Origin of the sequence: Bordetella genomosp. 11, assembly GCF_002261215.1 — a bacterium.
In the GTDB taxonomy this organism is placed as follows: Bacteria; Pseudomonadota; Gammaproteobacteria; order Burkholderiales; family Burkholderiaceae_B; genus Bordetella_C.
The window spans coordinates 169,690-282,332 of sequence record NZ_NEVS01000001.1 but is presented as its reverse complement, the minus strand read 5'-3'; the positions used below and the strand labels follow the sequence as shown (position 1 = coordinate 282,332).

Here is a 112,643-nt window from a genome sequence, read left to right as displayed (position 1 = left end):
ACGAGGGCGGCGACACGGGGCTGTCCGGCCGCGGCGACAACACCGGCGTGACCTACACCACGCTCGGCTTGCGCGCCTCCACGCGCTTGGACGCGGGCGGTACCACGGCCGTCCTGCACGGCATGCTGGGCTGGCGCCATGCTTTCGGCGACACGACCCCCACGGCCACGCAGTCGCTGCCGTCGGGCTCGCCCTTCACCGTCTCCGGCGTGCCCATCGCCAAGGACGCCGCCATCCTGCAGGCCGGGCTGAATGTACAGGTGGCCAAAAACGTGCGGGTGGACCTGTCCTACCAGGGCCAGCTGGGCGACGGCGTGCGGCAGAACGGCGTCATGGCCAATGTGAAGGTGCGGTTCTGAGTAGCCTTCACCGATAGCGGCCGCTACACGATACGGGAACTTTGCATAGCTTGGACGGTACCCATATTCCCTTGACAGAATATTCCCTTGAAGGAATAATTGATGCCATGGGCAGTTGAATATACAGACCAATTCGGCGAATGGTGGTCTTCACTAGACGAGGCCGAGCGAGAATCGTTGGACGCGAGTGTCGAGTTGCTCATAGCGAACGGACCGTTATTGGGATTCCCGCACAGCAGTGGAATAAAGGGCTCTAAACATCGCCATATGCGAGAACTGCGAACCCAGCATGCAGGCCGTCCCTTTAGAACGCTGTACGCTTTCGATCCTAGACGATGCGCGATCCTGCTTATTGGGGCAGATAAGACTGGAGATGACCGGTGGTATGAAACCCATATCCCGGTTGCCGATCGCCTATACGATGAACATCTAAGGCAGCTAATTCGAGAAGGGCTTATCGATGGCTAATAAATATTCGATCCTACGGGAAACGATGTCCCCGGAATCGCGGGCACGTGCGAAGGCCAAGGCGGATGCGATGTTGGCGGAAATGCCTTTGCACGAACTGCGTCAGGCGCGCGGCTTATCACAGAAGATGCTCGCCGAATTGCTTCATGTCCAACAGCCATCCATCGCGAAGCTCGAAAAACGCACCGATATGTATATCTCTACGCTGCGCAGCCATATCGAGGCCATGGGCGGACAGCTTGAGGTCATCGCGCGCTTCCCGGACGGCTCGGTAAGGATTAGCAACTTCGCGGAGCTCGATGAAAACGTCGCGGCATGAAGGCCGTGGCCGCCGTCGTCCACCGCCGCCGGGACGGCGCGCTCCGGCCCTGGCGACGTAACGCTACTGATACGAGCCTTTTCCCACCAACGTTCCGGCCTACCGCAACCCCACCATCGTGGCGCGCAGCTGCGACGCGGTCTGCCGCAGGGGCTGCAGGAATTCCGCCACCGCGGCTTCTTCCTGGTAGGCGCCCGCGGTCAGGCTGACGTTGATGGCCGCGACGATCGCGCCGTCCTGGTCGCGCACCGGCACCGCCATCCCGGCGATGGATTCATCCAGTTCGCTGTCCACCCAGGCATAGCCCTGCTCGCGCGCCAGCAGAATGGCCTGCCGCAAGCGATCGCGGTCCACCACGGTGGCGGGGGTCAGCTTTTTCAGCCTGGCCGCTTCCAGGTAAGCGTCCAGCGCGGCATCGTCCAGGCCGGCCAGCAGGACACGCCCCATGGACACCGCATGCGCCGGAAGACGGCTGCCCAGCGAAGGGCTCATGGGCAGGATGCGCTTGGTATGCAGGCGCTGCACATAGACGATGTCTTCTTCGTCCAGCACCGACACCGCGCACGATTGCCCGATGCGCGCGCCCAGTTCTTCCAGCGCCAGCTGCGACTGCCGCCAGAAAGGCAGCGTGTACAGATAGGACAACCCCAGCCGCAGCACCTTGGGCGTCAGCCAGTAATGCTTGCCGTCGGTCTTCACGAACGACAGCTCGATCAGCGTCATCAGGAAGCGGCGCACCGCCGTGCGCGGCAGTTCCACCGCCGCCGAGATATCGGCCAGCGTCTGGCGCGCCTGCCCTTGCCCCATCGCTTCGATGATCCTTAACCCGCGCGCAAACGTGCGCACGAACGACTCGCTTTCCGGCGTTGCCATGGATGCTCCCGCGGGCGTGCTTGACACGCTCGATGTGCCTGACCACAATGACCATACAGCGGATATATATGTCCGCTTAGCGGTCATTATAAGCACGCGGACCGCGCCGCGCAAGTCCGGGCCCGGCCATGCGCCCCACCTCCAACCCGCCCTGGAAAGGCCATGACACAAACCACATTCGAGACAGACTTCTGGAAAGACGACAAGGCGCGCAAGATCTGGGACGACATCGTCCCCGGCGAACCGCGCAAAACCATCCCCTACACCCTGACGCTGGAAGCCATCCAGAAGTACTGCCGGGTCGTGGGCGACACCCATCCCCTGTACTTCGACGAAGCCTATGCGCGCGAATCCCCGTACAAAGGGTTGATCGCGCCGCCCGCCATCCACATCCTGCTGATGTTCGCCTGCACCCCCACGGACGACTGGATGCGCAGCCCCGGCACCGTCAATGCCGGCCAGTCCTGGAGCTACAACATCCCCGCGCGCCCGGGCGACGTCATCCGCCTGGAAGCGCGCGCGCTGGACAAGTTCATCCGCAAGGACCGCCTGTTCGTCGTCCATGACAACGTCTTCTTCAACCAGAACAACGAAGTGATTTGCTCCGGCCGCGGCTGGACCATCCGCCCCATGTAAGGAGCCCCATCATGACCCCCCATGCTTTCGACACGCTCGCGCCCGGCCACAAGATCGATGGCGCTCCTTTTTCGCCGACGCGCGAATCCATCCGCGAATTCTGCGAAGCGTCCCTGGACTTCAATCCCCTGCACTGGGACGACAACTATATGCAGGGCAACTTCGGCAAGACCAATTTCGGCGGCATCATCATGCACGGCATGAACAACTTCGGCGTCATCACGCGCATGCTGACGGACTGGCTGTACGAACGGGGCGGCGTGCAGCGCCGCCTGGAAACGCGCTGGAAGGCGCCGGTCAAGCCGGGCGATACGATCACCCCCCACGCCGTGGTCACCGCCACGCGCAAGACGGAAAAAAGCCGCTGGGCGACGCTGGACGTGCAGGTATTGAACCAGCGCGGCGAAACCATCGCGGTCGGCGAAGCGATGGTCGAATTCCCCCATTAAGATCGAGCCGCCAGAGGCGGCCCGCCATAAAAGCAAGAGGACCCACGAGGAGACAAAAATGAAGACATGGTTGCGAACCGCGGCTGCCCTATGCCTGGGCGCCCTGTGCACGGCGCCCCAGGCAGCGGGCGCGCAGAACTTCCCCGATCACGCCGTGCGCATCGTCGTACCCTTCCCGCCCGGCGGCACCACGGACATCCTGGCACGCATGCTGGGCAACGCGCTGGGCGCGGAATGGAAACAGCCGGTGGTGATCGAGAACAAGCCGGGCGCCAGCGGCACCATCTTCTCCGAACAGCTGGCCCGCACGCCGGCCGACGGCTATACCCTGATGGTGACGGCCACGCATCACGTCATCAATCCGGCGCTGTACAAGAACCTGCGCTACGACAGCAGAACCGACTTCACTCCCATCGCGCAGGTGGCGGCCGTGCCCAACGTGCTGGTGGTCAACGCCGAATTCGCCGAACGCAACCGCATCGACACCGCGGCGGACCTGGTCGCCTATGCCAGGGCCAATCCGGGCAAAGTCAATTTCGGGTCGGCGGGCACGGGTGGCGCCAACCATCTGTCCGGCGAACTGTTCAAGTCGATGACGGGCGTGAAGATGGTGCATATCCCTTACAAGGGCGCGGCCCCCGCGTTGAACGACCTGCTGGGCGGACAGATTCCCGTCATGTTCGATTCGGTGCCGGGCGTGCTGCAACACATCAAGGCTGGCAAGCTGCGCGCGCTGGGCGTGACCTCGCTGACGCGTTCGCCGGCGCTGCCGGACGTGCCGACGCTGGACGAAGCCGGCATCAAGGGGTTCGAGGCCACCGCCTGGTTCGGGCTCTACGCGCCCGGGCATATGGATCCCAAGCTCGCCGCCAGGCTGTCGCAGGATGTACTGGCCGCGCTGCGCTCGCCATCCATCCAGGAACAGTTCGCGCAGCAGGGCGCCGTGCCCGGCACCATGACGCAGCCGCAGTTCGCGCGCTTCGTCGACACGGAAATGGACAAGTGGGCCAAGGTCATCGACGACGCCCACATCACTATCCAATAGAGGCAGCATGACCGCAACAACCGCAGACAAGGCGCCGGTGCGCGGCGCGCTCTCGCACATCCGGGTCCTGGACCTGTCGCGCATCCTGGCCGGCCCCTGGTGCACGCAAAACCTGGCCGACCTGGGCGCCGACGTCATCAAGGTCGAGCGCCCGGGCACCGGCGACGACACGCGTGCCTGGGGCCCGCCCTGGATACGCGACGGCGCCGGCCAGGACACGAGAGACTCCACCTACTACGCGGCCGCCAACCGCGGCAAGAAATCCGTCACGCTGGATATCTCCACGCCGCAGGGCCAGCGCATCGCGCGCGAACTGGCGGCGCACAGCGATGTGGTCATCGAGAACTACAAGATCGGCGACCTCAAGCGCTACGGGCTGGACTACGACAGCCTGCGGGCCGTCAATCCGCGCCTGGTGTATTGCTCCATCACCGGCTACGGCCAGGACGGGCCCAGCGCCAGCAAGCCGGGTTACGACTTCGTCTTCCAGGCCATCGGCGGGCTGATGAGCATCACCGGCGAACGCGACGACCTGCCCGGCGGCGGGCCGCAGAAGGCCGGCATCGCGATCGCCGACGTCATCACGGGCATGTACGCCACCATCGCCATCCTGGCGGCGCTGAACCACCGCGAGGTCTCGGGCCGGGGACAGTACATCGACATGGCGCTGCTCGATTGCATCGTCGCGCTCGGCGGCAACCAGGTCACCGGCTATTTCGCCAACGGCAAGGCGCCCCGGCGCTACGGCAATGCGCACGCCAGCCTGGTCCCCTACCAGGTATTCACCGTGGCCGACGGCGAAATCGTCGTCGCGGTGGGCAACGACGACCAATGGCAGCGCTACTGCGCGGCCATCGAACGGCCCGACCTGGCGGCCGATCCGCGCTGGCACAAGGTCACCGGCCGCATCCAGGGCCGCGACACGCTGGTCCCGATGCTCGCGCGCGCCATGCTGGAGCGTCCGGCGGCGGACTGGCTGCAGCGCCTGGAGGCGCACGGCGTACCCTGCGGCCGCATCAACGACTACGAACAGGTCTTCCAGGATCCGCAAGTCATGCATCGCGGACTGCGCGTGGACATCCCACGCCCCGCCGGCGCCGGCATCGATGGCATGGTGTCGACCATCGCAAGCCCGCTGCGGCTGCGCGATACGCCGCCCCGCTACGACCTGCCGCCGCCGCGCCTGGGCGACAGCACGGATGCGGTGCTCGCCGATGTGCTGGGCTACAGCGCCGAACGCATCGCCGAACTGCGCGGGCAGCGCATCGTCTGATCCGACCCGTTCCGACAGCACGGAGGCTTCCATGCATGAATCCCCCCTGGCGACCTACCGTCGCCATCTATCGGCGGGCCAGCTCGCCTATCAATACGACCCGGAGGCGCGCCGCGCCGTCTTCCCGCCGCGCGTCGTGGCCCCGCTGACCGGCGCCACGGAACTGGAATGGCGCATCAGCGCGGGACTGGGCACGGTGCACGCCGTCACGGTCGTGCATCCGCGCGACCAGGCCCCGTACAACGTGGTTCTGGTGGACATGGACGAAGGCTTTCGCCTGATGAGCCGGGTCGAGGGCGATCCCGCGCGGCCGCCGCGCATCGGCATGCGGGTCAAGGCGCGCGCCTGCCTCGCGCCGGACGGTGGCGATCCCCATCCCGTATTCGACGCCCTGGAGGCCGCATGAACGCCATCGCAAGCCGGCCCGCGACACCGGGGCCGGCGATCGCCGGCGGCGCATCCGCGCCGCTGAAACGCGGTGCCGTCGCCATCGTGGGCGCGGCCGAATCCGACCTGGGCAAGGTCGCGCCTGGCCTCGGCCCCATCGACCTCATGGCCCAGGCCGTGACACGCGCGCTGGACGATTGCGGGCTGGCGCTGCGCGACGTCGACGGCGTCTTCGCCACCACATCGCAAAGCCGCATGCCCACGCTGGCGCTATGCGAATACCTGGGCATCCAGCCGCGCCATCACGATGCCACGAACATGGGCGGCGCCTCTTTCATGACCATGGTCGCGCGCGCCCAGGCCGCCATCGAAGCGGGCCTGTGCGAAGTCGCGGTCATCGCCTACGGCAGCACCCAGCGCAGCATGGGACGCGCCAATGTCGCGGCGCCGGATATCAATCCCCACGAAGCGCCCTACCGTCCGCTGTACACGGCCAGCTCCTACGCGCTGGCCGCCTCGCGCCACATGCACGAGTACGGCACCACGCGGCGGCAGCTGGCGGAAATCGCCGTGGCCGCCCGGCAATGGGCCTTGCGCAACCCGGCGGCATGGGAGAAAAAACCGCTGGCCATCGAAGACGTACTGGCCTCGCCCATGATCAGCGAACCGCTGACCTTGCGCGATTGCTGCCTGGTCACCGACGGCGGCGGCGCGCTGGTCGTCACCAGCGCCGCGCGTGCGCGCGACCTGCGCCGTCCGCCGGCCTACGTGCTGGGCGTGGGCGAAGCGATCGGACATTATTCGATATCGGCCATGCCGGACCTGACGACCACCGCCGCCGCGCGATCCGGTGCCCTGGCCTACCGCATGGCCGGCCTGTCCGCCCGGGAAATGGATGTGGCGCAGCTGTACGACGCCTTCACCATTACGACGCTGCTGTTCCTGGAGGACCTGGGTTTCTGCCCCAAGGGCGAAGGCGGCCGCTTCGTGGAAGACGGCCGCATCGCGCCGGGCGGCGAGCTGCCGGTCAATACCAGCGGCGGCGGCCTGTCCTATTGCCATCCGGGGATGTACGGCATCTTCGCGCTGATCGAAGCGGTCCGCCAGCTGCGCGGCGAATGCGGCGAGCGCCAGGTGCCCGCTTGCAACACCGCGCTGGCCCACGGCAACGGCGGCACGCTATCCAGCCAGAGCACCGTCATCCTGGGGAATGCGCAGGCGCTCTGACAAGGCCGCCGCAGCCGATGCGGCGGCCACCTGCCGACGTACGGCGCGTTCTACAACGCGCCCTTGAACGACTTCGTCCAGTAGTCCAGGAACTCCGCCTTGGCGGTCACCAGCTTGTCCAGGTCATAGGGATACACGCGCTTCAACTCCGCGTCGGTGAAACCAACCCGCTGTTGCAGGTCGGGCGGCAGCGGCGCGTTATGGACGGTCGGCGCATAACCCATCGCCCGCGCGAAATGCACCTGGCCCTCCGGCTCCAGCAAGGCGTTCATATACGCCCACGCCGCGTCGGGATTGCGCGCGTTCTTGGGGACCGCGCCTTCGAAGGTCACCGGTATCGTGCCTTCCTTCGGGATCACGAAACCCAGCGGCAGGCCGGCATCCCGCCACTGCAGCGCGCGCGCCTTCCACATGCAGGCCATCCAGATTTCACCGGATTTGAACGCCGTGGCCACCGCCTCGTTGGACGGATAAACGCGCGGCTTGTTCTTCACCAGTTCCTGCAGGAACTTCTTGCCCGGCTCGAAGCTTTCGAAGCGGCCGCCGCTCTGCCCGGCGCCGACGAACAAGCCGTTGTACAGGTAAAGGATGTCCGAAAAGCCGACCCGCCCCTTGTACTTCGGATCCAGCATGACCTGCACGGAATCCGGCGGCGAGGAAAAGTGCTCGGTGTTGTAGACCAGCGTCATCGCGCTGAAGATGTGCGGGATGGAATACGGGGTCTTGAACTGGTCGTACACGTTTGCCAGGTTGGGCATCGCGGCCTGGTGCTCCTGGATCGGCGCCAGCGCGCCGGAATGCGACCCATCGTACATATCGACCTCGCCCAGCAAGGCCACGTCCATGCTGCCGCGCCGCGAATTGCGCTCGGACCGCAGCTTGGTCAGCCGCGGCACCGCGTTGCCGGTATCGAACACCACGCCGATATCCTGCTTGGCGACCAGCGGCGATATGTATTGCTGGAGCAGGTTCTGGTAATCGCCCCCCCAGGTTCCCACCACCACCTCCTTGCCCGCCGCGCGGGCCAACCCCGGCAGCAGCGGCAGCGCGGGCGCCAGCGCCAGGCCGCCGGCGGACTTCAGGAAGCGGCGGCGCCGCGGATTCTCATGGTTCATAGGACGACCCCCAATCCGGAAAGTTAGGTTGACGAAACAAAAGGGAAAACGCCACGCGCTTCACGCGCGGAGCAGGAAAAGCATCACGCACAGGCCTCCAGCACGACGGGCGAGGCGGACGGCAGGTCGCGCAGCGCCGCGGCATCGAGGTCGCGCGTGATGACGATCAGCACGTCCTCGCGCGGCGACAGGGAAGCCATGCGGCGGGGCATGCCAAAGGTGGTACCCACGCTCTGGATCAGGACCGGCTCGGCGCAGTCCGTGACGCGCAGCAAGGCCTTCAACCGCAGCAGCCGGTCGCCGCACAGTCCCGCCAGGTCGTCCAGCCAGGCGGCGAATGCCGACCATGCCATGGGCTGGCGCACCGTGCCGCGCCATACGTGGATGCGTGGATGGCGCAGCGATCCTGCGTGGGCGCGCGCGGTGGCGGCCGCCCCGGCAGCCGACAGCGCGCCCAGCGCCATGTCCACGGCCGACGCGCCCGGCAAGGGCGCGAAGGCGCGCTCGACCGCCACGGCGCGATCGCTTTCGGCAACGATCTCGGCCAGCGGATTCAGGGCGCGGGCGCGCCGCGCGTGCAGCGCCAGGGCCGCGGCCGGGTCGCCGGCGGCGGGGTGGTCAGCGCTTTGTTCCGCCGCGCGTCCGCCGTGCGCCGAACCGGTGATCGCGGCCCCGGCCGACTCCACCTCGGTCGCGTGCACCGCCAGATCCGTCTTCGTCAACACGATGCGCTGCGCGGCCGCGAACTGCGCGGCGGCTTCCTCGAACTGTTCGTCGCCCAGCGGACCGCGCGCGCAGTCGTAGGCGGTCACGACGGACAACCGCAGGTGATGCGAGGCCAGTTCCGGATCGGCCAGCGAGGCGATGATGGGCCCGGGCCGCGACAAACCGCTGGTCTCCAGAATGATGCGCGCGAGCGGCCTGCCGTCGGGACGCGGCGCGTTCAGCAGCGCGTTCACCGTATCCACCAGGCCGCTGCGCAGCGAGCAGCAGACGCAGCCGTTGGCCAGCAGGGTCATGGGCACTCCGCCGCCGCCATCGGCCACGATGGCGCCGTCCACGCCGATCTCGCCCACCTCGTTGACGATCACCCCGGTGTCGCCGGCATCCGCGCGCCGCAGGAAATCCACCAGCAGCGTGGTCTTGCCGCTGCCCAGGAAGCCGGACAGCACGATCAGGTCAACGGGCGTGGGGCGGTCCATCGGGGTCTCCTTCCCAGCTGTCCTTGACCAGGGCACGCACATCGGCCAGCAACTGCTCCGTGTCGTACACCACGCCGCCCTTGACGGTATGGCGCAGCGACCGCTTCCATTCCACCTTGCCGGTCTCGTCGTTCAGGCGCATGGCGCCCGTGCCGTACAGCAGCTTGAAATCCTCCAGCGGATTCTGGTCGTGCACCAGCAGGTCCGCGCGCTTGCCGACATCCACCGAGCCGGTATCGTCGCCCACGCCCAGCAGGTCGGCGCCCAGCGAGGTGGCCGCGCGCAGCACTTCCAGCGGATGGAAGCCCGCTTCCTGCAAAAGCTCCAGCTCGCGCACGAAGCCGAAGCCGTAGATCTGGAAGATGAATCCGGAATCGCTGCCCGCGCACACGCGGCCGCCCAGGTTCTTGTACTCGTTGATGAACTGCATCCACAGGCGGTAGTTCTGCTTCCACTCGATCTCGTTGGTGGTGCTCCAGCGGTACCAGTAGGCGCCGTGTCCGCCGCGCTGCGGCTGGAAGTACTTCCAGATGGCGTTCCAGGTGTAGTCGTCGTGCCAGTCGGCGCGGCGCGCGCGCATCAGGTCGCGATTGGCGTCATAGATATTGAACGTCGGTACGAAGGTGTGGTCCAGTTCCAGGAAGCGGTCCATGACCTCGCGCCACTTCGCGCTGCCGGGCTGGGCGGCCTGCATGAAGGTCTGGCCGGCCAGGGCGAAGCGGAAATACTCGTCGCCATAGTTGTAGTCGGTGGGGAAATCCTGCACCACCCGGTTCTCGAACAGCGCCTCGGGCAGGCCGTAGTAGTGTTCGGAACTGGTCAGCCCCCATTGCGCGGATTTCAGCGCGTTCACGCGCGTCACCGCCATCTGCGCGTGGTGGCAGCCGGACCGCAGGCCGACCTTGGCGGCCTCGTCCAGCGCGGCCTGCATGATGGCGGGCGGCGCGCCGAAGAACTTGATCCCGTCGGCGCCGCGCGCCTTGATCTTGCGCACCCATTCGCGCCCCTGTTCCGGCGTATGGATGGTCTTGACGCGGTCGTTCACGGCCGGGAAGACCACATGCGCCAGGATGCGCGGCGCGGCGATCTCGTTGCGCTCGGATTTTTCTTTCTGGTCCAGGTTCCACCCCAGGCCGTTCATCGAACCCATCTCGCGCACCGTGGTCACGCCATGCGCCAGCCACAGCTTGTAGATATAGTCGGCCGGCGGCGCGACGCCGCTCATGGTGTGGTACGGCGTACCGATGTGCGCGTGCGAATCGACGAAGCCCGGCGTGACGAACTTGCCGTGGCAATCCACCTCGTGGTCGCCGGCCGGCGGCCGGCGCGCGGGGTTGATCGGCTTGTGCGGCGTGCCCACCGGCACCAGCGCGGCGATGCGGTCGTTTTCCACTACGATGTCCACCGGGCCCCAGGGCGGCGCGCCGGTGCCGTCGATAACGGTCGCGCCGCGCAGCACCAGCCGCTTGAACGGACCGTCGCCGCGGTCGCGCGCGGTGGCGGCCGACGGCGGATGCCAGCCCTTGGCCGCGTTCAGCGCGCGCGATTCCTCGCCGACGTCCACGCCGGCATAGGGATTGTCGATAGCCATCGTTCAGGCCTCCATCGCGTCGTGGAAGATTTTCCCGTCCTTCATGACGAGCGGAATATGGTCGCCCTGGCCCAGCAGGCAGGACACATCCTTGTACGGATTGCCGTCCACCACCAGGACGTCGGCGATCGCCCCGGGCACGATGCGGCCCAGGCGATCGTCCATGCGCAGGACTTCGGCGGCGACGCTGGTCGCGCTCTGGATGACTTCATGCGGCGTCAGCACTTGCGCGCGCAGGCGGAATTCGTCGCTCTGCAGCCGTTGCGACGGCCCCAGCAGATCCGATCCGAAACCCATCTTCACGCCGGCCCGCTTGTAGATCTCCAGCGAGTGCAGGCCCGCCGTGCGTACCGTGGCGATCTTGGCGACGCTGTCGGGCGGCAGGCCGTAGTCGGCACCTTCGTTGGCCAGCGCCTCGTAGGTAACCAGGGTGGGCACCACATAGGCGCCATGCGTGGCCATCACGGCGGCCGTGTCGTCGTCGATCAGGTTGCCGTGCTCGATGGTGCGCACGCCGCATTTCACGGCGCGGCCGATGGCCTGTGCCGTGTATGCATGCGCCAGCACGTAGGTCTGCCGGCCGCGCGCCTCGTCCACGATGGCGCGGATCTCGTCTTCCGAATAGCCGAACGAGGCGATCGGGTCCGTGGGCGACGCCACGCCGCCCGACGCCATGATCTTGATCTGGTCCGCGCCCATCTGCAGTTCCTGCCGCACCGCCTTGCGCACGTCGTCGACACCGTCGGCCACGCGGCCGATGTCGCCGGCGCGGAAGCAGCAGCCGCAGAAACTCATCGGGCGCAGATGGTCCGAGCGCGGGCGCGGGTCGCCGTGCCCGCCGGTCTGGCTGATGGCGCGCCCGGAAATGAACAACCGCGGCCCGACCACCGTGCCTTCCTCCACCGCGCACTTCAGGCCCCAACCCGCCCCGCCGGCGTCGCGCACCGTCGTGAAGCCCCGCCGCAGCATCGCCGCCATGATGGGCACGGAACGCATCATCACCAGCGCGTCCGGCAGCATGCCCTGCGTGCTCAGGTTCAGCTGCGTCGCCATGACATGCGCGTGCAGGTCGATCAGGCCCGGCATCAGCGTGCGCCCGCGCACGTCGATCGCGCGCGCGGACTGCGCGCCGATCGGACGGTCCGAGACCTCCTTGATCGCGCCGTCTTCCACCAGCACGTGCATGCCTTCGCGCAGTTCCGGGACATCCGGATCCAGCAGGTTGGCGTTCTTGAACAGAAAAGCGGTCATATCGGGCTCCGTGCGGAGGATAAGATGTCAGGACGCCATGGTTTTCACATAGCGGCGATGGATCAGCCAGTTCGACAGCAAGGCCATCAGCAGGGTGGCGCAGACCAGGATCAGCGCCATCGCCGATCCGAAAGGCCAGTTCGACGCCCGCGTAATCTGGTCGTACAGGGCCGGCGCCATCATGGTCAGGCCGGTACCGCCCAGCAGCACCGGGGTCGCATAGGCGTTCATGCACAGGATGAAGACGAGCATGGTGCCGGCGGCGACGCCGGGCGCGGCGATGGGCAGTACCACCCGGCGAAAGGTCGTGAAGAAGCCCGCGCCCAGATTGCGCGCCGCCTCCTCCACCGAGAAATCCATTCCCTCCAGGACGCTTTGCAGCGTCAGGATCAGGTACGGCATGACCACGGCCGTGGTGCCGACGACCACGGCCGTCGGCGTGTACATCAATTGCAGGGAATGCTCGATCAGGCCCAGGCCCTTCAGCACGGCATTGACGATGCCGGCGTTGCCCAGTATCACCATCCAGCCGGCCGCGCGCACCACGCTGCCCACCATCAGGGGGAACACCAGCAGGATGACGAACAGGCTCTTGTGGCGGCTGTCCGTCCGGGCCAGGAAATAGGCGACGGGAAAGCCCAGGATCAGCGCCAGCACCGTGCACAGCGCGGCCACCCCAACCGTGGTCAGGAACACACCGCGATAGTAGGGATCGGCGAAGAACTTCGCGTAGTTCTCCAGCGTGAACGCCGCCTGCATCATATCGGCGGGATCGAAGTGATTGAAGCTATACCGCACCAGCTGCAACAGCGGGACGACGATGATCAGCAGCACCACCAGGGATGCCGGGAACGCCAGCCCGGCGCCCAGGCGCACGGGCCGCGCGGCGGTGGAAACGGGCGCCGAAGCGCTGGCCGATGAATTCATGACCGCCGCCTCAATCCGCGAACATCACGCAATCCGCCGGCTCGAAGCAGGCATATACCCGCGCGCCAGCCTGGGGCGGCCGGCCGTGCGGAATGCCATCGGCATCCGCCGACCGGCTGAAGCCGTTGGACAGCTGGCTGACGATCGCCTCGCCGCTTTCGAGCTTGACGCGCACCTCGAGCTGGGCGCCCAGGTACACCGTGGATTCCACCGTGCCGGCCAGCGCATTGGCGCCGCCCGGTTGCGCGGCCAGCCGCACCCGTTCGGGCCGCACACCCACATGGCGGGCGCCGGGCGTCCCGCCGTCGACACGGATGCGCGCGCCCTGGTCGCTGCCGAACACGCCGTCCTCGGCCAGGCTGCCGCGGAAGAAATTCATCTTGCCCAGGAAGTCCGCCACGAAGCGATTCGCGGGCCGCTCGTACAAGGTATCCGGCGTACCCACCTGCTGCACCTTGCCGTCATGCATGATGGCCATGCGGTCGGCCACGGCCAGCGCTTCTTCCTGGTCGTGCGTCACGAACACCGTGGTCAGGCCCAGCCGCTGCTGCAGCGCGCGGATCTCCTCGCGCACTTCCAGCCGCAACTTGGCGTCCAGGTTGGACAGCGGCTCGTCCAGCAGGAACACCTTGGGCTGGATGGCCAGGGCCCGAGCGATCGCCACCCGCTGCTGTTGCCCGCCCGACAGCTGGCGCGGATAGCGGTCGCGCAAGGCCGTCATGCGCACCATATCGAGCACCTCGCGGATGCGCCCATCGCGCTGGGCCGCGGGCATCTTGTGCATCTCCAGTCCGAAGGCGACGTTCTGCGCCACCGTCATGTGCGGGAACAGGGCATAGCGCTGGAACACCATGCCGGTATCGCGCTTGTGCACCGGCAGGTCCGTCACGTCCTTGCCGCCGATGCGGATGGTACCGGCCGAAGGCGCCAGGAAGCCGGCGATCATGCGCAGGGTGGTCGTCTTGCCGCAGCCGCTGGGGCCCAGGAAAGCGACCAGTTCGCCATCGGCGATTTCCAGCGAAAAGTCGGCCACCGCGACCGAGCCGCCGAACTGCTTGTGCAGATTTTCCAAAGACACCTTGGCCATGTGTTCAGACTACCTGGCTGAGTTTGACGAAACGGTCGGTCACCAACATGAGCAGCCCCAGCAGCAGGATCTGCACGGACGACACCGCGGCGATGGTCGGGTCGAGATTGAATTCCAGGTACTGCATGATGGCGATCGGCAGCGTGGTATGGCCCGGCCCCACCAGCGACAGCGACAGTTCCAGGTTCTCGAACGACACGATGAAACTGAACAGTCCCGCGGCGACGATCGCGGGCCGCAGCATGGGCAGCGTGATGCGCAGGAAGGCCACCGGGCCGCTGGCGCCCAGGTTGCGCGCCGCCTCCTCGATGGAAGGATCCAGTCCCGCCATGCTGGCGGTGACCAGGCGCACCGTCCAGGGGATGGTCAGGCACACGTGGGCGATCACCAGCCCGCCGTACGTGCCGACGATGTCGCGATCCAGCAGGTTTTCCGCGCGCAGATAGAACAGGTAGATGGCGATACCCGCCACGATGCCCGGCACCAGCAGGGGCGACAGCAGCATGGCATTCACCGGCCCCGCGCCGGCGAAGCGGTAGCGCATCAGGCCCAGCGCCGCGGCCACGCCCAGCGCGACGCCGCACACGGCCGCCAGCAGCGCCACCTGCAGGCTGAAGACAAAGCCATTGGCGAACGCATCGTTGGCCCAGGCCTTGACGTACCACTGCAGCGTATAGCCGGAGGGAGGGAAGTAAAGAATCGCGTCCTTGAAGAAACTCAGCCACACCACGACGATCAGCGGGCACAGCATGAACAGGTACATCAGCGCGACAAAGGTCCGGTGCAGGAGCCGGGCCCACGGAAAGCGGTTGCGGCGCCCGACCGCGGCGTGCCCCGCGTCCACGGCCGAAGTTGCTGTCGTAGCCAAGAAGCGTGTCCTCAATGCAGCTCGCGTCGAAGGCGGACAAGGTCTCGCGAAAAAAGCATCGACGTCGATGGTGGAACCCGCATCTTAGGAAGCTGGCCTGCCGGTTGGAATAATGGTTAACCTCAATAGCCGCGCGGTCACTACCTGGCACATGGGCGCGGTGACACCCCCGGTCCGCGATCCTGAGGTTTTCCCTGAACCGGGGCTGCCCCGTCCCAGTACGTATCCTTCCGTAGCATTTAAGGAAGGAACTTCCCACCCCCGAAGACGGCCCCTTACATCGCGCGACGGGACGCGCCGGTCCGCGAACGAATAGCAAGCCAGGACAGGCGCGATCCCGCGCGGGTATCCGTGTTCGACCACGCCCGCGCAAGCCGTCCTTTGCATTGCCGTTCATCCGGCGGGCAGGGAACGCGCGGGCCCTCTGCTCCAGACCGATTATGCGAAAAATGTTATCCCGTCTGGCCTGCGTGGCCGCCCTGCTGGCTTCCTTCGGCGCATTCGCCCAGAACGCGCGCGACATAAAGGGGCTCTACCTGCTGACCGACTATCCGGCCATCACCGTACAACCCGGCACGACCTCCACGATCGACCTGCGCCTGCGCAACTTCGGCTTGCCGCCGGCACGCCTGAACCTGCAGGTACAGGATGTCCCCAAGGGCTGGACCGCCACGCTGCTGGGCGGCGGCCAGCCGGTCGGCGCGGCGATGGCGATCGCGGACGATACCGTCTCGCTGCAATTGCGCCTGGCGGTGCCCGCCGACGCCGGCACCCAGCCCCATACCTTCACCGTCGTCGCGGACGGCAGCGGCCAGCACGTCACACTGCCGGTCGAGGTCATGCTCTCCAAACAGCTGCCCGCCAAGCTCACCCTCGACACGCCGCTGCCGTCGATCAAAGGCGGCGCGCGCTCGTCCTTCGACTACCAGTTCACGGTAAAGAACGACAGCGGCAAGGATCTCAACGTCGCCCTCGACGCCAAAACGCCGCAGTACTTCGACGCCACCTTCACCGAAGGCTACGGCAGCCAGCAAATCAGCACCCTGCCGATCAAGGCCGGCCAATCCAAGGACGTCAAACTGAGCGTGCGGCCGCCAGGCAGCGCCAAACCGGGCGACTACCCCATCGGCGTCACCGCCTCGGCCGACGGCGTGCAGGCATCCAGCGCGCTGCAACTGCAAATCACCGGCCAGCCCGCCCTGCACATCGCGGGCCGCGACGGCCTGATGAGCGGCAGCGCCGAAGCCGGCAAAACCTCCACGCTGCCCGTCATCGTCGCCAACGACGGCGGCGCCGATGCCGATGCCGTGCAACTCAGCGCGCAGGCGCCCTCGGGATGGCGTGTCGACTTCGAACCCAAAACCATCCCCCACGTCGCCGCCGGGCAGCAGGTCGAAGTCCAGGCGCACATCACCCCTTCGCCGCGCTCTCTGGCCGGCGACTACATGGCCACCCTGAACGCCAACGCCGGAAGCCAGAGCGCGACCGGAGAATTCCGGGTCACCGTTTCCACATCCAGCCTGTGGGGCATCATCGGCGCGGTCATCATCGCCGTGGCGCTGTTGATCCTGGTGGGCGCCGTCGCGAGGTTCGGACGGCGATGAACGGCGCAATCATCGAAGCCACGCGGCTGACCAAGCGCTATGGCGCCGCGGTGGCGGTCAACGACATCTCGTTCTCCGTCGGTGCCGGCGAAATCTTCGGCCTGCTCGGCCCCAACGGCGCGGGCAAAACCACCACCATCCTGATGCTCCTGGGCCTGACGGACCTCAGCGCCGGCCAGGTGCGCGTCATGGACCGCGACCCCCAGCGCGAACCCCTGGCCGTCAAGCGCCAGCTGGGCTACCTGCCCGACGCCGTCGGCTTCTACGACCAGCTATCGGCCCGCGACAACCTTGCCTATACCGCGCGCCTGCTCGGCCTGCCGGCCGCCGAACGCGACAGGCGCATCGATGCCGCCCTCGCGCGCATGCGCCTGTCCGACGTCGCGGACCACCGCGTCGCCACGTACTCGCGCGGCATGCGGCAGCGCCTGGGACTGGCGGAAATCGTCGTCAAGCAGGCCCGCGTCGCCATCCTCGACGAACCCACCTCCGGCCTCGACCCGCAGGCGACCGAAGAATTCCTCGACCTGATCCGCTCGCTTAAAACCGACGGCGTCACCGTACTGCTCTCTTCACACCTGCTCGACCACATGCAGCGCGTCTGCGACCGCGTCGCCCTATTCCGCGGCGGACGCATCGCCCTCATGGGCACCGTCGCCGAACTCGCGCGGCAGGTATTGGGCGCCGGTGCGACGGTGGAAGTCGAAGCCGACGGCCCGGCACTCCTGGAACACCTCTCTGCCGTACCCGGCGTCCAGGCCGTACAGGCCATCGCTCCCGATCGCTTCCGCCTCCTGGCCCAGGACGACGTCCGCGCCGACGCCGCCCGCGCCGTCGTGCAAGCCGGCGGCAACCTGCGCCGGCTCTCCGTGGACCTGCCCAGCCTGGACACCATCTACAACCGCTTCTTCCAGAACGAAGCCATGCAATCCGGGGAGGCCGCTCATGCGACAGCGTGAAGGTTCGCCGTGGACGGGAGTCGGCACCGTCGCCTTGAAAGAACTCGCCGACCACCTTTCCAGCGCCCGCATGCGGGTCCTGGAATGGCTCATCATCCTGACCGCCGCCGCCGCGCTGTACGGCGCCTTCACGCAAATACGCAGCACCACGGCGGAAGACCCCTTCGTCTTCCTGCGGCTATTCACCGTCTCGCGCGCGCCCATGCCATCGTTCGCCGCCATCCTGGGATTCCTTATCCCGCTGGTCGCGATCGGCCTGGGCTTCGACGCCATCAACGGCGAATACAGCAGACGCACCATGAGCCGCCTCCTCGCGCAGCCCATCTACCGGGATGCGCTCCTGCTCGGCAAATTCCTGGCCGGCCTGGGCACACTCGCCATCTGCCTGCTCTGCCTGTGGCTCCTCGTCATCGGCCTGGGCCTGCTCCTGCTCGGCGTGCCCCCCAGCGCTTCGGAAATCGCCCGCTCGCTCATTTTCCTGGCGCTCGCGCTGCTCTACGCCGGCGTCTGGCTGGCCGTATCGATGCTGCTCTCGGTCATCTTCCGCTCGGCCGCGACATCGGCGCTCATCGCCCTGGGCCTCTGGCTATTCATGGCCCTGCTCTGGCCCATGCTCGCCCCCGCCATCGCCCAGGCCATCGCCCCGCCCAGCCTCGCATCCCAACTGCTGGGGCAGCCCGACCTGCACACCCTGCAATGGATACACGCCCTGCAGCGCCTATCGCCCACGCAGCTATTCAGCGAATCGGTCGTCGGCGTCCTCAGCCCCATGACACGCACGCTGGGCCCCATCTTCCTGGACCAGCTGGAAGGCGCCGTCATGGGCACCCCCCTCGCGCTAAGCCAAAGCCTGGGCATCATCTGGCCCGAGGCAGTCGGCCTGATCGCCGCAGTCATCCTGCTCTTCGCGCTGGCATACGTAGCCTTCCAAAGACAGGAGGTACGCGCCTGATCCGGCAAGCGCCACCGCCGCCGCGAGCACGACGGCGGTGACGACAACGATGGCGGCAATGGCGGGCCAGCAGCAGTGGCAGTGGCAGTGGCAGCAGCAGCAGCAGCAGCAGTAGCAGTAGCAGTAGCAGTAGCAGTAGCAGTAGCAGTAGCAGTAGCAGTAGCAGTAGCAGTAGCAGTAGCAGTAGCAGTAGCAGTAGCAGTAGCAGTAGCAGTAGCAGCAGCAGCAGTAGCCACGGCAGCGGCAGACCACAACAGCAGCACCGCCGCCCCCCGCAAACCCCACCGCGTAGCAGCATCGAGGCCGCGCAGGGCGGCCTCGATGCTGCGGGCACCAGCAAATCTTCCACCGGCAGAGGCACCCGCCACGAAGGGCAAGAACCCAGATCGTCGCAGCGCCCGTGATTAAGGCAAACCGGAGTCCGGCGGGGGTGGTGCCTGTCGGGGCCAGCCCGTTGAGGCCGAGCGAGCGGAATCGAAGGAAGGCGAGGCGCGGACGCCCTCGCCAAAGACACCACAACCCAACGCCCGCCGGACGAGATCAGCGACGCGGTGCCCGGCGCCCGGGCGCCGGGACGGCCGATCGGGCTGGCCCCGACAGGCACCACCCCCGCCGGACGGGATCAACAAGCCATCGGCCAACGGCAGCCAGCCATCAACGGACAGCATCAACAACCCCCCTACCCCCTCCCCACACACTTCTCATAAAGCCCCAACATCTCCCCCCCCGGGTCATACCGCGCCTTCAACCCCGCATACGCCCCCATCCCATAAGCCCCTTCGAACTCCTCCCAAGTCATATAAACATCCGAATACAGCGACTTAATCCCCCCACACCGCAACACCTCCCGCTCGATCAGCCGGTTGTAATACCCCACCGGATGCGCGGCACGGCTCTCCACCACATCCCAAAACCCGAAATTGACGTAAAGCTCCCCCGGCCGCACCGGATACAGCGTAAAACTCCCCTGCGAACCCGGCACCCGAATCGGACACACCCAAATCGGCAGCACCCCGATCTCGCGCAGCAGGAACTCCAAAAACCGCCCCGCCTCCGCGATCGGAACATCCACATCCTGGATCACCGACTCCGTATGCACCCCGCGCCATCGCGCCAGCCCGCGAGTCAGCCCCAGCCGCGAATTCAAACGCATCAACCGCGTGTACGTCCGCGAATTCAACCGCGACCGCCCGTACAGCCGCCGCAGCAACGGATGCTGCGCGCCCAGATTTTTCGAACACCAGAACCAATCCGTATCCCATCGCCAGAGATACCCGTAAGTACTCAGATAATCGACCCGCTTCTCCAACAGCGACCGATAGTAAATATGCTCGTAGGTATAGTCGCTCACCCGCTCCGCGCGCGCCGCGAACCGACCGGTACTCAGCACCAGCGTATCGCCGCCGAACACCACCCCATCGACGAAATCGGCATCGCCATCGCACGCCAGCGCCAACGCATCGAAAAACGCATCGGCCGATCCATAACGCGCATGCTCCACCCGCACATACGGCTGCACGGGGATTGTCCGCATCACCAGCCGCAGCGCATACCCCAGCGTCCCGTAGGAATTGGCGAACCCGTAGAACAGATCGCGGTGCTCGTTATAGGGCGTACAAGTCACGATATCGCCGCGCGGCAGCAGCACATCCAGCGCCAGCATCGTGTCGTGCGCCAACCCGTGGCGGAAAGACGTCGCCTCGATCCCCACGCCCGCTACCGCCCCGCCCACCGTAATCGTCTTCAACTGCGGCACCACCGCCGGCATCACCCCGTGCGGCAACGTCGCATCCACCAGCGTCTCGTACGTCGCCAGCCCCTCCACCTCTACCGTCCCGGCGGCGGCATCGACTCGGTTCACATGGGTGAACGCGCTCAGGTCCAGGCGGCGCTTCGCGCCTTCCGACCGATCGCGGAACAGATTGGAGGTCCGCTTGGCCAGTCCCAGCGGCGCGCCGGACCCATCCGGCGCGCGCCGCAGCGCCGCGCGCAATGCGTCGAGGCGACGGCCGTAAGCGTCAACGGTCATACAGGTGCGCGCGCGACATGGGATAGTTCGCCCGCGTAATGTTGCCCTTGCTGAAAACGATCTGGAACAAATGTGTATAACCATTGGGCAGCCGGAACATCTCCGCGCAGCCGACCAGGTAAGTCATCCAGATGCGCCGGAAACGCTCGTCGAAACGGCGCGTATCCGTCGCGCGTATGGTCTCCCAGTTGCTTTCGAAGCGACTCGCCCAGGCGTCCAGGGTCGGCGCGTAGTGCCGGCGCAGATTCTCGATATCCACCACCTCCAGCCCCGCCCGCTCCATCTCCACGATGACGTCGGCCAGGCTCGGAATCCAGCCGCCCGGGAACACGTGCTTGCGAATGAAAAGCTCGGTCTCGAACCGGCCCACATGGCCGATGAAGTGCAGCATCCCCAGCCCGCCCGGCTTCAGGAAATCCGCGTGCGCGCGCACCACTTCGCGCAGCTGGTCGCGTCCCGCGTGCTCCAGCACACCGATCGACACCACCTTGTCGTACTGCCCATCGACCTCGCGGAAATCGGCCTCGCGTACCGCCAGCTGCCCGCCCAATTGCCGGCGGCCGATCTCCTCGCGCAGCCAGTCCACCTGCTCGGTGGTGGTATTCAGGCCCACGCCCGATGCCTGGTGATGCTCCGCCGCATGGAACATGAAACCGCCAAAGCCGCAGCCGATATCGATGAAGCGGTCGCCCGGCGACAGCCGGATCTTGCGGCACACGTGTTCGACCTTGTTGCGCTGCGCCTGCTCCAGCGTGCGCGTATGTTCGTCCCAATAGCCGCAGGTGTACATCATCAGGGCGTCATCCAGCCACGACTTGTAGAACGGCGTGCCCAGTCCGTAATGGAAGCGCGCGTTCGCCTTGGCGCGGCCGACGTCGCTGTTCGCATACCGCAATTCGTGCAAACGGTTTTCGGCCAGATTCAATAGCCTTGGGCGGGTATCGAAGCCGCCGGACATGGCCGCGGCCAGGGCGGCGTCCAGGTTATCGACATCGACCTGCTGGTCGAAATACGCCTCCAGCAATCCCATATGACCGCGCAACGCGGTGGCCGCCAGGGCGGCCCGCGTATGAAACGTCAGGGTGAAGGCGGGATCGCCGGTGCCCATGGCGTGCCTGATGCCACCGGGCATCTGCACCGCGAAGGGCGAGCCGGCCAGCATACTGAGGTTTTCCAATGCACCGTTTAGAGCGAGAGACAGCGCCATCCGGAAATCCTTTACCCGGCGTAGGCCCCCGGGCCGTCGGGTCGTTAGTACAGGAAATCACCTGGACAACTCTACCCGGCGGCGGCGTGACGGCAAACACCCCTCAGGGGCGGTTTACGTACCACCTGGCTACAAGTCGCTACCAGTTCATACGCCGCCATCCGTCAGCCGATACCAGCTCACCACGGCATTCACGTACAGGCGCCGCAAGCCGTAAAGGGGGAAGGGCCGGATCTCCGACAGCGGCACCGGCAGGGCGGCGGCATCGCCGGTCGCAACATAGTCCGCCATGGCCTTGCCCATCGCCGTCTGCAGGCCCACGCCGCGCCCCTGGCAGCCGATGTCGATCAGCAGGCCGGGCGCGGGCTCGTGCAAATGGGGCAGATAGTCCCGCGTAATGGCGACGCGCCCGCACCAGCGGAATTCGAAAGGCACCCCGGCCACCTGCGGGAACATCTTCACCATCACACGCTCCAGATGGCGCCAGTCCGCCACGCCGCGCGGTTCCCGGAAAGGACCGCGGCCGCCCATCAGCAGGCGTCCCTGGTGATCCAGGCGGAAATACAGCAGCAGGTTGCGGGTGTCGGAACACACCTGGCCTTGCGGCAGGATGCCGGCGCGCACCGCGTCGGGCAGCGGACGCGTGGCGACCTGGAAGGTGTTGGCATCGATGATGGAGGGCTTCAGCCCGGGCCACAGATCCGCGCCATAGGCGTTGGTGCACATCACCACGCGGTCGGCGGTGACGGTCGAGCCGGATGCCGTGGTGGCGATCCACTTGCCGCCGTCGCGCTTCAGGGAGACGACCGGGCTGCCGGTGTGCACCCTTGCCCCAGCATTCATCGCCGCGCGGGCCAGGCCGCGCACATAGCTCAGGGGCTGTATGGTGCCGGCGCGGCCGTCCAGCCAGCCGCCCAGGTATTTGTCGGTACCGAGCAGGGCGGCCACCTGGCCGCGGTCCAGCGGACGCGCGTCGACGCCGCGCCGGGCCCATTGCGCCGCCCGCCGGTGCGCCACTTCCAGCGCCTGGGGTGTATGCGCCCCCTGGATCCATCCCGCCCGCGCGCGCGGCACATCCATGCCGTGGCGTTCGATCAGGTCGAAAACGACATCGGCGGTCCGTCCGGCGAAGTCGATGACCCGCTCGCCATGCTCGGGTCCATATCGCGACAGCAGCTCGTCCGGATCGTATTTCAGGCCGGGGATGACCTGGCCGCCGTTGCGGCCCGAACCGCCGAAGCCGATCTCGCGGCCTTCCAGCACCACCGCCTGGATACCGCGCTCGGCCAGGTGCAGGGCGGTGCTCAGGCCGGCGTAGCCGCCGCCGATCACCGCCACGTCGGCACGCGCGGCGCCGGCCAGTGCCTCGGTAGGGGGTGGCGCGCCGGCCGTCGCGGCCCACAGCGAAGGCGACAGGGGGAACGGTTCCTTCCCGCCGCGATACGGCGCGGCGTGGTTTCCCAGGAAAGCATCGTGCGACATGCGTAGTCCTTACATGGGATGCAGCACGCGCCGCAGGAAATCCTGCGTGCGCGGATGATTGGGGTGGTTCAGCACCTCGCGCGCGGCGCCCTGTTCCACCACCACGCCGGCGTCGAAGAACAACACGCGGTCGGCCACTTCGCGGGCGAAGCTGATCTCGTGCGTGACGACGACCATGGTCATGCCGTCGTCCGCCAGCTTGCGCATGACACCCAGCACATCGCCCACCAGTTCGGGATCGAGCGCCGACGTCGGTTCGTCGAACAGGATTGCCTTGGGCTGCATGGCCAGCGCCCGCGCGATGGCCACGCGCTGCTGCTGTCCGCCCGACAGCTGCGGCGGGTGGGCGTGCTCCTTGTCCGCCAGCCCGACACTGGCCAGCAGCTCGCGGCCGCGCTCGGTGGCCTGTTTGCGCGGTTCTCCCTTGACGTAGATCGGCCCTTCGATCACGTTCTCCAGCGCCGTTCGATGCGGGAACAGGTTGAAGCGCTGGAACACCATGGCCACCTGGGTGCGTATCGACACGATGGACGCCGCGTCGCAGTCCACCCGCTGGCCGTCGATCGAGATCTCGCCTTCCTCGTAGCGCTCCAGCCCGTTGATGCAGCGCAGGATGGTGGACTTGCCGGACCCGGACGGCCCGATCACGCACACCACTTCCCCCTTGCTGATCTCCGCATCGATGCCCTTGAGCACCTCCAGGGCGCCGAAACGCTTATGTACGCCTCGCATCGTAATCATCGGTCGGCTTTCCTCATTTCGCGGCGTTTCTCTTTTCCAGATGCCGGACCAGCAGAATGAGCGGCACGCACATCACCAGGTACATCAGCGCGACCAGCGTGAACACGGTGGCGTTCTTGAACGTCGATACCGCGATCAGCTTGCCCTGCAGGGCCAGTTCCGCCACCGTGATGGTGGATGCCTGCGACGAGTCCTTCAGCATCATGATCATGATGTTGCCGTAGGGCGGCAGCACGATGCGCACCGCCTGCGGCAGCACCACGCGCCGCATCGTCAGGCTCCAGCTCATGCCCATCGACATGGCCGCCTCGATCTGCCCGCGATCGATCGCCTCGATACCCGCGCGGAAGTTTTCGGCCTGGTACGCCGAATAGGCGATGCCCAGGCCGATGATGGCGGCCTGCACCGCCGTCAGCGATATGCCGGCATCCGGCATGACGAAGTAGATGTAGAACAGCAGCACGATGATGGGGATGCCGCGCAGCACGTTGATCAGCCCCGCGCTGAACCGGGCCAGCGCCTTGATGCCGGAGACCCGCATCAAGGCCCACGCCAGGCCCAGCACCGTCGACAAGGCCAGCGATCCCACCGTGACCAGGATGGTCAACTTGGCGCCCTGCAACAGGATGGGAAGGTATTCCCTCGCATCCTGGAAAAATTCCATCATCGTGTTATCCCCTCTCGGCCACGGCTACCGGATTTCAGGCCAGGCCCCATTTCTTCAGGATGGCGTCTATCGTGCCGTCGCTCTTCAGCTTCTTCAGCGCCGTGTCGATCTTGTTCATCAAGGCGGTGTCGTCCTTGCGGGTCGCGATACCCACGCTGCCGGTGACGGCGGGCTTGTAGCTCTTGACCATGCGCAGATTGCCGAAGGCGCCGCTGGTGTTCTGATTGATCGTATAGGCCGCGATCGGGTAGTCCATGAAGCCGCCCTGGATGCGGCCGGCATTGACGTCGCGCATCATGTCGGGCGGATTGTCATACAGCTTTACTTCCTTGAAAACGCCGCTGTCCTGGATGGGCTTGACGAACGCCGTGCCGACCTGCACGCCCACGGTCATGCCTTTCATGTCGGCGAAACTCGTGTATTCCTTGGTATCGCTCTTGGGCACCATCAGGCCTTCGCCATAGGTGTAGACCGGGTCGGAGAATGCCACTACCTTCTGGCGCTCGGGCGTGATGAACATCGCCGCGGAAATCACATCGATGCGCTTGGACTGCAGCGAGCCGATCAGCGCGGAAAACGCCATCGGTTCGATTTCCACCTTCAGCCCGGTCTCCTTGCCCACCGCCTTCATGATGTCCACCATCACGCCTTCGATGCTGTTGGTCTTGGTATCCAGGAAGGTGAAGGGGCTGCCGGTGGGCGTGGAGCCGACCTTCACGGTGGTTTGCGCGACGGCGCCGGCGGCCATGGCCAGCGACAGCGTGGCGAAGGCGGATAGGGCAATGGATCTTAGCTTCATGAGTCGTCCTTGTTCGATGAGGTGGAATGGAACCGCGTGACGTTGCTGCCGATACGTTGCTGCCGATACGTTTATGCCGATACCTTGCTGCCCGATGCCTGTGCCGATACCGCGGCGGGCGGCCTAGCGCCGCCGCCTTCCTTCCCGCGGGCGGGGCGGCGATGCGCCGGCATCCTCGCCGGCATCGGCCGCGATATTACTGATGGCCCAGATCACTTCCGTGCGGGTATCGCCGGGATTGCGCCAGCGCCGGGGCGTGCGGCTGGCATAGCAAAAACTGTCGCCCGCGCGCAGCAGCATGACGCGGTCTTCGATGCGCAGCTCCAGCAGTCCGCTCAACACCACGCCCACCTGCTCGCCCTTGTCAGTCACGAACAGATCGTCGCCGGTGGAGCCGCCGGGGGCGATGGAGATGCGGCACAGATCCATGGTGCGCGCCGCGGGCGGCGTGACGACTTCCTTGGCAATGCCTTTCTCGTCGATGCGCACCATGCGATGGGCGCCGGCGCGCTCGACATTGCCGCCGGACGCCGTCTCGTCCCACTCCGAGTTGCGCAGCAGCGTATCGGGCGACACATTCAGCTCGCGCGAAAGCGCATGCAGCGTTTTGACGGAGATCGAGCTCAGGCCGCGTTCGATCTGGCTCAACAGGCCCAGGGACATACCGCAAGCCTGCGCGACGTCGGCCAGCGACCGGCCCTGGCCTTTGCGCAATTGCCGCAGTTGCTCTCCCAGCCACAAATCCACCAGCGAATGCACCTGGCGCACCGGCTGCGCACGGGCCGCGGCCTGGGCGACCGGCGATGCGGGCGGCTTCCGCGTGGCGATCGATACGGGCATGGGAATGAAAATTTCACGATTTTGCAATTTTCAATGCTAGTGGTGGCCCACCGCCGGCCACAACCTAGGGACATCCCGCGCTTGCCCCTTGCGGCCGCACCGGCTTTGGAACATCATCGCGGCACCGGCGGAATGCGCCGGCGTGTGCAGGGGCGGCAAGGCGGTCGCGCGAGCATGCAAGACGGCACGCAGCCGGCCCTCGTATCGGAGGACATCATGCTTTTTCGACATCGCACGTTGATCGCCGCGGCTTGCGCCATGGCATTGAGCGCATCCGCCGCCCTGGCCCAGACCACCGCGCCCGCCAAAACCCCCACCCCGCAACAACAGCGCATGAGCGAATGCAGCGCGGCCAACAAAGGCAAGACCGGGGATGCCTACAAATCGGCGATGAGCGCCTGCCTGAAAGGCGAAAAGCCCGCGGCCACGCTGACGCCGCAACAACAGAAAATGAAAGACTGCAATGCCGAGGCCACCAAGCAATCGCTCAAAGGGGACAAGCGCAAGGCCTTCATGAGTACCTGCCTGAAGGGCTAGGGACGGCGATAGCACCGCCACCCGGCCGTGCTATCCGCTTGCCCGGCGCGCGGCGCCGGCATGGCGCGAAGCGCGCTTTGACGGCGACAGGCTTCAGCCTATCGATGTTCCCACGATGGCGCCCGCTCCATAGGTAATCCCGGCCGCGGCCAGGCCGATAATAAGCTGGCGCACCGCCGAAAACAGCGCGCCCCGTCCCGTGAAGAGGCTGGTTCCCGCCCCGATGAAGGCCAGCGCCAGGCCGCTCGCGGCAAGGCTGGCAACCAGCGCGGTGCGTCCGGAGAGCAACAGGAACGGCGCGACGGGAACGATGGCGCCCGCCGAAAAAAGCAGGAAGGACCAAATCGCGGCGGTCCACGCGGAACCCCCGAGTTGATCGGGATCGATCCCCAGCTCCTCCCGCGCCAGTGTATCGAGCGCGGTGTCCTCATTGCCAAGCAGCTTGTCCGCCAACGCCCGCGCCTGCGGTTCGGCGATGCCTTTGGCCTGGTAGATAAGGACCAGCTCCTCGCGCTCCTCGTCGGGCACCTCTCGCAGTTCTTCTCCCTCTGTCGCGATCTGGCTTTGATAGAGCTCGCGCGAGCTGGTAACCGATAGCCACTCGCCCATCGCCATCGAACAGGCGCCGGCGAGCAGGCCCGCCAGACCGGTAAGCAGCAGCGTCTGCTGGGCGGCCGCCGCGCCGGCGACGCCCATGACCAGGCTCATGTTCGAGACCAGCCCGTCATTCGCGCCGAGCACCGCGGCGCGCAGCGTGTTGCCGCCACCGCGATGGCGGCCTTCCAGCAGCGCCAGCGTGGGGCCGGAGAGGCCGCCCTTGCCGGCGGCCGCGCGCATCAGAAGGGCGTGCGAACGTTCGTCCGCCGGCAGGCCCGCGCCCCGCGCTTCCGGCTGGTCGTCATAGGCGGCGCTATCGCGCGTCTCGTTCGCGGCCAGCGTCGGCAGCACGAAAGCGGGGCCGAACCGCCGCGCCAGCCACGCCAGGATACGTGCCCGCGCGGAAGGCGTTGGACGGAATTGCACCCCTTGCGCCTCGATCCGCTTGCGCCAGAAATCGCCATGCGCCTGTTCGACGGCAGCGAGCCGGCGGAATACCTCGGCGAGCTTGGGATCGGCTTCGCTCTCCGCGAGCGCCGCGTAGATCGCCGCGCCGTCGACCTCGCCCTGAAGATTGGAGCGATAGCGCGGAAGGGCATTGGGTTTGGCCATGGTCGATATGCCTCGATGTGCGGTTTGGCGGGACATAAGCCTGAGAGGCTGCCCGGGAAGGTTATTTGGGATTGCAGGGCTTGCGCAACATCAATCGGACACGGGCAAGCTCGAGGAACGCGGGCGCCATGCCGGTCCCCGACGGCCCCGCCGGCCGGGAACGACTTGCCCGCCGGCGCTGGATGGGCCTATCGTTGGGTGGGCACCCGGCCCGCCACCGCACCGAACCCTTCCAGGAATCCCCATGACCGCACAACCCGTTCCGCTGGATCCGCGCATCGTCCAGGCCCTGTCCCACGTGACCACCGCCACCCTGACCACGGTCCTGCTGAAGAAAGGTTTGCGCAACGTCTGGATCCGCGGTGCCGCGCCCCTGCGCGGCGACAGCCCACGCATCGTAGGCCGCGCCTTTACCCTGCGCTTCGTGCCGGCGCGCGAAGACCTGGCCACGCCCGCTTCCTGGGCCTCGCCCATCTCCACGCGCGCCGCCATCGAAGCCATGCCCGCCGACTGCATCGCCGTTGTCGATGCCCTGGGCGTGACCGACGCCGGCATATTCGGCGACATCCTGTGCGCGCGCATGCGCAAGCGCGGCGTGGCGGCGCTGGTCACCGACGGCGTGGTGCGCGACGTCGCGGGGGTCCTGGGCACGGAACTGCCCGTCTGGTGCCGCGGCGCGGCCGCGCCCCCTTCGGTGGCCGGGCTGACTTTCGTCGGCTGGCAGGAACCCATCAGCTGCGGCGGCGTCGCGGTCTTTCCCAACGACGTCATCGTGCTGGATGCCGACGGTGCGGTACTGATCCCCGACGCCTTGCTGGACGAGGTGGTGCAGGCCGCCGTCGAACAGGAACAGCAGGAGACCTGGATCATGGAGCAGGTGGAAAGCGGCGCCCCCTTGCCGGGCCTGTATCCCCCCAACGCCGACAACCAGGCCCGCTACCAGGCATGGCGCGCGCAACGCGCCGCCAAGCAATCCTGAGGGCCGGCGCGCGTCAGTCCTGCAAGCCGCGCACGTTGCGATACGCGCAGTGGCGCGTATCGACATAGCGCCGGCGAAATTCCACGGGTTGGTCCTGGAAGGTATAAGCCGTGCGCTCCACCTGCAGCACGGCCGCGCCCGGCTTCAGGCCGAAGGCACCGGCCACGACATCGTCGGCCTCCGCGGCCGTCAGGTCTTCCGACACGCGGACCACCGAGACGCCATAGCGTTCCTGGTAGTAGCCGTAGATGGAGCCGCGCCGCGCCGCGAAGTCCTGCGCCGATAGATCGGCGAAGACCTTCGTGGGTATCCACAGGCGGTCCAGCATCACGGGCACGCCATCCATCCGCCGCAGGTTTTCCACGCGGACGATCGAGCCGCCGCGCTCGATGCCGAACAGGGCGGCGAAACGCGCCGTGGCGCGTTCCTTGGCGAAAGACAGCAGTTCCGCCGTCACCTTCACCGGCGTTCCCGCCGCGTCGACATAGTTGAAATACAGATCGAATGCGTGATCGTCGGTGAAGCGCGCCACTTCGGTACCGCGGCCGGCCCGCCGCGTCAGCAGGCGTTCGGCCACCAGCTGTTCCACCGCGCGCCGGATGGTGCCGATCCCCACGCCGAACAGCCGGGCGAGTTCGGGCTCCGGCGGCAGGCGATCGCCGGCGACCCAGACGCCCGTGCGCAGGCGATCAACGATGCCGGCACGGACGATTTCATAGAGGGGCTGGTCGAAAGACGGCGCGCTGGCGGGCATGGCGGGGATGGAACGAAGGGGCAAGGCGGCATTTTATCAATTCGAATCATTCGAATGATTCGCTTGACCGTGCCTCAGCATCGACCCTACACTGGCCGCAGGACATGCCGGCCGGCATGCGCCCCAAGGAGGACGAAAATGCCAAATCCCATCAAACACATCGCCTTCCGGGTGGAAGACCTGGACAAGGAAAGCGCGTTCTACGAGAACGTATTCGGCTACACGCACGTCAATACCGTGCGGCGCAAGGGCAAGCGCGGCGACCATATCTCGCGCCACCTGACCGACGGCTACATGGACCTGACGCTGATCCACTACGAATCGGCCGACGCGGATGAAGCGGAATTCGCGGGCCCCTCGCCCTGCATCCATCACATCGGCATGGAAGTCGACGATCTGGATGCCTTCATCAAGTCGATCGCCGAAAACGGCGGGGAAATCCTTACCGAGCCCGGCCATCTGCCGGTGAAGTTCCGTTCACCGGGCGGCCCGGTGGCCGAAGTCGTGCCGCGCAAGCGCTGGGAAAGCGAAACGCTGGCCGCCGGCGTGCACGGCGAAGTCCTGCGCTAGGCGCCGGACGTATCGGGCGCGCGGGCCGGGCCGCCCTTCAGGCGGCCACGTCCAGCGCGGGCATGGCGGCGGGCGCGGGCGACGCCAGCGTCATCTGGTACAGCGCATCGATCAGGTGCGACGGATAGATGGCGCCGACCAGGATGCGCGTGTCATCGACCACCGGTACGCAGGCGATGCCGCGCGCCATGGGCTTGGCCAATTCGATCGCGGGCATCGCGGGTGTCGCGAAGGCGATCTCCGAACGCATGCAATCGCGCACGGTCAGGGCCGGCCCCGCCAGGCCCGGCACGGGCGCCAATTCCAGCCGCGCCTTGCGGGCAACGGCATCGCCATGCGATAGCAATCCCAGCAATTTCCCTTGCCCGTCCACCACGGGCAGGACGGCAAGGCGGTGCCGATCCAGCAGGCGCATCGCCACGTCCAAGGCTTCATCATCGCGCACGACCGCGACGTCCTTCGCCATGACGTGGCCGCAGTCCAGAGCGCCGAACCGCCTCAGGCTGGCACGGCGCTCCGCTTCCAGGACGATGTCGGCCAGGTCTTCCCTGCTGATGTCCAGCAACTGGCCATGGCTGCGCAATGCGTCATCCAGATCGGCGCCAGTGAAGCCCAGCCGGGTGGCCGCCGCGGCGTTCAGCGCGGCCGGCGCCATGCCGACATGGCGGTGGGGATAGTTGCGGCGGAACACGCCATTGAAGACGATCGCGATGCACAGCAGCACCGCGGAATTCAGCGCGACGGGATACAGCGCATAGGCATAGCCCAGCTTGGCGATGGACGGGCCGCCCAGCACGGCGGTCAGCGCCACGGCGCCGCTGGGCGGATGCAGGCAGCGCAACGAGAACATCACCGCGATGGCGGCGGCGGCCGCGCACGCGGCCGCCAGCCCGGGATCGGGCAGCCATTGCGCGAAAAACACGCCCACCAAGGCCGCGCTGACGTTGCCGGCCATAAGCGACCAGGGCTGCGCCAGGGGGCTGGCCGGCGCGGCGAAGGCCAGCACGGCCGACGCCCCCATCGGCGCGATGAACCACGGATTGGCCTCGCCCAGCGCGTGGCGGGCGATCCATTCCGTGCATAGCAGGCCCAGCAGCGCCCCCACGGCGCCAAGGAACTTATCGCGTGCGCTGGCGCCAAGCGGCGCGGGCGCGAATGCGCTCAATCCATGCTTCAACCAGCTCGACACGCGGCGTCTCCAAGCCGCGCGCCGATTGATCGATAAAGGGAATCCAACGGGATGGCACGCGGGCAGCCGGCAAATCTAGCACGGTCCTTCATGCCTGGAAGGCATGTGCTTATGCGGGCTTCACGCCGGCATCGGGTGGTTCGGCGCGAAGCGCGCGCGGTACTGCTGCGGCGTGACGCGCAGGCGGCGCAGGAACAGGCGGCGCAGGTTCTGCTCGCTGCCGTGCCCGGTATCGGCCGCGATGCGTTTCAGCGGAGCCGGACTGGCTTCCAGCGCCCGGCACGCCGCCTCGAAACGCATGCATTCCACTGTTTTCGCCGGTGTACGGCCCACCGCCGCCGCATACGCCCGCGCGAAGGTGCGCGGCGCCATGCCGGCCTGTTCGGCCAGGCGCTCCACCCGCAGATCCTCGTGCAGGTGGGCGACCATCCATGCATGCAGTTCGGCGAACTGCGCCTGTCCCGCGCCATGCTGCGCCAGCAGGGGCACACTGAACTGCGATTGTCCGCCCGGCCGCTTGATGAACATCACCATGTCGCGCGCCGCGGCCAGGGCGGTGCGATGGCCCAGATCCGCCTCGACCAGTGCCAGGGCCAGGTCGATGCCCGCCGTCACGCCCGCCGACGTCCAGATCCGGCCCTGGCGGATGAAGATCGGTTCGGCATCGACGAGCAGGCCGGGGTACATGGCCTGCAGGCGCTGCGCCCAGCGCCAGTGCGTGGTCACGCGCAGCCCCTGCAGCAGGCCGGCTTCGGCCAGAAGAAAGGTGCCGGTGCACACCGAGCAAACCCGGCGGGCCGCCGCGGCCCGGCCAGCGATCCAGCGGACCAGGGCGGGTTCCGCCACGGGCTGGCCGTCCGGGCTGCCGCCCGGCGCGATCAGCGTGTCGATGTCGCGTCCGTCCAGCGCGGCCAGCGGCACGGTGTCGATCGCGACCCCCGCGCCCGTCAATACCGGTCCGCCGGTCTCCGACGCGACGACGGTCCGGTAAGGCGCGGCGGCCCATTCGCCGGATGCCACCGCCTGTCTTGCGGCGGTCTCGAACGCCTGCACCGGGCCGGAGATATCCAGCAGGTTCGCGCCACGGTAGCTCAGCATCACCACCAGGCGGCGATCCGCCGGCCATGCATCGTCATTCGGGTCCTGCCTATCGCCTGTCATTTTTCCTCGATTCCGTCACGCCGCCACTCCTGCCGCGCGGACCCGCCGCGTCGCCATATGCCACCACAAGGTCATGCCGGTGGCCAGCGCGATCACCGGCAGCATAGCGGCATTCAGGGCGAACCAGCCGAATCGGTCCAGCGCCGGCCCCGCCGCCAGCGTGGCCAACGCCGTCGCGATATAGCGCAGCAACTCCGCGCAGCCCTGGGTGGCGGCGCGTTCGGCCGGACGATAGGAGCGCGCCAGCAGCGTGGTCCCGCCCACGAACATGAAATTCCAGCCCACGCCCAGCGCGAACAGCGAGACGTGGAACGCGGCCAGGCTGGTGGACGCCATGGCGGCCAGCGCGCTGATGACGTTCAGCGCCATGCCGGCATACAGCACCGGCGCCAACCCGGCGCGCGCGATCAGCGCGCCGGCGAAGAACGAGGGGGCGTACATACCCACCAGGTGCCACTGGATGATGCCGGCCCCCTGGTCCATCGTGTGCGAACAGGCCACGGCCGCCAGCGGCGCCGCCGTCATGACGGCCATCATGGACACGGAGCCGACCACGTTATTGGCCACGGCGGCCACGAACACCGGTTGGCGCGCGATCTCCGCCAACGGCCGCGCCGGCGGGGCGGCCGCGTCCGTGCCGGCCCGCGTGCCGGCCGCATCGGCCGTCGGCGCGTCCCGGTACCCCAGCAACAGGATCGCCGCCGATGCACCGCCCAGCAACGCGACCATCAGATAGGCCCCCGCGAACAGCGCCGCGGGAAACAGATCCTTGGCCCAGGCCGCCAGCGCCGGGCCCAGGATGGCCGCCACGACACCCCCTGCCAGCACCATGGAAATCGCGCGGCTCTTGGCGGCGTCGCCGACGGCGTCGGCCGCTGCCAGCCGGTAGTACTGGGCGAAAGCCTGGAAGACGCCCACGGCCGCGGTACCGCAGCAGAACGCCCAGAAATCGCCGTGGAAAACGGCCCAGACGGACACCAGCCCGCCCGCGCCGCCGGTCAAGGCGCCGAACACGAATCCCGCGCGCCGCCCCCAGCGCTGCAACAGGAAGGACGCGAACCAGGTCGTCACCGCGCCGGCTACCGTGATCAGGGCGAAGGGCAGGGTGGCCAGCGCCTTGTCCGGCGCCAATTGGTAGCCCGTCAAGCCGGTCAGCGTCAGGTCGATGGATATCGCGCAGGTATACAGCCCCTGGCACATCGCCAGGACGCGGGCGTTGCGCGCGCCCCGGAGAGCGGTCGTGGACATCGTGGAAGCGTTCCGTTCATGCCGGCGCCGGCATGGCGCCGCCCACGAGCAAGACTATCGGCCGGGCCGCGCGCGCGTGCGACAACAAACCTTCTTTTCCTGCCAAAACGGGGCCGGTCCGCGGCGCCCGACAGTTCGGCGCGCGCCGTAACACCGGCACCGGCACGGTGCTAGCATCGTTTCGATGCGGAGGGCCTGTCGACGCGACGCGCGCTTCCAGGCCCGAGGAGTTCCCGATGTCCAACCATTCCATGCTCGCCCGCACGGCCGCGCTGATCGGCGACCTGGCGCGCGCCGGCATGCTCACCGCGCTGATGGACGGCCGCGCCCTGACCGCGACCGAGCTGGCGCGTGTCGCGGGCATTACGCCGCAGACCGCCAGCGGCCATTTGGCACGGCTCGTCGATGCGGGGTTGATCGTGGTGGAACGCCAGGGCCGCCATCGCTACCACCGGCTGGCTTCCCCGGCGGTGGCACGCATGGTGGAAGGCATGATGGCCGTGGCCAGCGAGCTGCGCGGTCCGGAGGCGGCGACCCGCCCTTCGCCGCCGCGCGTCGGCCCGCGCGACGCCGCGCTGCGCTACGCCCGCACCTGCTACGACCATCTGGCGGGGGAAATCGCCGTGGCGATGGCCGACCGCCTGGTGGCGCGCGGCCATGTCGAGCTCTCGCCCGACGGCGGCGTGCTGACCGCCGACGGCGCATCGTTCCTGCGCGGCCTGGGCGTGGACCTGGAAGCGGCCGCCGCGCGGGCGGGCCACAAAACATCCGGACGGGTCTTCTGCCGGCCCTGCCTGGACTGGAGCGAACGGCGCCCGCACATCGGCGGCGCGCTGGGCGCCGCGCTCTGCCACTGCTGCTTTACGCAGGGGTGGATGCGCCGCGCGCCGGGCGGACGCGCGGTAACCGTCACGCCGCCCGGCCAGCTGGCCCTGCGCGAGGCCTTCGGACTGGATTGACCCTGGCGCGCCCACGCAGCGGATCGCGCGCGTCGATCAACGCCGGCCGGACGCGTATCGGGACAGCAGAACCCGCAGCCCGGCGCGGTCCTCCTGCGTGGCCAGCCCCACCGATACCGCGAGCTCTTCCCCTTCCTTCAGCGGCCGGTAGCTGACGCCGGCACGCTTCAAGGATGTGAAAGAGCGCGGCAACAAGGCAAACGCGGCGCCGTCGGCCACGCCCGCCAGCAGGACATGGTGATCGGCGGGTTCGCGCAGCGTGCGCGGCTCGAAACCATGGCGGCGGAACACCGCATGGCAATGGTCGAAGAATGCAGGCTGGCGCGCGCGTTCGAACATGAATAGCCTTTCCCGGGCAAGATCGGCCAATGACAGGGTCCTGCGCCGGGCCAGGCGATGCGCGCTGGACAGGGCGACCACCATGGACTGGCGGTCCAGCACGGTGACGGCCAGGCCTTCGGTCTCGGTAGGCAGCGCGATCAGCGCGGCATCCAGCTGGCGGGCGCGCAATCGCCGCACCAGCCTGGGCGAGGTATCGGACACCACGATCACCGTATCGAAACGCCCCGACGCTTCGATGCGCGCCACAAGCCCGCGAAACCACGGCGGCTCCACCGCGGTCGTCATACCCAGCCGCAGGCGGGTGGGCAAGACCGGCGCCGCCACGCTGGCCTGCGCCTGCGCCAGCAGCGACATGATCTTGCGGGCATAAGGCAGCAGGCGTTCGCCCGCCGCCGTCAGCCGCACCGATCGGGTATCGCGCAGGAAAAGCGGCGTCCCCAACCGGTCCTCCAGCTGGCGTATCGCCCGGCTCAACGGCGGCTGCGAAATATGCAGGCGTTCCGCCGCCTGACGGAAGCTCAAGGTATCCGCCACCGCCAGGAACAATTCGAGGCCACGCGAATCTAGCGCTTTATTCATACCGAAAAGGTATCACGAAATCGGTCATTCCCGTCCGCCGCGGCTGCCCATAGAGTTGGGTCCACGGCTGCGCGCATCCCCCGCGCCGGCTTCCGGCAAACGCACATGCACATGCAAAAAGGACAGGAACCATGACCTCCCAGCGATACATCACAGGATTGGAGCAACTGCGCAAGGTGGACGGCGACACGGGCGTCGCGGTCGTCGAGACCTTGCGGCAGTCTTTCCCCGACTTCGCGACCTATGTGGTCGAATTTCCATTTGGCGACATCTACGCGCGGCCCGGTGTGGGCCTGCGCGAACGGGAACTTGCCGTGGTCGCCGCGCTGTGCGCGCTGGGCAACGCCGCGCCGCAATTGCGCGTACACCTGCACGCCGCGCTGCATGTGGGCTGCACACCGGCCGAGATCGTGGAAATCGTCATGCAGACGGCGATCTATGCGGGCTTTCCCGCCGCGCTGAACGGCCTGAGCGAAGTCCGGCACGTCTTCGGCGAACGCGGGATCGCGCTGCCGCTGGCCGCCGGCGGGCCCGATACCGACGTCTGACGCGCGCGACGCGACCGCTCGACAAGGCCGGCATTCCAGCGTTATCCTACTTGTATTGTTATCAGTACAACTATACAGGAGACAACCATGCGGCCTTCCCGTCGTGCCCTCGCTTGCGCCCTCGCGGCCTTCGCCGCCGGCGCCCATGCCATCCCCGTCGCCGCGCAGACCGCGCCGCCCATCCGGCTGGTGGTCGGCGCCCCGCCCGGCGGCACCACCGACACCGTGGCGCGCAGCATCGGCGCCACCATGGGCAAGGAATTGGCACGCACCGTCATCGTGGAAAACCGGCCTGGCGCCGGCGGCAATATCGCCGCGGACTACGTCGCGAAAAGCGCGGCGGACGGCAACACGCTCCTGGTCAGCTTCAGCAGCTTCTCGATCAACGCCAGTCTCTACAAGAACCTGCCGTTCGATCCTCGCGCGGATTTCACGCCCGTCAGCATGCTGGCGACCGTCCCCAGCGTGCTGGTCACCCGCAAGGATTTCCCCGCCAATAACATGGCGGATCTCATCAAGCTGGCGAAGGCGTCGCCCGGCAAGTACACCATGGCCCTGGGCGGTATCGGCTCGTCCCTGCACATGGCCGGAGAACGCATGAAGATGATGTCGGGCCTGGACATTGTCAACGTCCCCTACAAAGGCACGACACCGGCGCTCACCGACCTGCTCGGCGGCCAGGTGGACATGATGTTCGGCAGCACGCTCAACGTCATTCCCCATATCAAGAGCGGCGCCCTGAAGGCCATGGGCGTCAGCAGCGCCAAGCCGCTGGCTTCGCTGCCCGGCGTGCCCCCGATCGGCGATACCATCAAGGGCTTCGAGTCCAATGCCTGGTTCGCGCTGTTCGGGCCGGCCAAACTGCCGGCCGACACGCTGGCCAGGCTGAACGACGCCGCGCGCAAGGCCGTCGCCGCACCGGATTTCCGCCGCCTGCTGGAAAAGGAATCCGCGTCCGCCGTCAGCAGCACGCCCGCGGAACTGAAGAAATTCGTCGACGAGGACATCGACCGCTACGCCGAAGTGGTGAAATTCACCGGCGCCACGGTCGAATGACACCCGGCGCGCGGACCGACACCTGGCAACCGGAATGAACAGCCCGCTACCGCTTTATCACAAGGTCTATCTGTTGCTGCGCCAGCGCCTGCTGGACGGCGTCTACGGCGCCGAGGAAGCGCTGCCCGGAGAAAACGCGCTGGCGCAGGAATACGCCGTATCGCGCCTGACCGTGCGGCGGGCCCTGGACGCGCTGGCCCAGGAAGGCCTGGTCTCGCGGCGGCAGGGCCGCGGCACCTTCGCCCAGGCGCCGTCGCAGTTGTCGGCGCCGCAGCAAGGCGCCACGGTGGACGCGCTGATGGCGCATCTTGCGCGCATGGGCATGCGCACGCAGGTCAAACTGCTGGAACTGGCGGTGGAACCCGCCACGCCGGCGGTCGCCGCGCGCCTGGAAGTGGACGCGGGTTCTGCGGTGCACCGGTCGCTGCGCGTGCGCAGCCACCAGGGCGAGCCGTTTTCCTACTTGCAGACCTACGTCCCGGACGCCATCGGGCGCCGCATCTCGCGCAAGGCGCTGGGCAGCAAACCCTTGCTGCAGATCTTCGGCGAACTCGGTATCCGCGTATCGGGCGCCGAACAAAGCATCAACGCCGTGCTGGCCGAGCCGGCTGTCGCGCAGGCGCTGGACGTGCCGGTCGCCTCCCCGCTATTGAACATCCGCCGCGTGGTCCGCGACGCCGCCGGGCGCCCAGTCGAATACCTGGACGCACGCTACCGGCCGGACCGGTTCGAGTACCGCCTGGACATGGCCGCGCACGAAACCGCGGGCGCGCCGGTGTGGCTGCCGGCCGGCCCGGGCGCGCCCTGAGGCGCCGCCGCGACCGCCGCCATCATGCGCCGCCGCCCTGGCGCCCCCGCCACAACGCCCTGACATCGGAGAGGCCCCCATGCCCGCCCAGACCCTGGCCCAGAAACTGCTTGCCGCCGCCAGCGGCCGCGACGCCGTCGCGCCCGGCGACATCGTGACCTGCCGCGTGGACCTGGCCATGTTCCACGACTCCAGCGGCCCGCGCCGCCTCAAACCCATGCTGGAGTCCCTGGGCACCGGCATCTGGGACCGCGACAAGGTGGTCCTGGTGATGGATCACTATGTGCCGGAAGCCGACGACGAGTCGCGCCGGATCGTACGCATCGCGCGCGACTGGGCGGCCGAACAGGCATTGCCGCACGTCTACGACTCGGTGGGCATCTGCCACGTGGTCGTACCGGAACACGGCCATATCCGACCCGGCATGCTGTGCGTGGGCGGCGATTCCCACTCGCCCACCGGCGGGGCGTTCGGCGCGTATATGTTCGGCGTCGGCAGCACCGAGATGCTGGGCGTGGTGGCCAGCGGCGAGATCTGGATCCAGGTGCCGCGCACGCTGATGATGCACTGGGACGGCACGCTTGCGCCCGGCGTCACCGCCAAGGACATGATGCTGCACATGATCGGCCGCTTCGGCATGAACGGCGGCCGCTACCAGGCCGTGGAGTTCTGCGGCCCCGCCGTGCGCGCCCTTTCCATGCAAGAGCGCATGACGCTGTCGAACATGTCGGCGGAAATCGGTTCGCAGGTCGGCCTGGTCGCGCCCGACGAGAAGACCGTCGCCTACCTGGAGCAGGCCGGCGTGGCGCGGGCCATGGAGATCGAGCGCTGGCAGTCCGACCCCGAAGCGGACGCGGAACGCTACCGTTTCGATGCCTCCACGCTGGCGCCACACGTCGCCGCGCCGCACAGCCCCGCCAATTCGCGGCCGGTCACCGACTATCCGCGAACGCCCATGCACGTGGCCTACATCGGCGCCTGTACCGGTGCCAAGCTGGAGGACCTGCGTGCCGCCGCCAGCGTGCTGCGCGGGCGGCGTGTCGCGCCCGGCGTTACGCTGATGGTCGCGCCGGCAAGCGCGCGCGACCAGCGGCAGGCGGAAAGCGAAGGCGTCATGGCCGCGCTGGTGGGCGCCGGCGCGGCCGTGCTGCCCAATTCCTGCGGTGCCTGTTCCGGCTATGGCGGATCCATCCCGGAAGGCGCCAACGTCATCGCCAGCACCGCGCGCAATTTCCAGGGCCGCATGGGGGCGCGCACGGCCCAGGTCTATCTGGCCTCGCCCTATACCGTGGCCGCGGCCGCCGTGGCCGGACACCTTATCGATCCCCGGGAGATGCTGCAATGACCACCCACCGAGTCTGGCGCCTGGGCGCCGACATCGATACCGACCAGCTCGCGCCGGGCGCGTACATGAAATTCGCCCTCGATGAAATCGCTCGCCATTGCCTGGAGCGCGTGCGGCCGGAATTCGCCGCGGCCGTCAGTCCGGGCGACGTCATCGTCGCCGGCCCCAACTTCGGCATCGGCTCGTCGCGCGAACAGGCCGCCTCGGCCCTGGTGGCGCTGGGGCTGTGCGCGGTCATCGCCCCCAGCTTCAGCGGCCTGTACTTCCGCAACGCCTTCAACGTGGGCCTGCTGCTGCTGACCTGCCCCGACGCGGAAGCCATCCAGGAAGGCGAACCGATCGCCATCGACCTGGATGCCGGGCGCATCACGCGCGCCGACGGCGCCATCCTGGCCTGCGAACCTATCCCGGATTTCCTGCAAGACATGGTACGCGCCGGCGGCCTGCTCAATCTGCTCAAGCGCAGGCTGGCCGACGGCACGCTCAAACCCAATCCCATGAGGGCATGATGCCGAATACCCTGAAACAGAAACTCGCCGCGGGCCAATCCATCCTGGCGCCGGGCATCTATGACGCGCTGTCGGCCCTGATCGCCGAGCAGGCCGGGTTCGATGCGCTCTACCTGTCGGGCGCATCGATCGCCTACACGCGGCTGGGGCGTTCCGACGTGGGCCTGACCACCTATACCGAAGTCGAACAGACGCTGGCCCGCATTACCGAACGCGTCGCGTGCCCCGTCATCGTCGACGGCGATACCGGCTTCGGCAACGCGCTGAACGTACAGCGCACGGTGCGCGGCTTCGAGCGTGCCGGCGCGGCGATGATCCAGCTGGAGGACCAGGGCTTTCCCAAGCGCTGCGGCCACCTGAACGGCAAGAGCGTCGTGCCGGCGACGGAAATGCGCGGCAAGCTGCGCGCGGCCCTGGACGCGCGCCATAGCGCCGATACCCTGATCCTGGCACGTACCGATGCGCTCGCGGTCGAAGGGCTGGACGCCGCCCTGGACCGCGCCGAGCAATACCTGGAATGCGGCGTCGACGCGATCTTCGTCGAAGCCCTGCGCACCGACGAGCAAATGGAGGCGGCCTGCAAGCGCTTCGGCAAGCGCGTGCCGCTGCTGGCGAATATGGTCGAAGGCGGCATGACGCCCGTGAAAAGCGCCGCCGAACTCGCGGCCAAGGGATTTTCCATCGTCATATTCCCCGGCGGCACGGCGCGCGCCGTATCGCACATGCTGCAGCGCTACTACGGCAGCCTGCGCGAACAAGGCACCACCGCGCCCTGGCGCGACGCCATGCTGGACTTCGACCAGCTCAACGCGCTGATCGGCACGCCAGAGCTGCTGGCCCTGGGCAAGCATTACGAATAAAGATAATGGCCGGTCGATCCGAAACGGCCGGCCATAGCGAGACATGCGGCCCGGGACCGGGCCGGCGCGAGCGCCGCGTTTCCCCATCTGTGGTCTTCCCCCGCCCGCTGCCTGTGACCGTCCCGCGGAACGTGTGCGGCGAGCACCGTTACAGACGCGCTCTCGCCCTGCTCAGGGCGAACATCATCCCGAAGTCAAACCGGCAGGCCTTCATAGAGCCATGCCCGACTGTCGCCCGCAATATCAGAACGGAAACGAGATGCAGCATTTCAAGAAAGGCCTCGCAGCCATTGCCTTGGCGGGTGTCGCCCTGCCATGGGGAGCGATGGCATCCGACCAGGAGGCGGTATATCCGCAGCGGCCGGTTACCCTGGTAATCGGCTACCCGGCCGGCGGCAGCGCCGATACGCTGGCCCGCCTCCTCGCGCGCCACTTGGGGGAGGCGCTCGGGCAAAAGATGATCATCCAGTACAAGCCTGGCGCGGGCGGCAATATAGGCGCCGAATATGTCTCGCGCGCGACACCGGACGGCTATACGATTTTTCTCGGGGGCCGACCGAACACCATACACAAAACGATGTACGGGACCATGAAGTACGACTTTTCACGCGATCTGGTTCCCGTGGGGTTGGTCGCAACAATACCGTTCGTCATGGTGACCAGCGTACATACGCCCATCGCTACCGTACAGGATGTCGTGAGACTGGCCCGCACATATCCCGGAGCGGTAAGCTGCGCGTCTTCCGGGTTGGGAACAACATCGCATCTGCTTTGCGAATTGCTGCAACAGGAAGTCGATATCGAAATGCAACATGTTCCCTACAGCGGTGGCGCCCCAGCGCTGACGGACGTGATAGGAGGCCGGATAGACGTATATATCGCGACTGTGGCCGAGGGCTTGCCCCATATACAGGCGGGTAGGCTCAAGCCGGTCGTCATGATGTCCTCGCTGCGGACACCAGCCTTGCCCGATGCTCCGACGCTCGATGAAGCCGGCGTGTCGGAGCTGTCGGGCGTCGAGCTCGGGGCCTGGAGCGGCCTGCTGGTGCCGGCCGGCACACCACCGCATGTGGTCGCGAAACTCAACCGATCGATCAATGCGGCGCTGATGGAGCCGGCGCTGCACGATGCAATGGCGCAGCAAGCCTTTGCCACGCCCCCGCAACCCAATACGCCGGAGGCGTTCAAAGCGTTGATCGCCGAAGAGACCGACCGATGGAACGGAATTCTTCGGATGCGCAATATCAAGCTGCTCCACTGAACGGCCTGCCGACGGAAGCGCCTTCAGTGATTCTCCGTGCGAGAAGACGCCGTCGCCCCTAGCCGCGTTCCTCGATGGCGTCGACCCTCTCCGGATAAAAGGCCAGGTGCCCCGCGATTTGCGTCACGGCGGAATGCGGATCTTCGTACGTCCACACCGCGTTCGTCGCGCGGGCGCCTCCTTCAGGAATGCTGTAGTAGGAACAATCGCCCTTGAAGGGGCAATACGTTGCGTGGTCGGTCCGCTGCAGCAGCGCCATGTCGGCATCCTTGCGGGGGATGTACTGCACGGCCGGATAGTTGGCCTCGCGCAGCGTAAGCGCTTCACGCGTATCGGCGATCACGCGCCCGCCCAGCGATACGACAACGCGCCTGGGATTGCGCTCGATGGTGATGGGATGATCGGGTCCGGGGATTTTGACGGGCTTCATGCGTTCCTTCCTTCGTAAAGGTTCTTGTAACTCGATCTTTCCATGCATGGGCTTGCACGCCAAGGGGATGACGCGTGTGGCACCGCGCATAAAGAAACATACTTTTTCATCTTTGGTGCCACGCGCTTGTCCACGCAGTTTCACCTGGATACCCTGATAGCCGCGAGCAGGGCGGGCCCGCTTCCGTAGCCAACCATCGTAAGGCCTGGCAGCTTCATCCTGCGGCAAACCCACGAGAACAACAGGAGAATCGATGGCGATATCCACAGCCACTGAGCGTCCCCCCAAACACGTATTGAACCGCGCCATCGCCGCATCGGCGATCGGCAACGCGACGGAATGGTTCGATTACGGCATCTACGCCTACGGCGTGTCATACATTTCCGCCGCCTTCTTTCCGGGCGATATGCAGCAAGCCACGCTGTTCGCGCTGGCCACCTTCGCCATCTCTTTCCTGGTGCGTCCATTCGGGGGACTGTTCTGGGGCCCGTTGGGCGATCGCCTGGGCCGCAAGGCTGTCCTGGCGCTGACGATCCTGCTGATGTCGGGCGCCACGGTTTGCATCGGCCTGATTCCCTCGCATCAAACCATCGGCCTGTGGGCGCCCGCGCTGCTGGTCCTGCTGCGCATGGTGCAGGGCTTTTCCACCGGCGGCGAATACGGCGGCGCGGCGACCTTCATGGCGGAATACGCGCCGGACAAGCAGCGCGGCTTCTGCGGCAGCTTCCTGGAACTGGGCACGCTGGGCGGCTTCTCGCTGGGAGCGCTGCTGATGCTGGGCTTTTCCATGGCGCTGGACGATGCGGCCATGCATGCCTGGGGCTGGCGCGTCCCGTTCTTCCTGGCGCTGCCCATGGGCATGATAGGCATGTACCTGCGTTCGCGCCTGCAGGAAACGCCGGTCTTCCGCGAAGCGGAGGAAGTGCTGAACGAACGCGCCGAACAGGAACAGAAAGGCAGCGTCAAGGACGTATGCACCGACTACAAGGGCCAGGTGCTGGCACTGGCGGGGCTGGTGGTGGCGCTTAACGTCGTCAACTACACGCTGCTCAGCTTCTCGCCCACCTACTTCGCCAACCAGCTCGGCTTGAGCACGCAAGAGGCGCTGATCGTTCCCATCATCGGCATGCTGTTCATGATGGTCTTCCTGCCCTTCATCGGCCGGCTATCCGACCGGGTGGGCCGCAAGCCCGTATGGTGGGCGTCGCTCATCGGCTTGTTCGTGATGGCGATTCCCATGTTCCACCTGATGGCCACCGGCCTGACGGGCGCCATCGTCGGATATGCGGTACTGGGCCTGCTGTACGCGCCGCAGCTGGCGACCATATCCGCCACCTTTCCGGCGATGTTCCCCACCCATGTGCGCTTCGCGGGCTTCGCCATCGCCTACAACGTGTCGACTTCGCTGTTCGGCGGCACGGCACCCGCCATCAACGACTGGCTGATCTCCGCGACCGGCAGCAATATGGTCCCCGCGTACTACATGATGGGCGCGTGCGTGGTCGGTGCGTGGGCGCTGCGGCACGTGGTGGAGACCGCCGGCCATTCGCTGCGCGGTTCCGAGATACCCGGCACGCGCGCGTCGGTCCAGGAACTGCGCCAGCTGGATGCCCACGGCGCCGGCGGCGAATAAAGGCACTTCGCAAAACCGGCGGTGGACGATGGCGGACATGCCGTCGTTTATCGCCGGGGCGGGACCGAGGCCGCGGGCTAGGGCAGGTTCAGTTGCCAGGACACGCCGAAGCGGTCGTTCATCCAGGCGAAACGCCGGCTGAACCCGTAATTGTCCGGTTCCATCAACATCATGCCGTCGCGCGACAGGGCCGTCGCCAACCGCTCGAACTCGTCTTCCGAATCGCATTCGACGAATAGGGAAAACGCCGGCGTGAAGGTGAATTCGTGCTTCACGGGGCTGTCGATGCACATCAGCGTCTGGCCGATGATGCGCATGGTGGCGCGCATGATCGATCCCTCCGGGCCCGCTTCCCCCGCCTGGTAGCGTTGCACGTGCACGACCTCGCTATCCGGGAACAGCGTCGTATAGAAGTCCATCGCGGCGCTCGCATCGCCCTGGAACATCAGAAACGGCGTAACTGTGGTAACCATGGAGTCTCCTTTCGAAGGGCCCACCCAGCGGTGGACGAAAAAGGGATCGGGACGGCCATCCTTACGTTAAAGCACCGGCGCGCGTTTGTACGCGGCAAGATGTAAGCGCCGGCCGGGAAGGACCCGTCCGAATAAGCGCGCGGACCTTCCGTCCCGCATGCCCCTTGGCCCTATCGTCGCGGCTTTGCGCGCGGCGCCGAGTCCGCGCGCCGACCCGCTCGATAGGACATCCGCATGCAGATCCATGGATCAGGCACCGCCATGCAAACGGCGGCCAGTACGCCGGCGGCTACCAGCCCGCCGCCCCGGCATCCATTGCAAGGGGGGCGCGACAGCCCCACACCCGGACGCGCCACCGAAGCCTGCGCGCACGCACGCCATGCGGCCGATGCGGTTCTTCCAAGATACGTCAAACTGATTGCCGCCGCGCCGCGCGACCGCGTGGGAGACCGCAACCAGGCGCGCGCGGTCGCGGCGGAAACGATGCGCGCCCTGGTCCAGGCGGGTCTTCATCAACCCGGCGAGATCTCGTGCGACAGCCTGCTGCTCGCCGGGCGCGATCGCATGGGACTCGAACGCGCGCTGACGGTGACGCTGAAGGAATGGACGGACCGGATAGACTTCAGCGAGTACGAGCGGCTGATCTTCATCCTGGCGGGCTCGGACCATGCGTTGGCCGGCGCGCTGGGCGACGTCCCCACCGACGATATCGTCATCACGGCCTACACCGGCCATAAGCTGACCGACGACATCATCAAGGCCCGCCACCTGCCCTCGGTGGTCGCATTGCCCGCATCGGCGATCACGGACGCACAGCGCGACGCACTGGCGTCGAAGACGACGCTGGAGCTGCTGCCCGGCGTGGCCCACGACGTGGACGAGGCCTCCATCGCCACCGCCGCGCGCGACTACAGGACGCGGGGCTACCCGCCCTTGCCACCCATCGATGGCGATACCGTATCGATCCTGCTGGGCGGCGATGTCGTCGAAGAAAGCGAGGACACCGTCACGCCGACCCTACGCCGCCTTGGCGCCGAGGACGCGCGCATGCAGGCCCATCGCATCGCCAAGCTGGAACTGGCCGGACGCGAACGTTGCCGCTTCGTGATCGTCAGCAGCCCGCGCACCGGCAAGTTCGGGTCGGACGGCGTCGAAATCAGCCCCAACCCGCATCGCGCCGGCATCCGCGACGAGGTCACCCGGGCCTTCGAGGAAGCCTTGCGCGGCTATCCGAACGCCGAGGTACAGGTTTTCGATTTCCAGCACCGGGACTCGCCCAGCGCGTACCGCCCCCTGCTGCACGCATACCGGGAAGCAACCGGCCCCACCGGCCGCATCCACGTCCCGGGCGACTCGGTATCGATGGTCAGCGAGGTCGCGTCGCTGCTACCGGGCACCGTGGTCATCGATGAAACCGCCTCGATGGCCGATGACCATCGCCGCGCGGCCGCGGCCATCGCGGCCGAGAGCGGGATCGCGATCCTGCGAGGCGGCGGCAGCCTGCAGCTGGGCAAGGGCGCGCAAGCAACGCCGCCGGTATCCGCCGCCAGGCGCATCGCCGACGCCATCGTGACGCATATACGCGACAGCGCCGCCCGACGGCGCGGTCCGGAAGCCGGGGCGAACTAGGCCCGGCCGCGCCGGAAGACGCCGCGCCGGTCGACGCGTGCGTCGCGAAACGGCGCGCTACGGGGTCGCGGTGGTCCCACCCGCGCCGCCATCGCCAGAGGTCGCAGGACCGGACGAGGGGGCCGATGCGGGAGCCGGCGGCGGGGTCGAAGAGGGGGTCGAAGAGGAGGTTGAAGAGGGCGGCGAAGACGGGGGTGAGGAGGGAGTTGGCGAGGAGGCTGGCGCGGCCGGAGACGCCGGCGTGGATGCATCCGGCTGGGACGATGGCGCGGCGGACGACGGGGTGTCCTGCGGCTGCCCGGCGGCCGGCTTGGCGGCGGGCGCGGTGCCCCCGGATGCGGCACCCTGCGAGGAAGGCGGTGGCGAGGGCGCGGGCGCCGCGGCAGGCGTGGGCATTTTCGCGGCCGGCGAGCTCGCGTCGGACGACGCCGGCGCCGCGCCGCCCGCCGGTCCGCTTTGCGGCAGATACCGCTGCAGCAGGTCGAAAAAGCCTTCGTAGAAGGACGACGCCGAAATCGTTTCGCTGCTGATCTTGGCCAGCGAATCGTCGGAGGAGCCGAACGGCATCGAGACCGACCCCAGCACGCTCAAGCCCACTCCCGCCGAACTGCTGGTTTTCTTGATGATGTACCTGTCCTGCACCGCGTTCACGAAGACGGTGGTCTTCGGCGACGCGTGGTGATCCGAGGCGCACACCACGTGGAAGGAGATCACCTGGTGCTGCTGGTTCTCGTCCTGGACCTGGAAGTTTTTCTGTCCCTCCACGCCGTCGGTCTGCGCCTTGCCGATCGTATAGCCCTGGCTCAATAGCGCCCGCCGCGCGGCTTCGCAGGTCGCCGCGTCGGAGGCCGCATACGAGCGGGAATACGTACTCGTGTCCTTGAAGGTCTCGGGGTAAGCCTGCCGGGGCGTGCTGGTGCATCCGGCCAGCGCCATGCAGCCCGCGGCGACGGCAAGAAGCGCGGGGGCCGCGGCCCTGGCGCCGGCGCGCCGGCGGGGCCTGGCACCGGCGGGCGCGGCGCCGATCCGGGCGGCGTAGCCTTGCGCGCCGGCTGAAGCCGAAGGCGCGGAAAGGAAGTTATCGGGCTGCGGGAACTGCGTGTATGCCATCGGTGCGTCACCATGTCTTGAACGGATTCGGCCCACCGGCAACCGGCAGGATCGACGGATCGGCGGATCGGCGAGCGGGACGATCGAACAGCGTAACGTCGATCGCCCAGCCCGCATCGCGCCCGGGCGTTTCACATGTGTCGCGCGGTAATCAGGGGCGGGGTGGATATAAGGGGACGGTTCGACATCGCCATCCCGGCGGCGTGGCTGGGCCGCTGAATCCTTCCTGGTCCGGGCCGGCCCGGACCGCCGCAGGAAAATTTGTCTTAACGCAAATGTTTACAAGTATTTACGGGCAATAATGGGCGCGGGCCGCCCTGGCCTGCCTGTGGCCCCCCCCGCCAGCCCAGGCCCGGGCGGCCCACGACTCGCCCTCTCGATCCGCCCAGGAATCCATGTTCAGCCCTGTCGCCCTCTATGTGATCGGCATCATGTCCGGCGTGGTAAGCACTGCGGTGCTGGGCTCGCTGTTGCGCACGCGGATCCCGGGCGTGGCATCGTGGATCTGCGCGCACTCCCTCATCGTGCTGTCCATGTTCTTGCTGGCGCTGAACAGCATTTCACCGCCGCGCCTGACCATCGCCGCCGCCGGCGCGCTGTTCCTTACCGCGGGATTGCTGGTGTTGCATGGATACCGGCGCTTCTTCGGCCTGCGCGCGATACGGCTCGACGAGATGGCGGCCTACGCGATCGCCATTGGCGGGCTGGCGTACTTCACCTACCTCACGCCCAGCCTAAATGCGCGCATCGTGATCGTCTCGACCTTTCTGGGATATGTGCGCATGGCCGTCAGCTGGACCGCCTACAGCCACCGTCCGCGCCATCGGCCCGCCTACAGCTATTTCTTCGTGGCCGCCGTCGCCGCGGCGGGCGGCCTGGTGCATGCGGCGCGCGCCCTCGCCGTCGTGCTCGGCCTGGAGAACCACACGCATTTCATGCAGCCCAACGCGTCCAACATCGGCTTTATCGCGACGGGCATCGTCACGCTGCCGTGCCTGGCCATCGGCGCGGTCATGCTGGCATACGACCGCATGGCCGAATTGATGGAACGCCTGGCAACCATCGATGAAATGACCGGCGCGCTGACGCGGCGCGAATTCATGGCGCAGGCCGAAGCACACCTGGAACGCGCGCGGCGCACCCAGTCCACATTCGCGATCGCCATCCTGGACATCGATCACTTCAAGGCGATCAACGACACCCACGGACATGCGGCGGGCGATCTGGCGCTGTCGTACTTTTCGTCCATCGTCGCCCGGCATATCCGCGCGGGCGATATCTTCGGCCGCCTGGGCGGCGAAGAATTCGCCATCCTGCTGCCGGACACCCGCGGCGAAGAGGCCGAAGCGCTGCTCAACCGCCTGCGCGTGCGCGTCACCGAGTCCCGGCTGTCCGCGCATTGCGGGGAAATATCGTGCACCTTCAGCGCCGGCGTGGACGAATGCCAACCCGGCGACACGCTGGCCGATCTGATGGCGCGCGCGGACGCGGCGCTGTATTCGGCGAAGGCGATGGGCCGGAATCTCGTGGTGTCGGCTATACCGACCGAAGAGCAGGCACCGCGCCTGGTCAATCGGTGATAGCGGCGTGGCGGCACACGCGGTCCCTTGTCGACCGGTGTGCCAGCCCGATGTCTATGCCTATTGCGACTTCTGCCGCTGGTTCAGCGCCTGCGCCATCTCCAGGTGGTGCCGCAGCGCCGGCAGCATGCCTTGCGCGAAGGCCCGGATGTCCGCATCGTCGGCGCTTTGCGCGGCGGTCTCGAACTGCCGGATAGTGGCCTCATGCGCGGCAATGCCGATGCGATCCACATAGGCCTTGTCGAAGGCGTTGCCCGAGAACAGGTTCAAGCCCTTCAATTCGGTGGCCTGCATCATGGACGGCGCGGTCGGCGGGTTATAGCCCTTGCGCGTGGCCAAAGCGGTCAGTTTCTCGTTCGCGGCGGTGTGGTCCTTGATCATCGTTTGCGCGAAGGCGCGTACGTCGCTGCTGGTGCTCTTGTCCAGCGCCATCTTGCTGCCCTGGATTTCCGCCTGGTTGCCCTGGGCGGCATTTTCCAGGAAGGTCTGGTCGCTGGCGGTCAGCATGGCCTGGCGGCCGCCGCTATCGCGACTGGCACAGCCCGAGATACCGACGAGCGCGGCGAAGGAAGATAGCAAAAGGGCACGATAAAGTCTCATGGTTGGTCCTCCGGGGACGTCTGGTTGAAGCGCCCGGGCAGCACGGGCCATGCCCGCGTGCCGGGAAACCGCCGCTTGCCGGCGGAAATGTCTATGATCGGCATGGTCGCGGCCACCATTGGCGCTGCCCAGGCTTGAACCCCGAAAGCCGCCGCGCAGGCGGGGACCTCGAAACAAGTCCGCGCGGCCTCGGAGACGATCATGGCGAGACTGGTATCGGTAAACGTCGGCTTGCCGCGCGACGTCGCATGGAAGGGCCGCACCGTCCATACCGGCATCTGGAAGTACCCCGTTTACGGGCGCTGCCGCGTCGGCCGCCTGAATCTGGAGGGCGACGGCCAGGGAGACCTGGCCGGCCACGGCGGCGAGCAGCGCGCCGTCCTGGTCTATCAGGTAGAGGCCTATCGCCACTGGGAAGCGCAGTTGGGCAGGAAAGACCTGGTGCACGGGCAGTTCGGCGAGAATTTCACCGTCGAAGGACTGGCCGACGCCGAGGTATGCATCGGCGATCGCTATCGCATCGGTACCGCCCTCTTCGAGGTCACCCAGCCCCGCGTCACCTGTTATCGCGTCGGCATCCGGATGAACGAACCCAGGATGCCGGCCCTGCTGACCGCCAGCGGACTGCCCGGCTTTTATTTGCGCGTCCTTCGCGAAGGCGAAGTCGGCCCCGGCGACGAAATCGCCAAGGTCGGCGAAGCGACGGACCGATTGACTGTCGCGGCCGTCAACGCCCTCCTTTATTCGCCGCATCATCCGCGCGAGCAACTGGAGCGCGCGTTGCGCGTCGACGCGCTCTCGCCAGGATGGCGCGGATCTTTCAAGGCGCTGCTGGAACAGTCGAACGCGCTGCCGGGCGGGAACGCCGGGCTTGCGCCGGCGGCGGCAAGACGGCCGGTCGCGCCGGGATTCCGTCCTCTGGCGGTGACCGCGATGGACAACGAATGCGACGACGTGGTCTCGTTGACGCTGCGCGCCACGGATGGCCAGCCCCTGCCGGCCCACCTGCCCGGACAATACGTCGTGCTGCGGCTGAGAACCGCCGCCGACGCGCCGCCGCTGTTCCGCAGCTACTCGCTGTCCGGCGCGGATTCGGCGCAAAGCTATCGCATCAGCGTGAAAGTGGAGACTAACGGCGCAGCCGGAAACTACCTGCGCACGCGGATCGAGCAGGGCGCCCTCCTCGATGTCAGCGCGCCGCGCGGCACCTTCGCGCTGCAACCGGGCGACGGACCGGTGGTGCTCCTGAGCGCGGGAATCGGCGCGACGCCGGTGCTGGCGATGCTGCATGCCTTGGCCGCGGCGCATACGAAGCGGCGGGTGCTGTGGCTGTATGCGGCCCGCGACGGACGCCACCATCCTTTTGCCGCCGAAGCCCGCGGTCTGGTGCGCTCGCTGCCTCACGCCAGCAGCCATGTCCGCTATAGCCGGCCGGGGCCGGAGGATCGGGTGGGACAGGACTTCGATGCGACGGGCAGGCTATCGGCCGCGGCCTTGCGCGAAGTCGGTATTCCACCCGGGGCCGATATCTACCTTTGCGGCCCGCCCGCGTTCATGAACGACATGAAGGAAGCGCTTGCCTCGCTGCAAGTACCGCCAGCACGGATTCATGCCGAAACCTTCAACGGCGGGGATACGTTGACACCCGGCATTGCGCCCGCTGCCGCCCGGATGCCGCATCCGCCGGAAAATGCGTCCGCCGACGGACCGTTGATTTCCTTCGCGCGCAGCGGAATCGCGACTCGCTGGGACCCATCGGCCTATCAAAGCATCCTGGAATTGGCGGAGGCCTGCGACGTGCCGGTCCGCTGGTCCTGCCGGGCCGGGGTTTGCCATAACTGCGAAAGCGGCTTGGTGTCGGGCGACGTTGCCTATCAGCCCGCACCGCTCGACGCACCGGCTGCCGGCAACGTGCTTATCTGTTGCGCGCGGCCACGGGGTGATGTCGTGATCGATCTCTGATGCATCCGTTCCATGTGCAAGATGGCGGATCCATACCGACAAAAAGCCATTATTCTTTCGCAAGCGCCGATGGCCGATCCCGGCAAGAAAACCGCGCGCGTCATCGGATTCCCTCCACGCGAACCAGGAACCAGAGATATGCCCGCCCTTCATCGAATTGTCTCCGGACGCGCCGTGCTGGCGGCGGACGTGGCCGGCACCGGCCATCCGGTCGTGTTCCTGCATGCCGTCGTGGGCGATCGGCGCATGTGGCGCGCGCAGCTGGAGGCCGTCGGCGGCGGATACCAGGCCATCGCCTACGACAGGCGCGGCTTCGGCGAGACACGCGCGGAAGAAGAAGATGCCTCGCCGGTCGCGGACCTGATGGCCGTCATCGATGGCATCGCGGGCGGCGCGCCGGCCATCCTGGTCGGCTGCTCGCAAGGCGGCAGGATCGCGCTGGACGCGGCCCTGCGGCATCCGTCCCGCGTGCGCGCCCTGGTGCTGGTCGCGCCCAGCGTCAGCGGCGCGCCCGACCCCACGGACTATCCCCCCGGAATCCAGCCGGTGCTGGACCGGCAACGGCTGGCCGAGCAGGCCGGCGACCTCGACAGGCTGAACGAAATCAGGGCGCGACTCTGGCTGGACGGCCCCCTGGCGCCGGAAGGACGGGTCGCGGGCGCGGCAAGAGCGCTTTTCCATGACATGAACGCCATCGCGCTGCGGTCTGCGCCCGTCGGGTCCAACCTGGATACCGAGCCTGCCTACCCGCGCCTTGGCGAAATCCGGGCGCCGTCCCTGCTGATCTGGGGAGATCTCGATTTCCCACACATCCAGGCACGGGCCCGGCATATCGCGGACACGATACCCGGTGCGCAAGGCCACGAAATACCGGGCGCGGCCCACCTGCCCAGCCTGGAGCGGCCGCAGGACGTCACGCGGCCGGTGCTGGACTTCCTTCAGCGCGTCACCGCAAGCACCGCCGGCGCCTGAGGGCGTCCGGCAATACCGGCACGCGCGTCGGGGTCCCGGTGGTGCCACGGCCGCCGCCGTAAAAAAAATTTTGCGGGATGGGAAGGATTCACGCCTTCCCGACGTCTACCCCTGTATCGACGACTTTTCCGACAGGGGATGCAATGACGCTTCCATTCTTCCGCGGCCGGCGTGGGCACGCCGTGCTGCTCGCCGTCGCGGCCGCCGTCGCCGCGCCCGCCTGGGCCGCTGACGGCAACGAGGCCGCCTTTCTCGCCGAAAACAATGCCGCCATGGACCGCATGATGGCCGGCATGGAAACCAAGCCCACCGGCGACATCGACCAGGACTTCACCGCCATGATGATCCCGCATCATCAAGGTGCCATCGACATGGCCCAGGCGGAGCTGCGCTACGGCAAGAATGAACAGCTGCGCCGCATCGCACAGGAAATCATTGTCGAACAGCAGCAGGAAATCGCCGCCATGCGGCTGGCGCTGGGCCAGCCGCTGCCGCCATCGGCACCGGCGCCGACCCAGCCCGATGCCGCGCCGGCCTCCCGGCCGCAACAGCCCGCACCGGACGCACAGCCATCCATGTCCATGGACATGTCCCACCATCACCACGACCAACGCTCACCGGAGCCCATCAAGCCATGAAGCCCACGTTTGTCCTCAATATGCTGGCCGCCGCCATACTGGGCGCCGCAAGCCTGTCATCGAACGCCGGCCAGGCGCCCGGCACCGCCGCCAGCGCGGATATCCCCATCACCCATGCAGACCGCGTCTACGCCGCGGAACAGTTCTCCAATACGGTTTCGGTGACCGATCCGGTCGATGGCAAGCTGCTGGGGGTCATCCGCCTGGGCGATCCGGCACCGGGCAACTTCAGCCCGCTGTACCGGGGCCAGGTACTGGTGCACGGCATGGGCTACTCGCCCGACCACCGCACCCTGGCGGTGGTGTCGATCGGCTCGAACTCGGTCACCTTCATCGACACCGCCACCAATAGCGTGAAGCACACCACCTATGTCGGCCGCTCGCCGCACGAGGCGTTCTTCACCCCCGACGGCAAAGAGGTATGGGTGACCGTGCGCGGCGAGAACTACGTGTCGGTCATAGACGCGGCAACCTATCGGGAGAAGACCCGCATCACCACCGCGGCGGGACCGGGCATGCAGATCTTTTCGCCGGACGGTAAGTACGGCTATATCTGTTCGTCTTTCAACCCGGAAACCGTGGTGGTCCAGGTTTCCAACCACACCATCGTCGGCAAGGTGCCGCAGGCCAGTCCCTTCTGCCCGAACATCGCCGCGACGCCGGACGGCAAGCAGGTCTGGTTCACGCTGAAGGACGTCGGCAAGACGCAGGTGTTCGACGCGCGGCCGCCGTTCAAATTGCTGAAAACCCTGGACACCGGCCCCATCACCAATCACGTGAACTTCGCCCGCACCAAGACCGGTACCTTCGCGTACGTGACGATAGGCGGCCTGAACGAGGTCAAGGTGTTCCGTACCGACGATTACTCCCAGGTGGCGACGATACCGGTAGGCAAGCTTCCCCACGGGGTGTGGCCGTCCGGCGACGGCTCGCGCATCTATGTCGGCGAGGAAAACGCCGACGCCCTGGCCGCCATCGACACGGCCACCAACACGGTGATAGGCACCGTGGCCATCGGACAGGCGCCGCAGGCGATCGCCTACGTGCCGAACGCGGTGCCCAAGGGGGACGGCACGCAGAACCTGCAGCCGCTGGGCGTGGCCGGCCAGGCCGCGCATCTGGCCCTGCGCGCGGTAGGGACGGACAAGCCGCTCTCTTCCGAGATGCCGCCCACCTCCGTCACCCTGTTCGACCAGGGCCTGCTCCAGGTCCTGCAGGCATCGGCGACGGGCCTCGAACCCAAAAGAGCCTACGTGCTGGCCCTCTCGGAACGCGAGGACGGCGGCGGCGCCCTGCAGCCGCTGGCCGCCTTCATGACCAATCCGGCCGGATCGGCTATCGTCAACGCCATCGGCCCGATTCGGCAAGTGGTGCAGGCGGACCCCACGACCGCGGGCGCCCGGCGCTATCTGGTGATCGCGCCGCAACAGGACGGCAAGCCCGGCACTCCCGTACAGGTTCAGTCTCTCTGAGGACACTTGCTTGGATGACATGGTGCGGCTCGTAGAGCCCCTGATTCCCGCGCTGCGCCGCTATGCCAGGGCGCTGCTGCGCGATCCTCACGTCGCCGACGACCTCGTGCAGGATTGCCTGGAGCGCGCCATCGCCCGCTGGCATCAGCGGCGCGATGGCGGCGACACGCGCAAATGGATCTTTGCGATCATGCACAACCTCGCCATGGACCAGCTGCGGCGCACGCGTGCCCGTGCCGGGGACATACCGCTGGATGCGGCGGATGACACCATGCTGTCCGTGCCGCCCGCGCAGGAAGATCAATTGCGCTACGGCGACGTACTGCGGGCGCTGGAACAATTGCCGGACGAACAGCGCAGCGTCGTGTTGCTGGTGTCCGTGGAAGATATGTCATACGAGGAAGCCGCGAAGGTGCTGGACATCCCGACAGGGACGGTCACATCGCGCCTGGCACGGGCCAGGGAAAAGCTGCTGCGCATCATGCGAGGCGCCGGCAGGGATACCGGTGGCGATGGGCGGCATGCCGACGGCAAACCGGTATTGCGGAGAGTGAAATGAATACAGGCGGTTCCCCCATCCGGGAAGAAGACCTTCACGCCTACGTGGACGGTGCGCTCGCGGGACCGGAGCGGGCCCGGATCGAAGAATACCTGGCCCGCCATCCCGATGTCGCGGCTCGCTTGCGCGGCCATGGCGAGCTGCGCCAGCGCCTGCGCGAGCAACTGGCGCCCATCATGGATGAACCCATTCCGCCGGAGCTGAACCTCGCGCGCATGGTCGAGGCGCATCGGCGGCGGCGCCACATCCCGTGGCGCATCGCCGCGTCCGTCGTGCTGGCCCTGGGAATCGGCGGCGTGGGCGGCTGGCACATGCGCGGCGCCACCGAATCGCCGAACACCGGCCTGGCGGCCCTGGCCCGCGAGGCGGCAGCAAGCTACCAGGTGTATGCCGCCGATTCGACGCGGCCCGTGGAAATGCCGGCCAGCGACAGCGCGCAACTGGTGTCCTGGATTTCGCAGCGCCTGGCCCGCCCGATCGCGCTGCCGAACCTGGCGTCGGCCGGCTACCGCTTCATGGGAGGCCGGCTGGTCGCCACCGAGCATGGCCCGGCGGGACTGTTCCTGTATGACGACGCGCAGGGCACCCGCATCGCCATGATGGTGCGCCCGATGGCCAGGAAGGACGATATGCCCATGTCCGCGCACAAGGCACCGGGACTTTCCGGCTATGCCTGGGTCGACCAGGGCCTGGGCTACAGCTTGATCGGCCCCGCCTCGGTACCCGATATCCACCCTGTCGCCGATGAAGTCCGGCGGCAGGTCGACGCCCCACCGGTGCGCGGATAGCACACGACGTCGACGGCCCCGCCAGCTACTCCACCGTCACGCTCTTGGCCAGATTGCGCGGCTTGTCGACGTCCGTGCCCCGCGCGCATGCGGTGTGATACGCCAGCAATTGCAGCGGGATCGTGTGCAGGATGGGCGACAGCCTGCCGTAGTGCTCCGGCATGCGGATGACATGCGTGCCGTCGCCGCTGGAAATATGGCTGTCCGCGTCCGCGAACACATACAGTTCGCCGCCGCGCGCGCGCACTTCCTGCATATTGGATTTCAGCTTCTCCAATAGGGCGTCGTTCGGCGCGATGGTGACGACCGGCATCTGCTCGGTCACCAGGGCGAGCGGGCCATGCTTCAGTTCGCCCGCGGGATAGGCTTCGGCGTGGATGTAGCTGATCTCCTTCAGCTTCAACGCGCCTTCCAGGGCGATGGGATAGTGCAACCCGCGGCCCAGGAACAACGCGTTTTCCTTGCTGGCGAAGCGCTCGGCCCAGCTGATGATCTGCGGCTCCAGCGCCAGCACCGAACCGATGGCGACGGGCAGATGGCGCAATGCCTTGATGTGATCGGCTTCCTGGTCGTCCGTCAGGCGGCCGTGGGTCTGCGCCAGCGCCAGGGTCAGCATGAACAGCGCCGTCAGCTGCGTGGTGAAGGCCTTGGTCGAGGCGACGCCGATTTCCACCCCGGCGCGCGTGATGAAGGCCAGCTTGCATTCGCGCACCATCGCGCTGGTGGCGACATTGCAGATGGTCAGCGTATTTTCCATCCCCAGGCTGCGCGCATGCTTCAGCGCCGCCAGGGTATCCGCCGTCTCGCCGGATTGCGAGATGGTCACCACCAGGGTGCGCGGATTCGGCACGCTGTCGCGATAACGGTATTCGCTGGCGATTTCCACCGCGGTGGGGATCCGGGCCAGCGACTCGATCCAGTACTTCGCGGTCAATCCCGCGTAATAGCTGGTGCCGCAGGCCAGGATCAGCACCGAGTCCGTATCCTTGAAGACGCGATACGCGCCATCGCCGAACAGCTCCGGCGTGATGGTTTCGATATCCTGCAGGGTGTCGCCCACGGCGCGCGGCTGCTCGAAGATCTCCTTCTGCATGAAATGCCGATACGGGCCCAGTTCGGCCTCGCCGGTGTGCACCTGCACGGTGTTCACTTTGCGTTCGACCGGCCGGCCCTGCTCGTCGACGATCCACACGCGCGTCAGCTGCAGGTCGACGACGTCGCCGTCTTCCAGGTAGATGATGCGATCCGTGGTGCCGGCCAGCGCCAGCGCGTCCGACGCGAGGAAGTTCTCGTTGTTGCCGACGCCCACCACCAGCGGCGAACCCTGGCGCGCACCGACCACGCGGTGCGGTTCGTCGCGGCAGAACACCGCGATGGCGTAGGCGCCATGCAGGCGGCGCACGGCCTGCTGCACGGCTTCGAACAGGTCGCCGGCATACAGGTGATTGACCAGGTGCGCGATGACTTCGGTGTCCGTCTGGCTTTCGAATACATAGCCGGCGGCCTGCAGTTCCGCGCGCAGCTCGTCGTGGTTTTCGATGATGCCGTTGTGTACCAGCGCGATGCGCGGCGCGTCCTTGCCGAAGCTGGAGAAATGCGGATGCGCGTTATGCGTGGCGGGGGCGCCGTGGGTCGCCCATCGCGTATGCGAGATGCCCGTGAAGCCGGACAGATGATCCCGCTGGATCTGCTCGCACAGTTCGGCGACGCGCTCTGTGCTGCGGGTGCGGCGCAACTCGCCGTCCGCATAGACGGCCACGCCGCAGGAGTCGTAGCCCCGGTACTCCAGGCGCCGCAGGCCCTCGACCAGGATGGGGGTGATGTCGCGCTGGGCGACGGCGCCGACGATTCCGCACATGGAAAGCTCCAGGAAATGCTTACGATGGCGGGATTGTGCGGGCGATGCGAAGAAATCGGATTTCTTTATCAGGTAGAAAATGAAATTTTCTTATCGCGACCCAGTTTTGTGAAATTATATTCCTAATCTGCTATTCTGGTAACTCACCAATTTCATTACTCGTCATCAAACCGCCATGACCGAGCCGGATGAACTACCCCACCTGGACGAACTGGACCGCCGCATCCTGGAGCAGCTCCAGGCGGACGCCTCATTGACCAACCAGGAATTGGCCGAGCGCGTCCATGCGTCGCCGCCGACCTGCCTGCGCCGCGTCCGCCGCCTGACCGAAACCGGCGTGATCCAGAAACAGGTCGCCATCCTCGATCCCGCACGGCTGGGCAGCACCCTGACCGCGCTGGTCGAGGTGACGCTGGATGTCCAGGCGGCGGAACGCCTGGACGAATTCGAGGCCCGCATGCGCGACGAACCCGCCGTCCTGCAGTGCTACCGCGTGTCGCCGGGGCCGGACTTTCTGCTGGTCGCGCAGGTCAAGGACATGCCCGCCTACCATGCGCTGGTGCATCGCGCGTTCACCGCGCAGGCCAACGTCCGCAACGTGCGCACCTTCTTTTCGGTGCATCGGGCGAAATTCGAAACCCGGCTGGCGATATAGCGGGCGGGCCGCGCTCAGGGTGCCTCGATCCGCCGGGCTTCGCCGCGTTCCCGCAGCACCCGCTCGAACTGCGCCAGATAGCGATCGCCCATGCCGCGCACATCATGTTCCGCGCGCACATAGTCATACGCGCGCCGGACGATATCCTGCCGCAACTGCGCATCGTCCAGCAGCCGCCCCATGCCCTGCGCCAGGGCATGATGGTCTTCCACGGGACACAGGATGCCGCGCCCATCGGCAAGGCTTTCCTTCAGCCCCCCGGCGTCGGTCGACACCACCGGGACGCGATGCAGGAAGGCGTCGAACACACTGCTGCCCAGGGCTTCCTCGCGCGAACTCATGGCGAACACGTCCATGGCGGCATAGAAATCTTCCACGCCCTTGCGAAAGCCGGCGAACAGGTACACCGATTCCAGGCCCAGTTCCGCGACCAGCGCGCGCGCCTGCGCTTCGTTGTTCCCGCCCGCGCCGAAATGCACGAAGATGAAATCCAGGCGCGTGTCGGCCAGTTCGCCCACCGCGCGGATCATCGTCAGGGGATCCTTGTCGTGGATCAGCGCGGCCGACGTCGCGACGACCTTCTTGCCCGGCCGCTTGAATTCCGAGGACAGGCGCGCAAGGTTGTCCGTATCGACCGGCGCCGGCAACACGGCGCTGCGGATGATGACAGGCTCGAGGCCCAGGCGCCGCGGTTCGCCCGCGGCCATGTCGCTGATGGCCACGAACAGATCCACGCGGCGCCACTTGGCGCCCGTCTTCCATTCTTCGTCGGGCTTGACCACGAACGACGTGCGCCGCGAAAACGCGACGGGACGCCCGTGCAGCGGCTTGGTCAGGACCGCCCAGGTGACCGTATTGGCCGTCTGGGCATGGATGATGTCGTAGCGCCGTCCGCGCGTGGCCAGGAAGCCCAGCTGCGCTGGCACATGCTTGACGGCATGCACGGTAAACCCCTGTTCCGCCGCGCGCTGCGCCAGGGGAGCGCCGGCCCGCGCCAGCAGCTCGACCTGATGCCCAGCATCGCGAAAGGCCATCATGCAGTACAGGGTTTGCCGTTCCCCGCCACGCCAGCCTTTCTCGAAATTGAGCTGCAGGATTTTCATGCGCGGCCGATGCCCTCGTAGTCGAAGCCCAGGGCTTTCAATTCGGCCGCGTTGTACTGGTTGCGGCCGTCCAGGATCAAGGGCGACTTCATCAAGCCGAGGATGCGCTCGAAATCCGGCGCGCGGAAGGCTTTCCATTCCGTGACCAGCAGCAACCCGTCGGCGCCGTCCACCGCCTCGTACATGTCCGCCACGAATTCCACCTGCGCCAGCAGATCGCCGCGGCGGCCCAGCACCTTGCGCGCCTCGTCCATGGCGACGGGATCGTAGGCGCGGATGCGGGCGCCGCGCCGCGTCAGTTCTTCGATCACCGTCAGGCTGGGCGCCTCGCGCATATCGTCCGTGTTGGGCTTGAACGCCAGGCCCCACAGCGCGAAGGTACGCCCCGCCAGGTCTTCGCCATAACGGCGCGCGATCTTCTGCGACAGGCGGTATTTCTGCGCTTCGTTGGCGGTTTCGACGGCCTGGATGACGCGCATGGGCAGGCCATGCTGCTCCGCCGTCCGCACCAGCGCCTGCACGTCCTTCGGAAAGCACGAGCCCCCGTATCCCGGACCCGGATACAGGAACTGATAGCCGATACGCGGGTCCGCGCCGATACCGCGGCGCACCTGTTCGATATCGGCGTCCAGGATCTCGGCCAGGTTGGCCATTTCGTTCATGAAGGAAATGCGCGTGGCCAGCATGGCATTGGCGGCGTATTTGGTCAGCTCCGCCGACCGCACGTCCATCACCATGAGCCGGTCGTGGGTACGCTGGAAGGGTTCGTAGATGCGCCGCATGACGCTGACGGCATAGTCGTCGTCCGCGCCGACGATCACACGGTCGGGACTCATGAAATCCTGGATCGCCGCGCCTTCCTTCAGGAACTCGGGATTGGAAGCGACGCTGAACGGATAATCGACACCGCGCTGCGCCAGCACGTCGGCCACCACCTGGCGTACTTTGTCCGCCGTTCCCACCGGCACGGTGGACTTGTCGACGATGATCTTGCGGCCGTCCATGTGACGGGCAATATTGCGGGCCGCTTCGAGCACGTATTGCAAATCGGCCGATCCGTCTTCGCCGGGCGGCGTGCCGACGGCGATGAACTGCACGTCGCCATGGCGCACGCTATCGGCGACGTCGGTGGTGAAATGCAAACGGCCGCCCTTGGCGTTGCGGCGCACCAGCTCTTCCAGGCCGGGTTCGTAGATGGGAATGTCGTTTTGCCGCAGGCGCTCGACCTTGCCGGCATCGACGTCCAGGCACATGACGTCGTTGCCCATTTCCGCCAGGCAGGCGCCCGAAACGAGGCCGACGTAGCCGGTACCCACCACGGTGATCTTCATTGATTGCCCTTCATTGATTCATCGCGCGCAGGACGCGCGGCCATGGCGCCATTATAGGAGTCGGCGATGACAACCCCCGCCGCGCAGCCCTGGCGCCGGGCCCATCGGACAATCATGAAATAAACGCGGGGCCCGGCCCTAGCGCCTGCGGCCGGGCGAAGATGCCGTCACGCGGGAGAACCGCACCGTATTGACCAGGACGGCCATGCCGGCGCATATCGCCCCCAGGATAATCGCCACCAGCGGCCCGTGCGACGGCGCCAGGCCGAAGGCGGTGGCCACCAGCGCGGTACCGAAACTCTGGCCGAAGACCCGGGTGGTGGCCTGCACGCCGCCGATGGCGCCGCTGCGGGTGCGGGGCGCGGCCGAAATCATGGAACGGTTGTTCGGCGTCTGGAAAAAACCGAAACCCAGGCCACAGATCAGCATGCCCGCGACGATCCACGCGTTGGACGCGCTGTGCGGCAAAACCGCCAGCCACACCAGGCCGAACGTCATGCAGCCCGCCCCCACGCCGCTGAGCGCGGCGGCCGAATAACGGTCGGACAGGCGTCCGGCCAGCGGCGCCACGACGGCGGTGCCGACAGGCCAGGCGGCCAGCAGCATGCCGACCTCCAGATGCGGCCGGCCCAGCACGGACTGGAAATAGAAGGGCAGGGAAACATAGGCGCTCATCTGCGCCGCGAACGTGCACGCCGATGCGGCGACCGCATAGGCCACCGCCTGGATGCGCAGCAGGTCGACGGGCACCAGCGGCGCGGCCTGGCGGTTGGCGCGGCGCACCAGCAGGATGCCGGCGAGCACCGAAATCGCCACCATGCCCAGGCCGCGGATCAGGTCTTCGTGCAGATTGTCCACACCGGTAATGAACACGCCCAGCACCACCATGCAAAGCAAGGCGCTGATCACATCGAAAGGCGTCGTATTGCGCGGCGGGTCGGGCAGGAACCGGACGAGGAAAAGCCCGAAAATGCCGATGGGCACGTTCACCGCGAATATCCATGGCCAGTCGGCAACCGACAGGATCACCGATCCCAGCGTCGGCCCGAGCACCGACATCACGGCCACCAGGGTGGCATTCAGGCTGATGCCCCGGCCCAGCTTGGCCAGGGGATAGATATTGCGCACCAGCCCGCCGAACATGCACATCAACGACGCCGCCCCCACGCCCTGGAACATGCGCGCGAGTATCAGCGTCGTCAGCGAACTGGCCATGGCGCAGCCCAACGACGCCAGCGTGAACAACGCCAGGCCCAGGCCGAACATGCGGCGAAAGCCGACCCGTTCGGCCAGCGCCGACAGCGGCAGCAGCATGACGACGACGGACACGCTATAGGCATTGACGATCCACACCGCGCTGGCCGGATCGATGTTCAGGTCCGCGGAGATCGTCGGCAGCGCCACATTGGCGATGGTGGCGTCCAGCACGGCCAGCGTCATGCCCAGCATCACCACACCGGCGGCCCAATAGCGGCGCGGTGTGGGCAGCCCCTCGAAGACGGGCTTGGGGGCGTCGGCGCCGGATCCCCCCGGTGCGGGACCGGATTGGGCGCTGGGGGGCGTGCTGCTCTGGTCCTTCACGATTTCTTGACCGGACGTTGCCAGTTGTCGATGGTGGCCTGCCGGGCGCGCGATACGGTCAGCTTGCCGGCCGGCGCGTCGCGGGTCAGCGTGGTGCCCGCGCCCAGCGTGGCCCCCTGGCCCACGCGCACCGGCGCGACCAGCTGGGTATCGGAACCGATGAAGACGTCGTCCTCGATGGTGGTCCGGTGCTTGTTCGCGCCGTCGTAGTTGCAGGTGATCGCCCCCGCGCCCACGTTGACGCGCGCGCCCACATCCGCATCGCCGATGTAGGCCAGGTGGTTCGCCTTGCTGTCCACGCCGACGTTGCTGTTCTTCACCTCGACGAAATTGCCGATGTGCGCGCGGTCCGCCAGCGCGGTGCCCGGACGCAGGCGGGCGTAGGGACCGATGCGCGCATCGCGCCCGATCGTCGCGCCCTGCAGATGGCTGTAGGCCTCGACCATGGTGCCGGCGCCGACGCGCACGTCGCGCAGCACGCAATGCGGGCCGATGCGCACGCCGTCGGCCAGCTCGACCTCGCCTTCGAACACGCAGCCCACGTCGATGAACACATCGCGACCGACGCGCAGGCTGCCGCGCAGATCGAAGCGCGCGGCATCCGCGATGGAGGCACCGGCCTCGAGCAGGCGGCGGGCCTGCTCGCGTTGCCAGACGCGTTCGAGCTCTGCCTGCTGCAAGCGGCTGTTCACGCCCAGCGTTTCCCAGCGTTGGGCCGGTTGCGCGCTGCCGACCGCGACGCCGTCCGCGACGGCCAGGCCGACCACATCGGTCAGGTAGTACTCGCCCTGCGCGTTGCGGTTATCGATGCGCGTAAGCCAGTCTTTCAGGCGGGCCGTGGGCGCGGCGAGGATGCCGGTGTTGACCTCGGCGATGGCGCGCTCGTCGTCCGATGCATCCTTGTGCTCGACGATGCGCATGACGTTGCCTTGCGGATCGCGAACGATGCGGCCATAACCGGTGGGATCGTCCAGCGTTTCCGTCAATACGGCCATGCCCGTTCCGCGCGCGGCCAGCAGGCGCCGCAGCGTATCGGGCTGAACCAGCGGCACGTCGCCGTACAACACCAGGGTCACGTCGTCGGCATCGCCTTCCCGCAGCAGCGGAACGGCCTGCGCGACGGCGTGGCCGGTACCGTGCTGGGGCTGTTGCAGGGCAAAGGACAGGTCGTCCTGGCCCTTGAACGCCGTTTTGACGCGCTCCGCGCCATGCCCCACGACCACCACGATACGCGCGGGATCCAGCGCGCGGGCGCTGTCCAGGACATGTTCCAACATAGGCCGGCCAGCCAGGGTATGCAGTACCTTGGGTAGGTCCGATTGCATGCGCTTGCCCAGCCCGGCAGCGAGTATGACGACATTGAGCATGGAATCTCGACAAGAATGCGCCGCCTCGTGGGCGGCGCATGGCTAGAAGGAAACTACGACTGATCAGGGTCCGATTGTATTTTGTTTTTCCTGACGGCCGTTTTACGAGAGGCAGCCCGGCCGGCCGGCGCGGAGGCCGGTTTCGCGGCGCCGCCGCGCTTGCCGGCGGACGACGAACCCGTGCCGGCCGCGCCAGAGGACGGCGCGCCCTGCTGCGCGGAACCCGCTGCCGTGCCTCCAGGCATGGGCGGCATACTGGCGGCCGTGGCGGCCGCCAACTGGTTGAACTGCTGCTGCAGCATGCCCCACCAGGCCTCCGATGCCGATTGCGCGGCCTGGCTGATGGCCTGGGCCGAGCCCGCCGAAGCAGCGCCAGCGCCCTGCGCCGCCGCACCGGCGCCAGCGCCCGCATCGGCAGCCTGTGCGCCCGCATCGGCCGGCGGCTGGCCCGTGGATCGCGCGTGCGTCTCGGGCCCGGGGCCGGCGGCCGCACGCGCTTCGCGCGCCTGCCCGCCGGTGGCGGCACTCGCGCCGCCGGGTGCCGGCTTCAAGCCCAGCACGATTTCCAATGGCGAGGCGTCGCCCCAGCGGGCGGGATCCTGGCTCTGGGTACTGAGGTTGTCGACGAAGGAACGCAGGGTGGCGATGGTGGAGCGCTGGACCTCCATGCCCTGGATGGTGCTGCTCAACATGGACAGATTCATGCGCAGCCAGCTTTCCACGGCACGCAGTTCGGCGATGCGCCGTTCGAGCTCCTGCACGTTCATGGGCGCCGTCATGGGCATCACCTGCGCCAGGCCTCCCGGCCCGGTCAGTCCGGCCCAGGCCTGGCGCATCATCTCCATGCTGGCCAGCAGCGGATTGCCCGCCATGTCGGCCGAACCTTGTCCCATGCCGGGCAGAACGAAGGGATTGCTGTTTTGGTCTGTCATCTCGTCCTCGTGCCCGCGCCGGGCGGTATCAGCCGGGCAACAGCTGGTTGTTTTCGACGCGTATCGCCTGGCCCGGCGCATATTGGAATGGCGTCGCGCTATGGAAGGTATGCGAGCGGCCGTCGTTGGTACGAGCCACAAGCTGATAGCGTGTCACGGTCTGTTGCTGCTTGATATTACGCTCGATTTCGCGGCCTGCCAAAGCACCGCCCACGGCGCCCAGCACGGTCAGCGCGGTCCTGCCATTGCCGCCGCCGAACTGGTTGCCGACCACGCCACCGACCACGCCGCCCGCGACGGTACCGACGATGGGTTCGCTCTGGTTCTGGACCGGCACCTGGACGGTATTCACCGAAACCACGACGCCGCATTGCGGACATGCCGCGGCGCCTGGCTGCCCGGGCGCGGGTGCCTGGCCGGAGGCCGCCGGCGCTTGAGCGCGAGGCTGGGAGCCCGACGCGGGCGCCTGGGCCACACGCTGCGGCGGCGCGGCCGCCGCGCCCGTGGCACCGCCCTGCGCCACCGGCAGCGGCGCCAGATTGGCGTCTTCAGGACCCACCGCGCCGGCGCTGTGCTCGGCGGTCCGCTCCTGTTGGGCGTTGGGCGTGGGAAGCCAGCCCATGATGGCCGCGGTGGCCACGGCACACAGCGCGATCACGCATACGGACGCGATGGCGACCAGGGGATGCAGGCGGCCGCGCGCGGCGACGCCCTGCAAGGGGGCCGGAGTATTCATAAGGGTCTCCTTCTGGAAAAGACGGCCCGATGTATAGCACCCGGACCTATTTACCGCGTATTGCCAAAGTGACCGTTTGAAAGAGTTGCAAAGCCGGGACCGGCAGGGCCCGTAACGTTGAATGCCCCGTCCGCGTTGCCGCATGACTTTGCCCGCGATTCTGGGACAATGATCCGATGGACACCGTCATCCCGATCACACGGCTCGAAGACGCAATCAATTATTGGCGCAACCGCATCCCCGCCACGGGGGAAGAATCACGCCTGTGCGCGCAGGCGTCGGCGCTGGCAACGCCGTATGCGCTGATGATCCTTGCCGGCCGGCGCGATATTCCGGCAACGGAACTGGACGAACCGGCCCGGCAGGCCTACGCGGCCTGGGACGCGGCCGTCGGCGGCCTCAGCCCAGCAAAGCCTTGATATCGTGCGTCAGCGAGGCGACGTCCGAGCCGTTGCCCGCCAGCACCCGTGCCTCGCCCTTGGCGTCCAGCAGGTAGAACGCCGCGCTGTGGTCCATGCTGTAGTCCTTGCCGTTCTTGGCGGGCACCTTGGCGTAATACACCTTGAATGACGTGGCGGCCTGCTTGACCTGCTCCGGCGAGCCGGTCAGGCCCACGAAGGACGGGTTGAAGGTCTGCACGTATTGCTTGAGGACTTCCGGTGTATCGCGCTCCGGATCCACGGTGATCATGGCGACCTGGACGCGCGATGCGTCGGGCCCCAGCGCCTGCATGACCTGCGCCAGTTCCGCCAGCGACGTCGGGCAGACGTCGGGGCACTGGGTATAGCCGAAGAACACCACCATCACCTTGCCGGCGTAGTCCGCCAGCGTGCGCGGCCGGCCGTCCTGGTCGACCATGGACAGGTTCTTGCCCAGGTGCGTGCCCGTGATGTCGCTGCCCTTGAAGGACGGCGCATCCTGCCCGCAGGCCGCCAGCAGAGCGGCGATGGGGGCGGCGGCGAAGGTGCGCAGCAGGGCGCGGCGCGGCAGGGCGATGGCAACGGGCATGGGAGGATCTCGCGACGGATCAGGCCAGCAGCAGGGCCCAGTGATCGATCAGCAGGGCGCCAAACAGCAGCGACAGGTACACGATGGAATAGCGGAACAGCTTGCGCGCGAGGGCATCGGAGTAATCGCGGTACAGCCGCCAGGCATGGCCCACGAACACCCCGCCCAGCACCACGGCGCACACCAGGTAGATCAGCCCGCTCATGCGGATGGCGTAAGGCAGCAGCGTCGTGGCCAGCAGCGCCACGCTGTACAACAGGATGTGCAGGCGCGTGAACTTCTGCCCATGGGTGACCGGCAGCATGGGCAGGCCGGCCTTGATGTAGTCGTTGGTGCGATACAGCGCCAGCGCCCAGAAATGGGGCGGCGTCCAGATGAAGATGATCAGCACCAGCACCCAGGCCTGCGCGGGCGTGGCGTTGGCGATCGCGGCCCAGCCCAGGGCGGGCGGCATGGCGCCCGATAGCCCGCCGATCACGATGTTCTGCGGCGTGCGCGGCTTGAGGATGACCGTGTAGATGACGGCATAGCCGACGAACGTGGCGAAGGTCAGCCACATTGTCAGCGGGTTCACCAGGTTGTACAGCACCAGCATGCCGGCGCCGCCGAGCAGGCCGGACAGCGCCAGGACCTGCTGCGGCAGGATGGTGCCGCGCGCGGTGGGCCGCCGCGCCGTGCGCAGCATGCGGGCGTCGACTTCCTGTTCGATCAGGCAATTGATGGCGAAGGCGGCAGCCGCCAGCAGCCAGATACCCAGCGTCGCGTAGGCGACGCGTTTCAGGTCCGGCATGCCTGGCGCGGCCAGGAACATGCCAATGACGGCGCAAAACACCGCGAGCTGTGTCACGCGGGGCTTGGTAAGCACCAGGTACTGGCGCAGCAATCCGGAATCCGAGGCGGCAAAACTGGTCATGATGGGCGGTATTTTAAACCGGCTGGGCGACAGAACCTGTCAGCAGGCAGGAAAGCCGCCGCGCATTCAACGTATCCCCGCGTCGACGGCGGGGAAATAAGGGGGGCGGGACGGGCGCTCACGCCAGGCCCTCTTGCGGTTGCGCGGCCCGCAATGCGCGCAGCGCGGGGCCGCCGGCCGTGGACAAGCGCACCAGCAGCGTGACCGCCGCCAGCACCAGGCCGGCCGCGCCGCCATTGTGCAGCACGGCGATCAACAGCGGCCACTGGAAGAAGATGGTGGTCAGGCCGGTCAGCAACTGGGCCAGCAGCAGGCCCAGCATCAGGTTGGCGGGCCCGCGCAGGCCGCGTTCCGTGCGCAGGCGGAACCCCAGGATGCCCAGATACAGGAACACGACGAAGGCAAAATTGCGGTGCACCCAATGGATGGCGGTCAGGGCGTACTGCGAGATCATCTCTCCGGAGGGCAATTCGCCCAGCGCGCGGATGATGGAATAGCCGCCCTTGAAGTCCATGGGCGGCAGCCATTGCCCCTGGCAGGTCGGGAAATCCATGCAGGCCAGGGCTGCATAATTGGTGCTGACCCAGCCTCCCAGGGCGATCTGCAGCGTCAGCAGCGCCACGCCGCCCGCCATCCAGCCACGCCAGCGCGCCGCCGCCGCGCCCAGCGGCTGGTAAGGGCGTTCGCGCGCGGCCAGCCACGTCATGACGGCCAGCGTCAGCATGCCGAACAGCAGATGCGAGGTGACGACCACGGGCATCAGCTGATGGGTCACCGTCCACGCGCCGAACGCGCCCTGCACGCATACGATCACCAGCGCGGCCGTCGCCAGCGCGGGCGAATGTCCCAGGCGGCCGCGATAGCGCCATGCCATATAAACAATGGCGATGATAAGCATGCCCAGGATGGATCCGGCATAGCGATGGATCATTTCAATCCAGGCCTTGGACAGCGACACGGCGCCGAAGGGCATGGCCTGGTTGGCGGCATGGATGTCGGACAGCGAACCCAGCGGCGTCACGCTGCCGTAGCAGCCGGGCCAATCGGGGCAGCCCAGGCCGGAATCGGTCAGGCGGACGAAGGCGCCGAACATGATCAGGTCCAGCGTCAGGAACCAGGTGAAGAAAACCAGTTTGCGGTAGCGACGGATAACGGGGTCCATGCGTTCAGCCAATACGCGAGTTGTAGACAAGCTTGCTGACGTCCTTGCGCACCCGGACCGGATCGGCCTCGGCGGGGAATTGCAGCATCAGGTGGCCCAGCGGGTCCACCATCCAGATCGGGCCGGCCAGCGCGGCGGCGGGGTCGGCGGCACCGGCCGGGGCACCCAGCAGGAAAGGCGCCAATTGTTCCGGGCGCCCCCGCACCATCACCGTGCCGCGATAGGCATCCAGCACCTTCTGCGGCACCGGCGCGTCGTCGGTGATGAACCACACACGTGCCAGGCGGTCGACGTTCTTGCCCTGGCTGGCGTGGGTATTACGGATAATGAACAGCTTGCGGGCGCAGGACTCCGGGCACGCGCCGCCGTCGGCCGCCATCAACAGCCACTTGCCTTTCAGGCTGGCCAGATCGAAGGGCTGCCCGTCCAGCGTGGCCAGCGGCAGGGCGGCCGGCGCGGGCATGTCGCGCTGCGGCTCCACCAGCGTGCCGTAATTGCTGCTGTCGTCCGGCCACCATTGCGGGTTCAGGTACATGATCACCGCGCCCAGTATGGGCGCGAGCGTGATCACGAAAATCGCGATCATGACGGACCTGGCGCGTCGCCGCGTGGTGGATGACGCGTCGGGCAGGGGGGTCGGGACGGGTGTGGCCAAAATCGTAATCCTGCGGAAAGTGAATGCTAAACGCGCGGGTGCTTGCGCTTGCGCGATGGCGGGTTGCCGGGTAACGGACACCGGAACCGCTAGGGTCCCCGCCCTCGGCGTGCCGCCCGCGCCGCGCGCGCGGCGCGAACCGCCACCACGACGAAGGCAATGCCGGCGATGCTGGCGAATCCGAACCACTGCATCGCATAGCCCAGGTTCTGGTTGTAGTCCACCGAGGGCTGCGGCCACTCGCGCACAAGCCCGTCGCCGGACGGCGCATGCTGCTCCACGACCGTCGGCAGCAGATGCAGGCCCGTGGCCCGGGCATACGCATCCAGGTCCAGGTTCTGCACCGTGGGCGGCCCCCCGGCGGACGGCCACGCGGTGGGCAGCGCGTCGCCGGAAACGCCACCGGGATTCCATAATTCGAACAGCCGGGGCACCCGCGCCACCAGTTCGCCGCCGACGGTACCGACACCGGCCGGCAACACGGGCACCGTCGCGGCCGGTTCGCCGGGCAGCGTGCGCGGCAGCCAGCCACGCAATACCAGCACCGCGGTGTTCGAGCCCTCTTCCAGCACCATCGGTGTGGCGATCCAGTAGCCGGGCCGTCCGTCCTGATTGCGGTTGTCCAGGCGCACCGTCATGTCGGCGCGCCAGCTTCCCTGTACGGACACCGGCCGCCAGGGCCGCAATTCATCGGTCGACGTGGCGGCCGTCAAGGCCAGCGGCGGCTGCCGGCGGCCGCTTTCGATGGCCGCCAGGATGGCGCGCCTTTCGTCGGCGCGACGCAGCTGCCAGCGTCCCAGGGAGCCCAGCAATACAACCATGATGCCCAGCAGCACCAACGCGGTCAAAGTGCGATGCGCACGAGCCATGTCTGCAATAATCCTGGTTTGCACCCGGAGGCACTATGCGCGTCTTAGTCGTCCTGGCCTTTGTCGGCATCCTGGCCAGCCTGGCCTCGGCCCTGGTCTATCTGATGCGGGATAAAGGTACCACCAACAGGACGGTCAACGCCTTGACCGTGCGCATCGGGCTTTCCGTTGCCCTTTTCCTGTTCGTGCTGCTCGCCCACCATCTGGGCTGGATCGAGAGCACAGGGCTTAGATAGCAGCGGCCGCCGCGGGTTCCCGCGCCAGGTCCGCCCCGTAGCGGCCGCGCGCGGCGCGCCGCCACGGCGCGCCGGCGCTCAGAACCAGTAGACGAACAGGTACAGGCCCAGCCAGACGACGTCGACAAAGTGCCAGTACCAGGCCGCGCCCTCGAAACCGAAGTGATGATCCGCCGTGAAATGACCGCGGATCAGGCGGATCAGGATCACGGTCAGCATGGTCGCGCCCATGATGACGTGGAACCCGTGGAAGCCCGTCAGCATGAAGAACAGCGAACCATACGCCCCGGAACTGAACTTCAGGTTCAGCTCGGTGTAGGCATGGTGGTATTCGAAGGCCTGGCAGCCGACGAACAGCACGCCCAGCAGCACCGTCATGGCCAGCCAGAAGATGGCCTTGCCACGGTGGTCGGCGCGCAGCGCGTGGTGCGAGATGGTCAGCGTGACACCGGAAGTCAACAGCAGGGCCGTATTGATGGTGGGCAACCAGAAGGGCCCGACCGTCGCGAAGTGCTCGACCACGCCCGCCGGACCGAAGTTCGGCCACACGGCGCTGAAATCCGGCCACAGCAGCAGCCTGTGATCCAGATCGCCCAGCCACGGCGTCGTCACGGTGCGCACGTACCACAGCGCGCCGAAGAAGCCACCGAAGAACATGACTTCCGAGAAAATGAACCAGCTCATGCCCCAACGGTAGGACACGTCCACGCGCTTGCTGTTCAAGCCGCGCTCGGATTCGCCGATGGCGTCGCCGAACCAGCGGAACAGCACCGCGATCAGGCACAGCAGGCCCAACAGCACCAGCCACTTGCCCACCGACACGCCGTTGACCCAGCATGCCGCGCCCACCGCGATGATCAGCAGCGAGATCGCGCTGCGCACGGGATGGCCCGAATCCGCGGGCACATAGTAGTAGGGCGCCTCTTTCGCTTGAACCGAGTGTCCTGCACTCATGGTCTTCTCCCTGGTACTTATACGTCGAATGTTTTTCAGCTCTGACTTGCCACGACCCAGCGCACGATGCTAACCAGGACCACCACGAAGATCACGCCCGCCAGTACCCCGGCGACGATCAGGTGCACCGGGTTCAGGCGCGCGTCTTCCTGGTAGCCCGCGCGCTTGCGGATGCCCAGCATGCCCCAGGCCACCGCCTTCAGCGTCTGCAGGAAACTGGATTTGCGGGGCGGGGAATCCGGAGGCAGGGCCATGGTCGCGTCCTCAGGCCACGCCGGCGAACAGGTTGCCGCCCTTGAACATCGCCCAGGCGAATACCGCCACGACGAAAGCCAGCAGCACCAGTCCGATGATACGGTTACGGCGGCGTTGTTCGGGTGTCATGGCGGATCCTGCGTGCATCGCGGTTATGGCCTTATTTCACTTCGGGCGGCGTTTCGAAGGTATGGAAGGGGGCCGGCGACGGCACGGTCCATTCCAGGCCTTCGGCGCCTTCCCACGGCTTGGCGGCGGCCGGCTCGCCCTTGCCCGCATAGCAGCGCAGCATCGCATACAGGAAGATCAGCTGCGACAGGCCGAACCAGAACGCGCCGATGGTGGCGATCTGGTGGAAGGTCGTGAACTGCGCGGCGTAGTCCGCATAGCGGCGCGGCATGCCGGCCAGCCCCAGGAAATGCATGGGGAAGAAGGTCACGTTGAAGGAAATCAGCGAGGACCAGAAGTGCAGCTTGCCCAGCTTTTCGCTGTACATGCGGCCCGTCCACTTCGGCACCCAGTAGTAGGCGCCGGCGAACAGCCCGAACAGCGAGCCCGCCACCAGCACGTAGTGGAAGTGCGCCACCACGTAATAGGTGTCATGCACCTGGATGTCGATGGGCGCCACCGACAGGATCAGGCCGGTGAAGCCGCCCATGGTGAACACGAAGATGAAGCCGATGGCAAACAGCATGGGCGTTTCGAAGGTCATCGACCCGCGCCACATCGTCGCCACCCAGTTGAACACCTTCACCCCGGTGGGGATGGAGATCAGCATGGTCGCGTACATGAAGTACAGCTGCCCGGTCACCGGCATGCCGGTGGTGAACATATGGTGCGCCCACACGATGAAGGACAGCACCGCGATGGCGGCGGTCGCGTACACCATGGAGGCATAGCCGAACAGCGGCTTGCGGGCGAAGGCGGGCACGACGGCGGACACGATGCCGAAGGCCGGCAAGATCATGATGTAGACCTCCGGATGCCCGAAGAACCAGAACACGTGCTGGTACAGGACCGGATCGCCGCCGGCGGCCGCGTTGAAGAAGTCGGTGCCGAAGTGGCGGTCCGTCAGTACCATCGTGATGGCCGCGGCCAGCACGGGCATGACGGCGATCAGCAGGAAGGCGGTGATCAGCCAGGTCCAGCAGAACAGCGGCATCTTCATCAGCGTCATGCCGGGCGCGCGCATGTTCAGGATGGTGACGATGACGTTGATCGCGCCCATGATGGACGAGGCGCCCATGATGTGCATGGCGAAAATGGCCAGGTCCATCCCGGGGCCCATCTGCAGCGACAGCGGCGCATACAGCGTCCAGCCCGCGGCGGTGGCGCCGCCGGGCACGAAGAAGGACGCGGTCAGCAGGATCGCCGCCATCGGCAGGATCCAAAAGCTGAAGTTGTTCATGCGCGCGAAGGCCATGTCCGATGCGCCGATCTGCATCGGGATCATCCAGTTCGCGAAGCCCACGAAAGCCGGCATGATGGCGCCGAACACCATGATCAGGCCGTGCATGGTGGTGAACTGGTTGAACAGCTCGGGACGGAAAAACTGCAGGCCCGGCTCGAACAATTCCGTGCGCAGCAGCAGTGCCAGCGTGCCGCCTTCCAGCAACATCAGGAACGAGAAGATGAGATACATCGTCCCGATATCCTTGTGGTTGGTGGCGAACAGCCAGCGCCGCCATCCGGTGGGGATGGCATGGTGGTGGTCATCGTGACCGTGGCCGTGCCCGTGGCCCGGCTCGACGTGGTCTACAGTGACGCTGCTCATAGTCTCAACTCCTTCCTGCATGTTGCCTGGCCGTTCCACGGCCAGGCTGAGGTATTCGGTATCTGACGAGGGCGATCGCGCCCGGACGGCTGTCCGGGCACGGCGCTAGTGCGGCGACGACTTGACGGTGGACGGCTGGACGGTCGGATCCTGGCCCTTGCCCGCATTGCTCCAGGCATGGCGGGTGTAGGTGATGACCGCCGCGATTTCCACGTCGCTAAGCTGGTTCATGAAGGCCGGCATGGCCGTGCCGGGATGCCCATGCAACACGGTCTTGATCTGTTCGGCCTGCGGGCCCAGCACGATCTTGTCGCCGTCCAGCGCCGGGAAGGAGCCGGGAACGCCCTTGCCGTTGGCCTGGTGGCAGACTACGCAGTTGGCGCCGAAGACCTTTTCACCGCGGGCGACCAACTCGCCTTCGGTCCACTGCTTGTTGGGATCGTCGGCGGCCGAGGCCAGTTTTTTCTTCTGCTCGTCGGCCCACTTGGCGAAGTCTTCCTTGGACTTGACCTCGACCACGATGGGCATGAAGGCGTGGTCCTTGCCGCACAGTTCGGCGCACTGGCCGCGGTAGGTACCCACCTTTTCCGCGCGGAACCAGGTATCGCGCAGGAAGCCGGGGATCGCATCCTGCTTGACGCCGAAGTCCGGCACCATCCAGGAATGGATGACATCACCGGCGGTCAGCACCACGCGCACCTTCTGGTCCACGGGCACTACCAGGGGATTGTCCACCTCCATCAGGTAGAACTCGCCCTTGGGCTCGCGGCCTTCGATCTGCGCGCGCGGCGTGGCCAGCGTGGACAGGAATTTGACGCCGGTGGCGGGGCCGTCGACGTACTCGTAGCCCCACTTCCATTGATAGCCCGTGACCTTGACGGTCAGGTCGGGGCTGGACGTGTCCTTCATGGCCACCACCGCTTTGGTGGCCGGCAAGGCCATGGCGATAACGATGAAGAAAGGGATGACGGTCCAGGCGACTTCCACGCCGACATGCTCGTGGAAGGTGGCCGGCTGGTATCCGCGCGATTTGCGATGCGCCCAGATCGAATAGAACATGACGCCGAAGACGCCGATGAAAATGACCACGCAGATGATGAGCATCATCCAGTGCAGCCACATCACATCATGGGCGATCTGCGTAACGCCTTCGTGCAGGTTTAGCTGGTCGACCCTGGGGCCTCCGGGCATATCCTTGACCTGGGCACAGGCAATGCCGCTTGCCAGCATTGCACACGTTCCCAGTATCCCTCTCCACTTCTTCATGCTGACCCTCTATCATGACGCGTCCAGGGCCGTGCCGATGTGGCAGGGTGCTGCCGGTACCTACACGGGAAAACGCGTGATTATTGGACGGCAGATTTCGAGACGGGCATAAAAACCACTGCCGACCCGCGTCGGTTCTGCTCGAATCACAAAGAAACCGCCGGATTATAGCGGAGCGCGCCCCCCCCGTATCGATATGCAGGGCAAGAGGGCCGGCCGGGCTCGCCCGGCACGCCGCCGCGGCGGCCGTCCGCAAGCCCCCTGCCCATGGTTCGGACCAGGGTCCCGCGCGGTTCGCGGCACGCGTTCCAGCCATGTCCGGGCGCTTGTCCGCGGCCATGTTGCCGCCCATGGATAAGCCCCTAAAATCCCGCCATGCCGCACACATCCCTGTCTTCGCCCCATCCGTCCTTGCCGGACGATCTGTATGCCTTGCTGCGCGACCGCGCGCAGGAGGCCGCCCCGCCATCGTCCCGCCAGCTGTATATCGCCGGCCGCCGTTGCGGCCAGGCAACCCTGGCGGCCTGCGATGCGCTGCGCGAGCAGGCCAGCGTACGGATCGAGGCCGACAGCCTGCGCCTGGGCGACGGCATGCGGCCCGGGGCGGGGCTGGACGCCCTGCTGGCGGCCGTGGCCCTCGCCTTGCGGCAAGCTGACTGCCTGCGCGGCTGGCGCGACGAATTGCTGGATATCCACGACGAATCCGGCCTGTGCCTGGGCGCCATCGAACGCGCCGCGGTCAGGCCGCTCGGCATTCTGACGCGCGCCGTGCACCTGAATGCCTGGACCGCGGACGGCCGGCTGTGGGTGGCGCGCCGCGCCTTGAACAAGTCGACCGACCCGGGCATGTGGGACACGCTGGTGGGCGGCCTGGTCGCCAGCGGCGAATCGCCGGACCTGGCGCTGATCCGGGAATGCGGGGAAGAAGCCGGCCTGGCACCGGACGACGTACGCGGCCGCGATCCCCTGCGGACCGTGCTGCGCATGCACCGGCGCCTGCCGGAAGGCTACCAGGTGGAAGACCTGCTGGTCAGCCGCTGCGTGCTGGCCGACGACGTGCGGCCCGCGAACCGCGACGGCGAGGTAATGGAATTCGCCACCGTGACACCGGAACAGGCGCGCGCCATGGCCGCGAACGGCGAATTCACATTGGAAGCGGCTCTGGTCGTGATCAGCGATATCGGCACGCATGGCGCGGCCCGCTGAACATAAGGCCCGTCCGCGCTTTTCGCGATAAGCGCGGACGGCTGCTGGAAATCAGACCCGGACGTGCGACTCCTTGACAACCAACGGCCCGCGTATCCTGGCGTCGACGGCGGCTTGCGTGAGCTTGCCGGTGTTGCCCTCGATATCGAATTGGACCAGGGAGGCCGGGAACGGCGGCAGCGCATCCAGCATGTTGTTCGGCGCTTGCACATAGCCGAGCGTGTCGGGCAGGGGCCCGTGGAATTCGCGGATGCGGTTATCCGCGGCGAAAACCATGCGCGTTCCTTCGGGCAGGACGGGCATGGCGGTAAGCGCATTACGGGACACATGCAGAAAGGTGACTTCGGCCGGAAGCGCCAGCTCCTCGAGCCTATTCCCGGAGACATCCAGCGTATCCAGACGCAGCGTTTTCACGATGTCGGGCAACCGGGTCAGGTTCAGATCATCCAGTGCCAGCGCGCTGCCGTTGGTCCCGATGAAGCAGGCTATCCGCTCGGCAGCTTGCGCCCGCTGTTCAGGCGGCTTGCCCTGGCTTACGTATTCGTCCAGGGCTTGCCTCTCCGCCGGAGTCAGCGCGCGCGCAACGTTCTGGCGTTTCGGTTCGGCGAGAGCCGGGCCCCGCGGGCCCAGCGATTCCAGTTGCGATCCAGCCACCCCTAGCGATCCCTGGTGCCCCGCCGCTATCGATCCCGCCTCATCCCGGTGGGATGCCGCCGTCATGCCTTCTCGCCGGATCCACTGAGATGACGGTGCCATTCCCGATACCGGTCCCTGGTTCGATTCCGATGGCGGCGTCAAGGCCGCTCCCAATGCCAATTTGGCTATCCAGCCTCCGGCCGTGAGATCCAACAACCCATCGGCCACTGCACCCAGGCTTGGCGCGGCGCCCGGCCGCTGCCAGGTATAGGCGGAGGCCGTGGATCCCATCATTGATACGTCGCTCATGTCGTCGCTCCTTTCCGCGATTGCAAAGCGGGCGGCTACGCCGATGCGGGCGCATCGGCTGCATCGCCCGGAGCGAGCTTAGCGACGTGCTGTTCGAACAAGGAAAACCAGGGAAATAATCAGCCGGTGTCACCGCTTCGGCGTTTGACATCCCGCATTCTGGCCAGCGCCGCGACGTCTGGTATGGTCCATGCAGGCATAAAGCGGGAGTAGCCGCTACGGCGCCCCGACCCTGCCAACCCATACCGAAGTCACGGTCTTGCTGTCGCAGTACATAACGATGCTGTCTCCCGTCACATATGACATCATCAATACGTTCATCATCAGCTTTCCCTGGACGGTGTCGAAGGTCCACATTCCGCTTTCGGTATAGGACCCTTTGTCGTTCGTAACGGAAAACGGAAATTTATTTGTCCCCCACCAGTTAGCCCCTATGCCTACCACCACGCCGGAATACGTGGTACCGGTCGCGGCACTGCCGCACCAGGAACTGTAGTTTTGCGCGGGAGGCGTCGTGGCGATTTGAGGCTGATTGGATGTCGTGTCCTCGGCGTATCCGGCTAACGGTGCGGCCAATAAGGCAAGGGCCAGAACCGCGGTCATAACCTTGGTCATCTGCAAGCTCCTATCTATCAAGACGGTACAGTGAGAAAACCCGGCCATCGCTTTTCTACCGTGCATGGCCGCACCCCGGTGTGAACCTCTACATCGCAAGCCAGGACCGCCTGTCCATCGGAAGGTCAAGGCTTCCCCTCTCCCAGCCAAACCGATGTCACCGTTCCCTTGCCGTCGCAATACAGGGTGACGTTGGTTCGCATTAAATAAGCGGCTGTCAGGGCCACCAGCATCAACTTCCCCGCACTGTCGGTAAAGGACCACGCCCCGCTTTCCGTAATGGTGTAATCGACCAATTCGCTGTGCCATATGACGGTAAATGGGAATTTGTTCGTCGCCCACCAATTAGCGCCTATTCCCGCCACGGTAGCCGTGTACGAGCTGCCCGCCGTGGCCACGGAGCACGCGAAACCTTGTTGAAGCCCCGGGGAAGCGGCTTTTTCGGCCCATCCGGGAATCGTGATAGTCATTAAGACAAACGCCAGAATCGCCGTCATAACCTTGGCCATTTCGCGAGTTTCCTATCATGAAGATTCCGCAAGGGCGCGCTATTCGTGCATCGATGGTGATTCGTCCGGTGGCCCGAACATCGAAGTGAAATGCCAACGCCTGCGATAGCACACTTCCTCGGGCTCAACACGTATCAGGCCGAATACTACCCAGGATGCATTCGAAGCGTTGCGCCCCGGATCGTAATATCGTGTCATGAGATATATCGCAGGCGCGTACCAGATGCGCGGGACGCGATACAGAAAATTACTCCGCGCGCGCCGCGACACCTACCTACACTGGCTGAAGCGAATACTGCGGATATGGGGAAGAACCCGTGAAAAAACACGCGATGCTATTGGCCATAGCACTGGTTTCGGTCCTTGGAATATTTTCGGCTGCTGTCGCCGATACCGTCCCGCCTCGATACCGGGAGGTCCGCGTATTCATGGATCCCAGCGGTCCGGGAGGCAGCCCTTCTTCAAAGACGTCATACGACGCCTGTGCCAGATACGGCAAGGCAGTGAGATATACGGTGTCCGGCGTTATGAATGTGTCATTGGGCACCAATGGCTATTCCTTCCAGCTGAGTGACCTCGCAGCGGAAGCCGCCCAAACATGGAACGCCCAGCTGCGATCCAATGCCTGCTCATTCACGATATCCCCGGCCGGTTTACTTACGCCCAATTTCGTAATCAATAGCGATTGCTCCAACAAAGCCTCCGATGCGGTCGCCAGGGCGACTCCGCAAGGGTATGAGAAGATCACCGGCTTGCCAGTCGGTATTTGCGTAAACAAGGCAGTACCCATTAGCCTTTCACTCGCAGCTGCTAGAAAGGTGAAAACCATGTTCGATAGCAGTATGAGCAGCGAAGATATTGCGCATGCGTTGGCTCTGGTCACCCTGGTGCATGAATTCGGGCATACCCTCGGCCTGGCCCATCCCATAGAAGAGCCCGGCAATACCCGGGACGCGATAGCGCCCGAATATTCCCCGTATTCCATGCAATGGCTTCCTCAGACCGCTTTCGATCGGGGTCCCCTGATGATAGGCGCGGCCGACATCATGCTCGATGTCATGTGGAAGACGCCGAACAAACGTCCACTGAAATTCGCCGACATGCGGCCTTCGGATGTGGAAGCCAACGTCGTCAAGCAACTGCTATCGTGCTCGGTCGCGCACCTGGGACCGGATGCGCAGCGCGACGCTACGTGTGCTTCGTTCATGGCGCAAGGCCGGAAAGTCTTGCAGTACCCCGATCTCGTACTGCCCATCTACGAATTGATCAACGAGTAAGGGAATACTGCGAGGACGTTCCTGTGCAGCGGATCGGCTGTCAATGCGAATGCCGAGGGTCGCCGCGCTGCTCCACCACTTTCAAATAGAGGGTGGCAGGCTCCAGGCACATGCCGGTCGATAGCTGCCCGGTCATGCCGCGGAAGATTTCCTGCCACGGGGTCTGTGGCGGCGGGATGTCGAAGGCCGGGCCGCCGCGGCGCGCTTCGAGTTCCGCGGGGTCGACTTCCAGCGTCACGGTGCGGGCGTTCAGGTCCACGCGGATGCGATCGCCCGTGCGCAGCAGCGCCAGTCCGCCGCCCGCCGCCGCTTCCGGCGACATGTTCAGGATCGAGGGACTTGCCGACGTGCCGCTCTGACGGCCGTCGCCCATGCAGGGCAGCGAATCGATGCCCTGCTGGATCAGGCGCGCGGGCGGCGCCATATTGACGACCTCCGCGCCACCGGGATAGCCGATGGGCCCGGCCCCGCGTATGACCAGCATGCAATGTTCATCGATGTTCAGGTCCGGGTCGTCGATGCGCGCGTGGTAGTCCTCCGGACCATCGAACACGATGGCACGCGCCTCGAAGGCGTTTTCGTCGCCCGGCGCCGACAGGTAGGCCTTGCGGAAATCCTCGCCCACGACGGACATCTTCATGATGGCGCTATCGAAGAAATTACCCGACAGCACGATGAAGCCGGCGCGCTGCTTCAAGGGCGTTTCGCAGGTGCGGATCACGTCGCGATCGGTGGTGACGGCGCCGCCCGCGATGTCGGCAACCGTCCTGCCCGATACGGTCAGGCAGTCGCCATGCAGCCGGCCGGCGGCCAGCAGTTCATGCTGCACGGCGGGCACGCCGCCGGCGCGGTGGAAATTCTCGCCCAGGTATTCGCCGGCCGGCACGCAGTTGACCAGCAGGGGCACGTCTTCGCCCAGGCGCTGCCAGTCGTCCAGCGACAGGTCCACGCCCATATGGCGCGCGATGGCGATCAGGTGGGGCGGGCAATTGCTGGACGCTCCCAGCGCGGAAGCCACGACGATGGCGTTTTCGAAAGCGCGCCGCGTCAGGATCCGCGAGGGCCGCAGGTCCTCGCGCACCATGTCGACGATACGCAGGCCCGTGGCGTAGGCCATCTGCCCGCGTTCGCGGTACGGCGCCGGAATGCTCGCGCAGGTGGGCAAGGACATGCCCAGGGCCTCGGCAAGCGAATTCATGGATAGCGCCGTGCCCATGGTATTGCAATGGCCCACCGACGGCGACGACGCCGTGGCCAGGGTCATGAAGCCCTCATAGTCGATCTTGCCGGCGGCCATCAGGTTGCGGGCGTGCCAGATCACCGTGCCGGAGCCGACGCGCTTGCCTTCGTGCCAGCCGTCCAGCATGGGGCCGCCGGACAGTACGATCGCCGGGATGTCGACGGTGGCGGCCGCCATCAGGCAGGCCGGCGTGGTCTTGTCGCAGCCGGTCGTCAGCACCACGCCATCCAGGGGATAACCGTGCAGGATTTCCACCAGCCCCAGGTAGGCCAGGTTGCGGTCCAGCGCGGCCGTGGGGCGGCGTCCCTGCTCGGCCAGGGGATGCACCGGGAACTCCATCGGGATGCCGCCCGCATCGCGGATGGCCGCCTTGGTACGCTGGGACAGCTCCAGGTGGTGGCGATTGCAGGGCGCCAGGTCGCTGCCGGTCTGCGCGATGCCGATGATGGGCCGACCCGACTGCAATTCGGCGCGGGTCAGGCCGTAGTTCAGATAGCGCTCGACGTAGATTGCCGTCATGTCGGCATGGGACGGGTCGTCGAACCATTTCTGGCTGCGCAGTCGGCGGGGAGTGTCAGGCATGGTGAATCTCGTATCAATGTTCGCGGGGCTGGCCGGGGCGGCCAACCCGTCTCGTCCGTGGCAACGCGTGCCGCGAACGCCCGGCCCATGGCGGCGGGCCGGGGTTTGCAACGGCGGTCGCGGCCCGGAAACCGTCGGCGGCCGCGACCGGTCCTTAGCCCTTGCGGGCCTTGGCGATCTCTTCCTGCAGCTGCTTGACCAGGTCCGGTCCCAGATCCTGCGTGTACTTGTCGACCACGGGTTGGGCCTTTTCGCGCATGCGCTGCAGCTCTTCCGGCGACACGGTGTTGATCTTCATGCCGGCGTCCTTCAGCACCGTCATCGCCTTGGTGGAATCGGCGCGGCTATCCTTGCGTTCGAAGTCGCGCGAAGACGCGGCGGCCTGGCGGATCAGCTTCTGCTCGTCGGGCGACAGCGTGTTCCACCATTTCTTGGACGCCAGCACCACCCACGGGGTGTACACATGGCGGGTCAGGCTCAGGTAAGGCTGAACCTCGTAGAACTTGCTGCTCTGGATGGTGGTGACCGGGTTCTCCTGGCCGTCGACGGTGCGGGTTTCCAGGGCGGTGAACAGTTCCGAGAACGGCATGGGAACGGCATTGGCACCCAGCGCGCCGAATACGCCCAGCGCGATCTGATTCTGCATCACGCGCAGCTTGATGCCCTGCATGTCTTCCGCCTTGGCGATGGGATGCTTGGAATTCGTCACGTTGCGAAAGCCGTTTTCCCAATACACCAGGCCGACCAGGCCCTTGTCGTCCAGCATCTTCAGCAGCTTTTCGCCGAAGGGACCGTCCAGCACCGCATCCGCTTCCTTGCCGTCGTTGAACAGGAAGGGCAGATCGAAGACACCGAACTCCTTGACCATGGTCGCCAGCGGCGCGGTGGAGCCCACCATCATTTCCTGCGAGCCGCCGACCAGGGCGGCCTGCATCTGTTCGTCCGACCCCAGGTTGGCGGAACCGTAGGTGCGCATCTTCAGCTTGCCGCCGCTGATCTTGTTCAGCTCTTCCGCCAGCTGGCGCGCGGCGCGGCCCTGTACGCTTTCTTCATTCAGGCCGTAACCGAAACGGATGATGCGCGTCTTGACGTCCTGGGCGTGGGCCAGGCCCGCCGTCGCGCAGGCCGACACGGCGGCCAGCGCGATGGCCAGTTTCTTCATCGAGGTAAGCATGGTGAGTCTCCTTGGGGTTTATCGCTTCTGGGTGTCGCTAATGAATCCACTTCGCCGGCACGGTGATCAGCTCCGGAAAGATCACCATCAGCAGGAGCAGCAAGGTATACGCGACGACATAACGCCATGCGCCGCGGATGATCGTTTCCATACGGATGCGCGCCACGCCGGCCACGACGTTCAGCACGGTGCCCACCGGCGGCGTCAGCAGCCCGACGCAGCCGACCATGACGAACATGACGCCGAAGTACACCGGGTCGATGCCCGCCTTGGTGACCACCGGCATCAGCACCGGCGCCAGGATCAGGATGGTCGGCGTCAGGTCCATCGCGGTGCCGACCAGCGTCAGCACGATCAACAGCGCGAACATCAGCCACTTGGGGTGGGCGAGCAAGGGTTCCAGCAGCGCGACCAGGTCCTGCGGCATGTCGGCCAGCGTAATCATGTAGGACGACACCATCGCGGCAGCCACGAGGAACATGACGATGGCGGTGGTGCTGGCGGCCCGCACGAAGATCGGCCCCAGGTCCTTGAAGCCGATTTCCCGGTAGACGAACAGGCTGATCAGCAGCGCATACACGGCGGCCACGACGGCGGCCTCCGTCGGGGTGAAGATGCCGCCGCGCAGGCCGCCGATGATGATCACCGGCAGGAACAGCGCCCATATGGACTCGCGCAGCGCGCGCATGCGCGCCCGCCACGGCTGGCGCGGCGTGGGCTGCACGTGGGCGCCGCTGCGCCGGGCCGTCCACGACCAGACGGCGATCAGCGTCAGCGCCATCAGCAGGCCGGGCGCGATGCCGGCGAAGAACAGCTTGGTGATGGAGACATTGGTCGCCACGCCGTAGATGATGAAGGAGATCGACGGCGGAATGATGGGCGCGATAATGCCGCCCGCGGAGATCAATCCCGCGGCGTCGCCGGCCTCATAGCCCTTCTCGCGCAACATCGGGATCAGCAGCGAGCCCAGCGCGGCGGCATCGGCCACGGCCGACCCGGACAGGGCCGCCAGCAGCACGCTGGCGAAGATCGCCACATAGCCGAGGCCGCCGCGGATATGCCCGACGAACATCGCCGCCAGGTTGACGATGCGGCGGGAAATCCCGCCCTCGTTCATCAGTTCGCCCGCCAGCATGAACAGCGGCACCGCCATCAGCGTGAAGCTGTTGGCGCCGCCCAGCATATTCTGGGCAAGGATCTGCGGATCGACGAAGTCCAGCTGGAACATCATCGGCACCGCGCTGATCATCAGCGCGAAGGCGATCGGCATGCCCAGCATAAGCAGGCCCAGAAGCACGATCAGGAAGACGGTAAGAATCATGGCGTCGGACGGATAAGGGTGGCGGCAGGGGCCGCGGCTGGAGCGGAAGCGGCCCGGTACGCGCCAGCCGGCGGCCGTGCCGACGCTGCGTGAACGGAACAGGCCATGGAAGCGGGTCTCAGCTGAGGGGGTCCACCGCGCTGGCATCCAGCGCCGGTTCGGCGCCGCCCAGCGTCAGTACGATGTCGGCCAGCGTCAGCAGGGCCATGGCGATGGCCGCGTACAGGCAGGCGATGTTGAACACGCCGGCCGGCAGATTCGTCACGGGCAGGCGCGTGGCCATGCCGATGACGGTCTGGTCCCAGCTGCCCTTGATCAGCATGCACAGCACGGCCAGGATCAATGCCTGGCAGAACAGATGGGTAACGCGCCGCGCGCCGCGGCCGAAGCGCTCCACCAGCATCGTCACGCCCATATGGGTGTGGTCGCGCACCGCCAGCACCGATCCGATGAAGATCAGCCACACGAAGGCCAGACGCGACAACTCGTCGGAGACATTGATGCCGGAATTGAACAGGTAGCGCAGGGCGACGTTGCCGAACAGCAGTACGACCATGACCACCAGGCAGGCCACCATCAGCCAGCGCTGGATGGCGAATACCAGATCGAGCGCGCGGCCGAGCGGGCCCCGGCCCGGCCCCGCAGGGGGATTGCTCTGCATCGTTGTCTCCTGTCTTTTTGCGTTGCGGTCGATGCGAAGCGCGATGTTAGCGCTATCATGCGATGTTTGCCAACCCCATGCCGGGTTTGTCCCAAGGGCTTGTTTCGGTCAGACTACGGCCTTTCGCCTCTACCAGCCATGACGGTCCGCAAGTCACGCAGCTCGCGCCACAACGGTGTCACCATGGCCGACGTCGCCCGCATGGCCGGCGTCAGCGCCATCACGGTGTCCCGCGCCCTGCGCACGCCGGACAAGGTGCAGCCGTCATTGCGCACGCGCATCCAGGACGCCTGCGACCGGTTGGGCTACGTTCCCAATCATGCGGCCAGCGCGCTGGCTTCCGCCCGCTCGCGCACGGTGGTCGTCCTGATTCCCTCGCTAAGCAATATCGTCTTCGTCGATATCCTGGCAGGCATCAAGGAAGTACTGGACGCCCATGCGCACCACATGCATATCGGGTTGACCGGCTATTCCGCCGAAGCGGAGGAAGCGCTGCTGCGCACCTATCTCCAGCATTCGCCAGACGGGCTGATCCTGACCGGTATCGACCACCAGCCCGGCGTCTGGCGACTGCTGGACACCTTGAAGATCCCCACCGTCCACACCATCGAGACGCTGCAAGGCGAAGAGGGCCTCAGCGTCGGTTTTTCGCAGTTCGATTCCGGCTACGCGGCGGGCCGCCATTTGTTCGACCAGGGCTATCGCAATATCGGCATCATCGGCGCCCAGCTCGATCCCCGTTCGCTGCGCCGCTGCGAAGGCTGCCGGCAGGCGCTGCGCGACGCGGGCGTATACGACCCGGCGCTGGAAATCATGACGCCCAGCAAGTCCTCGCTGGGCCTGGGCGCCGAACTGCTGGACACGATGCTGCGGGAACACCCGGAATGCGATGGCCTGTTCTTCTGCAACGACGACCTGGCGCAGGGCGCGGTATTCCAGTGCGGCCGGCTTGGCGTCGAGGTGCCGGGCCGCATGGGCTTGATCGGCTTCCATGACCTGGCCGGCACGGCATGGACAACGCCACCGCTTTCCACCATTGCCACGCCACGCTATGAAATAGGGAAGTCGGCCGCGACGCTGCTGATGAACGCCCTGGAAGGACGGCCCAATCCCCAGCGGCATCTGGATCTGGGATTCCGCCTGGTGCGGCGGGAAACGACATAGCGTGCCGCGGGGCCTGGGACGGGACGGCCCGCTCAGGCCGCCGTCGTCGGCGGCGTGGCCGAAAACTGTTTCCAGACCTCGATCGCGCGCAAGCGCTGCCGCGCCACTTTTTCGATACGTTCGCGCAGGTCCGCGTCGTGCGCCAGCAGGGCACGGAAATCGCGCGCGGACATCATCAGCAGCTTGCTGTAGCCCAGCGAGGTCACATCCGGCACCAGGGATTGCTCGCCCAGCAAGGCGAGTTCGCCGAAGAATTCGCCGCTGCCCAGCTCGACGGTGGTGTTGTCCGGCAGATGGACCGCCACCGCCCCCGAGGCGACAAAGCACATTTCCTCGCCCGCGCGGTCCTTCAGTACGGGCTGGTCGGGCAGCGCCAGGCGCGGCTTCAACAGCCGCGAGATGGCGCGCAGCGATTCGGCGCTGAGGTTCTCGAACAGGGGCACCCGCTTGATGAGTTCCGCCGCGCCCAGCTCGATATCCAGTGGCGGGTGCTGGTCGATGTGCGCCCAGCGCTGTTCCAGCTGGCCGGTCAGGTCGGCATAGACCTCCCCGCTGATCAGGAACTGGTCGAGCATGTCGCGGTAGCGCATGCGTTCCAACTGCCGCGCTACGCGGCCGAGATAGCTTTCCTGCAGCCACAAGGCGTAGGACGGGTATTGAAGGTTCAGGGCCTGCAGCGCGTTTTCGATGGCATCCAGGCGCTGCTGATGGGCCGCCACGATCCGCTGCGTGGCCTCCTCGCCCAACATGGGCTTCAATTGCTGCCCCGCGAACAGTATGACGCGCTGCGCCACCGACCGCTTGCTCATCAGGGCGGCGAACCGCTTCGCCAGTTCGCTCGATAGCCACCGTTGGAAGCCGAACAAATAATGCAGCCGCAGCGCCGCGCGAAACGAACGCGAATACCGGACATCGGCGGCAATTGCCTTTTCGAAGCCACTTATGCCGCCGGCGCGCACGGCATCCTCCAGGCGTTCCGCGCGCGCGAGCAGCGATTCGGCCATGCGCCAGTCGACGATCTGCGCCTTCAGGATGTCGAAGAACATTTCCTCTTCGCGGCGCGCCAGCGTGGCCAGGCCGATGTTCACGCGATCCGTCAGGCTCATGTGGCGCACTTCGGCGTCGCGCAACTGTCCCAGTGTGCGGTCGAAGACTTCATGGATACGTGCGCGTACCTCCGGCCCGATGTGTTCGGTCGCCGCAACCTCGTCGGTCTTTTCCTGCAGGTCGCCCAGCGCCACGGCCAGCGCCTGGTCGCGCAGCGTGGCCTCCTGGCGCGACAGTTCGTTCAAGCGCAGCACGCGGATCAGCGGACGCAGGCTGACGCCGTTGATGAATAAAGTCATCAGCACGAAGCCGGTGGTCGCCACGGCGACGAACTGGCGCGCGTCCTGCGGCACGTCCCCGCGCTCGGTTACCGCCAGGGCCAGCGCCAGCGAAACGGCCCCGCGCAAGCCTCCCCATAACATCACGGTCTTGTATGCACGATTCACGCGGGTACCCAGGCGAGTCATGCCCAGCAGCGGCACCAGCCCGAATACAGCGACCGCGCGCGAGGCCAGCGCCGCGACGAACAGCACCAGGATCAGGCCGATATCGCCCAGCGTGGCATCCGCCATCAGGCGGGGAATCAGCATGGCGGCGAACAGGAAGATCAGTGAGTTGGCCCAGAACCCGAACTGCTCCCACGCGCTGGTCAGATGCTCGAAAGTGGTGGGCGCCATGCGCGTGCGGCCGGTCGAACCCACGACCAGGCCCGCGATGACGGTTGCCACCACCCCCGATACATGCAAATAGTGTTCGCCGATGAAGAAGGTCAGGTAGGCCAGCGTCAGCGTCAGCGTGATCTCGGCGGCAGGAAAACCACGCAACACGCCAAACAGCATGCAGGCCATGCGTCCCATGACGTAGCCGGCCAGGCCACCGCCCAAAAAGCTGACCAGGAAGTCGGCCAGGACGTGGCCCGCCGACATTTCGCTGTGGCCCGCCAGCACGCCCACCAGCACGGAGTACAGGGCGATGGACGCGGCATCGTTGAACAGGCTTTCGCCCTCTACCAGCGTGGTCAGCCGCTTGGGCGCGCCGACCTCGCGAAAGATGCCGACGACGGCAGCCGGATCCGTCGTCGCGACGATGGCCCCCAACAACAGGCAAACCACCACGCCATACGAAGACAGTGCATTCAGCGTAAAGCCGACGACCACCGTCGAAAGAAAGACCGCGACGATGGCCATCATCAGGATGGGCCCGAGGTCATCCATCAGGCGCCTGACGTTCATCGACAGGGCAGTTTCGAAAAGCAGGACGGGAAGGAAAACGGTAAGGAAAGTTTCCGAGGAAATCTCGAACTTTTCCAGGGAGTCCAGCATGCCGGCCAGCACCGGCGGCGCCCAGCCATGGATATGGATAACGATGCCGAGAAGACAGCCGACAATGGCAAGCAGCACCGAGTAAGGCAGCTTCAGCCGCCCGGCCAGCGGCGGCATGAAGCAAACCAGCGTCAGCAACGCCGCCAAGCCGAAAACCAGCAAACCCACGTCCATCTATTTTTTATCCCCGGCCATTGTTCATTCAACGGAGAGGATAGCTGGTTTTGCGTCGATGCACGTTTCGTTACGGGCGGCACGATTTGGTGGATGCCCGGCGGCGCGTATTTTCGCTAACGTTGGCGGCATCCGCACCGCCGCGACGGCATCCGCAAACGCCGCGGAGCGAATGCCGTCGGGACCAGGAAGCATTCACCGGAGCCGCCGTTGCACACCATCCCCAAGCCTTTTCCTACATCTCCATCGAACGCCGGCCCTTCCCGCCACGAGGACGCCGACAGCAACCCCGTCGTGGCGCTCCAGCTCACCGACCCGCATCTGTTCGCGGCCCCCGGCCTTATGCTGGGTGTGGACACCGACGCCAGCCTGCGCGCGGTCCTCGCCGCCATTCGCCGCGATCATGGCAACGCGGACCTGTTGCTGGCCACCGGCGACCTGTCCCACGACGGCAGCGAGCTGTCCTACCGCCGCTTTGCCGACGCGGTATCGCCCTTGGGCATTCCGGTGCGCTGCCTGCCGGGCAACCATGATGCGCCCGCCGAACTCAGGCGCGCATTGGGGCCGTGGACGGATCCGATCGCCGACGTCGGCGCATGGCGGGTCATCCTGCTCGACTCGCGCGCCGACGGTTCGAACGCCGGGCACCTGGAACGCGAACAGCTCGAACTGCTCGATCATGGCCTGGCGACGGCGCAAGGACGGCCGGCGCTGGTGGCCATGCATCACAACGCGGTGCAGGTCAGCGCCGAATGGCGCGACCCCATGATGCTGGACAACGCGCCGCAACTGTTCCGCCAGCTGGCGCGCTGGGGCAATGCGCGCGTGCTGCTGTGGGGACACGTGCATCAGGATTTCGACCGCCGGCGCGGCAATGTCCGCATGCTCGCCACACCCTCGACCTGCTTCCAGTTCGCCATCCGCGAGGGCCGCCACCGCCTGGACCCGCAGCCTCCGGGCTACCGCTGGCTCAAGCTGTATCCGGACGGTTCGATCGCGACCGGGGTACGCCGGCTGGACGCCGCGCTATGGCGCAGCCTGGTGCAGGAATGGAACGAGCCCGAGGACACGGCGGCTGCCTACGGCGCGGCGCGCGATGCCGTGGGGATTCCCGCCGTGGCGAACGGATCGATGATCCCCTGAACGCGCGGGCCGCCGGCACGCGCGCATAAAAAACGGGGCACCGTTTATGGGTGCCCCGCCAAACACCTGTCTCATAGGGGAGGGGAAAGAGGAGAAGCCGAGACAGGTGAGCAGACGGTGGCCTGGAGGGCTCCAGGCGCATGGTCTACGGAAGGTTAGGCTGGGGGGCGATAAGAAAGTTTCGCCCATCCCGAGGATTTCCCGCGGCGAGGTGTATCGAGATTTAACCGAACCACCTCCGCCGGGTTACGCGGGCTGCAGGCTGCCGCGCATCTTCTTCAGGGCGGCTGCCTCGATCTGGCGCACGCGCTCGGCGGAGATCCCGTATTCCTGGGCCAGTTCGTGCAGCGTGGCGCCGCCGTCGTCCTGCAGCCAGCGGGCCTGCACAATGTGGCGCGAACGGGCGTCCAGGGCCTCCAGGGCGTCCTGCAGGCCGGTGCTCTGCAGCTTGTCCATGGCCTTGCGTTCCAGCACGCGCGTGGGCTCCTGCCGGCCTTCGTCGGACAGATAGGCGATGGGCGCGAAGGCGTCCTCGTCATCGTCCTGGGATTCCAGCGCCATGTCGCGGCCGGACAGCCGGACTTCCATTTCGCTGACATCTTCCGGGCGCACGTTCAGCTCGCGGGCGATTTCATTCACCTGGTCCGAATCCAGCGTCTTGCCGTCGGGCCGCATGCTGCGCAGGTTGAAGAACAGCTTGCGCTGCGCCTTGGTCGTCGCGACCTTCACAAGGCGCCAGTTGCGCACGATGTACTCATGGATTTCGGCCTTGATCCAATGCACCGCGAAGGAAACCAGGCGCACGCCCCGTTCGGGATCGAAGCGCTTGACCGCCTTCATCAGGCCGACGTTGCCTTCCTGAATCAGGTCGGCATGCGGCAGGCCGTAGCCCAGATACTGGCGCGCGATGGACACCACCAGGCGCAGGTGCGACAGCACCAGCTCGCGCGCGGCGTCCAGGTCGCCCGTGTCGCGCAGGCGGCGGCCCAGGGAGACTTCCTGATCGGCGGTCAGCACCGGCAGGCGGTTGACGGCCGAAATATATGCGTCGATGGTTCCCAGCGCGCCAGGATTGGCGATGGCCAGCGTAAGCGTGTTGCCGGGTACGGCCAACGAGGAACTCGGTTGTTTCATGGTGTTGTGCTCCAGGAAACGGCTAGTGGTAGAACGCATTCGTGTGATGTTAGCACTCTGAAATAGGGAGTGCTAATTCGACCGCCGCCTGCGTCCGAAGTTCAGTATTCAACGTGGAAAACCCCGGCCCGGCCATCGGTATGACGCTGGAGCGAAAAACGGGGACACAACCATGGCCGCCGCGCCATCCGCCGGCCACTCGCGCGCACTACCAGCCGCGCTGCTTCAGCGCGTCCGCGGTGGCGGCGTCGTCCGGACGGATGAACAAGCCGCCGCGCGGGTCCATGAACACCCGGTAATTGGCGCCGTCGAACATGGGCATGTACGCGGCGCTGCCATACTGGACGTCCACGAAGGGCAGCCAGCCGGGAAAGCGCTGTTTCAGTCGCCCCAGGTCCGGCATGCCCGGCGGACCCAGCGCATAAACCGTGCGCGGCTCGGACTGATCCGCCACCGGGTCGGCATACCGGCCAGACAGGCGCTCCAGCCGGTACAGCGGCGGCACCCCGGCCAGCAAGGCCGGCAGCCGCCAGCGCACCACGCGGGCATCGATCTGCCACTCGTCGCCGCGCAGGGGGAAATCCTCCGGCGCCTTGCTGCCCGGCCACTGCGCCGTCGCGACGAACTGCCGCGGCGCACGTTCGCGCAACGCAATCCGCGCCACCGGTTCGTCCGCTGTCAGGCGGAAGAACTGATACAGCGTCGCGGCGAACATGCCGGATACGCAGGCCAGCGCCAGGACTAGCAAGCCGAACAGCCGGCGCACCGGCCGCAGGCGGAATCGGCGCCGTCCCTGTGCGTCGCGTGGGCCGCCCTTGCCCAGGAACAAGCCGAAGCCGATCAGCAGGGCGGCAATGGTGACCACCGCGATCCATACGGATGGAGCGACGCCTTCGATCAATGCGATCCTCGCGAAAAACCCGCAGACATTCCCAGTATATAGAGCGCGTCAAGCCCCGCCGTCGGCCAGGACCTCGCCCGTGGCGCCGCCCTGCAGGCGCTCGGCATGGAAGCGGATGTGGTCTTCCATGAAGGTCGAGATGAAGTAATAGCCGTGGTCGTAGTGCTCATGCCGCCGCAACTGCAAGGGCTGGCCGGCCTGGGCGCAGGCGGCTTCGAAGGCCTCCGGATACAGTTGCTGGGCCAGGAAGCGGTCTGCCAGGCCCTGGTCGACCAGGATGCCGGCGGGATAGGGCGCGCGCGCCGCGGCCATCAGCTCGCTGGCGTCGTAGGCGGCCCACTGGCGGGTGTCCGTCCCCAGATAATTCGAGAAAGCCTTCTGGCCCCAGGGGCAGCGGCTGGGAGCGGCGATCGGCGCGAATGCGGACACGGAGCGGAACAGGCCGGGATGGCGCAGCGCCAGCACCAGGGCGCCGTGGCCGCCCATGGAATGGCCGAAGATGCCGATACGCCCCGGGGCCGCGCCCAACTGGCCGGTCGCCAGGCCGTACAGGTCCTGCGTGATATAGCTTTCCATCCGGTAATGCTGTTGCCAGGGCGCCTGCGTGGCGTCCAGGTAGAAACCGGCGCCCGTTCCCAGGTCCCAGTCCTGCTCTTCGCCGGGCACGCCGGCGCCGCGCGGGCTGGTGTCCGGCGCGATCAGCATCAGGCCATGCCGGGCCGCCCAACGCTGGGCGCCGGCCTTGATCATGAAGGTTTCCTCGTTGCACTCCAGCCCGGCAAGGTAGAAGACCGCCGGCACCGGACCGGCGTCCGCCTGCGGGGGCGCATAGACGGAAAAGCGCATGGGCAGGCCGATGACCGCCGATTCGTGCCGGTAGATGCGCTGCCAGCCGGCGCAGCAGCGATGCTGCGCCAGGAGTTCCAGCCCGGCCATCAGTAGAGCACCACGGAGCGGATCGACTCGCCGCGCTTCATCAGGTCGAAGCCGTCGTTGATGTTCTCCAGCGGAAGCGTATGGGTGATCAGGTCATCGATATTGAGCTTGCCTTCCATATACCAATCGACGATCTTGGGAACGTCGGTGCGGCCGCGCGCGCCGCCGAAGGCAGAGCCCTTCCATTCCCGGCCGGTCACGAGCTGGAACGGCCGGGTAGAGATTTCCTCGCCTGCCGCCGCCACGCCGATGATGATGGATTTGCCCCAGCCCTTGTGGCAGCACTCCAGCGCCTGCCGCATCAGCTTGGTATTGCCCACGCACTCGAAGGAATAGTCGGCACCGCCGTCGGTCAGCTGGATCAGGTGATCGACCACGTTTTCGACCTCGGACGGGTTGACGAAATGGGTCATGCCGAACTTGCGCGCCAGCGCTTCGCGGCGCGGATTGATGTCGACGCCGATGATCTTGTCCGCGCCCACCATACGGGCGCCCTGGATGACGTTCAGTCCAATGCCGCCCAGGCCGAAGACCACCACGTTCGCGCCGGCCTCTACCTTGGCGGTGTAGACCACGGCGCCGACGCCGGTGGTCACGCCGCAACCGATATAGCAAACCTTGTCGAAAGGCGCGTCGTCGCGGATCCTGGCCAGCGCGATTTCCGGCACGACGATGTGGTTGGCGAAGGTGGACGTGCCCATGTAATGGTAGATGGGCTTGCCGCCCAGCGAGAAGCGCGAGGTACCGTCCGGCATCAAGCCCTTGCCCTGGGTCGCCCGGATCGCCTGGCACAGGTTGGTTTTACGGGACAGGCAGAACTTGCACTGGCGGCATTCCGGCGTGTACAGCGGAATGACGTGATCGCCGGGCTTCAGGCTGGTCACGCCGGGGCCTGCCTCCAGCACCACGCCGGCGCCCTCGTGCCCCAGGATGGCGGGGAACAGGCCTTCCGGGTCCGCGCCGGAAAGCGTGTAGTAGTCGGTATGGCAGATACCGGTCGCCTTGATTTCCACCAGGACTTCGCCCGCCTTCGGGCCTTCCAGGTCGACGTCCTCGATGGTCAGGGGGGCGCCGGCTTTCCAGGCGATGGCGGCTTTGGTCTTCATGGTGGCTCCAGGCTGATGCGTATCGGTACGGAAATGTTAACGCGTTACCGGGGTAACCTTACTGTTGCGCGGGGCCGTTTACGCGGTACCATTTATTTTCCTGCGCGAACGTCCCGTTCCCTGCATGTCTCGGTCCTGACATCACTATGGCTCGCCTGCCCCGACTGTACGCCCCCGGACTGCCTCAACTCGTGCAGGCCAACTTCATCAATGCCCTGGCTGCGCCCTCGCAGCCGGCGCCTGCCGATACGCTGAACCAGGTGGCGACGTGGCTGGGCGAAACCGCCACGCGCAACCGCGTGGCGCTGCACGGCTGGGTATTGGCCACGGATCGCATCCTGCTGCTGGCCACGCCAGTGGACGGCGAAGGGTTGCCGCGGCTGATGCAGACCTTGGGACGCAACCTGGCGGCGCGCCTGCGTGGCGGCCGGGTGTTCGCCGGCCGCTACCGCTCCGCGCTGGTAGAGCCGGGCGCCTGGGTGCTGCCGGCCCTGGTATGGCTGGAAACCTATCCGGTGCGCAGCGGCGCCACCCACGACGCGGAGCTCTGGCCCTGGTCCTCCGCCGCCGGCCATACCGGTTCGGGCCAGCCGCAGGTGGCGTGGATGTCGGATCACGCGGACTACTGGTCCTGCGGCAACACGCCCTTCGACCGCCAGGCGAACTACCGCAAGCGCCTGCAGGAAGGACTGACCCGGGAACAGATCCAGCGCATCGACCAGGCCGTGCAGGGCCAGTGGGCGCTGGGCGGCAGCGAATTCATCGCCATGCTGGCGCACACCGCCAGCCGGCGCGTCACCCCCGGCCAGCGCGGCCGTCCGCGCAAGAAGCCCACGCCCCCCGCGGCGGAAACCGAGTCCACCGGCTCCTGAAGGGGCCGTCCATCCTGGCAGGATCGTTGCGCTCCTTTTTGATACGTCCCTATATTTACAGGGCAAATCCGGTGGCGGGGATTTATTAGGGACAAACCCCTTTTGTTTTTCTTGCGAGCGGGGCGAGTCCACTGTATCTTCCCCGTTTGCGCCGCAACAAAATGTGGCGATCCCTACTTTTTCAGCGGCCCCGGCCCTGGAGCGCTTCATGACCGTACCGACCTCTTCCGACGCCTGTCGCGCCGCGCCGGCGCGTCCCATCGACGCCACGCGCATCGGTTTGCCCGCCGCCCAAGGCCTCTACGATCCGCGCAACGAGCATGACGCCTGCGGCGTGGGCTTCGTCGCCCATATCAAAGGCCGCAAAAGCCACGCGATCATCCAGCAGGGCCTGAAGATCCTGGAAAACCTGGACCACCGGGGCGCGGTGGGCGCGGACAAGCTGATGGGCGACGGCGCCGGCATCCTGATCCAGATTCCCGATGCCCTGTACCGCGAGGAGCTGGCGCAGGGCGGCGTCATCCTGCCGCCGCCGGGCGAATACGGCGTCGCCATGGTTTTCCTGCCCAAGGAAACCGCCTCCCGCCTGGCCTGTGAGCAGGAACTGGAACGCGCCGTGCGCGCCGAAGGCCAGGTCGTGCTCGGCTGGCGCGACGTGCCCGTGGATGTGGACATGCCCATGTCGCCCGCCGTGCGCGACCTGGAACCCGTGATCCGCCAGCTGTTCATCGGCCGCGGCGCCGACGTCATGGTGCCGGACGCGCTGGAACGCAAGCTCTATGTGATCCGCAAAACCGCCAGCCACGCCATCCAGAATATGCGCCTGGCCCACGGCAAGGAATATTTCGTGCCGTCGGCGTCGGTGCGTACCGTCGTCTACAAGGGCCTGCTGCTGGCCGACCAGGTGGGTCGCTACTACCGCGACCTGGCCGATACCCGCACGATCTCGGCGCTGGCGCTGGTGCACCAGCGCTTCTCGACCAACACCTTCCCGGCCTGGCCGCTGGCCCACCCCTACCGCATGATCGCGCACAACGGCGAAATCAATACGGTCAAGGGCAACTTCAACTGGCTGCGCGCTCGCGAAGGCATGATGCAGTCGGCCGTGCTGGGCGATGACCTGCCCAAGCTGTACCCCATCGTCTACGAAGGCCAGTCGGATACGGCCACGTTCGACAACTGCCTGGAACTGCTGGTGAATTCCGGCTATTCCCTGGCCCACGCCATGATGATGATGATCCCGGAGGCCTGGGAACAGCATACGCAGATGGACGAAAGCCGCCGCGCTTTCTATGAATACCATGCCGCCATGATGGAGCCGTGGGACGGCCCGGCGGCCGTGGCGTTCACCGACGGCCGCCAGATCGGCGCCACGCTGGACCGCAACGGCCTGCGTCCGGCGCGCTACCTGGTCACCGATGACGATATGGTCATCATGGCCTCGGAAGCCGGCACGCTGCCCATCCCGGAAAACCGCATCGTCAAGAAGTGGCGCCTGCAACCCGGCAAGATGTTCCTGATCGACCTGGAACAGGGCCGCATCATCGACGACGTCGAAATCAAGTCGCAACTGGCCAACTCGCGACCCTACCGCCAGTGGATCGAGCGCCTGCGCATCAAGCTGGAATCGCTGCCCGCCCCCCGCCAGCCCGCCAGCCCGCCGGCGCCGACCGCATCCCTGCTGGATCGCCAGCAGGCCTTCGGCTGGACGCAGGAAGACTACAAGTTCATCCTCGAACCCATGGCGACCTCGGGCGAGGAGGCCATCGGCTCCATGGGCAACGACGCACCGCTGGCGGTGCTGTCGAACCGCGCCAAGCCGTTCTACAACTACTTCCGCCAGCTGTTCGCGCAGGTCACCAACCCGCCGATCGACCCCATCCGCGAGCAGCTGGTGATGTCGCTGGTGTCCTTCATCGGGCCCAAGCCCAACCTGCTGGACATCAATAACGTCAATCCGCCGCTGCGCCTGGAGGTGTCCCAGCCGGTGCTGGATTTCGCCGCCATGGCGCAGATCCGCGACATCGAACAGGTCACCGGGCACAAGTTCCGCAGCCTGGAACTGGACATCACCTATCCCGCCGCCTGGGGCCGCGAGGGCATCGAAGCCCGCGTGGCGGCGCTGTGCGCGCGCGCGGTCGACGCGGTGCGCAGCGGCCACAACATCCTGATCGTATCGGACCGCCGCGTGGACGCCGAGCGCGTCGCCATCCCCGCGCTGCTGGCCACGTCGGCCATCCACCAGCACCTGATCCGCGCCGGCCTGCGCACCAACGCCGGCCTGGTGGTGGAAACGGGCTCGGCGCGCGAAGTGCACCACTTCGCGCTGCTGGGCGGCTACGGCGCCGAGGCCATCCATCCCTATCTGGCGCTGGAATCGCTGGAAAAGATGGCCGACCCCGAAAAAGCCGTCAAGAACTACATCAAGGCCATCGGCAAGGGCCTGAACAAGGTCATGTCCAAGATGGGCATCTCGACCTATATGTCCTACACCGGCGCGCAGATCTTCGAAGCCGTCGGCCTGCAGAGCACGCTGGTGGACAAGTACTTCACCGGCACCGCCAGCACGGTCGAAGGCATCGGCATCTTCGAAGTCGCCGAGGAAGCCCTGCGCCTGCATCGCGCGGCCTTCAGCCAGGACCCGGTGCTGGCCAACGACCTGGACGCGGGCGGGGAATACGCCTATCGCGTGCGGGGCGAAGAGCACATGTGGACGCCCGACTCCATCGCCAAGCTGCAGCACGCCACGCGCGCCAACAATTACCGCACCTACAAGGAATACGCGCAGATCATCAACGACCAGAGCCGCCGCCACATGACGCTGCGCGGCCTGTTCGAATTCCGCTTCGACCCGACCCGCGCGATCCCGCTGGAAGAAGTCGAATCCGCCAAGGACATCGTCAAGCGCTTCGCGACGGGCGCCATGTCGCTGGGCTCGATCTCCACCGAAGCGCACTCCGTGCTGGCTGTCGCGATGAACCGCATCGGCGGCAAATCCAACACGGGCGAGGGCGGCGAGGACGAAATGCGCTACCGCGCCGAAATGCGCGACGGCAAGAGCCCGGTCAAGAACGGCGACACCCTGGCCTCCATCCTGGGCGGCGACCGCGTCGAGGCGGACGTCCCCTTGAAGGCGGGCGATTCGCTGCGCTCGCGCATCAAGCAGGTGGCCTCGGGCCGCTTCGGCGTCAGCGCCGAATACCTGAGCAGCGCCGACCAGATCCAGATCAAGATGGCGCAAGGCGCCAAGCCGGGCGAAGGCGGCCAGCTGCCGGGCCACAAGGTATCGGAATACATCGCCAAGCTGCGCTATTCGGTGCCGGGCGTGGGCCTGATTTCGCCGCCGCCGCACCACGACATCTATTCCATCGAGGACCTGGCGCAGCTGATCCACGACCTGAAGAACGTCAACTCGCGGGCGTCGGTCTCGGTCAAGCTGGTGTCCGAAGTGGGCGTCGGCACGGTCGCGGCGGGCGTGGCCAAGGCCAAGGCGGACCACGTCGTCATCGCCGGCCATGACGGCGGCACGGGCGCCTCGCCGGTGTCCTCGATCAAGCAGGTCGGCACGCCGTGGGAACTGGGCCTGGCCGAAACGCAGCAGACTTTGGTGCTGAACCGCCTGCGCAGCCGCATCCGCGTGCAGGCCGACGGCCAGATGAAGACCGGACGCGACGTCGTCATCGGCGCGCTGCTGGGCGCCGACGAATTCGGCTTCGCCACGGCGCCGCTGGTCGTCGAAGGCTGCATCATGATGCGCAAATGCCATCTGAACACCTGCCCGGTCGGCGTGGCCACGCAGGATCCCGTCCTGCGCAAGAAGTTCCAGGGCAAGCCCGAACACGTCGTCAACTATTTCTTCTTCGTTGCCGAGGAAGTGCGCGAGATCATGGCCCAGCTGGGCATCCGCAAGTTTGACGAACTGATCGGCCGCAGCGATCTGCTGGATACCCGCATCGGCATCGAACACTGGAAGGCGCGCGGACTGGACTTCAACCGCGTGTTCTACCAGGCGCCGTCCGATGGCCCGGTGCGCCAGACCGAAAACCAGGACCACGGCCTGGCCGCGGCGCTGGACCACCAGTTGATCGAACGCAGCAAGCCGGCACTGGAGCGCGGCGAGAAAGTCTCCTTCATCGTGCCGGTGCGCAACCGCAACCGCACCATCGGCGCCATGCTGTCCGGGGCGGTGGCGTCGCGCTACGGCCATGAGGGCTTGCCGGACGATACGATCCACATCCAGTGCAACGGCACGGCGGGCCAGAGCTTCGGCGCCTTCCTGGCCCACGGCATCACGCTGGACCTGGTGGGCGAAGCCAACGATTACGTCGGCAAGGGCCTGTCCGGCGGCCGCATCATCGTGCGTTCGCCCAACGACTTCCGCGGCTTCGGCCCGGACCACATCATCGCCGGCAACACCGTGATGTACGGCGCGCTGGCGGGCGAGGCCTACTTCAACGGCGTGGCCGGAGAACGCTTCGCGGTGCGCAATTCCGGCGCCGCGGCGGTGGTGGAAGGCACCGGCGACCACGGCTGCGAATACATGACGGGCGGCACCGTCGTGGTGCTGGGCGCCACGGGACGCAACTTCGCGGCCGGCATGTCCGGCGGCGTGGCATACGTGTGGGATCCGGACGGCAGCTTCCGCGACCGCTGCAACCTGTCCATGGTCGAGCTGGAAACCGTGCTGCCGCACGCCGAACAGCAGAACATGGACAACATCGACACCTGGCACAGCGCCAAGCGCGGCGGCGAACGCGAGACCGACGAAAGCATCCTGCGGCGCCTGATCGAAGACCACTTCCGCTATACGGGCAGCTTCCAGGCGCGCGACATCCTGGGCAACTGGGAAGCCTCGCGCGGCAAGTTCGTCAAGGTCATGCCGACCGATTACCGCCGCGCACTGGCCGAAATGTGGCGTGCGGCCAACCCGCAAAAAATGGCCGCTTGAGGAAAGACCATGGGCAAAATCACCGGATTTCTCGAATACCAGCGCCTGCAGGAGGCCTATGAGCCGCCGGCGGCGCGCCTGAAGACCTGGCGCGAATTCGTGCTGCGCCTGGACGACAACGCGTCCAAGGTGCAGGCCGCGCGCTGCATGGACTGCGGCATCCCGTTCTGCAATAACGGCTGCCCGGTCAACAACATCATCCCGGACTGGAACGACCTGGTGTACCGGCAGGAATGGCGCAAGGCGCTGGACGTGCTGCACTCCACCAATAACTTCCCGGAATTCACCGGCCGCATCTGCCCCGCGCCCTGCGAGGCAGCCTGTACCTTGAACATCAACAACGACGCCGTGGGCATCAAGTCCATCGAGCACGCCATCATCGACAAGGGCTGGGAAGAAGGCTGGGTGGTGCCGCAGCCGCCGTCGCGCAAGACGGGCAAGAAGGTCGCCGTGGTCGGCTCCGGCCCCGCGGGCCTGGCCTGCGCCCAGCAGCTCGCCCGCGCCGGCCATGCCGTGACCGTGTTCGAGAAAAGCGACCGCATCGGCGGCCTGCTGCGCTATGGCATCCCGGACTTCAAGCTGGAAAAATCGCAGATCGATCGCCGCATCGCCCAGATGGAAGCGGAAGGGGTGGAGTTCTGCCCGTCCACCTACATCGGCAACGCCGGCGACCCGGCCGCGGACGGCCTGACCGCCCGCACGCCCGAATCGCTGCGCGAGGAATTCGACGCGGTCGTCATGGCGGGCGGCGCGGAAGCCCCGCGCGACCTGCCGGTGCCGGGGCGCGAACTGCAAGGCGTGTACTTCGCCATGGATTTCCTGCGCCAGCAGAACAAGGCCGTGGCGGGCGACCGCCTGAGCAACCAGACGCTGGCCAAGGGCAAGCATGTGGTGGTCATCGGCGGCGGCGATACGGGTTCGGACTGCGTGGGCACCAGCAACCGGCACGGCGCCGCCTCGGTAACGCAATTCGAACTGATGCCGCAACCGCCGGAATCGGAGAACAAGTCGCTGACCTGGCCGTACTGGCCGGCCAAGCTGCGTACCTCGTCCTCGCACGAGGAAGGCTGCGAACGCGACTGGGCGGTCACGACCAAATCCCTGGTGGGGGAAAAGGGCGTGGTGCGCAAGCTCATCGGCGCCCGCGTGGAGTGGGTCAAGGACGAAGCCACCGGGCAGATGAAAATGCGCGAAGTGGACGGATCGGAATTCGAGATCAAGGCCGATCTGGTGCTGCTGGCCATGGGCTTCGTTTCCCCGCGCCAGCAGGTGCTGGATGCGTTCAACGTGGATCGCGATACGCGCGGCAATGTACGCGCCAATACCGACGACTACCGTACCAGCGTGGAAAAGGTGTTCGCCGCCGGCGACATGCGCCGGGGCCAATCCCTGGTGGTATGGGCCATCCGCGAAGGCCGCCAGTGCGCGCGCGCCGTCGATGCCTTCCTGATGGGCGACAGCGAGCTGCCGCGCTGATCCTCTCCGCCCCCCAAAGCCCGCGCCGCCCGCGCGGGCTTTTTCTTTGCGGCGTCCGCGGCGCGGTCCGCGCGGCTTGCGGCTGCCCATCGCACGGATAGCGCCTGCTCATCCGCCGCTTGACCGGCGTCAAATGCACTACGCCCTCCATGAGCGACCCTGTCGATTCCCCTACCGATGACATGGAGAATCAACATGCCCGCCCTCATCGCGCCCCCGCGCGCCGCCGTCCTTGCCGTCCTGCTCGCCGCCTGCGCCCTGCCCGCGCACGCGCACGAAGCCGGCGATGTGCTGTTCAAGGTCGGCGCGACGCAGGTGCGTCCCAAATCGGGAAACGGCAGCGTACTGGATGGCAGCGTCGACCTGGACGTCGGCAACAGCGTGCGCCCCAGTTTCACCCTGACCTACATGGCGACCCGCCATGTCGGCATCGAATTGCTGGGCGCCTGGCCGTTCCAGCACGACATCCGGGGCAGCAACGGCCTGGGCAAGATCGGCACCACCAAGCAGCTGCCGCCCACCCTCAGCCTTCAATGGCACTTCCTGCCCGACAGCACGGTGCAGCCTTACGTCGGCGTCGGCGTGAACTACACCCATTTCTTCGATACGAAGAGCGAAGGCGCGATCAGCGGCTCGGACCTGAAACTGCAGGATTCATGGGGCGTCGCCGCCCAGCTCGGCGTGGACGTCAAGCTCAGCGAACGCTGGTTCATGAATGCCGATATCCGCTACATCGATATCTCGTCCAAGGTGAAGCTGGACGGGCAGCGCATCGGCACGGCACGTATCGATCCCTGGGTCGCCACCGTCGGCGTGGGTTACCGCTTCTAGCGACGGCACGGCCCGGGCGCGGCACCCCATGATTTAGTTCACGGCGCCTTTTGCCGTTAAGTGTGGAGACAACTGCCCCAGGTAAGATGGCGGCAATTCCGCAACCGACCACCTCATCGTGCGCCCGTCCGCCACGTCTCCCGCCCCCGACTCGCCCGCGCACGCGCCGACGCTCGGCCAGATCTTCACGGCGTTCGCCAAGATCGGGCTGACCAGCTTCGGCGGCGGCCTGAGCGGCTGGATGCTGCGCGAATTCGTCCAGGCGCGGCGCTGGCTTTCCGAAGCGGAATTCCTGAGCGGACTGGCGCTGGCCCAGGCATTCCCCGGGGTCAATGTGGTGAACCTGTCGATCTGGATCGGCTTTCGCCTGCGCGGCGGGCGCGGCGCCTTCATGGCCGCCCTGGGCATGATCGTCCCGCCGATGACGACCGCCATCATCCTGGCGGCGCTGTTCGCCGAGCTCTCCCATTCCCCCACCGTGCACGTCGTCCTGGCGGGCATTGCCGCCGCCGCGGTCGGGCTGTCCCTGCAAATGGGCCTGCGCGCGGCCTACCGGGCCGCCACCGGCCCGCTGCCCATCCTTGTCATGGTGGTGGTCTTCGGCACCATCTTCATCGCGGGCCTGCCGCTGCTGTGGGTGGTGGGCCTGATGGCGCCGGTATCCATCCTGCTGGCCTATCTGCGCCTGCGCCGCGGCGGGGGACAGCCATGACGGGCGGCTCGGCGCTGTGGGACCTGTTCACCGTCTTCGCCCCCTTGTCTTTCCTGACGGTAGGCGGGGGACAAAGCGTCGTGGCGGACATCCACCGCCAGGCAGTGGATGTCTACGGCTGGATGAACGACGGCCAATTCCTGGACCTGTTCGCCCTGTCGCGCATCACCCCTGGACCGGGGTCGCTGCTGGTCACCCTGGTCGGCTGGCAGGTGCGCGGCATCCTGGGCGCGCTGGTGGCGTCCTTCGCCATCTTCGTGCCCAGCACCGTCCTGATCTATGCCCTGGCCCGCGTCTGGCAGCGCTACAACGGCCGCCTCTGGATCCGGGCGATCGAGACCGGGCTGGCGCCCGTGGCGGCGGGGATGATCCTGGCCGCCTCCTGCACCATCCTGCGCGCGGCCGAGGGCGGCGCCTGGGCCTGGGCGGTCGCCATCGCCTCGACCCTGCTGCTGCTGCGCACCCGGGTCAGCCCGTTTCTGCTGCTGGGCGGCGGGGCGCTGGTCTTCCTGGTCGCGCTGCGCTAGGACCGGATTACCGTCGAGCTACAATGCAGGGCCGTGGGGACGGACCGTCCCCACCCAACTTGCCGCCGTATGCCGACTGATCCAGACGCCCGTACCGTACAAGCGCTGCAGTTCACCGACGTTTCCCTGGGATATGGGGATTTCACGGTATTGCAGGGGATTTCCATGACAGTCGCGCCCGGCCAGGTGGTCGCGGTCATGGGTGGCTCGGGGTCCGGCAAGACCACCATGCTGCGCGCCGCCACCGGCCAGTTGCAGGCGCGCGCGGGCAAGGTCGAGGTGTTCGGCCACGATATGAGCCAAGTCACACCGGCCGAACTGGAAGGCCTGCGCAAGCGCATGGGCGTGCTCTTCCAGCAAGGCGCGCTGTTCACCGACCTGGACGTCTTCGAAAACGTCGCCTTCCCGCTGCGCGAGCACACCCGCTACGGCGAAGCCGAGATCCTGCAACGCGTCCTGGACAAACTCCATGCCGTCGGCCTGCGCGCGGCCGCGCACCTGAAGGTATCCGAGATCTCCGGCGGCATGGCGCGGCGCGTGGCGCTGGCCCGCGCGATCGTCCTGGAGCCGGAACTGATACTCTACGACGAACCCTTCGCCGGACTGGACCCGATTTCCATGGGCATCACCGCGCGGCTGATCCGCGATCTGTCGGATCGCCTGAAGTGCGCTTCCGTGCTGATCACGCACGACGTCCATGAATCCTTCGCCATCGCGGATCAGGTCTATCTCGTGGGCCAGGGCCGGCTGGCGGCGTCGGGACGCCCGGACGCGCTCTCGGCATCCGACGATCCCTACGTGCGCCAGTTCCTGCGCGGCGAACCGGACGGTCCGGTCGCCTTTCATTATCCCGACACGCCGGCCTTCGACCGCTGGCTGGCCCGACAAGAAGGACGCAGGCCATGAGCGAATCCAGCTCCGCTCCGGCGGGACCCATCGGCCGCCTGGGCGGATGGGTCACCGATACCGTGGGCGGCATCGGCTACTTCACCCGCTTTTTCGGCGCGCTGCTGGCCAAGAGCGGCATCGCGCTGCGCCGTCCGCGCCTGGTGTCGCAGCAAGTGCATTTCATCGGCAACTATTCCCTCATCATCATCGCGGTGTCGGGTATGTTCGTCGGTTTTGTCCTGGGCTTGCAGGGCTACTACACCCTGCGCCGCTACGGGTCGGAAGAATCCCTGGGCCTGCTGGTCGCCCTGTCGCTGGTGCGCGAACTCGGCCCGGTCGTCACGGCACTGCTGTTCGCCGGCCGGGCGGGGACGTCGCTGACGGCCGAAATCGGCCTGATGAAGGCGGGAGAACAACTGGCGGCAATGGAAGTCATGGCGGTGGACCCGATGCGCCGCGTGCTGGTGCCCCGGCTGTGGGGCGGCATCATCGCCATGCCCATTCTGGCGGCGGTGTTCTCGATGGTCGGCATCATGGGCGGCTGGCTGGTCGGCGTGGTGCTCATCGGGGTGGACACGGGCGCCTTCTGGTCCCAGATGCAAAGCGGGGTGGATGTGTGGAAGGATGTCGCCAACGGGGTGCTGAAAAGCATCGTGTTCGGCGTCGCCGTCACGCTGGTCGCCCTGTACGAGGGCTGGCAGGCCCGTCCCACGCCCGAAGGCGTGGCCCGCGCCACCACCCGAACCGTGGTCGTCGGATCGCTGGCGGTGCTGGCCCTGGATTTCCTGTTGACCGCACTGATGTTTGGCAATTAGATGATCGCGCCATGCCTTATCCCCGCGACGCGGGTGGGGCAAACGCAATGGACCACTGATACGGATTCTTCATGTCACGTCAAAAAACCGATTTCTGGGTAGGCTTGTTCGTGTTGCTCGGTGCCGCGGCCCTGGTATTCCTGGCCTTGCGCGCCGGCAACCTGAGCGCCTTCTCCTTCGCTCCCACGTATGACCTGACCGCGCAGTTCGACAACATCGGCGGCCTGAAGGAACGCGCCGCGGTCAAGAGCGCCGGCGTGGTCGTCGGCCGCGTCAGCCGCATCCGCTTCGACGATAAAAGCTTCCAGGCCGTGGTCACGCTCAGCATGGACGCGGATTTCAAATTCCCGAAGGACTCCTCGGCCGCCATCCTGACGGCCGGGCTGCTGGGCGAGCAATACATCGGCCTGACCGCGGGCGGCGATGATGCGAACTTTGCGAATGGCGACAAAATCCGGTATACCCAAAGCGCGGTCGTTCTGGAAAACCTGATCAGCCAATTCCTTTACGGCACGGCGGAAAAACAGGGGTCGGCTCCGGCCGCCAATGCCCCCGCGGCGCAACCTCAACCTCATTGACCGGAAGTTTTCATACTCCGACGCACGCACGGATGGCGCCCTGGGGAAGAGGGGAAGCGCCGCCACACGCGGGCGATCGGCCAACAGGCTGTTTCTCCAGAAAGACGACGAGATGAACAAGAACACACTGACTCGCATTTTCGCCCTGGCGGCGGCGGGCGCCGGCCTGGCCGGCTGCGCCACCGTACAGAACCCCGACCCGCGCGACCCATGGGAAGGGTTCAACCGGGGCGTGTACACCTTCAATGACAAGGTGGATCGAGCCGTGCTCAAGCCCATCGCCGTGGGCTACACCAAGATCACCCCGCAGCCGGTGCAAAGCTGCATACACAATATGTTCAACAACGTCGCGGACATCTGGGCCGCGGCCAACAGCATGCTGCAAGGCCGCGGCCTGGACGCCATCAATACCTTCGGCCGCTTCCTGTTCAATACCACCATGGGCGTGGGCGGCTGCTTCGACGTGGCCACCGCCAATGGCGCGAACCGCATTCCGAACGATTTCGGCACCACGCTGGGTGTGTGGGGCGTAGGCCAGGGTCCGTATGTCGTGCTGCCTTTCTGGGGCTCCAGCACCATCCGGGACACCGCGGGCCTGGCGGGTGACTTTGTCGGCAACCAGTGGACCAGCGTCGGCGCCATCGACAACGTGCCCCTGCGCAACTCCCTGTATGGCCTGTGGGTGGTCGACCGCCGCGCCAGCCTGCTGGACGCCACGGACACCGTGGACCGCGTGGCCCTGGACCCGTACAGCTTCGTGCGCGATGCCTACCTGCAACGGCGCGCGGCAATGGTACTGGGCCGCAAGGCGGGCGACGCCAGCAACCTGCCGAACTATGACGACGAAAGCGACGATGCCGCCAACGGCAGCGCCACGAAACCCGCCGGCACGGACAGCGGCGCCACGCCGGCGCCCGCCGCCCCGGGCATAGGCGGTGCGGGCGCGGGCAGCACGACGCCCGCACCCAAGCGCCAGTAAGAAAGAATGCAGCGGACGTTCCGCCGGACAGGCACCGACGTGCCTGTCCGACGGGCCATCCTTACACGGAATTCAGAAGGAGCAAGCATGCGGTTCTACCCCCTTACGCTATTGCAACGCCTTTGCCTGAGCGGCCTGCTCGGGCTCGCCCTGGCTTGGTCGGCCCAGGCCCAGCCCAGCCCCCAGGCCTCGCCGGAAAAAGTGGTGCAGGACGCCGCCAACCAGACGCTGCAGGTCCTGAAGACCGACGGCGGCGTCAGGAACGGCGACCTGCGCCGCGTCAACGAGGTGGTTAATCAGTACATCCTGCCCTATGTCGACTTCCAGAAGACCACGCGCCTCGCGGCCGGCCGCTACTGGCGCCAGGCCACGCCGCAGCAGCGCGAAGCCCTGGCGGAGGCCTTCAAGGGCACGCTGGTGCGCACCTACAGCGGCGCGCTGACGCGGGTGGATAACGGGACCAACATCAAGGTAACCGGCTCCACCGTCGACGGCACCGACGCGGTCGTGCGCAGCACGATCAACCAATCGAACGGACAATCGGTCGGCGTGGATTACCGGCTGGAGCAAAGCTCCGCGGGCTGGAAGATCTATGACCTCAACGTCGAAGGCATCTGGCTGATCCAGAATTACCGCAACCAGTTCGCCCAGGAAATCAACCAGAACGGCATCGACGGCCTGATCAAGGCGCTGAACCAGCGCAACGCCCAGTAGCAAGCCTGCGGCGCGGCCGCGCCGGGACGACCCTGCGCGGCCAGGGGCCATGCCCGGGAAAACCCGGGCAGAGTCTTATAATGGAGGATTGGCTCTTTTCCGGGCTTTTCCCCGCATCATGTCCGCCGTCCGTCTCGAGAACGTCTCCAAAACCTACGCCGCTCGCCAGCCCGCCTGGAAGAAGTGGCTGGGCCGCCCCTCCACGCCGGGGTTCCAGGCGCTCCGCGACGTCAGCCTGGACATCCAGCCTGGCGAATTCTTCGGCCTGCTGGGCCCCAACGGGGCAGGCAAGACCACCCTGATTTCCATATTGGCCGGGCTGGCCATTCCCACCTCGGGCCGCGCCAGCGTGTGCGGCCACGACGTGCAGGCCGACTTCCGCCAGGCGCGCCGCGCGCTGGGTGTGGTGCCGCAGGAACTCGTCTACGACCCCTTTTTTACGGTGCGCGAGACGCTGCGCATCCAGTCCGGCTATTTCGGGCTGCGCAAGAACGACGACTGGATCGACGAGATCCTGTTCAACCTCGGCCTATCCGACAAGGCCGACGCCAACATGCGCGCGCTGTCCGGCGGCATGAAGCGCCGCGTGCTGGTGGCGCAGGCGCTGGTGCACCGGCCGCCCGTCATCGTGCTGGACGAGCCCACCGCCGGCGTGGACGTGGACCTGCGCCGTACCCTGTGGGAATTCATCTCGCGGCTGAACAAGGCCGGCCACACCATCATGCTGACCACGCACTACCTCGAAGAGGCCGAAGCGCTGTGCGGCCGCATCGCCATGCTCAAGGCCGGCCGCATCGTCGCGCTGGACACCACGCCGGCGCTGCTGGCGCGCGTGGGGGGCGTGGACCTGGAAGACGCGTTCGTGCGCATCATGCATCACGAAGACGACACGCAATTGACGGAGGTGGTCTCGTGAGCTCCGCCACGCGCCCCATGCTGGATGCCCAGGTCGCGCCGGGCTCCGGTTTTCCCACGCTGCTGCGCAAGGAGCTCATGCGCTTCTGGAAGGTCAGCTTCCAGACCATCGCGGCCCCCGTCATCACGGCCTTGCTCTATCTGCTGGTGTTCGCGCAGGTTCTGCAGGATCGCGTCCACGTCTACGGCACCGTGCCTTACACATCATTCCTGATCCCTGGCCTGATGATGATGAGCATGCTGCAGAACGCCTTCGCCAACCCATCGTCCTCGCTGATCCAGAGCCGCATCACGGGCAACCTGGTGTTCATCCTGCTGCCGCCGCTGTCGCATCGGGACATCTACTTCGCCTACGTGATCGCGGCCATCGCGCGCGGGCTGGCGGTGGGCCTGTGCGTGTGGATCGTGGCGCTGTTCTTCATCCCGCTGACGCCGGTGCATCCCCTGTGGGTGCTGGCGTTCGCCGTCCTGGCGTGCGGCATCATGGGCAGCCTGGGCATCATTGCCGGACTGTTCTCCGAGAAATTCGACCAGCTCGCGGCGTTCCAGAATTTCCTGATCATGCCGGCGACCTTCCTGTCCGGCGTGTTTTATTCCATCCATACCCTGCCACCCTTCTGGCAGGGCGTATCGCACTGGAATCCCATCTTCTATACCATCGACGGCTTCCGCTACGGCTTCTTTTCGGTGTCCGATGTGTCGCCCTGGCGCAGCCTGGCCGTGGTCACCTGTGTCTTCCTGGCGCTGGGCACATACGCCGCGCGCCTGCTGGCCAGCGGCTACAAGCTTAGGAATTAAGGGATGAGGCCCACCCCCGAAGCGCTGCGCGCTTCCCCCTCAAGGGGGCGACGCCAGAGGACCGGAAGGAAAGCTCGCCCCCCGAAGCGCTGCGCGCTTCCCCCCTCCGGGGGGCGACGCTGGAGGACCGGCGAAGCCGGATCCTCGGCGTCCCCGGTCGGCTGCACCTGTTTCTTGCGTGGCGGTGTGGTGGGTAGTTTCACCTCCGAAGGGGAGTCCGCTTTGGTTTGCGGGGGGCGGCGCGGGCGGGGCGGTGGAGCCGGACTCGCGGGACCGTCTATCGCGCTTTATTCGTTTTTTGCGTCGCAGGTGGCGCAAAGCACAAGGGATTACTGAAAACATGTTGCCGACGCCCGAACAAGTCCGCCAGTACATTGCCGGCGGACTGGACTGTGAACATATCGACGTACAGGGCGACGGATCGCATTTCGATGCGGTCATCGTCAGCAGCGCCTTCGAAGGCAAGCGTCCGATCGCCCGCCACCAGCTGGTCTATGCCGCGCTCGGCGACCGCATGAAGGCCGAGATCCATGCGCTGTCCATGCGCACCCTGACGCCCGCCGAATACAAGGCGGGCCGCTGATGGACAAGCTGCGCATCACCGGCGGCGGCCCGCTGCACGGCGAAATCACCGTATCCGGCGCCAAGAACTCAGCGCTGCCCATCCTGTGCGCCGGCCTGCTGACGGCGGACACGCTGGCGCTGGAAAACGTTCCGGAGCTCAACGACATCGCCACCATGCTGCGCCTGCTGGGCCACGTGGGCACGCATGCCGAACGCCAGCCCCACGGCGGCGTGACGATCCGCGCCGATCAGGTCGACAAACTGGAAGCGCCCTACGAGCTGGTCAAGACCATGCGCGCCTCCATCCTTGTCCTGGGGCCGCTGCTGGCGCGTTTCGGCGAAGCGCGCGTCAGCCTGCCCGGCGGCTGCTCCATCGGCCAGCGCCCGGTCGACCAGCACATCAAGGGCCTGGCCGCGCTGGGGGCCGACATCAAGCTGGAACACGGGTTCGTGGTCGCGCGGGCCAAGCGGCTGAAAGGAGCCTCCATCCGCACCGACATGGTCACCGTCACCGGCACGGAAAACCTGATGATGGCGGCCACGCTGGCACAGGGCCGCACGGTGCTCGAAAACGCCGCGCGCGAGCCCGAAATCGTCGATCTGGCCGAATTGCTCATCAAAATGGGCGCGCAGATCCAGGGCCATGGCACCGACCGCATCGTCATCGACGGCGTGGATCGGCTGCACGGCGCCACGCACCGCGTCATTCCCGACCGCATCGAAGCCGGCACCTTCCTGTGCGCGGTCGCCGCCACCGGCGGGGAAATCACCTTGCGCGCCGCCGATGCGTCGCACATGGGCGCGACCCTCGACAAGCTGGCCGAGGCCGGGTTGTCGCTGGAATACGGCGCGGACTGGATACGCGCATCGATGCGCGGGCGCCCCCGGGCGGTCAGCGCGCGCACCCACGAATATCCCGGCTTCGCCACCGACATGCAGGCCCAGTTCATGGCGCTGGACACGGTCGCCGAAGGCACCGGCGTGATCGTCGAGAACATCTTCGAAAACCGCTACATGCACGTGCAGGAACTGATCCGCATGGGCGCCGACATCGATATCGATGGCCACACCGCGGTGGTGCGGGGCGTGCCGCGCCTGTCGGGCGCCACCGTCATGGCGACGGACCTGCGCGCCTCCGCCAGCCTGGTCATCGGCGGCCTGGTCGCCGATGGCGAAACCGTTATCGACCGCATCTACCACCTGGACCGCGGCTACCAGCAGATGGAATACAAGCTGCGCGAGCTGGGCGCGCGCATCGAGCGCGTCTCCGGACGCGAGTGACGCACAGAGCAATGGACGACTGATATGAACCAGCCCGATACCCGCGCCACCGCAGATCCCGCGCCGCTCACGCTGGCGCTGTCCAAGGGGCGCATCTTCGAAGAGACCATGCCCCTGCTGGCCGAAGCCGGCGTCGAAGTCGCGGAGAACCCCGAACACTCGCGCAAGCTGATCATCCCGACCAGCGATCCCGGCCTGCGCCTGATCATCGTGCGCGCCTCGGACGTACCCACCTACGTCCAATACGGCGCGGCCGACCTGGGCATCGCCGGCAAGGACGTGCTGATCGAACACGCCGCCGCGCACCCGGGCGGCCTGTACCAGCCGATCGACCTGAACATCGCCAAGTGCCGGCTGTGCGTCGCCGTCCCGGCGGGCTTCGACTACCAGAGCGCCGTGCGCCAGGGCGCGCGCCTGCGCGTCGCCACCAAATACGTCCAGGCCGCGCGCGAGCACTTCGCCGCCAAGGGCGTCTACGTGGACCTGATCAAGCTGTACGGTTCGATGGAGCTCGCGCCCCTGGTCGGCCTGGCCGACGCCATCGTCGACCTGGTCTCTTCCGGCGGCACGCTGCGCGCCAATAACCTCGTGGCCGTGGAAGACATCATGCCGATTTCCTCGCGGCTGGTCGTCAACCAGGCGGCGTTGAAGACCCGCGGCGCGCGCCTGCAGCCCCTGCTGGACGCCTTCGAACGGGCCAGCGCCGCGCGTGTGGCATGATAGACGCTTGATCCGCGCATCCGCGCCCTGTCCCGTTTCGCCGCCCTCCGCCCGGTCCGCGGCCTTATACGCCCCGAAGGGGGTATTCCATGACCACCATCAACCGCCTCGATTCCCGCGATCCCGGTTTCGCGTCCGCCCTGTCTTCCCTGCTGGCCTTCGAGGCCTCCCAGGATGAATCCATCGACCGCGCCGCGGCCGATATCCTGGCGGCCGTGCGGCATCGGGGCGACGATGCGCTGCTCGAATACACCCGGCGTTTCGATCGCGTGGAGGTCGCCAGCGCGCAGGCGCTGGAGATCCCGCGCGACAGCTGGCAAGCGGCCCTGCAATCGCTGCCGGCCGCCCAGCGCCAGGGCCTGGAGGCCGCCGCGCAGCGCGTGCGGTCCTATCACGAAAGACAGCGCGCCCAGACCTGGACCTACACCGAGGCCGACGGCACGATGCTGGGCCAGAAGGTCACTCCCCTGGACCGTGTCGGGCTGTACGTGCCCGGCGGCAAGGCAGCCTATCCGTCGTCGGTGCTGATGAACGCCATACCCGCGAAGGTGGCCGGGGTGGCGGAACTCATCATGGTCACGCCCACGCCGGACGGCCTGCGCAACCCGATGGTGCTGGCCGCGGCCGCCATCGCCGGCGTGGACCGCGCCTTCGCCATCGGCGGCGCCCAGGCGATCGGGGCGCTGGCCTACGGCACGGCCACCATTCCCGCCGTGGACAAAATCGTCGGCCCCGGCAACGCCTATGTCGCGGCCGCCAAGCGCCGCGTGTTCGGCACCGTGGGCATCGACATGATCGCCGGCCCCAGCGAAATCCTGGTCATCTGCGACGGACGGACGCCGGCGGACTGGATCGCCATGGACCTGTTCTCCCAAGCCGAGCACGACGAACTGGCGCAAGCCATCCTGCTGTGCCCGGACGCCGCCTATCTGGACGAGGTCGCCGCCTCCATCGACCGCCAGCTTCCCGGCATGCCCCGCGCCGACATCCTGCGCGAAAGCCTGGGCAAGCGGGGGGCCCTGATCCAGGTGCGCAGCCTGGAGGAAGCCTGCGACATCGCCAACGACATCGCGCCCGAGCACCTGGAAATTTCCACGGACGACCCCGAAAAATGGGTCGAACGCATCCGCCACGCCGGCGCGATTTTCATGGGCCGCTATGCATCCGAATCGCTCGGCGATTACTGCGCCGGGCCCAACCACGTGCTGCCGACCTCGCGCACGGCGCGCTTTTCGTCGCCCCTGGGCGTCTACGATTTCCAGAAGCGCTCCAGCCTGATCCAGGTTTCGCGGCAGGGCGCGCAGACGCTGGGTCGCATCGCGGCCGACCTGGCCCTGGGCGAAGGGCTCCAGGCGCACGCCGCCAGCGCCCAATACCGGCTCGACAAGGCATGAATGCCGCCGAGCCCGGCCGCCGCCCGGCCGCGGACGGGCGGGCGCTCACGGCGGCCGAACGGGCGGCCACGACCATCCGGCCCGATATTCTGGCCCTCTCGGCCTATGCCGTCGGGCACGAGGACGACGGCATCAAGCTGGATGCGATGGAGAATCCCTACGGGCTGCCAGACGTCGTGCGCGACGCCATCGCCGCCGCGGCACGGGCCACGCCGCTGAACCGCTATCCGGCGGGACGGCACGACGCCCTGGAGAGCGCCGTGCGCGCCGCGTTCGGCGTGCCGGACGACGCCGCGCTGCTGTTCGGCAACGGCTCCGACGAACTGATCAGCCTGGTCGTGCAGGCCTGCTGCAGCCCGGGCGATACCGTCCTGTCACCCGTGCCGTCCTTCGTGATGTTCG

111 protein-coding genes (2 of these 111 only partly in view) are annotated in these 112,643 nt (G+C 66.7%); 57 read left to right on the top strand and 54 right to left on the bottom strand.

What is annotated here, in order from left to right; genetic code table 11:
- The 3 genes from CAL28_RS01325 to CAL28_RS01315 all read left to right on the top strand — a co-directional run.
- Positions 1-359 carry the final stretch of an autotransporter outer membrane beta-barrel domain-containing protein gene (locus CAL28_RS01325; RefSeq protein WP_176463832.1) on the top strand. Its footprint begins 2,611 nt before the window's first position, so only the last 359 of its 2,970 coding nucleotides appear in the window; the start codon falls outside the window, past its left edge; its stop codon occupies positions 357-359.
- Positions 360-461: 102 nt separating this feature from the next.
- On the top strand, positions 462-827 hold the full coding sequence (locus CAL28_RS01320; protein ID WP_094839626.1) for a type II toxin-antitoxin system RelE/ParE family toxin: 366 nt from the start codon (positions 462-464) through the stop codon (positions 825-827).
- Positions 820-1,146, top strand: coding sequence for an XRE family transcriptional regulator (locus CAL28_RS01315; protein WP_094839625.1), 327 nt, complete (start codon positions 820-822; stop codon positions 1,144-1,146). The genes CAL28_RS01320 and CAL28_RS01315 overlap by 8 nt, the downstream gene beginning before the upstream one ends.
- Before the next feature lie 99 nt (positions 1,147-1,245).
- On the opposite strand, the gene CAL28_RS01310 is transcribed toward CAL28_RS01315, so the two are convergent.
- Positions 1,246-2,019, bottom strand: coding sequence for an IclR family transcriptional regulator domain-containing protein (locus CAL28_RS01310; protein ID WP_094839624.1), 774 nt, complete (start codon positions 2,017-2,019; stop codon positions 1,246-1,248).
- A 162-nt stretch (positions 2,020-2,181) separates the two neighbouring features.
- Between CAL28_RS01310 and CAL28_RS01305 the strand changes: the two genes are divergently transcribed.
- Genes CAL28_RS01305 through CAL28_RS01280 form a run of 6 tightly spaced genes read left to right on the top strand, consistent with a single transcriptional unit; the run spans position 2,182 to position 7,036 of the window.
- Complete coding sequence (locus tag CAL28_RS01305; RefSeq protein WP_094839623.1) at positions 2,182-2,655, top strand: MaoC family dehydratase; 474 nt, start codon at positions 2,182-2,184, stop codon at positions 2,653-2,655.
- Between the two features lie 11 nt (positions 2,656-2,666).
- Complete coding sequence (locus CAL28_RS01300) at positions 2,667-3,104, top strand: MaoC family dehydratase (RefSeq protein ID WP_094839622.1); 438 nt, start codon at positions 2,667-2,669, stop codon at positions 3,102-3,104.
- Between the two features lie 58 nt (positions 3,105-3,162).
- Positions 3,163-4,149: a Bug family tripartite tricarboxylate transporter substrate binding protein gene (locus CAL28_RS01295; RefSeq protein ID WP_094839621.1), complete on the top strand. Its 987-nt coding sequence runs from the start codon at positions 3,163-3,165 to the stop codon at positions 4,147-4,149.
- Positions 4,150-4,156: 7 nt separating this feature from the next.
- A complete protein-coding gene (locus tag CAL28_RS01290) occupies positions 4,157-5,422 on the top strand; it encodes a CaiB/BaiF CoA transferase family protein (protein ID WP_094839620.1) in 1,266 nt (421 codons plus the stop codon).
- Between the two features lie 31 nt (positions 5,423-5,453).
- Positions 5,454-5,828 (top strand): Zn-ribbon domain-containing OB-fold protein, encoded by a 375-nt coding sequence (locus CAL28_RS01285; RefSeq protein WP_094839619.1) that lies wholly within the window; start codon positions 5,454-5,456, stop codon positions 5,826-5,828.
- Positions 5,825-7,036, top strand: coding sequence for an acetyl-CoA acetyltransferase (locus CAL28_RS01280; protein WP_094839618.1), 1,212 nt, complete (start codon positions 5,825-5,827; stop codon positions 7,034-7,036). The genes CAL28_RS01285 and CAL28_RS01280 overlap by 4 nt, the downstream gene beginning before the upstream one ends.
- Positions 7,037-7,086: 50 nt before the next feature.
- On the opposite strand, the gene CAL28_RS01275 is transcribed toward CAL28_RS01280, so the two are convergent.
- The 7 genes from CAL28_RS01275 to CAL28_RS01245 form a co-directional block, all read right to left on the bottom strand.
- A complete protein-coding gene (locus tag CAL28_RS01275) occupies positions 7,087-8,151 on the bottom strand; it encodes an ABC transporter substrate-binding protein (RefSeq protein WP_094839617.1) in 1,065 nt (354 codons plus the stop codon).
- 83 nt (positions 8,152-8,234) lie between these two features.
- A complete protein-coding gene (locus CAL28_RS01270; RefSeq protein ID WP_094839616.1) occupies positions 8,235-9,353 on the bottom strand; it encodes a GTP-binding protein in 1,119 nt (372 codons plus the stop codon).
- Complete coding sequence (locus CAL28_RS01265) at positions 9,331-10,944, bottom strand: amidohydrolase family protein (protein ID WP_094839615.1); 1,614 nt, start codon at positions 10,942-10,944, stop codon at positions 9,331-9,333. The genes CAL28_RS01270 and CAL28_RS01265 overlap by 23 nt, the downstream gene beginning before the upstream one ends.
- 3 nt (positions 10,945-10,947) lie before the next feature.
- Complete coding sequence (locus tag CAL28_RS01260) at positions 10,948-12,195, bottom strand: metal-dependent hydrolase family protein (RefSeq protein ID WP_094839614.1); 1,248 nt, start codon at positions 12,193-12,195, stop codon at positions 10,948-10,950.
- Positions 12,196-12,222: 27 nt separating this feature from the next.
- Positions 12,223-13,122: an ABC transporter permease gene (locus CAL28_RS01255; protein ID WP_094839613.1), complete on the bottom strand. Its 900-nt coding sequence runs from the start codon at positions 13,120-13,122 to the stop codon at positions 12,223-12,225.
- A gap of 10 nt (positions 13,123-13,132) precedes the next feature.
- Positions 13,133-14,209, bottom strand: coding sequence for an ABC transporter ATP-binding protein (locus tag CAL28_RS01250; protein WP_094839612.1), 1,077 nt, complete (start codon positions 14,207-14,209; stop codon positions 13,133-13,135).
- Between the two features lie 4 nt (positions 14,210-14,213).
- Positions 14,214-14,972, bottom strand: a complete 759-nt coding sequence (locus CAL28_RS01245) for an ABC transporter permease (protein ID WP_094840553.1) — start codon at positions 14,970-14,972, stop codon at positions 14,214-14,216.
- A gap of 554 nt (positions 14,973-15,526) precedes the next feature.
- Between CAL28_RS01245 and CAL28_RS01240 the strand changes: the two genes are divergently transcribed.
- From CAL28_RS01240 to CAL28_RS01230, 3 genes are read left to right on the top strand one after another with little or no spacing between them, the layout of a single operon-like run.
- Positions 15,527-16,681, top strand: coding sequence for a COG1470 family protein (locus tag CAL28_RS01240; RefSeq protein WP_254925951.1), 1,155 nt, complete (start codon positions 15,527-15,529; stop codon positions 16,679-16,681).
- Positions 16,678-17,640 carry an ABC transporter ATP-binding protein gene (locus CAL28_RS29940; RefSeq protein WP_094839610.1) on the top strand — a complete coding sequence of 321 codons (963 nt, stop codon included), beginning with the start codon at positions 16,678-16,680 and terminating at the stop codon, positions 17,638-17,640. The genes CAL28_RS01240 and CAL28_RS29940 overlap by 4 nt, the downstream gene beginning before the upstream one ends.
- A complete protein-coding gene (locus CAL28_RS01230) occupies positions 17,627-18,592 on the top strand; it encodes an ABC transporter permease (protein WP_094839609.1) in 966 nt (321 codons plus the stop codon). Before CAL28_RS29940 ends, CAL28_RS01230 begins: the two co-directional genes overlap by 14 nt.
- Before the next feature lie 679 nt (positions 18,593-19,271).
- Here the strand turns inward: CAL28_RS01230 and CAL28_RS01225 are convergent.
- The 7 genes from CAL28_RS01225 to CAL28_RS01195 form a co-directional block, all read right to left on the bottom strand.
- Positions 19,272-20,621 (bottom strand): FAD-binding oxidoreductase, encoded by a 1,350-nt coding sequence (locus tag CAL28_RS01225; protein ID WP_094839608.1) that lies wholly within the window; start codon positions 20,619-20,621, stop codon positions 19,272-19,274.
- Positions 20,611-21,828 carry an SAM-dependent methyltransferase gene (locus CAL28_RS01220; RefSeq protein WP_254925950.1) on the bottom strand — a complete coding sequence of 406 codons (1,218 nt, stop codon included), beginning with the start codon at positions 21,826-21,828 and terminating at the stop codon, positions 20,611-20,613. The genes CAL28_RS01225 and CAL28_RS01220 overlap by 11 nt, the downstream gene beginning before the upstream one ends.
- A gap of 147 nt (positions 21,829-21,975) precedes the next feature.
- Positions 21,976-23,310, bottom strand: a complete 1,335-nt coding sequence (locus CAL28_RS01215; protein WP_094839606.1) for an NAD(P)/FAD-dependent oxidoreductase — start codon at positions 23,308-23,310, stop codon at positions 21,976-21,978.
- A 9-nt stretch (positions 23,311-23,319) separates the two neighbouring features.
- Positions 23,320-24,051: an amino acid ABC transporter ATP-binding protein gene (locus CAL28_RS01210; protein WP_094839605.1), complete on the bottom strand. Its 732-nt coding sequence runs from the start codon at positions 24,049-24,051 to the stop codon at positions 23,320-23,322.
- Positions 24,052-24,064: 13 nt separating this feature from the next.
- Positions 24,065-24,718, bottom strand: coding sequence for an amino acid ABC transporter permease (locus CAL28_RS01205; RefSeq protein WP_094839604.1), 654 nt, complete (start codon positions 24,716-24,718; stop codon positions 24,065-24,067).
- A 34-nt stretch (positions 24,719-24,752) separates the two neighbouring features.
- Positions 24,753-25,517 carry an ABC transporter substrate-binding protein gene (locus CAL28_RS01200; protein WP_094839603.1) on the bottom strand — a complete coding sequence of 255 codons (765 nt, stop codon included), beginning with the start codon at positions 25,515-25,517 and terminating at the stop codon, positions 24,753-24,755.
- 123 nt (positions 25,518-25,640) lie between these two features.
- Positions 25,641-26,384 carry a helix-turn-helix domain-containing protein gene (locus CAL28_RS01195; RefSeq protein WP_254925949.1) on the bottom strand — a complete coding sequence of 248 codons (744 nt, stop codon included), beginning with the start codon at positions 26,382-26,384 and terminating at the stop codon, positions 25,641-25,643.
- A 189-nt stretch (positions 26,385-26,573) separates the two neighbouring features.
- On the opposite strand from CAL28_RS01195, the gene CAL28_RS01190 reads away from it, so the two are divergent.
- A complete protein-coding gene (locus CAL28_RS01190) occupies positions 26,574-26,894 on the top strand; it encodes a PsiF family protein (RefSeq protein ID WP_094840552.1) in 321 nt (106 codons plus the stop codon).
- Between the two features lie 93 nt (positions 26,895-26,987).
- On the opposite strand, the gene CAL28_RS01185 is transcribed toward CAL28_RS01190, so the two are convergent.
- Positions 26,988-28,103: a VIT1/CCC1 transporter family protein gene (locus tag CAL28_RS01185; RefSeq protein ID WP_094839601.1), complete on the bottom strand. Its 1,116-nt coding sequence runs from the start codon at positions 28,101-28,103 to the stop codon at positions 26,988-26,990.
- Between the two features lie 244 nt (positions 28,104-28,347).
- Here CAL28_RS01185 and CAL28_RS01180 point away from each other — a divergent pair, with 244 nt between their 5' ends.
- Complete coding sequence (locus CAL28_RS01180) at positions 28,348-29,082, top strand: ribonuclease activity regulator RraA (RefSeq protein ID WP_094839600.1); 735 nt, start codon at positions 28,348-28,350, stop codon at positions 29,080-29,082.
- A gap of 13 nt (positions 29,083-29,095) precedes the next feature.
- Here CAL28_RS01180 and CAL28_RS01175 read toward each other — a convergent pair whose 3' ends face one another.
- Positions 29,096-29,860 (bottom strand): GntR family transcriptional regulator, encoded by a 765-nt coding sequence (locus CAL28_RS01175; RefSeq protein ID WP_254925948.1) that lies wholly within the window; start codon positions 29,858-29,860, stop codon positions 29,096-29,098.
- A 114-nt stretch (positions 29,861-29,974) separates the two neighbouring features.
- Here CAL28_RS01175 and CAL28_RS01170 point away from each other — a divergent pair, with 114 nt between their 5' ends.
- On the top strand, positions 29,975-30,406 hold the full coding sequence (locus CAL28_RS01170) for a VOC family protein (RefSeq protein WP_094839598.1): 432 nt from the start codon (positions 29,975-29,977) through the stop codon (positions 30,404-30,406).
- Between the two features lie 37 nt (positions 30,407-30,443).
- On the opposite strand, the gene CAL28_RS01165 is transcribed toward CAL28_RS01170, so the two are convergent.
- The 3 genes from CAL28_RS01165 to CAL28_RS01155 all read right to left on the bottom strand — a co-directional run bounded on the left by CAL28_RS01165 (position 30,444) and on the right by CAL28_RS01155 (position 34,004).
- Entirely contained in the window at positions 30,444-31,595 is a 1,152-nt protein-coding gene (locus tag CAL28_RS01165) for an HPP family protein (RefSeq protein WP_094839597.1), read from the bottom strand.
- A 120-nt stretch (positions 31,596-31,715) separates the two neighbouring features.
- Complete coding sequence (locus tag CAL28_RS01160) at positions 31,716-32,756, bottom strand: GlxA family transcriptional regulator (RefSeq protein ID WP_094839596.1); 1,041 nt, start codon at positions 32,754-32,756, stop codon at positions 31,716-31,718.
- Positions 32,757-32,771: 15 nt separating this feature from the next.
- Positions 32,772-34,004: an MFS transporter gene (locus tag CAL28_RS01155; protein ID WP_094839595.1), complete on the bottom strand. Its 1,233-nt coding sequence runs from the start codon at positions 34,002-34,004 to the stop codon at positions 32,772-32,774.
- A gap of 236 nt (positions 34,005-34,240) precedes the next feature.
- Between CAL28_RS01155 and CAL28_RS01150 the strand changes: the two genes are divergently transcribed.
- Positions 34,241-34,963, top strand: a complete 723-nt coding sequence (locus CAL28_RS01150) for an ArsR/SmtB family transcription factor (protein WP_094839594.1) — start codon at positions 34,241-34,243, stop codon at positions 34,961-34,963.
- A gap of 36 nt (positions 34,964-34,999) precedes the next feature.
- Here the strand turns inward: CAL28_RS01150 and CAL28_RS01145 are convergent, their stop codons facing one another.
- The gene (locus CAL28_RS01145; protein WP_094839593.1) at positions 35,000-35,884 is read right to left on the bottom strand and encodes a LysR substrate-binding domain-containing protein; all 885 of its coding nucleotides are present in this window, start codon (positions 35,882-35,884) and stop codon (positions 35,000-35,002) included.
- 131 nt (positions 35,885-36,015) lie between these two features.
- Between CAL28_RS01145 and CAL28_RS01140 the strand changes: the two genes are divergently transcribed.
- From CAL28_RS01140 to CAL28_RS01110, 7 genes are all read left to right on the top strand, one after another.
- Positions 36,016-36,432 (top strand): carboxymuconolactone decarboxylase family protein, encoded by a 417-nt coding sequence (locus tag CAL28_RS01140; RefSeq protein WP_094839592.1) that lies wholly within the window; start codon positions 36,016-36,018, stop codon positions 36,430-36,432.
- A gap of 87 nt (positions 36,433-36,519) precedes the next feature.
- Entirely contained in the window at positions 36,520-37,488 is a 969-nt protein-coding gene (locus tag CAL28_RS01135; protein ID WP_094839591.1) for a tripartite tricarboxylate transporter substrate binding protein, read from the top strand.
- 34 nt (positions 37,489-37,522) lie between these two features.
- Positions 37,523-38,296 (top strand): GntR family transcriptional regulator, encoded by a 774-nt coding sequence (locus tag CAL28_RS01130; protein WP_094839590.1) that lies wholly within the window; start codon positions 37,523-37,525, stop codon positions 38,294-38,296.
- 79 nt (positions 38,297-38,375) lie between these two features.
- Complete coding sequence (locus CAL28_RS01125; RefSeq protein WP_094839589.1) at positions 38,376-39,641, top strand: 3-isopropylmalate dehydratase large subunit; 1,266 nt, start codon at positions 38,376-38,378, stop codon at positions 39,639-39,641.
- Complete coding sequence (locus CAL28_RS01120) at positions 39,638-40,150, top strand: LeuD/DmdB family oxidoreductase small subunit (RefSeq protein WP_094839588.1); 513 nt, start codon at positions 39,638-39,640, stop codon at positions 40,148-40,150. Before CAL28_RS01125 ends, CAL28_RS01120 begins: the two co-directional genes overlap by 4 nt.
- The gene (locus tag CAL28_RS01115; protein ID WP_094839587.1) at positions 40,147-41,010 is read left to right on the top strand and encodes an isocitrate lyase/PEP mutase family protein; all 864 of its coding nucleotides are present in this window, start codon (positions 40,147-40,149) and stop codon (positions 41,008-41,010) included. The genes CAL28_RS01120 and CAL28_RS01115 overlap by 4 nt, the downstream gene beginning before the upstream one ends.
- 259 nt (positions 41,011-41,269) lie before the next feature.
- Positions 41,270-42,271, top strand: a complete 1,002-nt coding sequence (locus CAL28_RS01110; RefSeq protein WP_176463831.1) for a Bug family tripartite tricarboxylate transporter substrate binding protein — start codon at positions 41,270-41,272, stop codon at positions 42,269-42,271.
- A gap of 58 nt (positions 42,272-42,329) precedes the next feature.
- Here the strand turns inward: CAL28_RS01110 and CAL28_RS01105 are convergent, their stop codons facing one another.
- Positions 42,330-42,701, bottom strand: a complete 372-nt coding sequence (locus tag CAL28_RS01105) for a DUF427 domain-containing protein (RefSeq protein ID WP_094839585.1) — start codon at positions 42,699-42,701, stop codon at positions 42,330-42,332.
- Between the two features lie 253 nt (positions 42,702-42,954).
- Here CAL28_RS01105 and CAL28_RS01100 point away from each other — a divergent pair, with 253 nt between their 5' ends.
- Positions 42,955-44,334 (top strand): MFS transporter, encoded by a 1,380-nt coding sequence (locus CAL28_RS01100; RefSeq protein WP_094839584.1) that lies wholly within the window; start codon positions 42,955-42,957, stop codon positions 44,332-44,334.
- Between the two features lie 77 nt (positions 44,335-44,411).
- On the opposite strand, the gene CAL28_RS01095 is transcribed toward CAL28_RS01100, so the two are convergent.
- Complete coding sequence (locus tag CAL28_RS01095) at positions 44,412-44,807, bottom strand: VOC family protein (RefSeq protein WP_094839583.1); 396 nt, start codon at positions 44,805-44,807, stop codon at positions 44,412-44,414.
- 234 nt (positions 44,808-45,041) lie between these two features.
- On the opposite strand from CAL28_RS01095, the gene CAL28_RS01090 reads away from it, so the two are divergent.
- Entirely contained in the window at positions 45,042-46,436 is a 1,395-nt protein-coding gene (locus CAL28_RS01090; RefSeq protein WP_094839582.1) for a hypothetical protein, read from the top strand.
- A gap of 57 nt (positions 46,437-46,493) precedes the next feature.
- On the opposite strand, the gene CAL28_RS01085 is transcribed toward CAL28_RS01090, so the two are convergent.
- The gene (locus CAL28_RS01085; RefSeq protein WP_094839581.1) at positions 46,494-47,546 is read right to left on the bottom strand and encodes a DUF2242 domain-containing protein; all 1,053 of its coding nucleotides are present in this window, start codon (positions 47,544-47,546) and stop codon (positions 46,494-46,496) included.
- Between the two features lie 395 nt (positions 47,547-47,941).
- On the opposite strand from CAL28_RS01085, the gene CAL28_RS01080 reads away from it, so the two are divergent.
- Positions 47,942-49,126: a GGDEF domain-containing protein gene (locus CAL28_RS01080; protein WP_094839580.1), complete on the top strand. Its 1,185-nt coding sequence runs from the start codon at positions 47,942-47,944 to the stop codon at positions 49,124-49,126.
- A gap of 60 nt (positions 49,127-49,186) precedes the next feature.
- Here the strand turns inward: CAL28_RS01080 and CAL28_RS01075 are convergent, their stop codons facing one another.
- The gene (locus tag CAL28_RS01075; RefSeq protein ID WP_176463830.1) at positions 49,187-49,726 is read right to left on the bottom strand and encodes a DUF4142 domain-containing protein; all 540 of its coding nucleotides are present in this window, start codon (positions 49,724-49,726) and stop codon (positions 49,187-49,189) included.
- Positions 49,727-49,927: 201 nt separating this feature from the next.
- Between CAL28_RS01075 and CAL28_RS01070 the strand changes: the two genes are divergently transcribed.
- The 6 genes from CAL28_RS01070 (at position 49,928) to CAL28_RS01045 (ending at position 56,117) form a co-directional block, all read left to right on the top strand.
- Complete coding sequence (locus CAL28_RS01070; protein WP_094839579.1) at positions 49,928-51,688, top strand: MOSC and FAD-binding oxidoreductase domain-containing protein; 1,761 nt, start codon at positions 49,928-49,930, stop codon at positions 51,686-51,688.
- Between the two features lie 138 nt (positions 51,689-51,826).
- Positions 51,827-52,660 carry an alpha/beta fold hydrolase gene (locus tag CAL28_RS01065; protein ID WP_094840550.1) on the top strand — a complete coding sequence of 278 codons (834 nt, stop codon included), beginning with the start codon at positions 51,827-51,829 and terminating at the stop codon, positions 52,658-52,660.
- A gap of 143 nt (positions 52,661-52,803) precedes the next feature.
- Positions 52,804-53,298, top strand: a complete 495-nt coding sequence (locus CAL28_RS01060; protein WP_094839578.1) for a DUF305 domain-containing protein — start codon at positions 52,804-52,806, stop codon at positions 53,296-53,298.
- 20 nt (positions 53,299-53,318) lie between these two features.
- Complete coding sequence (locus tag CAL28_RS01055; protein WP_440588359.1) at positions 53,319-54,770, top strand: YncE family protein; 1,452 nt, start codon at positions 53,319-53,321, stop codon at positions 54,768-54,770.
- Positions 54,771-54,789: 19 nt separating this feature from the next.
- Positions 54,790-55,329, top strand: coding sequence for a sigma-70 family RNA polymerase sigma factor (locus CAL28_RS01050; protein WP_094840549.1), 540 nt, complete (start codon positions 54,790-54,792; stop codon positions 55,327-55,329).
- Complete coding sequence (locus CAL28_RS01045; protein WP_094839576.1) at positions 55,326-56,117, top strand: anti-sigma factor family protein; 792 nt, start codon at positions 55,326-55,328, stop codon at positions 56,115-56,117. Before CAL28_RS01050 ends, CAL28_RS01045 begins: the two co-directional genes overlap by 4 nt.
- Before the next feature lie 25 nt (positions 56,118-56,142).
- Here the strand turns inward: CAL28_RS01045 and glmS are convergent, their stop codons facing one another.
- Positions 56,143-57,975 carry a glutamine--fructose-6-phosphate transaminase (isomerizing) gene (gene glmS, locus CAL28_RS01040; protein ID WP_094839575.1) on the bottom strand — a complete coding sequence of 611 codons (1,833 nt, stop codon included), beginning with the start codon at positions 57,973-57,975 and terminating at the stop codon, positions 56,143-56,145.
- A gap of 175 nt (positions 57,976-58,150) precedes the next feature.
- Here glmS and CAL28_RS01035 point away from each other — a divergent pair, with 175 nt between their 5' ends.
- A complete protein-coding gene (locus tag CAL28_RS01035) occupies positions 58,151-58,630 on the top strand; it encodes an Lrp/AsnC family transcriptional regulator (protein WP_094839574.1) in 480 nt (159 codons plus the stop codon).
- Positions 58,631-58,644: 14 nt separating this feature from the next.
- Here the strand turns inward: CAL28_RS01035 and CAL28_RS01030 are convergent, their stop codons facing one another.
- The 6 genes from CAL28_RS01030 to CAL28_RS30150 all read right to left on the bottom strand — a co-directional run bounded on the left by CAL28_RS01030 (position 58,645) and on the right by CAL28_RS30150 (position 65,680).
- On the bottom strand, positions 58,645-59,733 hold the full coding sequence (locus CAL28_RS01030) for a glycosyltransferase family 4 protein (RefSeq protein WP_094839573.1): 1,089 nt from the start codon (positions 59,731-59,733) through the stop codon (positions 58,645-58,647).
- Entirely contained in the window at positions 59,730-61,064 is a 1,335-nt protein-coding gene (locus tag CAL28_RS01025; RefSeq protein WP_094839572.1) for a UDP-glucose dehydrogenase family protein, read from the bottom strand. Before CAL28_RS01025 ends, CAL28_RS01030 begins: the two co-directional genes overlap by 4 nt.
- A 138-nt stretch (positions 61,065-61,202) precedes the next feature.
- The gene (locus CAL28_RS01020) at positions 61,203-62,552 is read right to left on the bottom strand and encodes an MFS transporter (RefSeq protein WP_254926011.1); all 1,350 of its coding nucleotides are present in this window, start codon (positions 62,550-62,552) and stop codon (positions 61,203-61,205) included.
- Positions 62,553-62,641: 89 nt separating this feature from the next.
- Entirely contained in the window at positions 62,642-64,012 is a 1,371-nt protein-coding gene (gene glmU / locus CAL28_RS01015) for a bifunctional UDP-N-acetylglucosamine diphosphorylase/glucosamine-1-phosphate N-acetyltransferase GlmU (RefSeq protein ID WP_094839571.1), read from the bottom strand.
- 53 nt (positions 64,013-64,065) lie between these two features.
- A complete protein-coding gene (locus CAL28_RS01010) occupies positions 64,066-64,944 on the bottom strand; it encodes a PhaM family polyhydroxyalkanoate granule multifunctional regulatory protein (RefSeq protein WP_094839570.1) in 879 nt (292 codons plus the stop codon).
- Positions 64,945-64,972: 28 nt separating this feature from the next.
- Complete coding sequence (locus tag CAL28_RS30150; RefSeq protein WP_094839569.1) at positions 64,973-65,680, bottom strand: glycine zipper 2TM domain-containing protein; 708 nt, start codon at positions 65,678-65,680, stop codon at positions 64,973-64,975.
- 176 nt (positions 65,681-65,856) lie between these two features.
- Between CAL28_RS30150 and CAL28_RS01000 the strand changes: the two genes are divergently transcribed.
- Positions 65,857-66,099, top strand: a complete 243-nt coding sequence (locus CAL28_RS01000) for a DUF3717 domain-containing protein (RefSeq protein WP_094839568.1) — start codon at positions 65,857-65,859, stop codon at positions 66,097-66,099.
- Here CAL28_RS01000 and CAL28_RS00995 read toward each other — a convergent pair.
- The 5 genes from CAL28_RS00995 to CAL28_RS00975 all read right to left on the bottom strand — a co-directional run bounded on the left by CAL28_RS00995 (position 66,080) and on the right by CAL28_RS00975 (position 70,287).
- Positions 66,080-66,688, bottom strand: coding sequence for an SCO family protein (locus CAL28_RS00995; RefSeq protein ID WP_094839567.1), 609 nt, complete (start codon positions 66,686-66,688; stop codon positions 66,080-66,082). The genes CAL28_RS01000 and CAL28_RS00995 overlap by 20 nt on opposite strands.
- A 19-nt stretch (positions 66,689-66,707) precedes the next feature.
- The gene (gene cyoE / locus CAL28_RS00990) at positions 66,708-67,601 is read right to left on the bottom strand and encodes a heme o synthase (protein ID WP_094839566.1); all 894 of its coding nucleotides are present in this window, start codon (positions 67,599-67,601) and stop codon (positions 66,708-66,710) included.
- A gap of 118 nt (positions 67,602-67,719) precedes the next feature.
- Positions 67,720-68,763, bottom strand: coding sequence for a COX15/CtaA family protein (locus CAL28_RS00985; protein ID WP_094839565.1), 1,044 nt, complete (start codon positions 68,761-68,763; stop codon positions 67,720-67,722).
- A 4-nt stretch (positions 68,764-68,767) separates the two neighbouring features.
- Complete coding sequence (locus tag CAL28_RS00980; protein WP_094839564.1) at positions 68,768-69,349, bottom strand: SCO family protein; 582 nt, start codon at positions 69,347-69,349, stop codon at positions 68,768-68,770.
- A gap of 158 nt (positions 69,350-69,507) precedes the next feature.
- Positions 69,508-70,287 (bottom strand): SURF1 family protein, encoded by a 780-nt coding sequence (locus tag CAL28_RS00975; RefSeq protein ID WP_094839563.1) that lies wholly within the window; start codon positions 70,285-70,287, stop codon positions 69,508-69,510.
- Between the two features lie 35 nt (positions 70,288-70,322).
- Here CAL28_RS00975 and CAL28_RS00970 point away from each other — a divergent pair, with 35 nt between their 5' ends.
- On the top strand, positions 70,323-70,523 hold the full coding sequence (locus CAL28_RS00970; RefSeq protein ID WP_094839562.1) for a twin transmembrane helix small protein: 201 nt from the start codon (positions 70,323-70,325) through the stop codon (positions 70,521-70,523).
- A 78-nt stretch (positions 70,524-70,601) separates the two neighbouring features.
- Here the strand turns inward: CAL28_RS00970 and CAL28_RS00965 are convergent, their stop codons facing one another.
- The 5 genes from CAL28_RS00965 to coxB form a co-directional block, all read right to left on the bottom strand.
- The gene (locus tag CAL28_RS00965; RefSeq protein WP_094839561.1) at positions 70,602-71,477 is read right to left on the bottom strand and encodes a cytochrome c oxidase subunit 3; all 876 of its coding nucleotides are present in this window, start codon (positions 71,475-71,477) and stop codon (positions 70,602-70,604) included.
- Positions 71,478-71,512: 35 nt separating this feature from the next.
- Positions 71,513-71,731, bottom strand: a complete 219-nt coding sequence (locus CAL28_RS00960) for a DUF2970 domain-containing protein (protein ID WP_094839560.1) — start codon at positions 71,729-71,731, stop codon at positions 71,513-71,515.
- A 10-nt stretch (positions 71,732-71,741) separates the two neighbouring features.
- Positions 71,742-71,861, bottom strand: a complete 120-nt coding sequence (locus CAL28_RS29885; RefSeq protein ID WP_217906518.1) for a cytochrome oxidase small assembly protein — start codon at positions 71,859-71,861, stop codon at positions 71,742-71,744.
- A 31-nt stretch (positions 71,862-71,892) separates the two neighbouring features.
- Positions 71,893-73,506 (bottom strand): cytochrome c oxidase subunit I, encoded by a 1,614-nt coding sequence (gene ctaD / locus CAL28_RS00955; protein WP_094839559.1) that lies wholly within the window; start codon positions 73,504-73,506, stop codon positions 71,893-71,895.
- Positions 73,507-73,611: 105 nt separating this feature from the next.
- A complete protein-coding gene (coxB, locus tag CAL28_RS00950) occupies positions 73,612-74,772 on the bottom strand; it encodes a cytochrome c oxidase subunit II (protein ID WP_094839558.1) in 1,161 nt (386 codons plus the stop codon).
- 375 nt (positions 74,773-75,147) lie between these two features.
- Between coxB and CAL28_RS00945 the strand changes: the two genes are divergently transcribed.
- On the top strand, positions 75,148-75,978 hold the full coding sequence (locus CAL28_RS00945; protein WP_094839557.1) for an NUDIX hydrolase: 831 nt from the start codon (positions 75,148-75,150) through the stop codon (positions 75,976-75,978).
- Between the two features lie 51 nt (positions 75,979-76,029).
- Here CAL28_RS00945 and CAL28_RS00940 read toward each other — a convergent pair whose 3' ends face one another.
- The 3 genes from CAL28_RS00940 to CAL28_RS00930 form a co-directional block, all read right to left on the bottom strand.
- Positions 76,030-76,923 carry a hypothetical protein gene (locus CAL28_RS00940; protein WP_141218120.1) on the bottom strand — a complete coding sequence of 298 codons (894 nt, stop codon included), beginning with the start codon at positions 76,921-76,923 and terminating at the stop codon, positions 76,030-76,032.
- 216 nt (positions 76,924-77,139) lie between these two features.
- Positions 77,140-77,538: a hypothetical protein gene (locus CAL28_RS00935; RefSeq protein ID WP_141218119.1), complete on the bottom strand. Its 399-nt coding sequence runs from the start codon at positions 77,536-77,538 to the stop codon at positions 77,140-77,142.
- 125 nt (positions 77,539-77,663) lie between these two features.
- Positions 77,664-78,047 (bottom strand): hypothetical protein, encoded by a 384-nt coding sequence (locus tag CAL28_RS00930; protein WP_094839554.1) that lies wholly within the window; start codon positions 78,045-78,047, stop codon positions 77,664-77,666.
- Positions 78,048-78,874: 827 nt separating this feature from the next.
- Here CAL28_RS00930 and CAL28_RS00925 point away from each other — a divergent pair.
- Positions 78,875-79,324, top strand: a complete 450-nt coding sequence (locus CAL28_RS00925) for a hypothetical protein (protein WP_141218118.1) — start codon at positions 78,875-78,877, stop codon at positions 79,322-79,324.
- Positions 79,325-79,364: 40 nt separating this feature from the next.
- On the opposite strand, the gene CAL28_RS00920 is transcribed toward CAL28_RS00925, so the two are convergent.
- The 4 genes from CAL28_RS00920 to CAL28_RS00905 all read right to left on the bottom strand — a co-directional run bounded on the left by CAL28_RS00920 (position 79,365) and on the right by CAL28_RS00905 (position 84,302).
- Positions 79,365-81,146: an IlvD/Edd family dehydratase gene (locus tag CAL28_RS00920; protein ID WP_094839552.1), complete on the bottom strand. Its 1,782-nt coding sequence runs from the start codon at positions 81,144-81,146 to the stop codon at positions 79,365-79,367.
- Between the two features lie 154 nt (positions 81,147-81,300).
- On the bottom strand, positions 81,301-82,320 hold the full coding sequence (locus tag CAL28_RS00915) for a TRAP transporter substrate-binding protein (protein WP_094839551.1): 1,020 nt from the start codon (positions 82,318-82,320) through the stop codon (positions 81,301-81,303).
- Positions 82,321-82,357: 37 nt separating this feature from the next.
- On the bottom strand, positions 82,358-83,641 hold the full coding sequence (locus CAL28_RS00910) for a TRAP transporter large permease (protein ID WP_094840547.1): 1,284 nt from the start codon (positions 83,639-83,641) through the stop codon (positions 82,358-82,360).
- Between the two features lie 118 nt (positions 83,642-83,759).
- A complete protein-coding gene (locus CAL28_RS00905) occupies positions 83,760-84,302 on the bottom strand; it encodes a TRAP transporter small permease (protein WP_094839550.1) in 543 nt (180 codons plus the stop codon).
- A gap of 183 nt (positions 84,303-84,485) precedes the next feature.
- On the opposite strand from CAL28_RS00905, the gene CAL28_RS00900 reads away from it, so the two are divergent.
- Positions 84,486-85,466 carry a LacI family DNA-binding transcriptional regulator gene (locus tag CAL28_RS00900; protein ID WP_254925947.1) on the top strand — a complete coding sequence of 327 codons (981 nt, stop codon included), beginning with the start codon at positions 84,486-84,488 and terminating at the stop codon, positions 85,464-85,466.
- Between the two features lie 32 nt (positions 85,467-85,498).
- Here the strand turns inward: CAL28_RS00900 and CAL28_RS00895 are convergent, their stop codons facing one another.
- A complete protein-coding gene (locus CAL28_RS00895; RefSeq protein WP_094839548.1) occupies positions 85,499-88,009 on the bottom strand; it encodes a cation:proton antiporter in 2,511 nt (836 codons plus the stop codon).
- Positions 88,010-88,303: 294 nt separating this feature from the next.
- On the opposite strand from CAL28_RS00895, the gene CAL28_RS00890 reads away from it, so the two are divergent.
- Entirely contained in the window at positions 88,304-89,152 is an 849-nt protein-coding gene (locus tag CAL28_RS00890; RefSeq protein WP_440588358.1) for a phosphodiesterase, read from the top strand.
- A gap of 246 nt (positions 89,153-89,398) precedes the next feature.
- On the opposite strand, the gene rpoH is transcribed toward CAL28_RS00890, so the two are convergent.
- The 4 genes from rpoH to CAL28_RS00870 all read right to left on the bottom strand — a co-directional run bounded on the left by rpoH (position 89,399) and on the right by CAL28_RS00870 (position 93,229).
- The gene (gene rpoH / locus CAL28_RS00885) at positions 89,399-90,286 is read right to left on the bottom strand and encodes an RNA polymerase sigma factor RpoH (protein WP_094839547.1); all 888 of its coding nucleotides are present in this window, start codon (positions 90,284-90,286) and stop codon (positions 89,399-89,401) included.
- Positions 90,287-90,494: 208 nt separating this feature from the next.
- Entirely contained in the window at positions 90,495-91,187 is a 693-nt protein-coding gene (locus CAL28_RS00880; protein WP_094839546.1) for a hypothetical protein, read from the bottom strand.
- Positions 91,188-91,235: 48 nt separating this feature from the next.
- Positions 91,236-92,123, bottom strand: a complete 888-nt coding sequence (gene fghA / locus CAL28_RS00875; RefSeq protein WP_094839545.1) for an S-formylglutathione hydrolase — start codon at positions 92,121-92,123, stop codon at positions 91,236-91,238.
- Positions 92,123-93,229 (bottom strand): S-(hydroxymethyl)glutathione dehydrogenase/class III alcohol dehydrogenase, encoded by a 1,107-nt coding sequence (locus tag CAL28_RS00870; protein WP_094839544.1) that lies wholly within the window; start codon positions 93,227-93,229, stop codon positions 92,123-92,125. The genes fghA and CAL28_RS00870 overlap by 1 nt, the downstream gene beginning before the upstream one ends.
- Positions 93,230-93,375: 146 nt before the next feature.
- Here CAL28_RS00870 and CAL28_RS00865 point away from each other — a divergent pair, with 146 nt between their 5' ends.
- From CAL28_RS00865 to hisC, 18 genes are all read left to right on the top strand, one after another.
- Positions 93,376-94,101 (top strand): hypothetical protein, encoded by a 726-nt coding sequence (locus CAL28_RS00865; RefSeq protein ID WP_094839543.1) that lies wholly within the window; start codon positions 93,376-93,378, stop codon positions 94,099-94,101.
- A 208-nt stretch (positions 94,102-94,309) separates the two neighbouring features.
- Positions 94,310-99,049, top strand: a complete 4,740-nt coding sequence (locus CAL28_RS00860) for a glutamate synthase-related protein (protein ID WP_094839542.1) — start codon at positions 94,310-94,312, stop codon at positions 99,047-99,049.
- A 9-nt stretch (positions 99,050-99,058) separates the two neighbouring features.
- Positions 99,059-100,525 carry a glutamate synthase subunit beta gene (locus tag CAL28_RS00855; protein WP_094839541.1) on the top strand — a complete coding sequence of 489 codons (1,467 nt, stop codon included), beginning with the start codon at positions 99,059-99,061 and terminating at the stop codon, positions 100,523-100,525.
- Positions 100,526-100,720: 195 nt separating this feature from the next.
- The gene (locus tag CAL28_RS00850) at positions 100,721-101,356 is read left to right on the top strand and encodes an OmpW/AlkL family protein (protein WP_094839540.1); all 636 of its coding nucleotides are present in this window, start codon (positions 100,721-100,723) and stop codon (positions 101,354-101,356) included.
- A 118-nt stretch (positions 101,357-101,474) separates the two neighbouring features.
- Complete coding sequence (locus CAL28_RS00845; RefSeq protein WP_094839539.1) at positions 101,475-102,068, top strand: chromate transporter; 594 nt, start codon at positions 101,475-101,477, stop codon at positions 102,066-102,068.
- A complete protein-coding gene (locus CAL28_RS00840) occupies positions 102,065-102,595 on the top strand; it encodes a chromate transporter (RefSeq protein WP_094839538.1) in 531 nt (176 codons plus the stop codon). The genes CAL28_RS00845 and CAL28_RS00840 overlap by 4 nt, the downstream gene beginning before the upstream one ends.
- 69 nt (positions 102,596-102,664) lie before the next feature.
- The gene (locus tag CAL28_RS00835) at positions 102,665-103,501 is read left to right on the top strand and encodes an ABC transporter ATP-binding protein (RefSeq protein WP_094839537.1); all 837 of its coding nucleotides are present in this window, start codon (positions 102,665-102,667) and stop codon (positions 103,499-103,501) included.
- Positions 103,498-104,298 carry a lipid asymmetry maintenance ABC transporter permease subunit MlaE gene (mlaE, locus tag CAL28_RS00830; protein WP_094839536.1) on the top strand — a complete coding sequence of 267 codons (801 nt, stop codon included), beginning with the start codon at positions 103,498-103,500 and terminating at the stop codon, positions 104,296-104,298. The genes CAL28_RS00835 and mlaE overlap by 4 nt, the downstream gene beginning before the upstream one ends.
- A 71-nt stretch (positions 104,299-104,369) precedes the next feature.
- Positions 104,370-104,876: an outer membrane lipid asymmetry maintenance protein MlaD gene (gene mlaD, locus CAL28_RS00825; protein WP_094839535.1), complete on the top strand. Its 507-nt coding sequence runs from the start codon at positions 104,370-104,372 to the stop codon at positions 104,874-104,876.
- Between the two features lie 112 nt (positions 104,877-104,988).
- Entirely contained in the window at positions 104,989-105,855 is an 867-nt protein-coding gene (locus CAL28_RS00820; RefSeq protein ID WP_094839534.1) for an MlaA family lipoprotein, read from the top strand.
- An 87-nt stretch (positions 105,856-105,942) separates the two neighbouring features.
- Positions 105,943-106,569: an MlaC/ttg2D family ABC transporter substrate-binding protein gene (locus CAL28_RS00815; RefSeq protein ID WP_094839533.1), complete on the top strand. Its 627-nt coding sequence runs from the start codon at positions 105,943-105,945 to the stop codon at positions 106,567-106,569.
- A 118-nt stretch (positions 106,570-106,687) separates the two neighbouring features.
- Positions 106,688-107,485, top strand: coding sequence for an ABC transporter ATP-binding protein (locus CAL28_RS00810; RefSeq protein WP_094839532.1), 798 nt, complete (start codon positions 106,688-106,690; stop codon positions 107,483-107,485).
- A 17-nt stretch (positions 107,486-107,502) separates the two neighbouring features.
- On the top strand, positions 107,503-108,282 hold the full coding sequence (locus tag CAL28_RS00805) for an ABC transporter permease (protein WP_094840545.1): 780 nt from the start codon (positions 107,503-107,505) through the stop codon (positions 108,280-108,282).
- 340 nt (positions 108,283-108,622) lie between these two features.
- Complete coding sequence (locus tag CAL28_RS00800; RefSeq protein ID WP_094839531.1) at positions 108,623-108,865, top strand: BolA family protein; 243 nt, start codon at positions 108,623-108,625, stop codon at positions 108,863-108,865.
- Positions 108,865-110,127 carry a UDP-N-acetylglucosamine 1-carboxyvinyltransferase gene (murA, locus tag CAL28_RS00795; RefSeq protein ID WP_094839530.1) on the top strand — a complete coding sequence of 421 codons (1,263 nt, stop codon included), beginning with the start codon at positions 108,865-108,867 and terminating at the stop codon, positions 110,125-110,127. Before CAL28_RS00800 ends, murA begins: the two co-directional genes overlap by 1 nt.
- A gap of 24 nt (positions 110,128-110,151) precedes the next feature.
- Entirely contained in the window at positions 110,152-110,847 is a 696-nt protein-coding gene (hisG, locus tag CAL28_RS00790) for an ATP phosphoribosyltransferase (protein WP_094839529.1), read from the top strand.
- 89 nt (positions 110,848-110,936) lie between these two features.
- Entirely contained in the window at positions 110,937-112,241 is a 1,305-nt protein-coding gene (gene hisD, locus CAL28_RS00785; RefSeq protein WP_094839528.1) for a histidinol dehydrogenase, read from the top strand.
- A protein-coding gene (hisC, locus tag CAL28_RS00780; RefSeq protein ID WP_094839527.1) for a histidinol-phosphate transaminase crosses the window boundary here: on the top strand, positions 112,238-112,643 show its 5' end (the start). Its footprint extends 725 nt past the window's final position; 406 of the gene's 1,131 nt are visible here — the first part of the coding sequence; its start codon is at positions 112,238-112,240; its stop codon lies off the right edge, out of view. The genes hisD and hisC overlap by 4 nt, the downstream gene beginning before the upstream one ends.

Bases quoted from the DNA above. Each gene is read 5' to 3' on its own strand.
- CAL28_RS01320 (WP_094839626.1), top strand. From the start codon at position 462: ATGCCATGGGCAGTTGAATATACAGACCAATTCGGCGAATGGTGGTCT.
- CAL28_RS01315 (WP_094839625.1), top strand. From the start codon at position 820: ATGGCTAATAAATATTCGATCCTACGGGAAACGATGTCCCCGGAATCG.
- CAL28_RS01310 (WP_094839624.1), bottom strand. From the start codon at position 2,019: ATGGCAACGCCGGAAAGCGAGTCGTTCGTGCGCACGTTTGCGCGCGGG.
- CAL28_RS01305 (WP_094839623.1), top strand. From the start codon at position 2,182: ATGACACAAACCACATTCGAGACAGACTTCTGGAAAGACGACAAGGCG.
- CAL28_RS01300 (WP_094839622.1), top strand. From the start codon at position 2,667: ATGACCCCCCATGCTTTCGACACGCTCGCGCCCGGCCACAAGATCGAT.
- CAL28_RS01295 (WP_094839621.1), top strand. From the start codon at position 3,163: ATGAAGACATGGTTGCGAACCGCGGCTGCCCTATGCCTGGGCGCCCTG.
- CAL28_RS01290 (WP_094839620.1), top strand. From the start codon at position 4,157: ATGACCGCAACAACCGCAGACAAGGCGCCGGTGCGCGGCGCGCTCTCG.
- CAL28_RS01285 (WP_094839619.1), top strand. From the start codon at position 5,454: ATGCATGAATCCCCCCTGGCGACCTACCGTCGCCATCTATCGGCGGGC.
- CAL28_RS01280 (WP_094839618.1), top strand. From the start codon at position 5,825: ATGAACGCCATCGCAAGCCGGCCCGCGACACCGGGGCCGGCGATCGCC.
- CAL28_RS01275 (WP_094839617.1), bottom strand. From the start codon at position 8,151: ATGAACCATGAGAATCCGCGGCGCCGCCGCTTCCTGAAGTCCGCCGGC.
- CAL28_RS01270 (WP_094839616.1), bottom strand. From the start codon at position 9,353: ATGGACCGCCCCACGCCCGTTGACCTGATCGTGCTGTCCGGCTTCCTG.
- CAL28_RS01265 (WP_094839615.1), bottom strand. From the start codon at position 10,944: ATGGCTATCGACAATCCCTATGCCGGCGTGGACGTCGGCGAGGAATCG.
- CAL28_RS01260 (WP_094839614.1), bottom strand. From the start codon at position 12,195: ATGACCGCTTTTCTGTTCAAGAACGCCAACCTGCTGGATCCGGATGTC.
- CAL28_RS01255 (WP_094839613.1), bottom strand. From the start codon at position 13,122: ATGAATTCATCGGCCAGCGCTTCGGCGCCCGTTTCCACCGCCGCGCGG.
- CAL28_RS01250 (WP_094839612.1), bottom strand. From the start codon at position 14,209: ATGGCCAAGGTGTCTTTGGAAAATCTGCACAAGCAGTTCGGCGGCTCG.
- CAL28_RS01245 (WP_094840553.1), bottom strand. From the start codon at position 14,972: ATGTACCTGTTCATGCTGTGCCCGCTGATCGTCGTGGTGTGGCTGAGT.
- CAL28_RS01240 (WP_254925951.1), top strand. From the start codon at position 15,527: ATGTTATCCCGTCTGGCCTGCGTGGCCGCCCTGCTGGCTTCCTTCGGC.
- CAL28_RS29940 (WP_094839610.1), top strand. From the start codon at position 16,678: ATGAACGGCGCAATCATCGAAGCCACGCGGCTGACCAAGCGCTATGGC.
- CAL28_RS01230 (WP_094839609.1), top strand. From the start codon at position 17,627: ATGCGACAGCGTGAAGGTTCGCCGTGGACGGGAGTCGGCACCGTCGCC.
- CAL28_RS01225 (WP_094839608.1), bottom strand. From the start codon at position 20,621: ATGACCGTTGACGCTTACGGCCGTCGCCTCGACGCATTGCGCGCGGCG.
- CAL28_RS01220 (WP_254925950.1), bottom strand. From the start codon at position 21,828: ATGGCGCTGTCTCTCGCTCTAAACGGTGCATTGGAAAACCTCAGTATG.
- CAL28_RS01215 (WP_094839606.1), bottom strand. From the start codon at position 23,310: ATGTCGCACGATGCTTTCCTGGGAAACCACGCCGCGCCGTATCGCGGC.
- CAL28_RS01210 (WP_094839605.1), bottom strand. From the start codon at position 24,051: ATGATTACGATGCGAGGCGTACATAAGCGTTTCGGCGCCCTGGAGGTG.
- CAL28_RS01205 (WP_094839604.1), bottom strand. From the start codon at position 24,718: ATGATGGAATTTTTCCAGGATGCGAGGGAATACCTTCCCATCCTGTTG.
- CAL28_RS01200 (WP_094839603.1), bottom strand. From the start codon at position 25,517: ATGAAGCTAAGATCCATTGCCCTATCCGCCTTCGCCACGCTGTCGCTG.
- CAL28_RS01190 (WP_094840552.1), top strand. From the start codon at position 26,574: ATGCTTTTTCGACATCGCACGTTGATCGCCGCGGCTTGCGCCATGGCA.
- CAL28_RS01185 (WP_094839601.1), bottom strand. From the start codon at position 28,103: ATGGCCAAACCCAATGCCCTTCCGCGCTATCGCTCCAATCTTCAGGGC.
- CAL28_RS01180 (WP_094839600.1), top strand. From the start codon at position 28,348: ATGACCGCACAACCCGTTCCGCTGGATCCGCGCATCGTCCAGGCCCTG.
- CAL28_RS01170 (WP_094839598.1), top strand. From the start codon at position 29,975: ATGCCAAATCCCATCAAACACATCGCCTTCCGGGTGGAAGACCTGGAC.
- CAL28_RS01160 (WP_094839596.1), bottom strand. From the start codon at position 32,756: ATGACAGGCGATAGGCAGGACCCGAATGACGATGCATGGCCGGCGGAT.
- CAL28_RS01155 (WP_094839595.1), bottom strand. From the start codon at position 34,004: ATGTCCACGACCGCTCTCCGGGGCGCGCGCAACGCCCGCGTCCTGGCG.
- CAL28_RS01150 (WP_094839594.1), top strand. From the start codon at position 34,241: ATGTCCAACCATTCCATGCTCGCCCGCACGGCCGCGCTGATCGGCGAC.
- CAL28_RS01145 (WP_094839593.1), bottom strand. From the start codon at position 35,884: ATGAATAAAGCGCTAGATTCGCGTGGCCTCGAATTGTTCCTGGCGGTG.
- CAL28_RS01140 (WP_094839592.1), top strand. From the start codon at position 36,016: ATGACCTCCCAGCGATACATCACAGGATTGGAGCAACTGCGCAAGGTG.
- CAL28_RS01135 (WP_094839591.1), top strand. From the start codon at position 36,520: ATGCGGCCTTCCCGTCGTGCCCTCGCTTGCGCCCTCGCGGCCTTCGCC.
- CAL28_RS01130 (WP_094839590.1), top strand. From the start codon at position 37,523: ATGAACAGCCCGCTACCGCTTTATCACAAGGTCTATCTGTTGCTGCGC.
- CAL28_RS01125 (WP_094839589.1), top strand. From the start codon at position 38,376: ATGCCCGCCCAGACCCTGGCCCAGAAACTGCTTGCCGCCGCCAGCGGC.
- CAL28_RS01120 (WP_094839588.1), top strand. From the start codon at position 39,638: ATGACCACCCACCGAGTCTGGCGCCTGGGCGCCGACATCGATACCGAC.
- CAL28_RS01115 (WP_094839587.1), top strand. From the start codon at position 40,147: ATGATGCCGAATACCCTGAAACAGAAACTCGCCGCGGGCCAATCCATC.
- CAL28_RS01110 (WP_176463831.1), top strand. From the start codon at position 41,270: ATGCAGCATTTCAAGAAAGGCCTCGCAGCCATTGCCTTGGCGGGTGTC.
- CAL28_RS01105 (WP_094839585.1), bottom strand. From the start codon at position 42,701: ATGAAGCCCGTCAAAATCCCCGGACCCGATCATCCCATCACCATCGAG.
- CAL28_RS01100 (WP_094839584.1), top strand. From the start codon at position 42,955: ATGGCGATATCCACAGCCACTGAGCGTCCCCCCAAACACGTATTGAAC.
- CAL28_RS01095 (WP_094839583.1), bottom strand. From the start codon at position 44,807: ATGGTTACCACAGTTACGCCGTTTCTGATGTTCCAGGGCGATGCGAGC.
- CAL28_RS01090 (WP_094839582.1), top strand. From the start codon at position 45,042: ATGCAGATCCATGGATCAGGCACCGCCATGCAAACGGCGGCCAGTACG.
- CAL28_RS01085 (WP_094839581.1), bottom strand. From the start codon at position 47,546: ATGGCATACACGCAGTTCCCGCAGCCCGATAACTTCCTTTCCGCGCCT.
- CAL28_RS01080 (WP_094839580.1), top strand. From the start codon at position 47,942: ATGTTCAGCCCTGTCGCCCTCTATGTGATCGGCATCATGTCCGGCGTG.
- CAL28_RS01075 (WP_176463830.1), bottom strand. From the start codon at position 49,726: ATGAGACTTTATCGTGCCCTTTTGCTATCTTCCTTCGCCGCGCTCGTC.
- CAL28_RS01070 (WP_094839579.1), top strand. From the start codon at position 49,928: ATGGCGAGACTGGTATCGGTAAACGTCGGCTTGCCGCGCGACGTCGCA.
- CAL28_RS01065 (WP_094840550.1), top strand. From the start codon at position 51,827: ATGCCCGCCCTTCATCGAATTGTCTCCGGACGCGCCGTGCTGGCGGCG.
- CAL28_RS01060 (WP_094839578.1), top strand. From the start codon at position 52,804: ATGACGCTTCCATTCTTCCGCGGCCGGCGTGGGCACGCCGTGCTGCTC.
- CAL28_RS01055 (WP_440588359.1), top strand. From the start codon at position 53,319: ATGCTGGCCGCCGCCATACTGGGCGCCGCAAGCCTGTCATCGAACGCC.
- CAL28_RS01050 (WP_094840549.1), top strand. From the start codon at position 54,790: ATGGTGCGGCTCGTAGAGCCCCTGATTCCCGCGCTGCGCCGCTATGCC.
- CAL28_RS01045 (WP_094839576.1), top strand. From the start codon at position 55,326: ATGAATACAGGCGGTTCCCCCATCCGGGAAGAAGACCTTCACGCCTAC.
- glmS (WP_094839575.1), bottom strand. From the start codon at position 57,975: ATGTGCGGAATCGTCGGCGCCGTCGCCCAGCGCGACATCACCCCCATC.
- CAL28_RS01035 (WP_094839574.1), top strand. From the start codon at position 58,151: ATGACCGAGCCGGATGAACTACCCCACCTGGACGAACTGGACCGCCGC.
- CAL28_RS01030 (WP_094839573.1), bottom strand. From the start codon at position 59,733: ATGAAAATCCTGCAGCTCAATTTCGAGAAAGGCTGGCGTGGCGGGGAA.
- CAL28_RS01025 (WP_094839572.1), bottom strand. From the start codon at position 61,064: ATGAAGATCACCGTGGTGGGTACCGGCTACGTCGGCCTCGTTTCGGGC.
- glmU (WP_094839571.1), bottom strand. From the start codon at position 64,012: ATGCTCAATGTCGTCATACTCGCTGCCGGGCTGGGCAAGCGCATGCAA.
- CAL28_RS01010 (WP_094839570.1), bottom strand. From the start codon at position 64,944: ATGACAGACCAAAACAGCAATCCCTTCGTTCTGCCCGGCATGGGACAA.
- CAL28_RS30150 (WP_094839569.1), bottom strand. From the start codon at position 65,680: ATGAATACTCCGGCCCCCTTGCAGGGCGTCGCCGCGCGCGGCCGCCTG.
- CAL28_RS01000 (WP_094839568.1), top strand. From the start codon at position 65,857: ATGGACACCGTCATCCCGATCACACGGCTCGAAGACGCAATCAATTAT.
- CAL28_RS00995 (WP_094839567.1), bottom strand. From the start codon at position 66,688: ATGCCCGTTGCCATCGCCCTGCCGCGCCGCGCCCTGCTGCGCACCTTC.
- cyoE (WP_094839566.1), bottom strand. From the start codon at position 67,601: ATGACCAGTTTTGCCGCCTCGGATTCCGGATTGCTGCGCCAGTACCTG.
- CAL28_RS00985 (WP_094839565.1), bottom strand. From the start codon at position 68,763: ATGGACCCCGTTATCCGTCGCTACCGCAAACTGGTTTTCTTCACCTGG.
- CAL28_RS00980 (WP_094839564.1), bottom strand. From the start codon at position 69,349: ATGATCGCGATTTTCGTGATCACGCTCGCGCCCATACTGGGCGCGGTG.
- CAL28_RS00975 (WP_094839563.1), bottom strand. From the start codon at position 70,287: ATGGCTCGTGCGCATCGCACTTTGACCGCGTTGGTGCTGCTGGGCATC.
- CAL28_RS00970 (WP_094839562.1), top strand. From the start codon at position 70,323: ATGCGCGTCTTAGTCGTCCTGGCCTTTGTCGGCATCCTGGCCAGCCTG.
- CAL28_RS00965 (WP_094839561.1), bottom strand. From the start codon at position 71,477: ATGAGTGCAGGACACTCGGTTCAAGCGAAAGAGGCGCCCTACTACTAT.
- CAL28_RS00960 (WP_094839560.1), bottom strand. From the start codon at position 71,731: ATGGCCCTGCCTCCGGATTCCCCGCCCCGCAAATCCAGTTTCCTGCAG.
- CAL28_RS29885 (WP_217906518.1), bottom strand. From the start codon at position 71,861: ATGACACCCGAACAACGCCGCCGTAACCGTATCATCGGACTGGTGCTG.
- ctaD (WP_094839559.1), bottom strand. From the start codon at position 73,506: ATGAGCAGCGTCACTGTAGACCACGTCGAGCCGGGCCACGGGCACGGC.
- coxB (WP_094839558.1), bottom strand. From the start codon at position 74,772: ATGAAGAAGTGGAGAGGGATACTGGGAACGTGTGCAATGCTGGCAAGC.
- CAL28_RS00945 (WP_094839557.1), top strand. From the start codon at position 75,148: ATGCCGCACACATCCCTGTCTTCGCCCCATCCGTCCTTGCCGGACGAT.
- CAL28_RS00940 (WP_141218120.1), bottom strand. From the start codon at position 76,923: ATGAGCGACGTATCAATGATGGGATCCACGGCCTCCGCCTATACCTGG.
- CAL28_RS00935 (WP_141218119.1), bottom strand. From the start codon at position 77,538: ATGACCAAGGTTATGACCGCGGTTCTGGCCCTTGCCTTATTGGCCGCA.
- CAL28_RS00930 (WP_094839554.1), bottom strand. From the start codon at position 78,047: ATGGCCAAGGTTATGACGGCGATTCTGGCGTTTGTCTTAATGACTATC.
- CAL28_RS00925 (WP_141218118.1), top strand. From the start codon at position 78,875: ATGTTCGATAGCAGTATGAGCAGCGAAGATATTGCGCATGCGTTGGCT.
- CAL28_RS00920 (WP_094839552.1), bottom strand. From the start codon at position 81,146: ATGCCTGACACTCCCCGCCGACTGCGCAGCCAGAAATGGTTCGACGAC.
- CAL28_RS00915 (WP_094839551.1), bottom strand. From the start codon at position 82,320: ATGCTTACCTCGATGAAGAAACTGGCCATCGCGCTGGCCGCCGTGTCG.
- CAL28_RS00910 (WP_094840547.1), bottom strand. From the start codon at position 83,641: ATGATTCTTACCGTCTTCCTGATCGTGCTTCTGGGCCTGCTTATGCTG.
- CAL28_RS00905 (WP_094839550.1), bottom strand. From the start codon at position 84,302: ATGCAGAGCAATCCCCCTGCGGGGCCGGGCCGGGGCCCGCTCGGCCGC.
- CAL28_RS00900 (WP_254925947.1), top strand. From the start codon at position 84,486: ATGGCCGACGTCGCCCGCATGGCCGGCGTCAGCGCCATCACGGTGTCC.
- CAL28_RS00895 (WP_094839548.1), bottom strand. From the start codon at position 88,009: ATGGACGTGGGTTTGCTGGTTTTCGGCTTGGCGGCGTTGCTGACGCTG.
- rpoH (WP_094839547.1), bottom strand. From the start codon at position 90,286: ATGAAACAACCGAGTTCCTCGTTGGCCGTACCCGGCAACACGCTTACG.
- fghA (WP_094839545.1), bottom strand. From the start codon at position 92,123: ATGGCCGGGCTGGAACTCCTGGCGCAGCATCGCTGCTGCGCCGGCTGG.
- CAL28_RS00870 (WP_094839544.1), bottom strand. From the start codon at position 93,229: ATGAAGACCAAAGCCGCCATCGCCTGGAAAGCCGGCGCCCCCCTGACC.
- CAL28_RS00865 (WP_094839543.1), top strand. From the start codon at position 93,376: ATGGCTCGCCTGCCCCGACTGTACGCCCCCGGACTGCCTCAACTCGTG.
- CAL28_RS00860 (WP_094839542.1), top strand. From the start codon at position 94,310: ATGACCGTACCGACCTCTTCCGACGCCTGTCGCGCCGCGCCGGCGCGT.
- CAL28_RS00855 (WP_094839541.1), top strand. From the start codon at position 99,059: ATGGGCAAAATCACCGGATTTCTCGAATACCAGCGCCTGCAGGAGGCC.
- CAL28_RS00850 (WP_094839540.1), top strand. From the start codon at position 100,721: ATGCCCGCCCTCATCGCGCCCCCGCGCGCCGCCGTCCTTGCCGTCCTG.
- CAL28_RS00840 (WP_094839538.1), top strand. From the start codon at position 102,065: ATGACGGGCGGCTCGGCGCTGTGGGACCTGTTCACCGTCTTCGCCCCC.
- CAL28_RS00835 (WP_094839537.1), top strand. From the start codon at position 102,665: ATGCCGACTGATCCAGACGCCCGTACCGTACAAGCGCTGCAGTTCACC.
- mlaE (WP_094839536.1), top strand. From the start codon at position 103,498: ATGAGCGAATCCAGCTCCGCTCCGGCGGGACCCATCGGCCGCCTGGGC.
- mlaD (WP_094839535.1), top strand. From the start codon at position 104,370: ATGTCACGTCAAAAAACCGATTTCTGGGTAGGCTTGTTCGTGTTGCTC.
- CAL28_RS00820 (WP_094839534.1), top strand. From the start codon at position 104,989: ATGAACAAGAACACACTGACTCGCATTTTCGCCCTGGCGGCGGCGGGC.
- CAL28_RS00815 (WP_094839533.1), top strand. From the start codon at position 105,943: ATGCGGTTCTACCCCCTTACGCTATTGCAACGCCTTTGCCTGAGCGGC.
- CAL28_RS00810 (WP_094839532.1), top strand. From the start codon at position 106,688: ATGTCCGCCGTCCGTCTCGAGAACGTCTCCAAAACCTACGCCGCTCGC.
- CAL28_RS00805 (WP_094840545.1), top strand. From the start codon at position 107,503: ATGCTGGATGCCCAGGTCGCGCCGGGCTCCGGTTTTCCCACGCTGCTG.
- CAL28_RS00800 (WP_094839531.1), top strand. From the start codon at position 108,623: ATGTTGCCGACGCCCGAACAAGTCCGCCAGTACATTGCCGGCGGACTG.
- murA (WP_094839530.1), top strand. From the start codon at position 108,865: ATGGACAAGCTGCGCATCACCGGCGGCGGCCCGCTGCACGGCGAAATC.
- hisG (WP_094839529.1), top strand. From the start codon at position 110,152: ATGAACCAGCCCGATACCCGCGCCACCGCAGATCCCGCGCCGCTCACG.
- hisD (WP_094839528.1), top strand. From the start codon at position 110,937: ATGACCACCATCAACCGCCTCGATTCCCGCGATCCCGGTTTCGCGTCC.